This window comes from Nocardia sp. NBC_01327 (assembly GCF_035958815.1).
Taxonomy (GTDB): Bacteria; Actinomycetota; Actinomycetes; order Mycobacteriales; family Mycobacteriaceae; genus Nocardia.
The window spans coordinates 3,683,200-3,795,128 of the sequence record NZ_CP108383.1; the positions used below are offsets into that span (position 1 = coordinate 3,683,200).

The 111,929-nt window shown below is 67.6% G+C and carries 116 protein-coding genes; 71 read left to right on the forward strand and 45 right to left on the reverse strand.

Features of this window, described 5'->3' with window-relative positions; genetic code table 11:
* The first annotated feature begins 143 nt into the window (after window positions 1-143).
* Complete coding sequence (locus tag OG326_RS16495) at window positions 144-809, forward strand: hypothetical protein (RefSeq protein WP_327145520.1); 666 nt, start codon at window positions 144-146, stop codon at window positions 807-809.
* Window positions 810-896: 87 nt separating this feature from the next.
* Here OG326_RS16495 and OG326_RS16500 read toward each other — a convergent pair whose 3' ends face one another.
* On the reverse strand, window positions 897-1,103 hold the full coding sequence (locus OG326_RS16500) for a CsbD family protein (protein WP_327145521.1): 207 nt from the start codon (window positions 1,101-1,103) through the stop codon (window positions 897-899).
* 162 nt (window positions 1,104-1,265) lie between these two features.
* On the opposite strand from OG326_RS16500, the gene OG326_RS16505 reads away from it, so the two are divergent.
* From OG326_RS16505 to OG326_RS16550, 10 genes are all read left to right on the forward strand, one after another.
* Window positions 1,266-1,832, forward strand: a complete 567-nt coding sequence (locus OG326_RS16505; RefSeq protein WP_327145522.1) for an RNA polymerase sigma factor — start codon at window positions 1,266-1,268, stop codon at window positions 1,830-1,832.
* Window positions 1,823-2,410 carry an Asp23/Gls24 family envelope stress response protein gene (locus OG326_RS16510; RefSeq protein WP_327145523.1) on the forward strand — a complete coding sequence of 196 codons (588 nt, stop codon included), beginning with the start codon at window positions 1,823-1,825 and terminating at the stop codon, window positions 2,408-2,410. Before OG326_RS16505 ends, OG326_RS16510 begins: the two co-directional genes overlap by 10 nt.
* Window positions 2,407-2,784, forward strand: coding sequence for an Asp23/Gls24 family envelope stress response protein (locus tag OG326_RS16515; RefSeq protein ID WP_327145524.1), 378 nt, complete (start codon window positions 2,407-2,409; stop codon window positions 2,782-2,784). The genes OG326_RS16510 and OG326_RS16515 overlap by 4 nt, the downstream gene beginning before the upstream one ends.
* Window positions 2,781-3,086, forward strand: a complete 306-nt coding sequence (locus OG326_RS16520) for a hypothetical protein (RefSeq protein WP_327145525.1) — start codon at window positions 2,781-2,783, stop codon at window positions 3,084-3,086. The genes OG326_RS16515 and OG326_RS16520 overlap by 4 nt, the downstream gene beginning before the upstream one ends.
* Window positions 3,087-3,182: 96 nt before the next feature.
* Complete coding sequence (locus tag OG326_RS16525) at window positions 3,183-3,653, forward strand: Asp23/Gls24 family envelope stress response protein (RefSeq protein WP_327145526.1); 471 nt, start codon at window positions 3,183-3,185, stop codon at window positions 3,651-3,653.
* A gap of 28 nt (window positions 3,654-3,681) precedes the next feature.
* Window positions 3,682-3,870 (forward strand): hypothetical protein, encoded by a 189-nt coding sequence (locus OG326_RS16530; protein ID WP_327145527.1) that lies wholly within the window; start codon window positions 3,682-3,684, stop codon window positions 3,868-3,870.
* A complete protein-coding gene (locus OG326_RS16535) occupies window positions 3,867-4,205 on the forward strand; it encodes an Asp23/Gls24 family envelope stress response protein (protein ID WP_327145528.1) in 339 nt (112 codons plus the stop codon). The genes OG326_RS16530 and OG326_RS16535 overlap by 4 nt, the downstream gene beginning before the upstream one ends.
* Window positions 4,202-4,741, forward strand: a complete 540-nt coding sequence (locus OG326_RS16540) for a DUF6286 domain-containing protein (protein WP_327145529.1) — start codon at window positions 4,202-4,204, stop codon at window positions 4,739-4,741. Before OG326_RS16535 ends, OG326_RS16540 begins: the two co-directional genes overlap by 4 nt.
* The gene (locus OG326_RS16545; protein WP_327145530.1) at window positions 4,738-5,307 is read left to right on the forward strand and encodes an alkaline shock response membrane anchor protein AmaP; all 570 of its coding nucleotides are present in this window, start codon (window positions 4,738-4,740) and stop codon (window positions 5,305-5,307) included. Before OG326_RS16540 ends, OG326_RS16545 begins: the two co-directional genes overlap by 4 nt.
* 92 nt (window positions 5,308-5,399) lie before the next feature.
* Entirely contained in the window at window positions 5,400-7,019 is a 1,620-nt protein-coding gene (locus OG326_RS16550) for a hypothetical protein (RefSeq protein ID WP_327145531.1), read from the forward strand.
* A 252-nt stretch (window positions 7,020-7,271) separates the two neighbouring features.
* Here the strand turns inward: OG326_RS16550 and OG326_RS16555 are convergent, their stop codons facing one another.
* Window positions 7,272-8,405 carry an acyl-CoA dehydrogenase family protein gene (locus OG326_RS16555; RefSeq protein ID WP_327145532.1) on the reverse strand — a complete coding sequence of 378 codons (1,134 nt, stop codon included), beginning with the start codon at window positions 8,403-8,405 and terminating at the stop codon, window positions 7,272-7,274.
* 77 nt (window positions 8,406-8,482) lie between these two features.
* Here OG326_RS16555 and OG326_RS16560 point away from each other — a divergent pair, with 77 nt between their 5' ends.
* The 3 genes from OG326_RS16560 (at window position 8,483) to OG326_RS16570 (ending at window position 11,390) form a co-directional block, all read left to right on the forward strand.
* The gene (locus OG326_RS16560; RefSeq protein WP_327145533.1) at window positions 8,483-9,142 is read left to right on the forward strand and encodes a winged helix-turn-helix transcriptional regulator; all 660 of its coding nucleotides are present in this window, start codon (window positions 8,483-8,485) and stop codon (window positions 9,140-9,142) included.
* Between the two features lie 129 nt (window positions 9,143-9,271).
* A complete protein-coding gene (gene pdxS / locus OG326_RS16565) occupies window positions 9,272-10,192 on the forward strand; it encodes a pyridoxal 5'-phosphate synthase lyase subunit PdxS (protein ID WP_297621788.1) in 921 nt (306 codons plus the stop codon).
* A 340-nt stretch (window positions 10,193-10,532) separates the two neighbouring features.
* On the forward strand, window positions 10,533-11,390 hold the full coding sequence (locus OG326_RS16570) for an MHYT domain-containing protein (protein WP_327145534.1): 858 nt from the start codon (window positions 10,533-10,535) through the stop codon (window positions 11,388-11,390).
* Window positions 11,391-11,420: 30 nt separating this feature from the next.
* On the opposite strand, the gene OG326_RS16575 is transcribed toward OG326_RS16570, so the two are convergent.
* Entirely contained in the window at window positions 11,421-11,972 is a 552-nt protein-coding gene (locus OG326_RS16575; RefSeq protein ID WP_327145535.1) for a DUF1990 family protein, read from the reverse strand.
* A 147-nt stretch (window positions 11,973-12,119) separates the two neighbouring features.
* Here OG326_RS16575 and OG326_RS16580 point away from each other — a divergent pair, with 147 nt between their 5' ends.
* Both OG326_RS16580 and OG326_RS16585 read left to right on the forward strand, forming a co-directional pair.
* A complete protein-coding gene (locus OG326_RS16580) occupies window positions 12,120-12,506 on the forward strand; it encodes a VOC family protein (RefSeq protein ID WP_327145536.1) in 387 nt (128 codons plus the stop codon).
* Between the two features lie 180 nt (window positions 12,507-12,686).
* Entirely contained in the window at window positions 12,687-13,493 is an 807-nt protein-coding gene (locus OG326_RS16585) for an LLM class flavin-dependent oxidoreductase (protein ID WP_327145537.1), read from the forward strand.
* 42 nt (window positions 13,494-13,535) lie between these two features.
* On the opposite strand, the gene OG326_RS16590 is transcribed toward OG326_RS16585, so the two are convergent.
* Complete coding sequence (locus OG326_RS16590; RefSeq protein WP_327145538.1) at window positions 13,536-13,922, reverse strand: DUF2255 family protein; 387 nt, start codon at window positions 13,920-13,922, stop codon at window positions 13,536-13,538.
* Window positions 13,923-13,986: 64 nt separating this feature from the next.
* Between OG326_RS16590 and OG326_RS16595 the strand changes: the two genes are divergently transcribed.
* The gene (locus tag OG326_RS16595; RefSeq protein WP_327145539.1) at window positions 13,987-14,601 is read left to right on the forward strand and encodes a TetR/AcrR family transcriptional regulator; all 615 of its coding nucleotides are present in this window, start codon (window positions 13,987-13,989) and stop codon (window positions 14,599-14,601) included.
* Window positions 14,602-14,691: 90 nt separating this feature from the next.
* Here the strand turns inward: OG326_RS16595 and OG326_RS16600 are convergent, their stop codons facing one another.
* The 8 genes from OG326_RS16600 to OG326_RS16635 all read right to left on the reverse strand — a co-directional run bounded on the left by OG326_RS16600 (window position 14,692) and on the right by OG326_RS16635 (window position 23,628).
* On the reverse strand, window positions 14,692-14,868 hold the full coding sequence (locus OG326_RS16600) for a hypothetical protein (RefSeq protein ID WP_327145540.1): 177 nt from the start codon (window positions 14,866-14,868) through the stop codon (window positions 14,692-14,694).
* Between the two features lie 32 nt (window positions 14,869-14,900).
* Window positions 14,901-15,530, reverse strand: coding sequence for a hypothetical protein (locus OG326_RS16605; protein ID WP_327145541.1), 630 nt, complete (start codon window positions 15,528-15,530; stop codon window positions 14,901-14,903).
* Between the two features lie 262 nt (window positions 15,531-15,792).
* Window positions 15,793-17,229, reverse strand: a complete 1,437-nt coding sequence (locus tag OG326_RS16610; RefSeq protein WP_327145542.1) for a hypothetical protein — start codon at window positions 17,227-17,229, stop codon at window positions 15,793-15,795.
* Window positions 17,226-17,924, reverse strand: coding sequence for an FHA domain-containing protein (locus OG326_RS16615; protein WP_327145543.1), 699 nt, complete (start codon window positions 17,922-17,924; stop codon window positions 17,226-17,228). The genes OG326_RS16610 and OG326_RS16615 overlap by 4 nt, the downstream gene beginning before the upstream one ends.
* Window positions 17,925-17,933: 9 nt before the next feature.
* Window positions 17,934-19,226: a vWA domain-containing protein gene (locus OG326_RS16620; protein WP_327145544.1), complete on the reverse strand. Its 1,293-nt coding sequence runs from the start codon at window positions 19,224-19,226 to the stop codon at window positions 17,934-17,936.
* 2 nt (window positions 19,227-19,228) lie between these two features.
* Window positions 19,229-20,131, reverse strand: a complete 903-nt coding sequence (locus tag OG326_RS16625; RefSeq protein WP_327145545.1) for a PP2C family protein-serine/threonine phosphatase — start codon at window positions 20,129-20,131, stop codon at window positions 19,229-19,231.
* Between the two features lie 12 nt (window positions 20,132-20,143).
* Window positions 20,144-22,417, reverse strand: a complete 2,274-nt coding sequence (locus tag OG326_RS16630) for a tetratricopeptide repeat protein (protein ID WP_327145546.1) — start codon at window positions 22,415-22,417, stop codon at window positions 20,144-20,146.
* A complete protein-coding gene (locus tag OG326_RS16635) occupies window positions 22,414-23,628 on the reverse strand; it encodes a hypothetical protein (protein ID WP_327145547.1) in 1,215 nt (404 codons plus the stop codon). The genes OG326_RS16630 and OG326_RS16635 overlap by 4 nt, the downstream gene beginning before the upstream one ends.
* Before the next feature lie 188 nt (window positions 23,629-23,816).
* Between OG326_RS16635 and OG326_RS16640 the strand changes: the two genes are divergently transcribed.
* Window positions 23,817-24,668 (forward strand): acyl-CoA thioesterase, encoded by an 852-nt coding sequence (locus tag OG326_RS16640; RefSeq protein ID WP_327145548.1) that lies wholly within the window; start codon window positions 23,817-23,819, stop codon window positions 24,666-24,668.
* A 28-nt stretch (window positions 24,669-24,696) separates the two neighbouring features.
* Here the strand turns inward: OG326_RS16640 and OG326_RS16645 are convergent, their stop codons facing one another.
* Genes OG326_RS16645 through OG326_RS16670 form a run of 6 tightly spaced genes read right to left on the reverse strand, consistent with a single transcriptional unit; the run spans window position 24,697 to window position 31,229 of the window.
* On the reverse strand, window positions 24,697-25,641 hold the full coding sequence (locus OG326_RS16645; protein ID WP_327145549.1) for an alpha/beta fold hydrolase: 945 nt from the start codon (window positions 25,639-25,641) through the stop codon (window positions 24,697-24,699).
* A 10-nt stretch (window positions 25,642-25,651) separates the two neighbouring features.
* Window positions 25,652-27,637: an acetoacetate--CoA ligase gene (locus OG326_RS16650; protein ID WP_327145550.1), complete on the reverse strand. Its 1,986-nt coding sequence runs from the start codon at window positions 27,635-27,637 to the stop codon at window positions 25,652-25,654.
* A gap of 8 nt (window positions 27,638-27,645) precedes the next feature.
* Window positions 27,646-28,842, reverse strand: a complete 1,197-nt coding sequence (locus OG326_RS16655) for an acyl-CoA dehydrogenase family protein (protein ID WP_327145551.1) — start codon at window positions 28,840-28,842, stop codon at window positions 27,646-27,648.
* Window positions 28,843-28,877: 35 nt separating this feature from the next.
* Window positions 28,878-29,417: a flavin reductase family protein gene (locus tag OG326_RS16660; RefSeq protein ID WP_327145552.1), complete on the reverse strand. Its 540-nt coding sequence runs from the start codon at window positions 29,415-29,417 to the stop codon at window positions 28,878-28,880.
* On the reverse strand, window positions 29,414-30,349 hold the full coding sequence (locus OG326_RS16665; protein WP_327145553.1) for a VOC family protein: 936 nt from the start codon (window positions 30,347-30,349) through the stop codon (window positions 29,414-29,416). The genes OG326_RS16660 and OG326_RS16665 overlap by 4 nt, the downstream gene beginning before the upstream one ends.
* Window positions 30,350-30,362: 13 nt before the next feature.
* Window positions 30,363-31,229 (reverse strand): fumarylacetoacetate hydrolase family protein, encoded by an 867-nt coding sequence (locus OG326_RS16670; protein WP_327145554.1) that lies wholly within the window; start codon window positions 31,227-31,229, stop codon window positions 30,363-30,365.
* A gap of 155 nt (window positions 31,230-31,384) precedes the next feature.
* Here OG326_RS16670 and OG326_RS16675 point away from each other — a divergent pair, with 155 nt between their 5' ends.
* Window positions 31,385-32,347 carry an amidohydrolase family protein gene (locus OG326_RS16675; RefSeq protein WP_327145555.1) on the forward strand — a complete coding sequence of 321 codons (963 nt, stop codon included), beginning with the start codon at window positions 31,385-31,387 and terminating at the stop codon, window positions 32,345-32,347.
* 10 nt (window positions 32,348-32,357) lie between these two features.
* Here the strand turns inward: OG326_RS16675 and OG326_RS16680 are convergent, their stop codons facing one another.
* Window positions 32,358-33,107 carry a GntR family transcriptional regulator gene (locus OG326_RS16680; protein WP_327145556.1) on the reverse strand — a complete coding sequence of 250 codons (750 nt, stop codon included), beginning with the start codon at window positions 33,105-33,107 and terminating at the stop codon, window positions 32,358-32,360.
* Window positions 33,108-33,276: 169 nt separating this feature from the next.
* A complete protein-coding gene (locus OG326_RS16685; protein ID WP_327145557.1) occupies window positions 33,277-33,834 on the reverse strand; it encodes a TetR/AcrR family transcriptional regulator in 558 nt (185 codons plus the stop codon).
* A 99-nt stretch (window positions 33,835-33,933) separates the two neighbouring features.
* Here OG326_RS16685 and OG326_RS16690 point away from each other — a divergent pair, with 99 nt between their 5' ends.
* Complete coding sequence (locus OG326_RS16690; protein ID WP_327145558.1) at window positions 33,934-34,578, forward strand: hemerythrin domain-containing protein; 645 nt, start codon at window positions 33,934-33,936, stop codon at window positions 34,576-34,578.
* Window positions 34,579-34,821: 243 nt separating this feature from the next.
* Here OG326_RS16690 and OG326_RS16695 read toward each other — a convergent pair whose 3' ends face one another.
* Window positions 34,822-35,943 carry an epoxide hydrolase family protein gene (locus OG326_RS16695; RefSeq protein WP_327145559.1) on the reverse strand — a complete coding sequence of 374 codons (1,122 nt, stop codon included), beginning with the start codon at window positions 35,941-35,943 and terminating at the stop codon, window positions 34,822-34,824.
* A 255-nt stretch (window positions 35,944-36,198) separates the two neighbouring features.
* Here OG326_RS16695 and OG326_RS16700 point away from each other — a divergent pair, with 255 nt between their 5' ends.
* Window positions 36,199-36,444 (forward strand): SRPBCC family protein, encoded by a 246-nt coding sequence (locus tag OG326_RS16700; protein ID WP_327146501.1) that lies wholly within the window; start codon window positions 36,199-36,201, stop codon window positions 36,442-36,444.
* A gap of 273 nt (window positions 36,445-36,717) precedes the next feature.
* Here OG326_RS16700 and OG326_RS16705 read toward each other — a convergent pair whose 3' ends face one another.
* On the reverse strand, window positions 36,718-38,409 hold the full coding sequence (locus OG326_RS16705) for an APC family permease (RefSeq protein WP_327146502.1): 1,692 nt from the start codon (window positions 38,407-38,409) through the stop codon (window positions 36,718-36,720).
* A gap of 208 nt (window positions 38,410-38,617) precedes the next feature.
* On the opposite strand from OG326_RS16705, the gene pdxT reads away from it, so the two are divergent.
* The 3 genes from pdxT to OG326_RS16720 all read left to right on the forward strand — a co-directional run bounded on the left by pdxT (window position 38,618) and on the right by OG326_RS16720 (window position 40,618).
* A complete protein-coding gene (pdxT, locus tag OG326_RS16710; RefSeq protein WP_327146503.1) occupies window positions 38,618-39,241 on the forward strand; it encodes a pyridoxal 5'-phosphate synthase glutaminase subunit PdxT in 624 nt (207 codons plus the stop codon).
* Between the two features lie 76 nt (window positions 39,242-39,317).
* Entirely contained in the window at window positions 39,318-40,070 is a 753-nt protein-coding gene (locus OG326_RS16715; protein WP_327145560.1) for a YebC/PmpR family DNA-binding transcriptional regulator, read from the forward strand.
* Window positions 40,071-40,183: 113 nt separating this feature from the next.
* Window positions 40,184-40,618: a hypothetical protein gene (locus tag OG326_RS16720; protein WP_327145561.1), complete on the forward strand. Its 435-nt coding sequence runs from the start codon at window positions 40,184-40,186 to the stop codon at window positions 40,616-40,618.
* 37 nt (window positions 40,619-40,655) lie between these two features.
* Here OG326_RS16720 and OG326_RS16725 read toward each other — a convergent pair whose 3' ends face one another.
* Window positions 40,656-41,387: a tyrosine-protein phosphatase gene (locus OG326_RS16725; protein WP_327145562.1), complete on the reverse strand. Its 732-nt coding sequence runs from the start codon at window positions 41,385-41,387 to the stop codon at window positions 40,656-40,658.
* Between the two features lie 76 nt (window positions 41,388-41,463).
* Between OG326_RS16725 and OG326_RS16730 the strand changes: the two genes are divergently transcribed.
* The 6 genes from OG326_RS16730 to ruvB all read left to right on the forward strand — a co-directional run bounded on the left by OG326_RS16730 (window position 41,464) and on the right by ruvB (window position 45,709).
* The gene (locus OG326_RS16730; RefSeq protein ID WP_327145563.1) at window positions 41,464-41,973 is read left to right on the forward strand and encodes an O-acetyl-ADP-ribose deacetylase; all 510 of its coding nucleotides are present in this window, start codon (window positions 41,464-41,466) and stop codon (window positions 41,971-41,973) included.
* Window positions 41,974-42,077: 104 nt separating this feature from the next.
* Window positions 42,078-42,857 (forward strand): SDR family NAD(P)-dependent oxidoreductase, encoded by a 780-nt coding sequence (locus OG326_RS16735; RefSeq protein WP_327145564.1) that lies wholly within the window; start codon window positions 42,078-42,080, stop codon window positions 42,855-42,857.
* 36 nt (window positions 42,858-42,893) lie between these two features.
* Window positions 42,894-43,340 (forward strand): acyl-CoA thioesterase, encoded by a 447-nt coding sequence (locus tag OG326_RS16740; protein ID WP_327145565.1) that lies wholly within the window; start codon window positions 42,894-42,896, stop codon window positions 43,338-43,340.
* 87 nt (window positions 43,341-43,427) lie between these two features.
* A complete protein-coding gene (gene ruvC / locus OG326_RS16745; protein WP_327145566.1) occupies window positions 43,428-43,997 on the forward strand; it encodes a crossover junction endodeoxyribonuclease RuvC in 570 nt (189 codons plus the stop codon).
* Window positions 43,994-44,599, forward strand: a complete 606-nt coding sequence (gene ruvA, locus OG326_RS16750) for a Holliday junction branch migration protein RuvA (protein ID WP_327145567.1) — start codon at window positions 43,994-43,996, stop codon at window positions 44,597-44,599. Before ruvC ends, ruvA begins: the two co-directional genes overlap by 4 nt.
* A gap of 6 nt (window positions 44,600-44,605) precedes the next feature.
* The gene (ruvB, locus tag OG326_RS16755) at window positions 44,606-45,709 is read left to right on the forward strand and encodes a Holliday junction branch migration DNA helicase RuvB (RefSeq protein WP_327145568.1); all 1,104 of its coding nucleotides are present in this window, start codon (window positions 44,606-44,608) and stop codon (window positions 45,707-45,709) included.
* A gap of 85 nt (window positions 45,710-45,794) precedes the next feature.
* Here ruvB and OG326_RS16760 read toward each other — a convergent pair whose 3' ends face one another.
* Window positions 45,795-46,763 (reverse strand): NADP-dependent oxidoreductase, encoded by a 969-nt coding sequence (locus tag OG326_RS16760; protein WP_327145569.1) that lies wholly within the window; start codon window positions 46,761-46,763, stop codon window positions 45,795-45,797.
* A 71-nt stretch (window positions 46,764-46,834) separates the two neighbouring features.
* Between OG326_RS16760 and OG326_RS16765 the strand changes: the two genes are divergently transcribed.
* Window positions 46,835-47,809 (forward strand): GlxA family transcriptional regulator, encoded by a 975-nt coding sequence (locus OG326_RS16765; RefSeq protein WP_327145570.1) that lies wholly within the window; start codon window positions 46,835-46,837, stop codon window positions 47,807-47,809.
* On the opposite strand, the gene OG326_RS16770 is transcribed toward OG326_RS16765, so the two are convergent.
* Window positions 47,790-48,557 (reverse strand): FadR/GntR family transcriptional regulator, encoded by a 768-nt coding sequence (locus tag OG326_RS16770; protein ID WP_327145571.1) that lies wholly within the window; start codon window positions 48,555-48,557, stop codon window positions 47,790-47,792. The genes OG326_RS16765 and OG326_RS16770 overlap by 20 nt on opposite strands.
* 156 nt (window positions 48,558-48,713) lie before the next feature.
* On the opposite strand from OG326_RS16770, the gene OG326_RS16775 reads away from it, so the two are divergent.
* Both OG326_RS16775 and OG326_RS16780 read left to right on the forward strand, forming a co-directional pair.
* A complete protein-coding gene (locus OG326_RS16775; RefSeq protein WP_327145572.1) occupies window positions 48,714-49,856 on the forward strand; it encodes an acetamidase/formamidase family protein in 1,143 nt (380 codons plus the stop codon).
* A complete protein-coding gene (locus OG326_RS16780; RefSeq protein ID WP_327145573.1) occupies window positions 49,856-51,070 on the forward strand; it encodes an amidase family protein in 1,215 nt (404 codons plus the stop codon). The genes OG326_RS16775 and OG326_RS16780 overlap by 1 nt, the downstream gene beginning before the upstream one ends.
* A 208-nt stretch (window positions 51,071-51,278) precedes the next feature.
* Here OG326_RS16780 and OG326_RS16785 read toward each other — a convergent pair whose 3' ends face one another.
* Entirely contained in the window at window positions 51,279-51,803 is a 525-nt protein-coding gene (locus tag OG326_RS16785) for a CGNR zinc finger domain-containing protein (RefSeq protein ID WP_327145574.1), read from the reverse strand.
* A gap of 47 nt (window positions 51,804-51,850) precedes the next feature.
* On the opposite strand from OG326_RS16785, the gene OG326_RS16790 reads away from it, so the two are divergent.
* The gene (locus OG326_RS16790; RefSeq protein WP_327145575.1) at window positions 51,851-53,173 is read left to right on the forward strand and encodes an FAD-dependent monooxygenase; all 1,323 of its coding nucleotides are present in this window, start codon (window positions 51,851-51,853) and stop codon (window positions 53,171-53,173) included.
* Window positions 53,174-53,257: 84 nt separating this feature from the next.
* Here OG326_RS16790 and OG326_RS16795 read toward each other — a convergent pair whose 3' ends face one another.
* Complete coding sequence (locus tag OG326_RS16795; protein WP_327145576.1) at window positions 53,258-54,511, reverse strand: amidohydrolase family protein; 1,254 nt, start codon at window positions 54,509-54,511, stop codon at window positions 53,258-53,260.
* A 126-nt stretch (window positions 54,512-54,637) separates the two neighbouring features.
* The gene (locus OG326_RS16800; protein ID WP_327145577.1) at window positions 54,638-55,282 is read right to left on the reverse strand and encodes a GntR family transcriptional regulator; all 645 of its coding nucleotides are present in this window, start codon (window positions 55,280-55,282) and stop codon (window positions 54,638-54,640) included.
* A gap of 243 nt (window positions 55,283-55,525) precedes the next feature.
* On the opposite strand from OG326_RS16800, the gene OG326_RS16805 reads away from it, so the two are divergent.
* The 5 genes from OG326_RS16805 (at window position 55,526) to OG326_RS16825 (ending at window position 60,570) form a co-directional block, all read left to right on the forward strand.
* Window positions 55,526-56,275: a sulfite exporter TauE/SafE family protein gene (locus OG326_RS16805; protein ID WP_327145578.1), complete on the forward strand. Its 750-nt coding sequence runs from the start codon at window positions 55,526-55,528 to the stop codon at window positions 56,273-56,275.
* A gap of 31 nt (window positions 56,276-56,306) precedes the next feature.
* Complete coding sequence (locus OG326_RS16810; protein ID WP_327145579.1) at window positions 56,307-57,506, forward strand: amidohydrolase; 1,200 nt, start codon at window positions 56,307-56,309, stop codon at window positions 57,504-57,506.
* A gap of 70 nt (window positions 57,507-57,576) precedes the next feature.
* A complete protein-coding gene (locus tag OG326_RS16815; RefSeq protein ID WP_327145580.1) occupies window positions 57,577-58,437 on the forward strand; it encodes an ABC transporter ATP-binding protein in 861 nt (286 codons plus the stop codon).
* Entirely contained in the window at window positions 58,434-59,399 is a 966-nt protein-coding gene (locus OG326_RS16820) for an ABC transporter permease (protein WP_327145581.1), read from the forward strand. The genes OG326_RS16815 and OG326_RS16820 overlap by 4 nt, the downstream gene beginning before the upstream one ends.
* A 34-nt stretch (window positions 59,400-59,433) precedes the next feature.
* Entirely contained in the window at window positions 59,434-60,570 is a 1,137-nt protein-coding gene (locus OG326_RS16825) for an ABC transporter substrate-binding protein (protein WP_327145582.1), read from the forward strand.
* A gap of 4 nt (window positions 60,571-60,574) precedes the next feature.
* Here the strand turns inward: OG326_RS16825 and OG326_RS16830 are convergent, their stop codons facing one another.
* The 4 genes from OG326_RS16830 to OG326_RS16845 all read right to left on the reverse strand — a co-directional run bounded on the left by OG326_RS16830 (window position 60,575) and on the right by OG326_RS16845 (window position 63,862).
* Complete coding sequence (locus tag OG326_RS16830) at window positions 60,575-61,891, reverse strand: DUF2254 domain-containing protein (protein ID WP_327145583.1); 1,317 nt, start codon at window positions 61,889-61,891, stop codon at window positions 60,575-60,577.
* Between the two features lie 127 nt (window positions 61,892-62,018).
* Window positions 62,019-62,465, reverse strand: coding sequence for a hypothetical protein (locus tag OG326_RS16835; RefSeq protein ID WP_327145584.1), 447 nt, complete (start codon window positions 62,463-62,465; stop codon window positions 62,019-62,021).
* An 82-nt stretch (window positions 62,466-62,547) separates the two neighbouring features.
* Window positions 62,548-63,108 carry a DivIVA domain-containing protein gene (locus OG326_RS16840; protein WP_327145585.1) on the reverse strand — a complete coding sequence of 187 codons (561 nt, stop codon included), beginning with the start codon at window positions 63,106-63,108 and terminating at the stop codon, window positions 62,548-62,550.
* Window positions 63,109-63,190: 82 nt separating this feature from the next.
* On the reverse strand, window positions 63,191-63,862 hold the full coding sequence (locus OG326_RS16845; protein WP_442790966.1) for a TetR/AcrR family transcriptional regulator: 672 nt from the start codon (window positions 63,860-63,862) through the stop codon (window positions 63,191-63,193).
* Window positions 63,863-63,919: 57 nt separating this feature from the next.
* On the opposite strand from OG326_RS16845, the gene OG326_RS16850 reads away from it, so the two are divergent.
* The gene (locus OG326_RS16850) at window positions 63,920-65,413 is read left to right on the forward strand and encodes a flavin-containing monooxygenase (protein ID WP_327145586.1); all 1,494 of its coding nucleotides are present in this window, start codon (window positions 63,920-63,922) and stop codon (window positions 65,411-65,413) included.
* A gap of 24 nt (window positions 65,414-65,437) precedes the next feature.
* Here OG326_RS16850 and OG326_RS16855 read toward each other — a convergent pair whose 3' ends face one another.
* Together OG326_RS16855 and OG326_RS16860 are read right to left on the reverse strand one after the other, a co-directional pair.
* Entirely contained in the window at window positions 65,438-65,968 is a 531-nt protein-coding gene (locus tag OG326_RS16855) for a dihydrofolate reductase family protein (protein WP_327145587.1), read from the reverse strand.
* A gap of 1 nt (window position 65,969) precedes the next feature.
* A complete protein-coding gene (locus OG326_RS16860) occupies window positions 65,970-66,890 on the reverse strand; it encodes a helix-turn-helix domain-containing protein (RefSeq protein WP_327145588.1) in 921 nt (306 codons plus the stop codon).
* Window positions 66,891-67,055: 165 nt separating this feature from the next.
* Here OG326_RS16860 and yajC point away from each other — a divergent pair, with 165 nt between their 5' ends.
* The 5 genes from yajC (at window position 67,056) to OG326_RS16885 (ending at window position 72,859) form a co-directional block, all read left to right on the forward strand.
* A complete protein-coding gene (yajC, locus tag OG326_RS16865) occupies window positions 67,056-67,424 on the forward strand; it encodes a preprotein translocase subunit YajC (RefSeq protein WP_327145589.1) in 369 nt (122 codons plus the stop codon).
* 97 nt (window positions 67,425-67,521) lie between these two features.
* Window positions 67,522-69,261, forward strand: a complete 1,740-nt coding sequence (secD, locus tag OG326_RS16870; RefSeq protein WP_327145590.1) for a protein translocase subunit SecD — start codon at window positions 67,522-67,524, stop codon at window positions 69,259-69,261.
* A 2-nt stretch (window positions 69,262-69,263) separates the two neighbouring features.
* Complete coding sequence (gene secF / locus OG326_RS16875; RefSeq protein WP_327145591.1) at window positions 69,264-70,487, forward strand: protein translocase subunit SecF; 1,224 nt, start codon at window positions 69,264-69,266, stop codon at window positions 70,485-70,487.
* 2 nt (window positions 70,488-70,489) lie between these two features.
* Window positions 70,490-72,250, forward strand: a complete 1,761-nt coding sequence (locus OG326_RS16880; RefSeq protein ID WP_442790967.1) for an ABC transporter substrate-binding protein — start codon at window positions 70,490-70,492, stop codon at window positions 72,248-72,250.
* A gap of 36 nt (window positions 72,251-72,286) precedes the next feature.
* Window positions 72,287-72,859, forward strand: coding sequence for an adenine phosphoribosyltransferase (locus tag OG326_RS16885; RefSeq protein WP_327145592.1), 573 nt, complete (start codon window positions 72,287-72,289; stop codon window positions 72,857-72,859).
* Window positions 72,860-72,881: 22 nt separating this feature from the next.
* Here the strand turns inward: OG326_RS16885 and OG326_RS16890 are convergent, their stop codons facing one another.
* On the reverse strand, window positions 72,882-73,172 hold the full coding sequence (locus tag OG326_RS16890; RefSeq protein WP_327145593.1) for a hypothetical protein: 291 nt from the start codon (window positions 73,170-73,172) through the stop codon (window positions 72,882-72,884).
* Window positions 73,173-73,350: 178 nt separating this feature from the next.
* On the opposite strand from OG326_RS16890, the gene OG326_RS16895 reads away from it, so the two are divergent.
* Window positions 73,351-74,544, forward strand: coding sequence for a PucR family transcriptional regulator (locus OG326_RS16895; RefSeq protein WP_327145594.1), 1,194 nt, complete (start codon window positions 73,351-73,353; stop codon window positions 74,542-74,544).
* On the opposite strand, the gene OG326_RS16900 is transcribed toward OG326_RS16895, so the two are convergent.
* A complete protein-coding gene (locus OG326_RS16900; RefSeq protein ID WP_327145595.1) occupies window positions 74,541-74,828 on the reverse strand; it encodes a hypothetical protein in 288 nt (95 codons plus the stop codon). The genes OG326_RS16895 and OG326_RS16900 overlap by 4 nt on opposite strands.
* A gap of 150 nt (window positions 74,829-74,978) precedes the next feature.
* Here OG326_RS16900 and OG326_RS16905 point away from each other — a divergent pair, with 150 nt between their 5' ends.
* The 5 genes from OG326_RS16905 to OG326_RS16925 all read left to right on the forward strand — a co-directional run bounded on the left by OG326_RS16905 (window position 74,979) and on the right by OG326_RS16925 (window position 82,796).
* Window positions 74,979-76,961, forward strand: coding sequence for a peptidoglycan DD-metalloendopeptidase family protein (locus tag OG326_RS16905; protein ID WP_327145596.1), 1,983 nt, complete (start codon window positions 74,979-74,981; stop codon window positions 76,959-76,961).
* A gap of 48 nt (window positions 76,962-77,009) precedes the next feature.
* A complete protein-coding gene (locus OG326_RS16910) occupies window positions 77,010-77,531 on the forward strand; it encodes an SRPBCC family protein (protein ID WP_327145597.1) in 522 nt (173 codons plus the stop codon).
* Window positions 77,532-77,713: 182 nt separating this feature from the next.
* Window positions 77,714-79,309, forward strand: coding sequence for an ABC-F family ATP-binding cassette domain-containing protein (locus OG326_RS16915; RefSeq protein WP_327145598.1), 1,596 nt, complete (start codon window positions 77,714-77,716; stop codon window positions 79,307-79,309).
* A gap of 207 nt (window positions 79,310-79,516) precedes the next feature.
* A complete protein-coding gene (locus OG326_RS16920; protein WP_327145599.1) occupies window positions 79,517-81,877 on the forward strand; it encodes a RelA/SpoT family protein in 2,361 nt (786 codons plus the stop codon).
* A 106-nt stretch (window positions 81,878-81,983) separates the two neighbouring features.
* Window positions 81,984-82,796 carry a GNAT family N-acetyltransferase gene (locus OG326_RS16925; RefSeq protein ID WP_327145600.1) on the forward strand — a complete coding sequence of 271 codons (813 nt, stop codon included), beginning with the start codon at window positions 81,984-81,986 and terminating at the stop codon, window positions 82,794-82,796.
* 126 nt (window positions 82,797-82,922) lie between these two features.
* On the opposite strand, the gene OG326_RS16930 is transcribed toward OG326_RS16925, so the two are convergent.
* Entirely contained in the window at window positions 82,923-83,426 is a 504-nt protein-coding gene (locus OG326_RS16930) for a winged helix-turn-helix transcriptional regulator (RefSeq protein WP_327145601.1), read from the reverse strand.
* A gap of 44 nt (window positions 83,427-83,470) precedes the next feature.
* Here OG326_RS16930 and OG326_RS16935 point away from each other — a divergent pair, with 44 nt between their 5' ends.
* Together OG326_RS16935 and ppnP are read left to right on the forward strand one after the other, a co-directional pair.
* Complete coding sequence (locus OG326_RS16935) at window positions 83,471-83,899, forward strand: nuclear transport factor 2 family protein (RefSeq protein ID WP_327145602.1); 429 nt, start codon at window positions 83,471-83,473, stop codon at window positions 83,897-83,899.
* A gap of 46 nt (window positions 83,900-83,945) precedes the next feature.
* Window positions 83,946-84,257, forward strand: a complete 312-nt coding sequence (gene ppnP / locus OG326_RS16940; protein WP_327145603.1) for a pyrimidine/purine nucleoside phosphorylase — start codon at window positions 83,946-83,948, stop codon at window positions 84,255-84,257.
* A 69-nt stretch (window positions 84,258-84,326) separates the two neighbouring features.
* Here the strand turns inward: ppnP and OG326_RS16945 are convergent, their stop codons facing one another.
* On the reverse strand, window positions 84,327-85,235 hold the full coding sequence (locus tag OG326_RS16945; protein ID WP_327145604.1) for a dienelactone hydrolase family protein: 909 nt from the start codon (window positions 85,233-85,235) through the stop codon (window positions 84,327-84,329).
* A gap of 60 nt (window positions 85,236-85,295) precedes the next feature.
* Here OG326_RS16945 and OG326_RS16950 point away from each other — a divergent pair, with 60 nt between their 5' ends.
* Window positions 85,296-86,273: a quinone oxidoreductase family protein gene (locus OG326_RS16950; RefSeq protein WP_327145605.1), complete on the forward strand. Its 978-nt coding sequence runs from the start codon at window positions 85,296-85,298 to the stop codon at window positions 86,271-86,273.
* Between the two features lie 131 nt (window positions 86,274-86,404).
* On the opposite strand, the gene OG326_RS16955 is transcribed toward OG326_RS16950, so the two are convergent.
* Window positions 86,405-87,166 carry a 3-hydroxyacyl-CoA dehydrogenase gene (locus tag OG326_RS16955; protein WP_327145606.1) on the reverse strand — a complete coding sequence of 254 codons (762 nt, stop codon included), beginning with the start codon at window positions 87,164-87,166 and terminating at the stop codon, window positions 86,405-86,407.
* Between the two features lie 323 nt (window positions 87,167-87,489).
* Here OG326_RS16955 and OG326_RS16960 point away from each other — a divergent pair, with 323 nt between their 5' ends.
* The 13 genes from OG326_RS16960 (at window position 87,490) to OG326_RS17020 (ending at window position 101,270) form a co-directional block, all read left to right on the forward strand.
* Window positions 87,490-88,170 carry a hypothetical protein gene (locus tag OG326_RS16960; RefSeq protein ID WP_327145607.1) on the forward strand — a complete coding sequence of 227 codons (681 nt, stop codon included), beginning with the start codon at window positions 87,490-87,492 and terminating at the stop codon, window positions 88,168-88,170.
* 18 nt (window positions 88,171-88,188) lie between these two features.
* Window positions 88,189-89,064, forward strand: a complete 876-nt coding sequence (locus tag OG326_RS16965; protein WP_327145608.1) for a MinD/ParA family ATP-binding protein — start codon at window positions 88,189-88,191, stop codon at window positions 89,062-89,064.
* Entirely contained in the window at window positions 89,061-89,714 is a 654-nt protein-coding gene (locus OG326_RS16970; RefSeq protein WP_327145609.1) for a DUF6668 family protein, read from the forward strand. Before OG326_RS16965 ends, OG326_RS16970 begins: the two co-directional genes overlap by 4 nt.
* 94 nt (window positions 89,715-89,808) lie before the next feature.
* Window positions 89,809-90,099: a hypothetical protein gene (locus tag OG326_RS16975; protein ID WP_297614170.1), complete on the forward strand. Its 291-nt coding sequence runs from the start codon at window positions 89,809-89,811 to the stop codon at window positions 90,097-90,099.
* A complete protein-coding gene (locus OG326_RS16980) occupies window positions 90,099-90,362 on the forward strand; it encodes a hypothetical protein (RefSeq protein ID WP_327145610.1) in 264 nt (87 codons plus the stop codon). Before OG326_RS16975 ends, OG326_RS16980 begins: the two co-directional genes overlap by 1 nt.
* 69 nt (window positions 90,363-90,431) lie before the next feature.
* On the forward strand, window positions 90,432-91,256 hold the full coding sequence (locus OG326_RS16985) for a hypothetical protein (protein WP_327145611.1): 825 nt from the start codon (window positions 90,432-90,434) through the stop codon (window positions 91,254-91,256).
* A 52-nt stretch (window positions 91,257-91,308) separates the two neighbouring features.
* Entirely contained in the window at window positions 91,309-92,799 is a 1,491-nt protein-coding gene (locus tag OG326_RS16990) for a hypothetical protein (protein ID WP_327145612.1), read from the forward strand.
* Entirely contained in the window at window positions 92,796-94,286 is a 1,491-nt protein-coding gene (locus tag OG326_RS16995) for an SCO6880 family protein (RefSeq protein ID WP_327145613.1), read from the forward strand. The genes OG326_RS16990 and OG326_RS16995 overlap by 4 nt, the downstream gene beginning before the upstream one ends.
* 6 nt (window positions 94,287-94,292) lie before the next feature.
* The gene (locus OG326_RS17000) at window positions 94,293-98,003 is read left to right on the forward strand and encodes a hypothetical protein (protein WP_327145614.1); all 3,711 of its coding nucleotides are present in this window, start codon (window positions 94,293-94,295) and stop codon (window positions 98,001-98,003) included.
* Entirely contained in the window at window positions 98,000-98,308 is a 309-nt protein-coding gene (locus OG326_RS17005; RefSeq protein WP_327145615.1) for a transposase, read from the forward strand. The genes OG326_RS17000 and OG326_RS17005 overlap by 4 nt, the downstream gene beginning before the upstream one ends.
* 155 nt (window positions 98,309-98,463) lie before the next feature.
* Window positions 98,464-98,991, forward strand: a complete 528-nt coding sequence (locus tag OG326_RS17010; protein WP_327146506.1) for a hypothetical protein — start codon at window positions 98,464-98,466, stop codon at window positions 98,989-98,991.
* 36 nt (window positions 98,992-99,027) lie between these two features.
* Complete coding sequence (locus tag OG326_RS17015) at window positions 99,028-100,887, forward strand: type IV secretory system conjugative DNA transfer family protein (RefSeq protein WP_327145616.1); 1,860 nt, start codon at window positions 99,028-99,030, stop codon at window positions 100,885-100,887.
* Complete coding sequence (locus OG326_RS17020) at window positions 100,884-101,270, forward strand: DUF4913 domain-containing protein (protein ID WP_327145617.1); 387 nt, start codon at window positions 100,884-100,886, stop codon at window positions 101,268-101,270. Before OG326_RS17015 ends, OG326_RS17020 begins: the two co-directional genes overlap by 4 nt.
* A gap of 77 nt (window positions 101,271-101,347) precedes the next feature.
* Here the strand turns inward: OG326_RS17020 and OG326_RS17025 are convergent, their stop codons facing one another.
* Window positions 101,348-101,905, reverse strand: coding sequence for a hypothetical protein (locus OG326_RS17025; RefSeq protein ID WP_327145618.1), 558 nt, complete (start codon window positions 101,903-101,905; stop codon window positions 101,348-101,350).
* Window positions 101,906-102,312: 407 nt separating this feature from the next.
* Entirely contained in the window at window positions 102,313-103,188 is an 876-nt protein-coding gene (locus tag OG326_RS17030) for a peptidylprolyl isomerase (protein ID WP_327145619.1), read from the reverse strand.
* A 128-nt stretch (window positions 103,189-103,316) separates the two neighbouring features.
* Between OG326_RS17030 and hisS the strand changes: the two genes are divergently transcribed.
* Window positions 103,317-104,597 (forward strand): histidine--tRNA ligase, encoded by a 1,281-nt coding sequence (hisS, locus tag OG326_RS17035; protein ID WP_327145620.1) that lies wholly within the window; start codon window positions 103,317-103,319, stop codon window positions 104,595-104,597.
* Window positions 104,598-105,049: 452 nt separating this feature from the next.
* Window positions 105,050-105,697, forward strand: a complete 648-nt coding sequence (locus tag OG326_RS17040) for a hypothetical protein (protein WP_327145621.1) — start codon at window positions 105,050-105,052, stop codon at window positions 105,695-105,697.
* 21 nt (window positions 105,698-105,718) lie between these two features.
* On the opposite strand, the gene OG326_RS17045 is transcribed toward OG326_RS17040, so the two are convergent.
* Window positions 105,719-106,489, reverse strand: a complete 771-nt coding sequence (locus OG326_RS17045; protein WP_327145622.1) for a hypothetical protein — start codon at window positions 106,487-106,489, stop codon at window positions 105,719-105,721.
* Window positions 106,490-106,728: 239 nt separating this feature from the next.
* Here OG326_RS17045 and OG326_RS17050 point away from each other — a divergent pair, with 239 nt between their 5' ends.
* A complete protein-coding gene (locus tag OG326_RS17050; RefSeq protein ID WP_327145623.1) occupies window positions 106,729-107,739 on the forward strand; it encodes a malate dehydrogenase in 1,011 nt (336 codons plus the stop codon).
* A gap of 23 nt (window positions 107,740-107,762) precedes the next feature.
* Here the strand turns inward: OG326_RS17050 and OG326_RS17055 are convergent, their stop codons facing one another.
* Window positions 107,763-108,635 (reverse strand): TIGR03619 family F420-dependent LLM class oxidoreductase, encoded by an 873-nt coding sequence (locus tag OG326_RS17055; protein ID WP_297612676.1) that lies wholly within the window; start codon window positions 108,633-108,635, stop codon window positions 107,763-107,765.
* A 251-nt stretch (window positions 108,636-108,886) separates the two neighbouring features.
* Here OG326_RS17055 and OG326_RS17060 point away from each other — a divergent pair, with 251 nt between their 5' ends.
* Window positions 108,887-109,636, forward strand: a complete 750-nt coding sequence (locus OG326_RS17060) for an SDR family oxidoreductase (protein ID WP_327145624.1) — start codon at window positions 108,887-108,889, stop codon at window positions 109,634-109,636.
* A 334-nt stretch (window positions 109,637-109,970) separates the two neighbouring features.
* Here OG326_RS17060 and OG326_RS17065 read toward each other — a convergent pair whose 3' ends face one another.
* Window positions 109,971-111,524 (reverse strand): hypothetical protein, encoded by a 1,554-nt coding sequence (locus OG326_RS17065; RefSeq protein ID WP_327145625.1) that lies wholly within the window; start codon window positions 111,522-111,524, stop codon window positions 109,971-109,973.
* Window positions 111,521-111,850: a type VII secretion target gene (locus tag OG326_RS17070; RefSeq protein ID WP_327145626.1), complete on the reverse strand. Its 330-nt coding sequence runs from the start codon at window positions 111,848-111,850 to the stop codon at window positions 111,521-111,523. The genes OG326_RS17065 and OG326_RS17070 overlap by 4 nt, the downstream gene beginning before the upstream one ends.
* Between the last annotated feature and the right edge of the window lie 79 nt (window positions 111,851-111,929).

Here is a 111,929-nt window from a genome sequence, read left to right on the forward strand (position 1 = left end):
ACACAAAATCAAAATAGGTGTGTGACCGGCCGCCGTTCTCGCAGTCCGGTGGCTGGGATCGGACCCCGAAAGCGCGGGGCCGCTCGTACCGTCGGCGCTACCGTGGGCCGTTCAACAACAGCTATGCGATAGGGACGTCCGAAATGAAGCTGATGTACGCGCTGTGGGGAGCCGATCTGGACGAGCGGCTGCATGCCGCGGAGCTGCGGCACCGACTGGCGGATATCGGGGCCACGGAGTGGCAGGTGAACGTCCGTGACGCGGAAGTGGCCGCGGCCCAGGTCCGGCACAGCACCTATGACGAGCCGATCGCCGCCATCGTGAGCGTGCGCACCGGCGGCGGGCACGAGGCCGTCACGGCCGCCCTGACCACCGTGGCCACCGAGGTGAACGGCTGGATCGTCGACGAGCGGGCGCCGATCGTGCCGCCACCGGTCGAGAACGGGGTGCGCACTCCGGCGCTGGCGAACTTCGCCCTGCTGCGCATCCCCGCCGAGCTGACCCGCGAGGAATGGCTGCACCGCTGGCACGACCTGCACACGCCGGTGGCCATCGAAACCCAGGACACCTTCGGCTATGTCCAGAACACCGTCCTGGAACCGGTGACGGAGGGCAGGCGCGTCGACGCGCTCGTCGAGGAGCTGTTCCCCATGGCAGCCATGACCAGTGCCCACGCCTTCTACGGCGCGGGTGACGACGACGCCGAACTCCAGCGCCGCGTGACCCGCATGATGGAGAGCGTCGTCAGCTTCGGCGCCCACCTGGATCTGGACCTCGTCCCCACCAGCCGGTACGTATACAAACTCTGACGCCCGGCCGGAAGAAAAGAAGGCTCGCTACGACCACGGAGTGTGGTGGTAGCGAGCCTTTCTCGTCCTTCGGGGGCCGGACCGGTGTCAGCGGCCGAGCTTGTCCTTGACCGCCTTGACGGCGCCGCCCACGGCGTCCTTCACCTCGTCGACGGCCTTCTCCAGGCCCGATTCGATCTGATCGGCCTTGCCTTCGGCGCGCAGATCGTCGTCACCGGTGATCTTGCCGGCGGCCTCCTTGGCCTTGCCGCCGACTTCCTGCGCCTTCTGGTCGATCTTGTCGTTGAGAGACATTTCGAATCCTCCGTATCGGTGGTCGAACTTTGTCGTACTCGGACAGGACACTCCGGCCAGCCTACTGTCACGCGGCAACCGATGAGACAACGATCACTGATACAGCTGCGTGACGATCCGCGACGGCGGGTGTCTATCTGTCGTAAGCGATGAGGAGGTGCTGTGACCGTGCCAGAGGCAGCACTCGAGGTGGAGTCGGACGATGCGACCCTGGCCGCTCGGGTGCGAGACGGTGATGTCCGAGCCTATGAGCAGCTAGTCGTCCGCTATCAGGGGCAGATGTTCCGGCTGGCGTCGCGGATCCTCGCGGATCGGGCCGAGGCGGAGGACATCGTGCAGGAGGTCTTCCTGACCGCCTGGCGGCGCATCGGCCAATTGCAGGACGATGGCGCCTTCGCGGGCTGGCTCTACCGCATGACCACCAACCGCTGCCTGAATCTGCTGCGGTCCCGGCAACTTCCGGCCGACGTCGATCCCGACGCCACCGAATCGCCGCGCACCGACACCCAGCCCGAGCACGCGGTGCAGGTCAGCAGTCAGCTCGAGGCGCTGACCGTGGCGCTGCAGCAGCTCACCCCGGAACAGCGGGCCTGCTGGCTACTGCGTGAGGTACACGGCCGGTCCTATGAGGAAATCGGCGAGATCGTCGGCGCGAACGCCACCGCGGTACGCGGTCGCATCGCGCGGGCCCGAGCACAATTGGCGGAGGTGATGAAGCCATGGCGGTGACCGACACCGAGCAGGAGGACTATCTCCTGCCCTGCGGCCGTGGCCTGGAACGCGTGTGGGAACGCCTCGACACCGTGCAGAACGGTGGCGGGGACGCGCACGAGGCCAGTTGTGTGCACTGCCGGACGGCCCGCGACAGCCTGCTGGGCCTGCGCACCGCGACCCAGGAGCTGATCGACGAACCCGATCCGCCGCCCTCGGATCTGGTGGAGCGCATCATGTCCGCGGTGCGCGCGGAATTGCGGCGCGGCCAAGCTCTCGGCCTGCCGACCCCGCATGCCGGTGTGGTCGCGGTGAGCGAGCAGGCCGCCGCGGTGGTGCTGCGCTTCGCCGCCGACAGCGTGCCCGGGGTACGGGCGCGGCGCTGCCGGATCAGCAATGTCGGCATCGGCCCGGAAGGCGAGACCGTCGTGCATATTTCGATGACCATCGCGGTGCACGTCAACGGTGACGGCGTCCAGGGCTTGGTGCCGAAGGTCCGGGAGCGGGTCACGGCCGCCGCGTCCGCCCGCACGGGCCTGCTGGTCGGGCGGCTGGATATCGCGATCGTGGATGTCTATCAGGAGGGCGGCCGGTGAGCGCTGCGGCTACCCGGTCCGAACTCGTGGTCGCGGATGCGGTGGTGGCGGGTGTCGCCGCCCGGGCCGCGGTCGCGGTGCCGGGTGTGGTCCGGGTCGAACCGGGACTGCGCGGCCTGGTCGCCGAATTGACCCGGGCCGGACGGCAATTGTGGACCGGATTCGAGACCGCCCCCACCGACGGTGTGCGCGTGCTGCGCGATGACGGCGTGCTCGCGGTGCAGCTGGAGATCGCCATCGGTCCGGAACGTCATGCCGGTGTGGTCGCGACCGCGGTGCAGCACGGGGTGATCCGGACCGTGCGCGAGCAGACCGGTGTGCGCATCGACGAGGTGTCGGTGCTGGTTGTCGATATCGAACCGGAGGCGCGGTGAAGGACACGGGGGAGCTGACCGACAAGATCGCCGAGGCGGTCTCGGCATTGACCGGTCTGCGATTGGAATCCTCGATCAAGGACGGTGTGCGCCTGCCCTGGCCGAGCCGGTCCACCGCGATCGATCTGGGCAACGGTGTTGTCGAAATCCGCGCCGTCGCAACCACTTTGCCGCTGCCGCCGCTGCTGGAGAGGGTGGCGGCCGCGGTCGAGCCACTGCTGGTGGACACCCGCTGGGCCGGGGCGACCGTGCGCCTGATCGTGACCCAGCTCGAGGCCGCCGCATTCGGGGCGGGTCCGTGACCTGTGTCACGCCGCCGTGACAGGCGGCCGCATGCCGGGTCCCACCAGTGCAGTTTCGTTTCATCCGTTCCGACGCAAGGGAATCAGGAGGCAGACATGACCGCTACCGCGACCGATAAGCCGAAGGCCGAGACCACCACCGGGAAGGCTCCGGCCAACTCGTCCAGCGCTCTGCAGAGTGAACAGGGCACGACCACCATCGCCGATATCGTGGTGCAGAAGGTCGCGGGCCTGGCCGCCCGCAATGTGCGCGGTGTGCACGATCTCGGCGGCGGCACGGCCCGCGCGTTCGGCGCCATCCGCGACCGCATCCCCGGCGCTTCCGCCAGTGTGGGACAGGGTGTTTCGGTGGAGGTGGGCGAGACCCAGGCGGCGGTCGATCTGGAGATCGTCGTCGAATACGGGGTCGCCATCGCCGAATTGGCGCATTCCATCCGCCGCAATGTGATCTCCGCGATCGAGCAGATGACCGGACTCGAGGTCGTCGAGGTCAATATCAATGTCAATGACGTCTACATCCCCGAGGACGATGACACCCCCGCCTCGGGAGCCACTCGCGTCCAGTAAGTCGCCCGCCTCGTAGAGGGAGTCGCAGATGAACGCCACACCGATCTGCCTGGCCGTCGGTCTCGCGCTCGGATTCGCCGCTGCCTTCGGCGGATTCGGCGCCTTCGCCATCGTCCTGGTGTTCGCCGCGCTGGGCCTGGTCGCCGGGCGCTGGCTGGACGGCGAGATCGACCTGTCCGGATTATTGCGCTCGGCCCGGGACCGGGGCCGGCGATGACCACCGCCGTCGTACTCGAACCCGCGGGACGGACGACGGTGAGTAAGCGTGCCGTGGAACGCATTGCGGCGCGCGCCGCCCGCGAGGTCGACGGCGTCGTGGACGGGGTCACGGTGGATGCCAGTGTGTCCGGTGATTCCGCCGTGCTGCGCATGCGGGTGCCGATCCGGTATCCGCTGCCGGTGATTCGGATCGCCGAGCAGTGCCGGACCCATGTGATTCGCCGGACCGGTGAGCTCACCGGGCTCACGGTGACGGGTCTGGATATCGCGATCGCCGCCATGGTCGTCGAATCCGCCTCGGCGGCAGCCGATTCCGGGCGGAGGGTGCGGTGATCCGCCGGCCGCGCCGGGTCGGCCCGGCCGTGGTGGTGGCGCTGGTGCTGCTCGCACTGTGCGTCGTCACGGCGGTCTCGCTGATCGGGCGGCTGCTGGGCAGATCGGAAGTGGTGTCCTACTACTCGGTCGCGCACCGATTGCACGACACCCGATGGAGTGACGGGCTGGTGCTCGGCGTGGGCGTGGCCGCCGCGGTGGCGGGTGCGCTCCTGCTCGCGCTGGCGCTGCTGCCGGGACGGCCGGTGGTGATGGCGCTCGACGAGATCGACGGCAGCTCCGCCGGAGTGTCGCGGCGTAGTCTGCGTGCCGCCCTGCGACGTGCGGCCGATGCCGTGCACGGTGTGGATTCGGCCCGAGTTCGCTTGGGGAACAAGAAGATTCTGGTGTCGGCGCGTACCGGGCGCGCCGGCTCGAACGAGGTGGACGGCGCGGTGCGGGATGCGGTGGCTGGCATGCTGGAGCGCATTGCCCCGGCTCGACCGGCGACCGTTCGTACCCGGCTGCGATCGACCGGCAAAGGGGAGAATCGATGACGTCGATCAATCGTCCGGCCCGGCTCAACCGGGCACTGCTCGGACTGCTGGGCCTGGTGCTGCTGGCGGCGGGCGGGTACGCGATCGCCGCCAATCGCGGCCGCCTCGGCTGGCTGGATTCGCATGGGACACTCGCCCCGGGCACCGCCGCACCGCCGCGCTGGGTGCTGATGGTCATTGTGGCCGGGGCCATTGTGATCGGATTGCTGTGTCTGCGTTGGCTACTCGCGCAGGTGTTCCGATTGCCGCGTTCGGTGGAATGGGACCTGTCCGACGGAGAGTCTTCCGGGGCAACGGTATTGGCGTCGTCGGTCGCCGCCGATGCGGTGGCGGCCGATATCGAGAGTTATGCCGACGCCCGGTCGGTGTCGGCGTTCCTGTCGGGTCCGGGGCGGGCGCCGGAACTGCATCTCATTGTCACGGCCGAGCCCGGTGCGGATATCACCGCGCTGCGCCGCCGGATTCTCGGCGAGGCGGTGGCCCGGCTGCGGGAGGCGCTCGGGGTCGGGGTCGTTCCGGTCACCATGGAATTGCGATTCGCCGACAGCGCCGCCCGCGTGCGCTGACCTGGCAGCACCGGTTTATTCCCTGGGTCGAGCGGGCGGCCGGGCGTTAGTCTCGGGTGCAGTGACCGAGACGAGGGATCGAAAAAGCCACTATGACAACGCAAACCGCAGGCGCCCAGCCGCCCGCCGATGACCGGTACGACGAGTTTCTGGCCGGTGTGCGGCGGGTGTTCGGGGAGTCGATCACCGAGGGCGCCGCGTTGTTCAGTGTCCGCGGCGACGGTTTGTTCGAGGTATTCCTCCAAGCCCTCTCCCCGGAGCTCGCCGCTGAAAACAGTTGCGGCACCTGCCGGACCTTCGTGCGCCGCTATGGCGGACTGGTGACCGTCGGCCCGGACGGGAAGACGAAATCCGTGCTGTGGTCGGCGAATACCGCGCCGCCGGAGTACGCGCGGGCGGTGGCGGCACTGGCCGCGCAGGTGGAGAACGCGCCCATCACCTCGGTGTTCCGCTCGAGTGCGGCACAGTGGGGAGATCCGGAACGCGGCTCGTGGACTCATCTCGCGGTCACTCCGCCCGAGCGTCTGGTGCATACGCCCTCGGCGCTGGCGACGACCTCGCAGTATGTCGCCGCGAAGAATGCCGATCGGGGAACACTCGAGCGTGCCCTCGCCGAGTTTCCGTCAGGCGTCGTGAAAAAGGCGGTGGCCCTGCTGCGTACCGAGCAGCTCTACCGTTCGGACGCGATCCTCGGCGCCGGCGCCTGGCTGTCGGAATTGCACAAGCAGCTCGACTCGGTGCGCGGAAAAGGCGATACCGCGCAGCGCCGCCGCGACAATCTCCTCTGGCTGGCCGCCGCGACCGCACCGGCGGGCTACTGCCACGTCAAGAGCGGCATGATCGGCACCCTGCTGACCGATCTCGCCGACGATCTGCCCTTCGACAGCGTCAAGCGGCGCTTCGCGGAGAAGATGCATCCGCTGCAGTACCGCCGCCCCACCGCGGAACCGACGGCGGCGATGATCGCGCGCGCCGAGCGGGTCATCGGCGAGTTGCGGGCGGCCGGTGCGCTGGAGCGCCGCTTCGCGAAGCTGGCCGATGTCCGTCCCCTGTGGTCGCGGGCCGTGGACGCGCCACGGGCGGAGGGTGTTTTCGGGCACCTCGTCCCGGCCCGGAAGGACAGGGCCGCAACCGATCTCGGCGCTGATCCGGTCGTGATCACCTGGGAGAAGTTCGCGCGCACCGTACTTCCGGACGCGGAGCGCCTCGAATTCGAGGTGCCGCAGGCGGCCACCAGCTACGGGGCCATGGTGACCGCGGCCAATCCCGACGCGCCCCCGATCGTGCAGTGGGATGCTCCGGGCAATCGGAATCCGGTGACCTGGTACGTCTATGTCAACGGTTCTCCTGCGTCGCAGTGGGGTCTGCGGCCGGGGGAGTTCCGGGATGTGACGGTCGTGGTCCCGCATCCGGCGACCTGGCATGTCGAGGTCGATCGCACCGGACGCGAGCAGGCCGTGCTCTTCGCCCTCGCGGGTGCGACGGATACCTCCTACAAGGAGGGCGCGGGCTTCTTTCCGGAGTTCCTGCGCAGCGATCTGCACGAGATCCGCAAAACGCTCGAGGCGTATGCGAAGGATGCCGTTGTCGCGGGCAAGGACGAAGCGGAGGTGTGCGGGCTGCTGCTGTCCAAAGGCGGCAAGGTCGGGCACACCTTCCGGGTCACCACGGGCGGTGTTCGGGTGCGCTACACCCTCGACCGCTGGGATTGAGTCGGGTTTGGGGCGGGCCCGCCGGGGCAATGCTTGATCGGGATGTGGCGGGTCCGCATCTCGGTTAGGGTCGATTCGGTTTGCCGCATACGAGATGCGGCCGACCGTGTGTGGAAGGTGAACTGATTCGTGTCTTATCTGCTCTACGACTTCCTGATGCCGTACCTGGGTCCTTCGGCGGCCGAATACTGGGCGACGGTGTTCGTGATCAACCCGCTGGGCACCACGAACCCGTGAGGTAGTCCGGGCCCCTCAGCCCCGCGGCGAGTGTCCGAGCAGTACCTGCCCGGTGAAGCGGGTCTGCTTGGCGCGCGGGAGCGGGTGGAACAGACATCCGTGCATATCGCGGTACCACAGTTCGAGCGGGCAACCGCGGGAATAGCCTGCGCCGCCGACGGTTTCGATGGCCAGCCGCACGGTGGCGATGAGCGCGTCGGCAGCCACGGTCTTCCGGCTGAGGGTGCGCGCGGCGTGCTCGTCGGTATTGGCGAAGTGCAGATTGTCCGAGGCGGTGAACATGGCGTCGATCAGATCGACGGCCGTGGTGTAGGAGTTCATCATTTCCCCGGCCAGGCTCACGGTGTGCGCTTCGCCGCGACCGGCCATCAGCTCGGTCGTCAATTCCACTGCGCGGTCGGCGATTCCGAGGTAGGCCGCCATCACCAGCGGCATGGCCGCGCCCGCCACGATATTGAGAATCGGCGGCCAGACGCCCGCCGGGCGGATCAGCGAGACCGCGGCATCGGGGACGAAGGCTTCGTCGAACACCACGGTGTGTGACCCGCTGGCGCGCAAACCCAGGGTGTCCCAAGTCTTTTCGATGCGCACGCCGGGGGCGGTGAGCGGCACGGCGAAGTGCAGCACCTGCGGTCCCTCGGGGGCGTCGTCCCAGCGAATGCTGCTGACCGCCACCGTCCCGGCTTCGCATCCGCTCGCCGGGGCCTTACGCGCGCTGACCCGGTAACCGCCCTCGACCCGGACCGCACTGCCATTGGAATCCACCCAGTCCGAAGCCCCGGTGCTGACCAGAATCGCGCCCGCCGTGACCTTTTCGAACATCGGCCGGGCGTCGATGCCGTGCCGGTGCCGCCACACCTGGGCGGCGACCAGATGCGAATGCATGGCGAAGGCGACCGCGGTGGCCGGATCGTGCCTGCCCAATTCCCGCAGTATGTCGCCCATCTGGCGGTGGGTGGCCCCGCCGCCGCCGAATTCGGCGGGTACCAGTGCCCGGCTCAGCCCCGAGGAGCGCAGCAGGTCGTAGGCGGCGAGGGACAGTTCGCCGGTGCGGTCGCGATCGGCGACACCGTCGCGCAGGTTGTCGCCTACCGCGGTGGCGGCCGCGAGCCACTCGGAGCTGGTGGTTTCGGGAAGAGTCGATGTCATGTTGTCGAAATTAGGGATTCTCGCGATAACCGAATAGTCCAGAAAATGGACTCGTCCGGACGGCAAAGAGGTGATTCGTGGGTACCGCGACCGCAGGCTACGGCCAGTACTGCCCGATTTCGCGGGCGCTCGACCTGCTGGGGGAGCGCTGGTCGCTGCTCATTCTGCGTGATTTGCTCACCGGCACTTCGCGATTCAACGATCTGGCACGCGGTCTGCCCGGACTCTCGCGCAGCCTGCTCGCGCGCCGCCTGCGCCGGTTCGAGCGGGCCGGTCTGGTGGAGCGGACCGCCGACGGCGGGTATGTGCTCAGTGCTGCCGGGTATGAGCTGGAGCCGATTCTCTTCGGTCTGGGCGCCTGGGGTGCGCGCTGGACCTTCGGTGCGCCGGAGCCCGCGGAGCTGGATGCGCAGCTGCTGGTCTGGTGGATGCACACCCGGCTGGACACCTCCGGATTCCCGGGCAAACGGCATGTGCTCGGCGTGCTGTTCACCGATGATCCGCGCCGATACTGGATCGTGGTGGAGTCCGGTATCGCGTCGGTATGCGATTCCGATCCGGGTTTTCCGGTCGATGTGACCATTACGTCGGATGTGAGCTCGCTGTATCAGGTGTGGCTGGGCCGGGTGCCGATGCTGCACGCCATGCGCGCCGGTCGGCTCGAATTCGTGGGCCCAGCTGCGCTGACCCGCCGGATGAGCACGGTGCTGCGGCTGTCTCCCGTTGCGGCGAGATAGCCGTCCGGTGTGATCTGGCTTACCGGCCCGGAGCGGCTTGCAGTCCAGTGGTGTCCGACTGGCTATCAAGTGGCCTGATCGGTGCTCGTAGACTCAGGGTGTTCGAGTCCGAGCGATCGATTGGCCCACATGACACAGGAGTTTGCCGTGACCACGCCCGACACCACACCCGCCATCGGCACCGCCCGCGTGAAGCGCGGCATGGCCGAGATGCTGAAGGGCGGTGTGATCATGGATGTTGTCAATGCGGAGCAGGCCAAGATCGCCGAAGATGCCGGCGCCGTCGCCGTCATGGCCCTCGAGCGTGTCCCCGCCGACATTCGCGCCCAGGGTGGCGTTTCCCGCATGTCCGATCCGGACATGATCGACGGCATCATCGCCGCCGTCTCCATCCCGGTCATGGCCAAGGCTCGTATCGGCCACTTCGTGGAGGCGCAGATCCTGCAGTCCCTCGGCGTCGACTACATCGACGAGTCCGAGGTGCTGACCCCCGCCGATTACGCCAACCACATCGACAAGTGGAACTTCACCGCCCCCTTCGTCTGTGGCGCCACCAATCTGGGTGAGGCCCTGCGCCGTATCACCGAGGGCGCGGCCATGATCCGCTCCAAGGGTGAGGCCGGCACCGGCGATGTCTCCAATGCCACCACCCACATGCGCAAGATCCGCGGCGAGCTGCGCCGCCTGAGCACCCTGGCCGAGGACGAGCTGTTCGTCGCCGCCAAGGAGCTGCAGGCCCCGTACGAGCTGGTCCGCGAGGTCGCCGAGACCGGCAAGCTGCCGGTTGTGCTCTTCACCGCCGGTGGCATCGCCACCCCGGCCGACGCCGCCATGATGATGCAGCTGGGCGCCGAGGGCGTCTTCGTCGGCTCCGGCATCTTCAAGTCCGGCAACCCGGCGCAGCGCGCCGCCGCCATCGTGAAGGCCACCACCTTCTTCGACGACCCGGATGTGCTGGCGAAGGTGTCGCGCGGCCTGGGTGAGGCCATGGTCGGCATCAATGTCGAGGAGATCCCGGAGCCGCACCGTCTCGCCGAGCGCGGCTGGTAATCGCCTCGCGGCATATCGCAGACTTGCGCCGCCGGAGAGCCTGAAAAGGGCTCTCCGGCGGCGTTTTTCACTGGAGGACTCGGGGCGGAAGTCGAAGATCAGATCAATGTTTCGGGGAAGTTGCTGTGACCGCTCGCCGTCAAGTGCCGGATACGCGAGGCGCGGAACTGGCGCAGGTCCGGTCGTACCCCTGTTTGCCTGCGCGCATGGGCTCCAGCAAACTCTCGCTGATTTACCAGGATTGTACTGCCGCAAATTTACTACCTGCTGACTTCTGGCTAGTGTTCGGCACAATCGCACGGCACGCTGTTGCCGCGAAGCCTTCTGGCAAGGAGTCCGCATGCTGGAAATCGACCAGTTCACCTATGGTTGGTTGACCCCCGTGCTCGCCTATCTCATGTCCGTCCTCGGCTCGTTGCTGGCGCTGCGCTGCATGGTGCGGGCGCGCGGTCAGGTGGGGCGGGGCGGCAACGGGTGGATCGCGACGGGGGCGATAGCGCTGGGCGGCACCGGGATCTGGGTCATGCATTTCATTGCGATGCTTGGCTTTTCGGTGCAGGATGCGACGATTCGGTACAACGTGCCGATTACCGTCTTCAGCGCCCTTATCGCGATGGGCGTTGTGTGGCTGGGGCTTTCGATCGTGGTGCACCGGCACGGCGGGGAGTTGTTCGCACTGGTCATCGGCGGGGCGATCACCGGGCTCGGGGTCGCCGGTATGCACTACGCCGGGATGTACGCCATGAAAACCGATGCGACAGTGCAGTACGACCCGTGGGTGGTCCTGCTGTCGCTGGTGATCGCCATTGTCGCGGCGACGGCGGCGCTCTGGTTCGCCCTGCATGTGCACGGCATACTCGCCACCATCGGTGCGGCGCTGATCATGGGAATCGCGGTGTGCGGCATGCACTACACGGGCATGTTCGCCATGCACGCCCATGTCGCCGAGCATATGCACGCGCCGGCCGGGGCGCAGGCGAACCAGCTGCTGACCCCGCTCATCGTCGGCGTCAGCATGGTCACCATGCTCATGCTGTTCCAGGTCGGCATCACCGATATCGACGAGCCCGATCTCAGCCGCATTCGTGGTCAGTACGCCAGCAGGTTCTGGCCCAGTGAGGGCGATGCTGTGCACCAGAAGTTCGATCCGGACGACTTCCCCACCGAGACGTTCAAACCGCACCACCGCGAGTATTGAACCGCTTGGCGTGGAAGTGATTTCGCCCGATTACAGCGGTATGAGGGCGCGGAGGTAGCGGTGTCGGTAGCGGCGCTGGGCAACAAGAAGCAGTGGGAACAATGCCCGCCAGACTCCGGTGGGGGAGGGGCGGGTCAGCGAACGAATGGTGAGTGCGACCGTCCCATCGGGGCTGCGGTGGACGATGAACGCCTCTTCCCCCGAGACCGGATGGCCCACCAGCGTGCCGTAGGCGAACCCGCGGCGGATCAAGGTGTCCACCACGGCGACAACGCGCACCGGCTCGTGAATGGCGAACGGCCCGAACGAGGCAGTGATCCGATACTCTGCCCCGGCGGTCACGCGTAAATCAGCCCCCGATTGCGGATCTACCCGAAACCCGCTGCGCCGCTTGATCTCCCAGCTCATCACCGCCTCGGAAGCGCGCCGCCAGTCGACCTCCCCATGCCCGACGACAACTGTCCTCTCGTACCCGCGATACCCCGAACCGCCCCCAGCCCAGTCGACATCCCTCGGACACGTCGAGCCCACCGGTCCGTAGTTGAACCCACTACCACCGCTTTCCGATCCGTTCCGCACCATGACGCGCTCCCGTCGGGGTGTCCAGCCTTCCTCCGTCAGGCTATCGACGCGGGGGCGCACAGGTGAAGCGGTACAGTTCCACCGCCTCGAGACCACACTTCGGCCACCGTGACCAGTGGTGGCCGGTAGCCAGGAAGGGACGGCATCGTGAGGATCTACATCACCAGCGTTTTCGTCGATGACCAGCAGAAAGCCCTCGACTTCTACACCGGGGTACTGGGTTTCACCACGAAGCACGACATCCCGCTGGGCGAAGCCCGGTGGTTGACGGTCGTCTCACCGGAAGACCCCGAAGGCGCGGAACTCCTGCTGGAGCCTGATGGCCACCCCGCGGTGAAGCCCTACAAGACCGGTCTGCTCGCCGACGGCATTCCGGCCGCGTCATTCCAGGTCGCCGATGTGCGGGCCGAGTACGACCGGCTGCGTGACCGGGGAGTCACCTTCACACAGGAACCGATCGCGGCGGGCCCGGTGACCATCGCCGTATTCGCCGACACCTGCGGAAATCTCATCCAGATCGTCACCCCGGCCTGAGCGGTCAAAGATCGCGCCCTGACTGCATTTTTTGCCGCTCTGGAACGGTTTTTGACCGCTCAGGCCGGATGCCCGTCCAGTCAGGGCTGGGTGACCGGACATGGTCCCGGCCGCACCGATGAATTTCGGGTGGATCCGTCGTCGATACCTCTGGATACGCCGACCGACAGGAGTCCAGGCATGACGAAGCCCTTCAGATTCGGGGTCGTTGCCCCGCTCAGAACCGACCTGCCGACATGGCGAGAGCGTGTGCGCCGCATTGCCGACAGCGGATACTCGACGCTGCTGGTGCCCGATTTCCCGCAGGCGCAACCGTCGCCCGCCCCCATGCTGGCGACCGCCGCAGCCCTCGCCCCCGACCTGCGCGTGGGCGTCTGGGTGTACGCCTCTCCGCTCCGACCGGCGTGGATGACGGCGTGGGAAGCGCACTCGCTGTCCCTGGTGACCGAGGGTCGTTTCGAGTTCGGAATCGGCACCGGCAGGCCCGGAATCGAGGACGAACTGCGCGACCGGGGACTACCCGCGGTCCCTCCGGGCGAGCGGTTGACCCAGGTCCGCGAGACCATCGCCACCCTGCGAGACCTCGACGGCCCCGACCTCCGCACCCCCGTCGTCATGGCCGTCCGCGGCCCCAAAGCCCGCGCACTGGCAGCCGAACTCGCAGACACAGTCAACTTCGCCCTGCAACCCCACGAGACCCGCGCCGACGTCACCCGCCTGGCCCACGAGGTCCGCGCACTCGGAGACGTCGAGCTCGCCCTGCACGTCCCGATCATCGGCAACTCGGTCGCACCCTTCATGGCCTCCCCCGACACCAACCCCGCCGCCCTCCCCCCAGACTCGTTCGCGATGCTCCCGGACGACCCCGCCGCCGCCATCGAAGAAATCCACCGCCGCCGAGAGGAAACCGGCTTCTCCTACTACGTATTCGGCGCCGACTTCGCAGAAACCCTCGCCCCAGTCGTAGCCGAACTCGCCGGCAAGTAGCCGGGACGCCGAGCCACTCCGCAGCCGTTTTCTGGGCGTCGATCAGGGCTGGGTTTCTGCCGAGCGTTCTGTGGCGTGCACGCCGATGACGTAGCGCCTGGTCCACCACAGCATCGGGCGCAACGCGAGGTTTCGCAGGGGGCCACCGTATTTGGCGTAGATCGCCCGGTCCACGTGCCGGATCACCGCGGGGTCGGTGATGTGCTCGAATGTCACCCGGTAGCGCGTATTTCCTTCCAGCAGTGCACCTTCCGGTGTACGCAGGGCTCGCTTGTACCACTTCGCCTCGGCGCGGCGCTGGCTGCGGACGTAGCCGACGCCGCCGACCACCACCGCCCCGACCGTTGTGGTGATCTCGCGTCCGTCCTTGGTGCGCGTTACGAGGTTGACCACCTCGGATTCGGCGAGGTAGTCGATCGATGTCCGCATAATGCCTCCTGTCACCGATGGTAAATGCCATTTACCAATGGTAAATGATGTTAACCTAAAGGGGATGAGCAGCGAGCGAAGGCCCAGTGGGAAGCATCACGGCGATCTCCGGCGAGTACTGGAGGAGACCGCTCTGGACCTCGTCGCAGAGCGCGGTGTGCACGGGTTCGCCCTGGCCGAGGTGTGCCGCCGCGCCGGTGTCAGCGTGGGCGCGCCGTACAAGCATTTCGCCGACCGGGAGGCACTTCTCGCGGCACTGGCCGCGCACAGCTTCCGCGAACAGCATCGCCGCTACGAGGCCGCCATCGCGACCGGTTCCGAGCCCGGCGAGCAACTCGCCGCCTTCGCGGCGGCGTACGTACGTTTCGCCGCGCAGGAGCGCACCCTGTTCGAGCTCGCTTTCACCGCCGGCCTGGACAAGAGTCGCTACCCCGAGCTGATGGATACGGGCACAGCGTTATTCGACATGCTGATGCCGATCGCGCGCACCATTGCCCCCGACGAGAACGACGCGTTCGACCTTCTCGTCCGTATCGCCGCTGCCGCTCACGGGTTGGCGCTGCTGACCGATCAGGGATTGGTTCGGCCCGGCCGCGATACATCGGAAGCCACCGAGGAGCAGGCCGCACGTTCAGCGCGGGCGCTCATCGATGAGGCTCGAACTGCGCACCCGAGGTAGTAATCCAGCGAGACAGGCGCTTGATCAGTCCTCACGCCGCTGACTCGAAGCGGCCGGGCGAGCTGAACGCACTGTTTTGCCGCACGCCGGTCAGGAGTAGTCGCGGAAGGTCATCAGGAAGCCTGCGACGCCGATGATGAACAGTGCGATCCAGGCGATTACCTGGAGGGCCAGCCAGGGGAGGTCGCGGACCCAGAGGCCGCTGATCATGACTGTGAGCAGCATCAGGACGCCGTAGAACGGGGTTCGCTGTGGATGCTGTCCCATAGTGCCTGGATACGCCTGTTTCGGGGTGGGCGCTATCGGTCCCGGTGAGGGCCCTGTGCGGTGGAGTCGCGCACGGCCGGGCGGTCGGGGTGGTCCCAGGCGATCAGGATGTCGGGGTCTTCGGATTCGTGTGCGCGGAGGGCTTCGATGGTGAAGGCGGCGTCGGGGCTGGTGTGGCGGCGGAGGGCGGGCTCGGACATGTGCAGGCTGAGGGTGAGGTCGAAGTCGAGGTTGCGGCCGAGCAGCATGGGGCCCGCGATGAGGAGCAGGGTGCCGGGGGCGGCGGTGTGGATGCGGGCTCTGGCGGAGCGGTCGGTCTGTTCGTTCCAGAGGGCAGGGAGCCAGCGGCCGTGCTGCCGGAGAGCTTGCAGGACTTCACGATCCAGTGCGGCGTAGTCGAACCAGGCTGTGCGATAGGTGTATTCGCCGGTGCGGTCGTACTCCAGGCGGACGGAGGCGGGGCGGACGAAATCGTGCAGGGCGATGACCTCGGCGGGCCGGCCGCCCGCGCGCAGGCGGCCGGCGACAGTGCGGGCGAAGGCCACCGGGTCGGCGGCGTCCGCACCGTCGACGGCGATCACCGCATTCCCGGGCAGGCCGATCGCGCGGTCGGCGACCAGCTCGGCCAGGGCGTCGGGGGAGATGGCGGTGAACCGGGGCACCCGTCCATCATGATCGACGGGCCGGGACAGGTGCGGAGGGGTCGGCGGTACTCGGTGTGGCGCGGGCGGGCACCGACATGATGGGGTCGGCGGTACCCGGTGTGGCGCGGGCGGGCACCGACATGAGCCGCAACCGCGTTCGCATCCGCTGCTGGTCGCGCTCCTCGAGGCGGAGCCGCTGGACGCGGGGTCGCATCGGGTGTCGGCGGTGATGGGGTCAGCGGTACTCGGCGAGGCGCGGGCGGGCACCGACATGATGGGGTCAGCGGTACTCGGCGAGGCGCGGGCGGACGCCGACCAGTACGAGGACGCTGATCAGCACCGCACCGCCGAGGGGAAGCCAGTTGTTCCAGCCCGCCAGCGCGGATTCGCTGTCGGCGACGGCGCTGTCGAATGCCCGCTGATTGATATCGATGGTGGCCACGAGCGCCTGATCGTAGGCGGCGAAGTGGTCGTTGGACGGTCCGGTGTCGAGGGTGATGGCGGCCCGCAGATCGGTGCGGTCCTGCGCACGCAGGGCACGGTCGTCGTGCTGATACGTCTGGTAGGCGGTCAAGGTGTTCTGCGCGGCCGTGCGCTCACCGCTGAAGGTGATGTTGCGCAGCTCTTTTCCAAGGAAGGAGTTCGCGCTCAGCGCCGTCTCCAAGCCCGCGCTGTTCGTGCTGAGCGCCTTGTCGAGCGCGGGCACGTAGTCGTCCAGCGTGTGCGCGGAGACCCCGGCCAGGCGCTGTGACTTGCCGTAGAACGCATCCTGATAGGCGGCGGCGCGCTCCGGGTCGAGCAGGAAGCGGCTCTCGTCGGCATTGGCATCGTAGGACAGGGCCCGCGCCTGGCGCAGCGCCAGCAGGGAGTCGAACGCATCCTTCTTGGCGGTCGTGAGCTGCTGTGCGGCAGTGGAATTCGCGGAGAATCCACCGATCACCAGTGCGGCGGCGACCACCGTGGTCAGGACCAGCGCCGGGTTGATCCGGCGGCGCAGGGTCACGCGCAGCAGGATCTGCAGGCCCAGCAGGGTGCCCAGGACCAGAATGCCGAGCGCGGCGATCCGCACTCGCGCCACCGTCGTGGTGTGCTCACTGTCGTTGTACGCGCTCTCCAGCACCCCGCTATTGGTGTCGGCGAGTTTCTGCGCCCGCGCCATCAGATCGGGAACCATTCCGGTGGCCGCGCGATAGGCGTCCAGCGTGCGCGCCGAGGGCTTCCCGGCCGCACCGTGGTCGAGTTCGGCCAGTTGCAGAGTGTCGGCGGCCTGCCCCTGATACTTACCGAACAGATCCAGCAGTTCGCGAATCTGCGCGGCGGCATCGTCATTGGTGGCGATGGTCATGGCCTGCTGCAGATCGGCGTCGACCTGGGTGCGCCGCTGCTCCATCCCGGCCAGGGCGGTGTCGCGCACCTTGGTGAGGGCGGAATCATCCCCGGCGAGAAGCACATTCGCCAATTGCGCATCCATATCGGCCAGCGCGAAATACAGATCCTCGGTGGCGGCGACGGTGGGTGCGGTGCGATGACCGATCACGTCGATGCCGTGCCGGGTGGAACTCGCGCCGGTCGCTATCACCAGTGCGGTGCCTGCGGTCAGCAGCACGGCGAGAACCGCCAGCCAGCGAATCCAGCCCGGAGTATCGGCGCGCGCCGGCAGCAGTCGGCGGGCGCTGTCGAGAGCCGGGCGCGCCGGGCGGGTGGTGACCGTGGTCATGATGCGTTGTCCCGGTTCTGCTTCGAGGAGGTGAGGGTGAGCGTCGTCCACGCGCCGATATGAATGCGATCGCCGGACGCGATGGCGATCGGCGTCCCCTGCTCGATCGGATCGGTTCCGCCATTGAGACGCGTGCCATTGGTGGAACCGAGATCGATGAGGGCCCAGGTGTTCTCGGTCTGCGCCAGGAACAGCACGTGCACATGGGAGACGCCGGGATCCTGGGACCGCCCGGTGAGGTCGATCTCCGGGCCCGGGCCGCCGGACGCGCGGCGGCGGCCGACCCGGACCTGAGCGCCGCGCAGGACGAATGCGCGCTCGGGGTAGTGCGCGGGGAACTCGATATCGTCGTCCTCGCTGCGCATGGTGTCGAAGTAGTCGCGATCGGCGGAAATGGTTGCCGTCCAGAGGTATTCGTCCGGAACCGGTGGTGTCGCAGCGGCAACGGGTGCGGTGATCACCACGGGTGCTGCGGTGGCGACCGGGAATCCGGCGACGAAGTCGTAGCTGCATCCTTCGCAGAACCGCCCCGAGCGCGGCTCACCGCACTGCGGGCACGGTTCACCCAGAGGTTCGGCTACGGGTGTGGTGCGTTCGGCCGTAGACGTCGCCTCGCCGGGCGCACAGAGCTGCAGTCCGCACACATCGCAGAAATCCGTTGCCACCGAGTCGTGTCCGGCGGGGCAGGTCAGCATGGTCGGCCCCTAACGCTTGTGCACGCGGGAAGTCTTGGTGGACCGCGTATCCAAGGTCATCTCGTCCGCCTTGCGCACCGCCGACTTCAGCCGCACGGTCCCGGTCCGGGCATCGAGCACATCGACCACTCCGGCAAGGAGTTTCGCGGTGTCCTCGTGGCCGGATTCGGCGGCCAGCTGCACCGCTCGCCCCAATCGTTGTGTGGCCGTGTCCAAATCGCCGAGCCGCCGCGCCGTGAGTCCCTCCTGAATGGCCCCGGCGAGCTCGGCCTGGCCGGTGTAGTGCGCCACCTCGGGGCTGATCTTGCTGGACTGCACCACATCATCGGTCCAGACGGCTTTGACCAGACCCTGCCCCAGCACCTCGGTACCGGCGGCATTGGTGCGCACCAGGCTCACCCGGCCCGCGAGCATGACATCCCCGACGCCGCCCGGTGCGACCTCGATGCAGATGTGATAGTCGCGGCTCTCCGCGCCGCCCCAGGATCCGGTCGGGTAATCACCTGTCTGCGTACCGGATTCGGTGCGGCGACCGCTCAGGTCGGCCAGTTCGGGAGCCACCTGTTTGACGAATTTGACCGTCGCCCCGCGCGGCGTCCACAGGCGCAGCGCCACATCGGCGACCTCCTTGCCCATGGCCGCGGCGGTCATGGCCTGGAAGTCGGCCACCAGATCCGCCGGATCGGCGACGATATCGACGGTGCCCAGCAGCGCGGTGGAGATCTTGCGCAGTTCGGCGATCTCCCAATCGGTGCCGACGCCACGGCAGTCGCAGGCGAAAACGCCGGTACTCGAACGGATCTCGGCATCGAGCTGGTGGGCGGACTCGTGTTCGTCGCGGCCGTCGGTGAGCAGAATGGCGTGCCGCAGTCCGGCCCGGTCGCCGAACAGCGTGCGCGCCAGCTTCAACCAGGTGCCGATGGCGGTGCCGCCACCGGCGCGCAGGCCCTGGACGGCTTTGATGGCATTCTGCTTGTGGCTGGCATTGGCCTCGATGAGCGAGGGCGTCACCGGATAGACCATGCGGGCGGTATCGGTCCCGGCCACAACGGCGAAGGCCACACCGTCCCGCACCGCCGAAATCGCCGCTGCGGTCGCGTTTTTGGCGGCGCTCAGCTTGCCGTAGGTGTGATCCATGGATCCGGAGCAGTCGACGATGATGACCTCGGCCGCGCTGTCCACGACGGTGGCGGGGCCACCCGTGCTGGCTGTCACCGTGACCACGGCATTCACCCGGGTTCCGCCCGCCGGGAGGAATTCGTTCTGAAAGGTATCGATGCGGAAACCGATGGGGGCGTTCATGATCAGCAGTTCCTCGGGTTCGACGGAAACGGTGCCACGGCGACGGTGATGTTGTCGCCGCCACCGGCGGCCAGCGCCAGATCGGCCAGGTTGTGTGCCGTGGTCAGTGGTGTGGTCCGGGTGGCCGGAGCGGCCAGATCGGTGAGGGTGTCGGCGGCCGGGAAGTAGTTCCAGAGCCCGTCGCTGCACAGCAGCAGCAGGCCCGGACCGTCCGGGACGAAGTGGCGCACATGCGGTTCGAGGGCGTCCGCATCGGCGCCGAGCCAGGCGGTCAGCGTATGCGCCTCGGGGCTCGCCATGGCGGTCTCTGGATCCACGCCGTGGGCGATGAGCCCGGCGGCGACCGAATCGTCGTCGGTCAGGCAGCGCGCCGAATCGCCCGCGGCGAGCCAGTAGGCGCGGCTGTCGCCGACCCATCCGAGCGTGATGGCCTCGGCGGTGAGCACCGCCGACACCAGCGTGCAGGCCGGACTGCGGTCACCCGAATCGCCGAGCGCCGCGACCGCCGCCGCGGCCTGCGCCATGGCGGTGACCATCGCGATGGCCGGATGCGTGCCCTCCCGCAGCTCCTCGGTGAGCCGGTCGGCGGTGGTGACGGCGGCGCGTTCGGCGGCCTCGTCGGCACGATCTGAGGAGGAGACGCCGTCGGACACCACCGCAACCCGGATGTGCGGTTCGGTGAGTTGCCGCAGCGCCATCGCATCCTCGTTGTGCGCGTGGCGTTTTCCGCGATCGGTCACCGCGGCACAGCTGCCGAGATCGAGTTCGCGGCGATCGGGCACTGGTTCGGTGACCTCTCCGGAGAGTGCGTATCCGCAGTCCTCACAGAACCGGTCGCCGATCTCGAACGCGGTTGCGCATTTCGGGCAGATGTCGCTCAACTCATCATCCTTCGTGGTCGTCATCGACCGCATTGCTCACACCCAGCTGACGGGACGAACGGCGTTGGCCCGGTTCACCAGATCGCGCCGGGCGGTGGCGTCCGGCGTGAGCCGGGCCAGGGTCCGGTACTGCGCTTCGAGGGCGCGCCGCAGGCCGGTATCGGTGAATCGGCAGCCGAGCACCATGAGGCTGTGTGGAATGGGTTGTCCCACAGCCAGTTCCCGCGCGGCCTCGAGGACGGCAATGCTCTTCCAGGCCTTGTGTTCCGGATCGAGGGGGAGTCCGGTGAGCCGGTCACCCGCCGCCGCCAGGTACTTGTGCGCCCGCTGCAAGGCGCCCCCCTCGAGTTCTGCGCCGAAGGCCGCAAGCTGCGCGGCCACATGGTGACTCGAGCTCGCCGGTACCGACTCCGCGGCCGCTATGGCTCCGTCGATATCACGGTCCCGCAGGCGGGTTCGCGCCACACCGAAGGCGGCGCTGGCATAGGCATTATCGGTGCGCCACACCCGTTCGTAGAGCGCGGCTGCCGTGGTCGCGTCGCCCTCGCACTCGGCGGCCGCCGCGAAGGCCAGCTTGACTGCGGGCTCACCGGGAAGCAGGTCGTAGACCGTATCGAAAAACGCACGGGCCGAGGAGGTTTCGCCCGCTGCCAAGGATGCCAGGCCCCGATACCAGGTGATCCGCCAGTCGGCGTCCTCGGACGCCTCCAGCACATCCAGTTCCGTGCGGGCGGCGGCCGGATCACCGGCATCGATGCGCGCCCGCACCAGGGCGAGGGTCAATTCGGGGGAGGAGACCGGTGCGGCCTCCAGGGCGGCCACCACCATTGTCGGATCGCCGCCGGCATTGGTGGCCAGGAACCCGGCGGCCGGATCGGCCGGATCCACGAGCGGAATCGGCAGTGCCGCCGCGATCTCCGCCGGCGCGGGCAGGCTCGGCCACTGGTCCGGCTCGGTGCCGAAAGTCCTTCGCTCCCCGCTGAATACGGTCGAGGGGGCCGGTCGCGGCACCCCGTCCTGCGCCGCGACCACCTCGCGCAATACCCCGGTGACCTGTTCGATCATCTCCGCGGCGGAGGCGAAACGATCATTGGCATCGGGTGCGGTGGCACGGATGAGCAGCCGGTGGAAGGACGGGTACGCGGCCAGCAGCGGGACCTCGGCGGCGGGCGGCAGGCTGTAGCGGTAGGCCGAGCGGTAGTCGAAATTGAAGGTCAGCAGGGCGAGGGTGCGCGCGACCGTGAACAGATCCGATTCGATCGACGCGCCTTCGGTTTCCAGTTCCGGCGCGCAGTAGCCGTCGGTTTTGAAGCCGGCGCTCTCCTCGTCGTCCATGCGCCGCACGGCGCCCAGATCGATGAGCTTGAGCTGCTCCTCGGTCTGAATCATATTGTCGGGCTTGAAATCGCAGTACAGCAGTCCGAGGGAGTGCAGATGCCCGAGCGCGGGCAGGATCTCGAGAATGTAGGCCAGACCCTGGGCCAGCGGCAGCGGCGCCAGATTGCCGATGACATCGCGCTGGGACCGCAACTCCTTGAGCGACGCCCCGCCGACGTACTCCATGACGATGTAGCCGACCTGCTCCCCGGTCCGGGGATCGGGATGCCGCACGAAATTGAAGATCTTCACGATATTCGGATGTTCCACCGTGGCCAGGAACTGCCGCTCGGCCGCCGCCGCGGCCATGGCATCGGCGTCGCCGGTGTCGAGCAGGCCCTTGAGCACCACCCAGCGATCGCTCACATTGCGGTCGCGCGCCAGGTAGATCCAGCCCAGGCCGCCGTGCGCGAGGCAGCCCAGCACCTCGTACTGGCCCGAAACGAGTTCCCCGGCAGTGAGTTTGGGGGTAAAGGAGTAGGCGGACCCGCACTGGCGGCAGAAGCCTTCCGGGCGTCCGGGGGTGGTGTCACGGCCCCGGCCGACCGGTGTGCCGCAGCTGCTGCAGAAGCGCTCCCGCTCGGGCACCTGGGGATCGGACAGCACCGCCGTCGACGGATCCCGGTACGGTACTTGCGGAATCGAGACCAGGCCCGCGCCCAGGCGGCCGCGCGCCGAGCGGGCGGTGCGGTTGGAGCGACTGGATCGTGAGGAGGACCGGCTCGAGCCGCGGCGGCTCTGCCTGCCCGAGGACGAGGTGAACGGGGTCGACGGGCCGGGGGAACGGAGCGAGTGGGCGGGCGTGGCGACGGACGGTGTGACCGCGACGCCGTTCACTGCCGAAACGAGTTGCGGCGCGGGCGCCATTCCGCACTCATCGCAGAAGCCGTCCGCGATGGCGCCGCCGCAGCCGGGGCGGGTACAGGGGTTCATGCTGTGGTTGTCCGTTCGGTAATGGACCGCTGGTATTCCGTCAATGCCCGGGTTGCGGCAGCGAGATCGCAAGGCGTGCAGTGCAGTAGCTCGTATGCTCGGCGATATCGCGCATCGACCGTGGTGTTTTCGCTCAAGTACAGGCGGGCGCCCTTGGCGCGGTACGCGTCCAGTCGCCCGCGCAGTTCGTCCCGTCGATCCAGCAGCGCCACCGCATGATCGCGTGCGGTATCGGCGGCGGTGCGCGCCCGCTCCACATCGCGGGTCAGTGCCACCACCTCGTCATTGACCCGGGTCCAGTGCGCCGCGCGGCCTGTGTGCAGCAGGTTCAGTCGATCCCGCAGTGGGGCAAGGGGTTCCAAGACCGGGGGAGCGGCGCCGAGGATCTTCGCGGAAGTGGTGTTCGCGGCGGTCAGCGCGGTGTCGTACAGGGCCGCTGTCGCTTCCACTGCCTCGGCCAGGGTCGACAGCCGCTGCGCGACACTCTCGCGGCGTGCCCGCAGTTCGGCCAGTTTCGCTCGCAGTTCCTCGATTTCGCGGGTGAGGGCCACCGGGTCGGCCGGATCCGGGTGCCGTTCGGCGACCGTCAGCGGATCGGACATGGCAAGTGCGCGTTCGGTGTTCAACCGCTGCTCCACTCTCGCGATGTGCGCGAGCAGCGGATGGTCGATCGCGGCGAGTTCCAGGGCCGCGGCGCTCTGCCGAATCTCGCGCACCCCGGCATCGGCCCGGTCGACGCCGGGCAGAAACGACGAGGCCACGGTATCGGCGGCCGCGGCCATGCGCGCGATCTCGGAGTAGCCGGCCGTCATCTCGCCCACCAGTTGCGCCAGCGTAAGCGAGCGTCCCACCGCTGCGGGCCCGGTCAGCTGCCGTTCGCCGAACGGAATCGGTTGCGGCGCAAGCACCACCGACGGCCCGCACAGCAGTGCCGTGAGATCGCTCAATTCGGCCGGACCCGGCCGCAGCCGCCGTATCCGCACCTCGTGCACCCGCGCCACCACACCCTCGAACAGGGTGAATTGCGACCACACCACGCCCAGTCGGCCCCGCGCCGCCGCCCATCGCTGCGCACTGGCGCCGGCCAGTGGCACCTCATCGAGAAAACGAACCCCCGGATGACCCTCCAACTCCACCAGATTCGCGGAGATATCGGAGCGATCGGCATCGAGCCGGGCCAAGGCCGTATCGGCCTCGGCAAGTGTCAACACTGACTAGCCCCCCGTACAAACGATGGATCTTGATGGGGTCAACCCCCATAGCCAATGCTGCCACCACTGCCCGTAAGCAAATCGTAAGTATTTGCCGGACTTCGGCGTGCGGTGCTCGGGCAGGTCGCGCAGGTCCCGGTAGTGACCGGTTGTTAGCCTGAGCCGGACAATCCGGAAGGGAACGGTGCATGGCAACGATCGAAGAGGCCCTCGAAATCGAGCGGCTCGAGCGTGACATCTTCCGTGGCGCGTCCACCAAGACGCAGCTGCCGCGCACGTTCGGCGGTCAGGTTGCCGGACAGGCGCTGGTCGCGGCGACCCGGACGGTGGACCCCGCCTATCAGGTGCATTCGCTGCACGGCTACTTCCTGCGGCCCGGCAATCCCCTGGAACCTACTGTCTTCCTGGTGGACCGCATTCGCGACGGCCGTTCCTTCTGCACCCGCCGCGTGACCGGCGTGCAGAACGGTGATGCCATCTTCACCATGTCGGCGTCCTTCCACGTCGGTGACGAGGGCCCCGAGCACCAGGACGAGATGCCGACCGTGCCCGCACCGGACGACCTGCCCGATGCCGCCATCTCGATGAGTCCCGAACGGCTCTGGGCCATGCGGGAATGGGAGCACTGGGATATCCGGACCGTCCCGCAGGAGCTCGTGGACCGCCGCGAGGGCCTGGCCGCCCAGCAGCAGGTCTGGTTCCGCTACCGCCACCCCCTGCCCAACGACCCCCTCTTCCACGTCTGCACCCTCGCCTACATGAGCGATATGACCCTGCTCGGCTCCTCGAAGGTCCCCCACCCCGACGAACCGACCCAGAACGCCTCCCTCGACCACGCCATGTGGTTCCTCCGCCCCTTCCGCGCCGACGACTGGCTCCTCTACGACCAGCAATCCCCCTCCGCCGGCTTCGGCCGCGCCCTCACCGCGGGCCGCATCTGGAACCGCCAGGGCGAACTCGTCGCCGTCGTAGTCCAGGAGGGCCTCATCCGCACCTTCCGCGACAAGAAGGCCGAGTCCTTCCCCTCGGGCACGAACTGAGCGGCCAACCGCTTTTCGGCCGCCTCGGTTACGCGAGGCTGTCGTGGACGAAACGCATGAAATCGGCGTTGTAGGCGTCTGCGGCAGGACTTTTCGCGATCGGGTGGGTGGCGTTGTCGGTGACTGCGGCATCGACCTTCGGCGCGTGGGTGCGCAGCGTGTCGGCGAATTGGCCGACCAGCTCATCGGTTTCGACCCAGAGCTGATCGTTACGGGCGAGGCGATAGTGCACCGGGACCGTGATCGCTGAACTGACCCGCGACCAGTTGGCGCGCGGCCACGCGCCGGAGATTTCGAGCAGCTCCGGACGGACCAGAGCGATATCGCCGAAGGTGAGGCTCTGGATGGGCGGCAAGGCATTCCAGATGCCGGCGGTATACGGACGCGGGACCTGACCGACGTCGGCCACGCCGAGTGCGCGCAGCGGCCAGCGTTGCGTACCGGTGGCCGCCGCGGCGGACCAGCGGGCCGCGAGCGTCAGGGCGATCGCCCCGCCGATGGAGGAACCGTGCACCACAATGCCGCCGGCGGGATTGCCGTGGGTGTTCCAGATTTCGGTGATCGCGTCGTCGAGGCGGGCGGCGTTCGCTTCGAACAGGCCGTCGTCGCTGCCGGGCGGGAAGTTCAGCGACGTACTGCCGCCGTAGCCGGGGCGGTCCGGCGCGAACGCGGAGAGTCCCTGTGCGGCAGCCAGTTCGAGCTGGGAGTGTCCGGGGACGTCGGTCTCGGCGGACGAGGAGCCGCCGCCGTGAATGAACACGAGCAGCGGCGAGCCGGGTAGCGGGTCGGTGGTCAGGCGGAAACGACCGGTCATGGAGCCGCCGAGCAGGCTCAGCGGCTGGGTGCCGGGCGCGGCGACCGGGTCGGCGGCCGCGCGGCCGAAACGCAGTCCGCTCAACAGCACTGCGGTCGCGCCGAGTCCGGTCAGCACGTCCCGCCGAGTGGCGAGGCCGGTGTGGGCAGGCAGGTTCATCGAGCTCATTTCAGCGAGTGCGGGTGCGGTATGCGGTGGCCAGTGCGAGGAATTCGTCGAGTGCGGCCGGATCGTCCACGGCATCACGGCTGAGGACCTGTGCGGGGTCCGCGCCGAGCAGGATGCGTTTGATCGGCACCTCGAGCTTCTTGCCGGTGCGGGTGTGCGGGATGGCGGGCACCGCGATGATGTCGTCGGGCACGTGCCTGGGGGAGACGTCGCGGCGCAACCGGTCCACGATTCGCTCCCGCAGCCCCTGATCGAGGTCGCCGTCGACGACCACGAACAGTGGCATCCAATAGCTTCCGTCGGGTCGGTCGATGCCGACGACCAGCGCCTCGACGATCTCGGGCACCGCCTCGACCACGTCGTAGATGTCGGCGCTGCCCAGCCGGATCCCGTGCCGGTTGAGGGTGGCGTCGGAGCGGCCGTGGAAGACGACCCCGCCGTGATCGTTCACCGTGATCCAGTCGCCGTGCCGCCAGATGCCCGGGTAGACGTCGAAATAGGTGTCACGGTAACGACTTCCGCCGGGATCGTGCCAGAGCCGGACCGGCATGCTGGGCATGGGCACGGTCACCACCAGTTCGCCGACCCCGCCGCGCACCGGCAGGCCGGCGTCGTCGAAGGCGTCGAGCGCGACCCCGAGCGCCGGGGCGCTGATCTCGCCGGGCCGCACCGGCAGGGTCGGTGCGCCGAGGGCGAGCGCGGAGACCACGTCGGTGCCGCCCGACATCGACATCAGGGGAACCCGGCCGTCGAATTCGTCATGCACCCAATGGAATGTCGCGGTGGTCACCGGCGCACCGGTCACGCCGATCAGGCGCAGCCGGGTCAGCGCGTGGTCGCCGGTCCGGAGGCCGGCGCGCTCGCACGCCGCCAGGTAGCCGGGGCTCACGCCCAGCACGGTGACGTCGTGCTCGGCGGCCAGCTGCCACAACCGTTCCGGTCCGGGATGGGCCGGGCTGCCGTCGTAGAGCAGCACCGACGATCCGCCCAGCAGCGCCTGGGCGATGACGTTCCACATCATCCAGTTGGTGGTGGTGTACCAGAACAGGCGGTCGCCGTCGGTCGAATCCATATGCAGGGTCAGGGTTTTCAATCCCTCGAGGATGACGCCGCCGTGTCCGTGCACGATCGCCTTCGGCACGCCGGTGGTGCCCGAGGAGTACAGCACCCACAGCGGATGATCGAAGGCGACGGGACGGATGTTCAGGCTCGCGTCCCGGCCGTCGCGCAACTGCTCGTCCCAATCCAGCACGGGGACAGCGAATTGCGCGCGGGTGAGCCCGAGCCGGTCGACGTGGACGACCGCGGCCAGCCCTTCCAGCAGTCCGGCCAGGGCCGCGGACTCGCCGGTGCGGTCATGGGTGGTGCCCGCGAACCGGTAGCCGTCGGCGCAGATCAGCACGGTGGGTGCGAGCTGACCGAGCCGGGCGGCGGCCGCGGGAGCCGCGTAATCGGGGCCGCAGCACGACCAGATCGCGCCGAGGCTCGCCGCGGCGAGGAATCCGACCAGCGCCGGAATGCTGTTGGGCAGATAGCCGGCCACCCGGTCGCCGGCCTGCACGCCGAGCCGGATCAGCGTCGCCGCCAGCGCGGCGACCTGGTCTTCGAGCTCGCCCCAGGTCAGGATGTCCGGCTCGCCGGTCTCGGTCGCGGCGATGACGGCGACCTGTGCTCGATCCCGGTCCGCGAAGACCCGCTGGGCGAAATTGAGCCGGGCGGTGGGAAACCACACCGCACCGGGCATGCCGCGCTCGGCGAGCACCGGTTCGGGCGCGGGAATTCCGTTGAGTCCGTGGAAGTTCCACACCGCCGCCCAGAACTGTTCGGGGTGATCGACCGACCAGCGCCAGAGTCGTTGGTAGTCGGGGAGATTCAGTCCGTAGTCGCGTTCGACCGCGCGGGTGAAGACGGCCAGCGCGCTGTGCTCGGCGGCGGAAGCGGCGGGCTGCCAGAGGATCTCGGATTCGGTGGTGGCGCCGATGCTCATCGCCGCGCTCAGATCAGCGGGGTGCACTGGTCGTCGCGCCCCAGCAGCGCTTTGCCGAAGATCTCGTAGTTGATCACCGGCGAGACGATGGCGTGCCGCGCCGCGGTCGCCGAATCGCGCCAGATGCGTTGCAGTGGATTGACTTCGGCGAAACTTCCCGCGCCGTGCGCGGACAGCAGCACGTCGATGGCGCGGGTGATGTGCTCGGCGGCCCAGCCGGTGTCGGCGCGGGTGCGGGCGCGGGTGAGCGGGTCGAGGTACTCTCCCGCCGCGGCGGCGTTGTCGATATCGTCGGCCGCGCGGTAGGCGTGCAGGTGTGCGGTATCGATCATCATGGCGGCCTCGGCGAGCTGCAGCTGGAATCCGACCGACTCGGCCTGGCTGGTGTAGAAGGTGTAGGAGATCGGCTTTCCGGCGGCCTTGGCCTGCACCAATTCCAGTGCCTTCCGGCCGAGTCCGAGCTGCGCGCCCACCAGTACCAGGGTCAGCATGGGGACCAGGGCGGAGCGGTAGAGCGGTTCGTCAGGATGGTCGTCGACGTAGCCGCCGGACAGGGCCTGCGTGACCGAGATGACCCGGTGCTCGGGCACGAAGACGCTCTCGGCGATCAGGCAGTTCGAGCCCGAGGACCTCATACCCGCCACGAACCAGGTCTCCTCCAGATCCAGATCCGTGCGCGCGATCAACGCCATGCCCTGATCGACGACCTGCCCCTGCTCGTCGGTGAGCGGAATGCCGACACCGGCCCAGTCCGCATGCCAGGAACCGGAGTTGTAGTACCAGCGCCCGGTCACCCGCCAGCCGCCCTCGACCTTGACCGTCTCCGCGGAGGGGGTGAGCACGCCCGACACCTTGGCGTCGGGATTGTCCTTCCACACATCGTCCTGCGCCTGCTGCGGGAACAGGCCCACGATCCACGCGCACACATTGCTGAGCGCGACCACCCAGGCGGTGCCGCCGTCGGCCTCGGCGACCGCGGCGGAGACATCGAGCATGGTGCGCACCGAGGTCTCGTAGCCGCCGTAGCGGCGCGGCTGCGCGACCTTGAACAGTCCGGCGTCGGTGAGCGCGGTGATGCTCTCCTCGACCACGCGGCGCTCGGCTTCCCCGCGCGCGGCATTGGCGGCCAGCAGCGGCTGCAATTCCCTGATGCGAGTGAGCAGTTCCTCGGTGGAGGGCACGGTCGAGGGTTCGGTGACGGTCATGGGGTGGTTCCTTTCGAGATGCCTGGGCGCGAGAGTCACCGGGCGCAGGCGGCGATCTGGTCGATGATCAGCGGGCGCGGCCGCTGCGCGAAGTGGGAGTGGGTGCCGAAGGTGCGGTGGGCGTAGATCAGCGGAGCCTGCTCCGCACGCCCGGCGGCCTCGACGTGGCCGAGGATCAGTTCGTGATCGCCCCCGTCCACGAAGGCGTGCACAGTGGCTTCGAGCCATCCGGCGGTGCCGCGCAGCCGGGGCAGGCCGTGGTCGAAATACCATTCGGCACAGGCGAATCGGTCGAGGTCGCGGCGGGCGAACACGGTGGCGAGCTCGGCTTGCCCCTGCCCGAGCAGGTTGACCGCGAACCGGCCCTGGTTCCGAATGTGGCCCAGCAGCGCCGAGCGGCGGTCCAGGGCGATACTGATCAGCGGCGGCTGCAACGACAGCGAGGCGAACGAGCTGACCGTCGCGCCGTGCGGTACCCCGCCGACGGCAGCGGTGACGACGGTGACCGGCGCGCACACCGAGGCCATCAGATCCCGGAACTGTTGCGGCGCAATGCCGGTGGGCTCGGTGCTCATCGTCCGCTGTGCCCGTTGATCATCAGGTCGGCCAGGTCCTCGGGGGCCAGGAACGACGGCGGGGGCGGCGGGCCCCAGTTGTAGAGGCCCTTCGCGCCCTCCACGACCTCGGGCTTCCACAGTGCGTCCTCGACGATGCAGTCCAGATCCGAGTAGTACTCGGAGAAGTTGCCCGCCGGATCACGCAGGTACCAGAAGAAATTGGAGCCGATGTGGTGCCGCCCCAGACCCCAGACATGGCGTTCGGGGTGTTCGGCGAGCATCGCGCTCGCGCCGCGCCCGACCTCGTCGACATCGTCGACCTCCCAGGCGGTGTGGTGCAGGAATCCCAGCGGCGCCTGCTGCACCAGCACATTGTGGTGATCGGTGGAGCAGCGCATGAACGAGGCCAGACCGGGGACGGTGTCGCTGACCAGCAGGCCGATGCCCTCGGCGAAAAACCGTTGTGAGCGTTCCTGATCGGTGGAGCCGAGCACCACGTGACCGAGCTTGCGCGGGCGCACCGCAGCGGTGCGCTCCACACCCGGGGCGCGGGTGCCGGGGCGTGCGGCCACACCCGGCGCGTTGTACGGCGGTGTGGGCGTGGGGGTTTGGACCAGACGCTCGGCCAGCTCGACGACCACGGTGGTGCCGGTGCCCGCGTCCACGGCGCGAATCTCGCTGCCGGTGCGGGTCGCGGCGATCTCGAGGCGGGTCAGCGCGGCGGCGATGCGGTCGAGGTCGTCCGGATCGTCGGCGCCGATGCGCAGTTCGAGCAGGCGGCGGGTGGCCGAGTGGGCCAGGCGGAGCTGATCGCCGCCGTCGGCGGTGGCGAAGGTGGCCGTGCCGATGTCGGATTCGGCAGGGGTGAGCCCGAATTCGGTGTAGTACTTGCCGGTCGTATCGACGTCCGGCACCCCGATGGTGATCTGATTCAAACGATGCAGTGCCATGATCGGCTGCTCCTTACAGGGACCGCTGGAGGAAGTTTTCGGCAGCGGTGAGGGGATTGCTCAGCTCGCCGACGCCGGTGACGAAGCTGGTCAGGGTCGAGCCCGGGGTCAGGTAGCGCGCCGGGGTGCGGCCGGCGCCGACGCCGGAGGGGGTGCCGGTGAACACGATGTCGCCCGGCCACAGCGGGCACACCGCCGAGAGCCGCGAAATCAGTTCCGCGACACCGAAGATCATGTCCCGGGTGCGGCCGTGCTGAAGCACCTCGCCGTCGATGGCGCAGCCCAGTTCCAGATCGTCGGGGTCGGCGACCTCGTCGGCGGTGACCAGGGCCGGGCCCAGCGGCGCGAAGCCCGGATAGGACTTGCCGAGGGAGAACTGCGGCACCGGACCGGCCAGCTGCACCACCCGTTCGGAGAGGTCCTGCCCGGCCATCAATCCGGCGACATGCCCCCAGGCCACCGATTCGGCGATGCCGGCGCCGCCGCGCCCGATGGCGACGACGAGTTCCGCCTCCCAGTCGACGGTATTGCTGGGCAGCACGATCGGGGTGTTCGGCCCGGTGAGGGAGCTGGCGAACTTGGTGAACACCGGCGGGGTGTCCGGCAGCGCGATCCGTGACTCGGCCGCGTGCTCGGCGTAGTTCAGCCCGATCGCGAAGACCTGGCGCGGCAGCGGGGTCGGGGCGCGCAGGTCGGCGGGATCGATGCCGGTGTCGCCCTCGATGGTCCGGGCGGATGCCCAATCCCGTACGGCGTCCCATTCGTCGAACAGGGCCTGCGGATCCGAGGGGAAGCGCCCGTCGCTGGCCTTCTCCACATCCAGCCCCGCGCCTTCGCCGTCGACGAAGGTGGCGCGGCCTGCAACGTTCGCGATACGCATTTTCGGACTCCCGGAGCGGACGGGGTGTGCTCTGGCACACCGGATTCGACTGTGTGCGTCGTCACGCTACGCCCGCAGTAGTCGGCAGGTCAATGAATAATCGATTTTCGCCGAAAAGATGGATAGTGTGGAGTCATGACCACAAGGAGGTGTCCATGACCCAGTGGCTGGACGTGCACGCTCACTACGTCACCGACCACTACGCCGCCGTCTGCCGCGCCGCCGGGCACGAGCGACCCGACGGGATGCCGGGCATTCCGGGCTGGAGCGTCGAGTCGGCCCGGGAGCTGATGGAATCCACCGGGGTGGCCGCCGCGGTGCTGTCGATCTCCTCGCCGGGCGTTCACTTCGGCTCCGATTCGCTCGGACGAGACAGTGCGGCAAGGGATCTGGCGGCGCACGTCAACGATGCGGGCGCGGCGATCGTGACCCGTGCGCCCGAGCGGTTCGGGGTGGCCGCCGTGCTGCCGCTCCCCGATGTCGACGGGGCGCTCGCCGAGATCGCGCGCGCCTACGATCAACTCGGGGCCGATGCCGTGGCGATGAAGACCAACTATCACGGCCGCTACCTCGCCGATCCCGAATTCGATGCGGTGCTGGGCGAATTGGATCGCCGGGGTGCGGTGGCGCTGCTGCACCCGACCTCACCGCCGGGCTGGGAGGTCACCGCACTGGGCCGGCCGCGGCCGATGCTCGAATTCCTCTTCGACACCACCCGATGCGTACTGGACCTGGTGATGAGCGGGGTGATCACCCGCTATCCGGGCATCCGCTGGGTGATTCCGCACGCCGGGGCGGTGCTGCCGGCCGTCGCGCATCGGGCCTCGCTGTTCACCGCGATCACCGGCGAGCCGATGGATGTGCCTGCCGCGCTGGGACGGCTGTACTACGACCTGGCCGGGCTGCCGCTGCCGATCGAGTTGCCGGCTCTGCTCGGAATCGTCGGGCCCGAACGGCTGCTCTACGGCAGCGACTTCCCCTTCACCCCGGCTCCGGCGGTCGCCGCGCTGGCCGGGGTGCTCGCGCAGGCGCCCGAACTGGCCGGCGCGCAGCTGGGCTTGACGCCCGGTTCGGCTGGGGCGCAGCTGTTTCCGCGGCTCGCGGGGCGGCAGGTCTAGCGTGCGCGGATCAGGCGCTGGCCTCGGAATCGCCGGCGGGCCGGGTGGTGGCGTAGTCGATCAGGATGGTGGCGGTCAGCTCGAAATGCGCGGTGAGTAACCGCACCGCGCGTTCGCCGTCGTGCTCGAGGACCGCCTCCATCAGCTCGCGGTGCTCGCGGGCCACGTCGCGGGGTTCGGCGTCGGTGGAGAAGGGGCCGGACCAGCGCCGGTACAGCTCGGACTGGTCGCGCAGGCGTGCGGCCAGCTCGCGCAGGCGCGGGCTCGAGCACGCGCTGATCAGCGCGTCGTGGAAGACGGCGTGCGCCCCGGCCCACTCCTCGCTGATCGCGATGGGTGGTTCGGGGGTCAGCAGCGGCGTGCGCGTGAGGCGATGATGGGCGGCCACCACCCGGGATTCGTAGTCGACATCGGTGTGCTCGACCGCATCGCGCAGGGCCTCGCCTTCGATCAGGACGCGGACCCGCGTGAGGTCCTGCAGATCGTCGATGTTCAAGGCCACCACCGAGAATCCGAGCTGGGGTGCGGCCGTCACCAGTCCCTGCTCGGCCAGCCGCGAGAGCGCCTCGCGCACCACCGACAGGCTCACCTGGAACTCACCGGCCAGCTCACGCGGGCTCAGGCGGGCGCCCGGCGCGAAGCGGCCACCCAGGATGGCCGCACGCATTCCGGCATGCACCGCGGCGCCCAGGCTGCGGGCCGAAGTGCCCTTGGTCGCCGCCGAGGTGATCGGCCCATCGCCCTTCGACAGTCGCGCCATGATGGACAATCCTTCCTGCCGGCAGATCCGCGGGTCGGCATGCGGCGGCGGAGGCTGCGCATGCCGCCTCAAACATAAACGATTACCTATTCTGATGCTAATTTCGATTACATAATCGATTTTCCAATTCGGGTAAGTCCCGGCGGATGGTCATTCCTGATGCGCATCCTCAGTGCTCGCTCAGGAGTCCGGACAGTAGGGCGCGAATTCCGGGGGAGGGGTCGAAATCGGGCTCCGGCCAAGTGATTCGGTGGAGGATCAGGCCGTCGAGGTGGTCGAGCAGGATGTGGCAGTGGTCCATGGGGGCGGGTGAGCCGATCTTCTGCAGCCAGGGGGCGACCCAGGAGCTGACGGTCGCGCGGGCGGCGGTGATCGGCTCACGCAGTTCCGGGTGTGCGGCCGCTTGCAGGAAGAGGGCATAGCGGGCGGCGGTGCGGCTGCGGCCCGGTCCGAGGGCGTGGCGGACCACACCGGCCATTGCCTCGACCACGGCGGCGCGGCTTTCCGGTTGCAGCATGCCGCCGACGGCCTCCCAGTCGCGCCGGTCCAGGTCGACCAGGTGGGTGAGGATTCCCATGATCAAGGCGTTCCGGTTGCGGAAGGAATTGGAGGCGGTGCCCGCGGGTACGCCGGCCGCCCTGTCCACCGCCTGAAAGGTCAAGCCGCGCGGGCCTTCTGCTGCCAGCACCTCGATGGCCGCGTCCAGCACTTGCTCCCTGCGGGACATCCCACCTCCTTGCACTATGTTTCCAGTGTATTTCACTATGTTTATAGTGTTAGCATCGGTCGTGTATCGGCGTCAGCCGCCACATGTCGAGGAGTTGTCATGCCCCTGTCATCTGTCGCCAATCTGCCGAGGGGGCATAGGACGATGCTCCTCGCACACCGTGCCATGGTCCGGGACCTGGGCCGAATCGAGCGCACCGCACGGGAATTGGCCGTTGCGCCGGATCCTGTGCGCGCGAAGGCACTCGGCGGTTACGCGGACAAGCTCGCCCTCGTGATCCACCACCACCATGAGGGTGAGGACGAGTTCCTCTGGCCGCGATTGCGCGATGCCGGTGCGGATCGCCAGGCCTTGGAAACCCTCATCGCCGAGCACGCCGCACTGACCGATCTCCTCGACGACTGGCACGATTCCCTCGCGAACCTGTCCACCGACAGCGCGACCGCGACCCGGCTGGCCGAACTCACCTCCGCGGTCCGCGACCAACTCGCCGGACATACCGCCGACGAGGAGCGAGAACTGCTCGGCCGTTTGGCGCCGTCACTCGACGAGCAGACCTGGAAGGCATTCGAAACCCACATGCGCACAACGGCTCCCCTCTGGACCCTGCGCTTCATGCCCGCCTGGCTACTCTCGGCCGCGAGCCCGGACGACCTGGTCGGCGTCCCGGCCCTACCGCTCGCCCGTCTGTTCAGCGGCCGGCTGCAACGGACACAGCGCGCCGCCTTCGGCACCCACTACTGACCACCGGCCCCCGGTACTCCATACCGGGTTGCGGGTAGTGGGTGTCGTGGCCGGGAGGGGAGGCCACGACACCCGCTACTTCGCTGGGACACAACGGGATTCGCGAATTCGCGCTCGTACCTGTGGTGCGTGGTCCTGGGGATGAACATCCATGGGCGGCAAGCGCTTTCGCGAGCAACTCGCCAATTGGGGTAGCTGGTAGGTGGGTTGATCTTCCGCCGCGCCGGGCTTCTCCGAGGACAGTCAGCGGAAGAGGCGGAAGAATCCGCGCACCTGCTCGACCAGTGACTCCGGCTGCTCGAGAGCGGCGAAGTGGCCGCCATGCGGCAGCTCCTCGAACCAGCGCAGGTCGGTGAAACGCAACTCGGCCTCTCGCCGCGATGGGCGGGTGATGTCGCTCGGGTAGATCGACAGCCCGGATGGCGCGGTGACCTTGTCGCGGAAGTTGGCGAAGCTCTCCCAGTACAGGCGTGCCGAGGAGGTGGCTGATGCGGTGAACCAGTAGACCGAGATCTCGTCGAGGATCTGCTGCCGCGATAACGCGTCCTCGGGGTGGCCGTTCTTGTCGGTCCAGGCCCAGAACTTCTCGGCGATCCACGCGGCCTGACCCGCTGGGGAGTCGGTGAGGCCGTAGCCGAGCGTCTGCGGCCGGGTCGCCTGGATGGCCGAGTACCCCCGGCCGGTGCGCTGGAACTCCTTCTCGGCCTCGAGGTTCGCCAGCTCCGCGGGCGTCGGGTCGGCGAACGTGCCCGCCGCCACGGACCCCAGGTTCAGATGCACGCCGGCGACCCGCTCGGGCGCCACCTCACCCAGCGTGCCGGACACCGCCGAACCCCAGTCGCCGCCCTGCGCGCCGTACCGCTCGTAACCGAGCGAGACCATCAACGTGTCCCAGGCGCGCGCGATGCGAGTGACACCCCACCCGGTCGTCGACGGCTTGTCACTCCAGCCGTACCCGGGCAACGACGGCGCGACCACATGGAACGCGTCCGCCGGGTCCCCGCCGTGCGCGCGCGGGTCTGTCAGCGGGCCCAGAACCTCCAGGAACTCGAGCACCGAACCCGGCCACCCGTGCGTGAGCACCAGCGGGAACGCGTCCGGCTCCGGGGAGCGGACGTGCAGAAAGTGGATGCCCAGCCCGTCGATCGTGTCGCGATACTGCGGGAAAACGTTCAGCCGCTCCGCGAACCCGAAGTCATACTCCTCAGCCCAGCTCCGGCAAAGCTCCTGCGCATACGCCAGCGGCAACCCCTGTGACCAGTCCTCCACCGGCTCGGGCTCGGGCCACCGCGTCCGCCGCAATCGTTCACGCAGATCCGCGATCTCGGCTTCGGTGATGCTGACCTCGAATGGCTCGGCGGACATAACAAGGCTCCTTACTGGTCGAGGCGTCATCGGATCGGATGCTCGAGTCCGCGCAACAGTAGCCATGGTCGCGACAGGAATATTCCGAGCAGCCGTACCCGCGGTCGATCTCGCACAGAAGGGCACTCATGAGAGTGCGCTCAGCCAGGTATGACGTGGATCAGCGTGATGAATTCATGAAAGTCGAGACTGGCTGGGGTGCGGTGTATCGGCGAGGTGGGTGGAGTGAGCCAGTGCGTTCCGTGCAGCACGTCGATGATCGCGGCCCGGCCGTGCGCGCAGTTGACGTACAGCTGGATGTATCCGCAGGCCGGGCATCCCGCCCGGTGGATTGTCGACTGGACACTGCATCCGCAGGGTCGTGGTACACGACTTCTGTTGACGCAGACAGGTTTCGACATCGAAGATCGCCGGCAGAGGATGGTGCGCAACGCCATGGAACGGAGTTGGAAACGTCTCGTCCTGCCGCGGCTCGGTGAGGTGATTCACCACGCGCTATAGCCGCCATTGGAAACATGGGCATGACAATGTTGATGTTGCTGCCTAGTGTGCGATGTCACCCGGCGGACTGTCGCCGGCGGATGGAACGGATACGCACCATGAACTTTCTTTCAGCGATTGCCGCACTGCTGAGCCCGGTGGCGTCGACGGGCAGCTTCAACCCGCTGTGCTGGGAATCGCCGTCGACCACTCCGGCGGGTTGCGGCTCGGCCTAGGACCGGACACATGAAGCGGCCCGGTCCCTCCGAGGAGGGACCGGGCCGCTTTCTTAGGTCAGGCCGTCTGCACGCGCAGGTGGCAGACCACCGTGTCGGGCATTTTGCGCAGGACGCGCTCCAGCTCATCGCTGCGGTGGCTGGGCAGGACGTGGTTCCAGCCTGCGGGCGGTTCGACCTCGGCGATCACCACGACCTTGCGGCGGCCCTGGAAATGGTCGCGGACGTAGCGGGCGACCGGTCCGCCGACCGTGGTGTCACCGTCTTCGAGCATGACCAGGCGGACATCGGGATGCCATGCCTCCCACTCCTTGGTGAAGACGGTGATGTTCTCGTCGTGCATGCAGACGTGCACGGCGATCACATCGCGGCCCAATGACATTGCGGCGGAGAGGGCTTCGCGGCTCAGCTCGGAGACTTCGGAGACGGGGACCACGATGGCGGTTTCGGTCGGCCGGGGCGTTTCCGGGACGCAGTCCGCGCCGCGGCAGCCGTCGATTCGCTCGTAGATCTTGCGAATCTTCTCCATGACCAGCACCAGCAGCGGTAGCACCAGCACGATCAGCCACGCCCCCTCGGTGAATTTCATGGAGGTGGTGACGATGGCGGCGACGAAGGTGAGCACCGCGCCGAAACCATTGAGCGCCGTACGCCACTGCCAGCCGTCGCTGCGCGTGGCGAGCCAGTGCCGGACCATGCCGACCTGGGCAATGGTGAATCCGACGAAGACGCCGATGGCGAACAGCGGGACCAGCGCGTTCATATTGCCCTCGGACGCCACCAACAGCACCGCGGACGAAATGCCCAGTGCCAGTACGCCGAATCGGTACACCTGGCGCGGGGATGTCACCGCGAAGCGATGCGGCAGGCAATTGTCGTCGGCGAGGATCTTGGTGAGCGTCGGCAGTCCGCCGTAAGACGTGTTGGCGGCCAGCGCAAGCAGCAGCACCGTCGCGAATTGCACTACGTAGTAGGCGATTCCGTGGCCGAGCGCGGCCTCGGTCAGCTGCGAGAGCACGGTGGTGCCGTCGATCGGATGGATCGAGAACTTGCCGATCAGGGTGGCCAGGCCGATCAGCATGAGGCCGAGCAGAACGCCCAGTGCGACCTCGGCGCGCTGGGCCCGCTTGACCTTGGGCTGCTGGAAGCTCGGCACCGCGTTCGCAATGGCCTCGACGCCGGTGAGCGCCGCGCAGCCACTGGAGAATGCCTTGAGCAGCAGCAGAACTCCGATCGTCTTGGCATCGGTCGCCACGGCGGCGCCGCTCGAGACGCTCGCCGGATCCGATCGCAGCAGCCCGGCGATGATCACCGCGAAGATGCCGATGACGAAGACGGCGGTCGGGGCCATGAACGCCCGCGCGCTCTCCCGAATGCCGTACAGGTTCAGCACCGTGATGCCCACCAGCACCGCCAGGCAGACCCACATCGTGTACGGCAGCAGCCCGGGGAACGCGGAGGTCAGTGCCGCCACACCGGCCGCGATGGAAACCGCCACGTTCAGCACGTAGTCGACGATCAGTGAAGCCGCCGCGACCAGGCTCGTGCGCCGCCCGAGCCGCGCCTTGGCCACCGCGTACGCGCCGCCGCCGTTGGGGAAGGCTGCGATGACCTGCCGGTAGGACGCGATGAGAACGGTCAGCAGCACCACGATGGCCAGGGTCACCGGCAGCGTGTAGCCCAGCCCGGCCGAGCCGGCGGCGGCCAGCACCAGCACGATCGCCTCGGGACCGTAGGCGACCGACGCCATGGCATCCAGCGAAAGCCCGGCCAACCCGGTCGACACAGTCAGCCCGTGCTTCGGCGGCGGAGCGTCTACCCCACCGCGCGGGCCGGGTGTGGTTTCTCGTAACACATCAGTCACATCGCGGAGTGTTCACCTCCGGCGACACTTGGACACCCGTCCTAACGAAACCTTCACACCCTGGGTGAGCAGGGCCACATCAGCACCCGAACGTATGCTCGACGGCGTGACTCCGACGATTGGCGTGCTGGCCCTGCAGGGCGACGTGCGCGAGCATATGCACGCGCTGGCAGCGTGCGGCGCCGAGCCGGTGGCCGTGCGCCGCGAATCCGAACTCGATGCCGTCGACGGATTGGTGCTCCCGGGAGGCGAATCCACCACCATCAGCAAACTGCTGGAGGTCTTCGACCTGCTCGAGCCGCTGCGCAAGCGACTGCGTGACGGCCTGCCCGCCTTCGGGTCCTGCGCGGGCATGATCCTGCTGGCCTCCGAGGTGCTCGACACCCGCCCGGACATGCACACGCTGAACGGCATCGATATGACGGTGCGGCGCAATGCCTTCGGTCGTCAGGTCGATTCCTTCGAAACCGATCTGGATTTCCGCGGTCTCGACGACGGTCCGGTACGCGCGGTTTTCATTCGTGCCCCATGGGTGGAGCGCGCGGGCGACAATGTCGAGGTGCTGGCGCGCGTGCCCTCCGGACCCGCCGCGGGCACCATCGTCGCGGTGCGGCAGGGCAATGTGCTGGCCACGTCCTTCCACCCGGAGGTGACCGGCGACCTGCGGGTGCACCGGCTGTTCGTCGACACCGTGGTGCGCCCGCGCATCGGGGTGTGACCCGGCTGCACAAGATCAGTAGACTGGGGCGCTGTCCATCTGTGGGCTCCTGCCCCCTGAAAAGAGGAAGTAGGGAATGAGCGGCCACTCCAAATGGGCCACCACCAAGCACAAGAAGGCCGGGATCGACGCGAAGCGCGGCAAGCTCTTCGCCAAGTTGATCAAGAACATCGAGGTGGCGGCCCGCACCGGTGGAAGTGACCCGGACGGCAATCCGACGCTGTACGACGCCATTCAGAAGGCGAAGAAGTCGTCGGTGCCCAACGACAATATCGAGCGCGCTCGCAAGCGCGGCGGTGGCGAAGAGGCCGGCGGCGCAGACTGGCAGACCATCATGTACGAGGGCTACGGCCCCAATGGTGTTGCCGTGCTGATCGAGTGCCTCACCGATAATCGCAACCGCGCTGCCGGTGAAGTGCGTCTTGCGATGACCCGCAACGGCGGCAATATGGCCGATCCGGGTTCGGTGTCGTACCTGTTCCACCGCAAGGGCCTGGTCACCCTGGAGAAGCACAATCACTCCGAGGACGATGTGCTCATGGCGGTGCTCGACGCGGGCGCCGAAGAGGTCAACGATCTGGGCGAGTCCTTCGAGGTCATCTCCGAACCCGGCGATCTGATCGCGGTCCGTACCGCGCTGCAGGCGGCCGGTTTCGACTACGACTCCGCCGACTCGGGCTTCCAGCCGTCGATGTCGGTCTCGGTCGACGCCGACACCGCCCGCAAGGTCTTCAAGCTGATCGACGCGCTCGAAGACAGTGACGACGTCCAGAACGTCTACACCAATGTGGACATCTCCGATGAGGTCCTCGCCGAACTCGACGACTGAGTTCGCACCCCTCCCGGCAATCGCAGGCCGCCCCTATTTTTGGGGGCGGCCTGCGATTTTCGTATCGGTACAGTGGATTTCAGGTCGGGGCCGATAAAGGAGAAGACACACTCATGCCGCAACGGTTGACCGTCGCCCTCGGCATTACCGCCCTGACCTCCGCCGCGGTAGCGGTCCTCGCCCCGCAGGCCGCCGCGAAAGATCTCGCCCCCGGCCTGTCCTGCAGCGACTACACCTGCCGCAACGACACCGACGACATCTACTACGTCACCGGCCGCGTCACCTGCTCGTTCGGCGGTGGCGCCCACGACTTCTCGGGCTACGCGGGCCGCCGCGCCACCGACCAAATCCCCATCTCCTGCCCGAGCGACTACGAGCCCGGCTCCTGGCACACAGAAACGACCATGAACCCCGACGGCACCTTCCAGTCCAACCAGGTCCAAGACCCCGGCACCTGGGACAACACCTACCCGGTCACCATCGACTACCAAACCGCCACAGTCGACAACGACCAAAAACTAGCCCCCCACACCGGCTCCGCCGGCTGACCTGCCGTTTGCGCTGTACCCGGTTCCAGCTGATCGCCTACATGCCGGTGATCAGCTGGAACTTGAGCTTCTCGATCGTGTGCTCCTCGATCCCCAGCTCCTCGGAGATGTAGCGGTGCACCGATCCGTGGGCTTCGGCGAGATCGTCGAGAACGAACCGCATGATCTGTGCGGGTGCGCGTCCGTATCCGGGCCATCGCAGTTCGCGGTTCGGGTGTGCTTCCTGCCATTCCTCGATGAGGAGCGGGGTTGCCAGTTCGGTCAGGGCGAAGTCGGCGAGGATCTGTTCCTCGGAGACGTCCAAGGCGGTCAGGACCAGTGCGGCGATGAGGCCGGTGCGGTCTTTGCCGGAGGCGCAGTGGAATACCGTGGGTCCCTCGGAGTCGGCGATCAATTCGATGACCTGGCGGATCTCCTCGACACCGTCGGCCGCGACCTCGGCGAATTTGTCCGCCAGGTAGCGCCAGGGATCGAGATTCGGGTCGATCGACGCCTGATCGTAGGGGCGGTGCTCGATGCTGAAGTTGGCGTAGCAGAACCGTTCCGGCTCGGGGACCGCGCCTTTGGACTCGATCTCCCACGGATACCGCAGATCGATGACCGTCCGAATATCCAGGCCGAGGAAGCGATTCCAGTCCCGGCCACGAAGCTTTCCGAGCGAGTCGGACCGATACAGCCGACCCCACGCGACCATCCGCCCGTCGCCGGTCCGGTAGCCACCCAGATCCCGGAAGTTGTGCAGTCGTTCGAATTCGATGTGCCGCTTCATATTCGACCCCCTGAGAACACTCCGGCAGGCTCATCCTGCCACCTCCCGCTCGGTCGCCCGGTGCGAGAATATGGGCATGGTCGAATTGGTGGTGGTTCGGGGGGATATCACTGAGCAGGGTGTGGATGCGGTGGTGAATGCGGCTAATTCGTCGTTGCTCGGGGGTGGGGGTGTGGATGGGGCTATTCATCGGAAGGGTGGGCCGGAGATTCTTGCTGCGTGCCGGGCGTTGCGGGCCTCGCATTACGGGCGGGGGTTGGGGACGGGGCAGGCGGTGGCTACTACGGCGGGGCGGTTGCCTGCTCGGTGGGTGATTCATACGGTGGGGCCGGTGTGGTCGGGGGAGGAGGATCGGTCCGAGTTGCTGGTGTCCTGTTATCGGGAATCTTTGCGGGTGGCAGATGAATTGGGGGCGCGGACGGTGGCGTTTCCGGCGATCTCCACGGGGATCTTTCGGTGGCCGATGGAGGATGGGGCTCGGCTTGCGGTCGAGACTGTGCGTGCGGCGGAGACCGGGGTGCGGGAGGTGCGGTTCGTATTGTTCAGTGATGAGGCGTACCAGGCGTTTTGCGCGCAAGGGGTGTGAGCGGGGGCGTGGTTTCAGGTCGTCGGTAGACGGTTTGTCATTTACAAGACGCTGTGTCAGTCGACTGCTACGGTGGGCTCAACATCGTGAAAGTGGTTGTGTTGATGGCAAATAACAGATTCGCTGCGAAAACCGCCCTGGTCACCGGCGCGGCCTCCGGTATCGGCGCTGCGATCGCGACGCGACTGATCGCCGAGGGGGCGCAGGTTGTCGGCGTCGATATCAATGAGACCGGGTTGAAAGCCTTGGCCGAGCGATTCGGTGACCGGTTCGTGCCCGCGACTTCGAATGTGACGATCGAATCGGAGGTGGCGGCCGCCGTTTCCACCGCTGTCGACCACTTCGGCGGTCTGGACCTGGCTTTCAATGTCGCGGGCAGCTCGCTGATCGGCGCGGTGACCGAAATGGCCGAGCAGGACTGGGATTTCACCATCGATCTGGTCCAGAAGAGCGTTTTCCTGTGCACCAAACACGAGGCCCGCCGCATGCGCGAAGCCGGTGGCGGCGCGATCGTCAATGTCTCGTCCCTGGATGCCCGCATCCCGGTCCCCGGCGCCAGCCCGTACGCCACGGGCAAGGCCGGTGTGGAGATGTTCAGCAAGAACGCCGCACTAGAGCTGGCCCCGTACGGTATTCGCGTCAACTGCGTCCTGCCCGGTCTGGTCGACACACCGATGGGCGCGCCGATCATCGGATACCAGCCGGCGCTGGATATGTTCCTCGACCGCATCCCGCTGCGCGCGCCCGCGACCCCGGATCAGATTGCCGGTCCCTGCCTGTTCCTCGCCGGCGACGACGCGTCCTACATCACCGGCGCCTCACTGATCATCGACGGCGGCTGGCAGCTCACCGGCTTCCCCAATCTCGCTGCCCTGGCCGAGTAGCGCATTCTTGTCGGTGGGGTCTGCAAGGGTGGGTCCGTGACGAATACGTATGAGCCGTTCCGGATTCGGATCGAGGTCAGGGTGTCCGATCTGGATCCGCAGTTGCATGTGACGGGTGCCGCCTATCAGCAGTTTGCGGATCACTCGCGGTTCGAATGTGTTCAGGCGGCGGGGATTTCGGTGGCGGAGCTGCTGGCAGAGGGGTTGGGCCCGGTGAATCTGGAGACGGTGATCAAGTATCACCGGGAATTGCGGGCGGGCGATGCGGTGGAGGTGTCCTGCTCGTGGGTGTGGGGCGATGGGAAGACGTATCGCGTTGAGCACGACCTGATTCGCGCTGATGGGGAACTTTCGGCGACCGTGGCCCATGTGAGCGGGCTGATGGACCTACGCACTCGGCGATTGGTGGCGAATCCGGCACAGGAGTGGGCGAAGCGGGCGACGGATCCGACCCTGCTCGGTGTGCAGCCGTCCTGTCCGTGAGCGGCGCGCTCGTGTCGGTGAGCGGGGAATCCGCGCTGTTCCGTTAGACTCTCGAACAGTTGTTCGTCTGCGGTGAGAGGGGTTTTCGTGCGGGTGATGGGCGTCGACCCCGGGCTTACCCGGTGCGGGCTCAGCATGGTCGAGGGTGGTCTGGGGCGGTCGGTCAAGGCCATTCAGGTCGATGTGGTGCGCACGCCACCGGAGATGGATCTGGCGCAGCGGCTCATGGGTGTCGCCGATGCCGCCGAGCTGTGGATGGACAAGTACAAGCCCGAGGCCGTCGCCATCGAGCGCGTGTTCTCGCAGAACAATGTCCGCACGGCCATGGGCACCGCGCAGGCGGGCGGCGTCATCGCCCTCGCCGCCGCACGCCGCGGCATCCCGGTGCACTTCCACACCCCCAGTCAGGTGAAGGCCGCCGTCACCGGAAACGGCTCGGCGGACAAGGCGCAAGTAACCGCCATGGTGACCCGTATCCTCGGGCTGGCGGTCGCGCCGAAACCGGCCGATGCCGCCGATGCGCTCGCACTGGCCATCTGCCACTGCTGGCGCGCGCCGATGATCGATCGCATGGCCAAGGCAGAGGCCATGGCGGCCGCGCAGCGGCGCATGTACGAGGAAAAGCTTGCCCAGCAACGGAAGGCGGTGTCCGGGTGATCGCGTCGGTACGCGGTGAGGTGCTCGAGATCGGGCTCGACCATGTGGTCCTGGAGGCCGCCGGAGTCGGGTATCGGCTCAATGCCACCCCCGTCACACTATCCACGCTCACTCGCGGCGAGGATGCACGCCTCTACACGACCATGATCGTGCGCGAGGATTCCATGACGCTGTTCGGGTTCTCCGACACCGAGTCTCGCGAGCTGTTCGGGCTCCTGCTGACCGTGTCCGGCGTCGGGCCCAAGATCGCCATGGCGGTGCTCGCGGTGCTCGAGCCCGAAGCGCTGCGCAAGGCGCTCGCGGAATCCAATGTCGCCGCCCTGACCCGCGTGCCCGGTATCGGCAAGCGCGGCGCTGAGCGCATGGTCGTGGAATTGCGCGACAAGGTGGATCTTGTTCCGGTGCAGTCCGGTCCGCCCGGATCCGGGCCTGCGATCGCGGTCACCCCCGTGCGCGAGCAGGTGGTGGAGGCGCTGATCGGCCTCGGCTTCCCGGTGAAGCAGGCCGAACCCGCGGTGGAGGCGGTCCTGGTTCACGATCCCGACCTGGGCACCTCGCAGGCCCTGCGGGCGGCGCTGGGGCTGCTGGGCAAGAACCGATAGGCGATCATGATCGACGAACCCGACTTCGACGCCGATTCGCTCGATTCCGACGAATCCGCGGTCAGCGCAAGCTATCTCACCTCCGATGGGGAGATCGAGGCCAGCCTGCGCCCGAAATCCCTGGACGATTTCATCGGTCAGCCGCGCGTACGCGAACAGCTGGCACTGGTGCTGCGCGGTGCGAAACAGCGCGGCGGCACCCCGGATCACGTGCTGCTGTCCGGTCCGCCCGGACTCGGCAAGACGAGTATGGCCATGATCATCGCGGGCGAACTCGGTTCCGCACTGCGCCTGACCTCCGGCCCCGCGCTGGAGCGGGCCGGTGATCTGGCCGCCATGCTCAGCAATCTGGTCGAGGGCGATGTGCTGTTCATCGACGAGATCCACCGCATCGCCCGGCCCGCCGAGGAAATGCTGTACCTGGCCATGGAGGATTTCCGGGTCGATGTGGTGGTCGGCAAGGGTCCGGGCGCCACCTCGATTCCCCTGGATATCGCGCCCTTCACCCTGGTCGGTGCGACCACCCGCTCGGGTGCGCTGACAGGTCCGCTGCGTGACCGCTTCGGCTTCACCGGCCATATGGATTTCTACGAACCCGCGGAGCTGCAACAGATTCTGGTCCGATCCGCGCGCATTCTCGGCGTGCAGCTGGAGGCCGATGCCGCCGCCGAGATCGCCGGCCGCTCCCGTGGCACGCCGCGTATCGCCAACCGCCTGCTGCGCCGCGTCCGCGACTACGCCGAGGTGAAGTTCGACGGCATCGTGACCCGGCAGCTCGCACAGGCCGCACTGGCCGTCTATGACGTGGATGTCCTCGGTCTCGATCGTCTCGACCGCGCAGTGCTCACGGCTCTCATTCGCAGCTTCAACGGTGGCCCGGTAGGCGTTTCGACCCTGGCCGTCGCGGTGGGGGAGGAGTCCGCCACCGTCGAGGAGGTCTGCGAACCCTTCCTCGTCCGTGCGGGTTTGGTCGCGCGCACCCCGCGCGGTCGCGTGGCGACTGCCGCCGCCTGGGAGCATCTGGGCCTGGTACCACCCCCGGACCTGGTCTTCGGTTCCATCGAAGTCCGTGCCCGCGAATCCCATCCGGGCCTGTTCGACTCCGCGTAGACGCGCGCTTCACCAGGAATTGGTGGCGGGCTGTTCTCGGCCGATCCCGCCGCCAATTCCTGGTGATCAACTGCCCAATGCGAACTCAGTCGACGGTGAGGACGAGTTTTCCTGCGGTGCGGCCGGTTTCACCGAGGGCGTGCGCCTTGGCGGCATCGGCCAGCGGGAAGACACCCGCGATCGTGGGGCGCAGGGCGCCGGAGGCAACCAGGTCGGCGAGTGCGTTCATCCCGGCGTGATCGGCTTCGACCAGCAGGAGGGCGGCGCGTACGCCGCGCTGCCGGGCGGCCTCGATCAGCGCATCGGCGCCGAGAGCGCGAATGGACACCAGGATTCCGTTGGGGCTCAGGGACTTCAGCGATTCGATGGCGTGGTCCGCGTCGATCGGATCGAGAATGACATCGACATCCCGAACGGCCTCCGCCACCTCGGTGGTCCGATAGTCGATCACCTCGTCCGCACCGAGACTGCGCAGGAAATCATGATTGGCGGAACTGGCGGTCCCGATCACATACGCGCCGCGAGCTTTGGCGATCTGCACGGCGAAGTGGCCGACGCCGCCGGCGGCGGCATGGATCAGGACACGCTGTCCTGCGTGCAGGTCGGCGGTATCCACCAGCGCCTGCCAGGCGGTGAGCGCGGCCAGCGGAATGGCGGCGGCCTCGATATGGCTGAGAGCCGCGGGTTTCCGGGCGAATGCGCGGGTGGGCCCGGTGACATATTCGGCAGCCGCGCCGTGTCCGTGCGGATAGGGGAGCATGCCGAAAACCTCGTCGCCCGGCTGGAACAGGGTGACGCCGACCCCGATCGCCACCACCTCACCGGAGACGTCCCAGCCGAGCACAAACGGCGGTTCCGGAAGAAACAGCCCGGCTCGGCGGCGGTGACCCCAGTCGGTGGGGTTGAGCGCGGTGGCGTGCACCCGCACCAGAATTTCACTGGGTCCGGGCTGCGGGACCGGGCGCCGCACCTCGTGCAGCACCTCCGGCCCGCCCAGAACGTCCTGGCCGATGGCGCGCATGGTCTCGGGAATGCTGATGCTGTTCTCGCTCATAGCACCCAAGCTTGCCGCTGTCGGCCGCCGCGGGAAATGGCATGATCGCCATTATTCGATAGGATCGTGCCATGGACTTCGAGGCAATCCGGCCGCACCGGGTGGTCGTGCTGGCATTGGACGGCGTGTACCCGTTCGAGCTCGGCATCCCGAACCGGGTATTCGGTACCGCGGATGGGCGGTACGAGGTGCTCACCTGTTCGGTCGACGGCAGGCCGGTGCGCAGTAGCTCCGACTTCGACATCTCCGTCGCACACGACGGCGGGATTCTGGAAAGCGCCGACACCGTGGTCATTCCGCCGTGCGATGTGCTGTCGATTCTGAATGATGGTTTGCCGCAGGAGATTGCGGATGCTCTGGCCCGGATTCGGCCCGGCGCCCGGCTCGTTTCCATCTGCACGGGTGCGATCGTGGTCGCGGCCGCCGGGCTGCTGAACGATCGCCCCGCCACCACGCACTGGAACTTCAGTGACCGCTTCCAGTCGGCTTTCCCCCAGGTTCGGGTGGATCCGAATGTGCTCTATGTCGATGACGACGACATTCTCACCTCGGCGGGCGCATCCGCCGGAGTCGACCTGTGCCTGCACCTCATTCGCCGCGATCACGGCAGCGAAGTCGCCAATATGGTCGCCCGCCGCTGCGTCGTACCGCCCTGGCGGGAGGGCGGCCAGGCCCAGTTCATCGAACAGCCCATGCCCCCGCTCGCCTCCCCGGGCACCGCCTCGGCTCGCCAGTGGGCGCTGGCGAACCTGCACGAGCCGCTCACCATGGCCGATCTCGCGGGCCACGCGCGCATGAGCGGCCGCACCTTCGCCCGCCGCTTCCGCGACGAGGTCGGTATGAGCCCGGGCCGCTGGCTCATTCAACAGCGCGTGTTCCGCGCCCGCGAACTCCTGGAAACCACCGAGCTCCCGGTGGATCGCATTGCCGCCGAAGTAGGTTTCGCCACCGGAACCTCTCTCCGCCAGCACCTGCACGAGGCCATCGGCGTCGCCCCGCTCGCCTACCGCCGCACCTTCCGCGCGGTCACCCCCGCTGAATCCTGAGCTCCTGCGACCGATCCGGGCCTACAGCCTGAACTGGGCCGGGGCGCTTATCGGGCAGCCGCGGGATGCTGAGGTCGCGGACCTCGCGCAGGTGCAGCTCCATGGCTGCCGCGGCGGCGGCACCGTCGCGGCGGGCGACGGCGTCGTAGATGAGATGGTGGCCGCGCAGGGAGATGCGGCGGCCGAGTTTGGTGCGGTGCGAGAGGGTTCGGGTGCGGCGGGTCCAGTCGGTGGTCATGGTGCACAGGGTGACCAGGAGCGGGTTCTGGGCGGCGTGGGCCAGCAGGGTGTGGAATTCGATGTCCAGGCGCAATGATTCGGTGGCGGAGAGGGTTTCGCGGCTCTGCCCGAGCACGGTCTCCAGGGACAGCAGATTCGATTCCACGGCGCGCAGTGCGGCCAGGTGGGCGATGCGCGGCTCGACGAGATCCCGGAGCTCGCTGGCATAGCCGAGTTCGATATCGGCGGCGGCGAGACCGCCCGCCAATTCCGCTGCCCCGCGCGACATCTCGGTGACGGTGCTGCCGCGTCCCTGGCGGCGCTCGATGAGCTTCTTCGATTCCAGTTCGAACATGGCCTGCCGGAGGGACGATCGAGAGATGTTCATACTGGCGGCGAGTTCGCGTTCGGGCGGCAGTTTATCGCCCGCGCACAGCTCGCCGCTGATGATCAGGCCCTCCAGGTGCGCCGCGACCTCCGCGCTCACACTGCGGGAGCGGCGGCTCAGCGGTGGTATCGAAGTGGTCACCGTCTCAACTCTAAATCCGTTCGTATGCTTGCCATTTCGTGGTTGTAAACCGTTGGTTACGTTAGGTTTCGAAGCACGTCGTCGGTCGTTCGCCTGTCTTATGGTCGGCATATCGGATGGTCCGACCAATTGCGGTCGGGTATGGAAGGTATGAGCGTGACGTCGATCGTGCAGGAGTTCGTTCCCGCGTTTCCGGTGCTGCAGCAGGGTGAGGGGGTCACCGGTGCGGACCTCTACATCCCGGCCGAGCCGCCGAAGGTGTTGTGGGGGCGCATCCCCTGTATCGGCGACAAGCCCATCGCCACCGTCGATCCCGGGCAGACGGTGGTCATCGACACCATCAGCCATGAGGGCATTCTCGAGGATCAGGGTTCGGATCCCGTCGCCTACTTCGGCAGGCACGGCGTCGAGGCCGGTCATATCCTCACCGACACGGTCGAAGTCGCCGCCGCCCGTAAACGCGACTCCCTCGCCGGGCCGCATATCGTCACCGGTCCGATCGCCGTCACCGGCGCGCAGCCCGGGGATCTGCTCGCCATCCGCATCGATGATCTGGCCATGCGCGCGCCCTACGGCGTGGTGTCCACCCGCCACAATCGCGGCGTTCTCGCGCACCGTCTCGGCTTCGACGGTGACTACGGTCAGTTCTGCAGCGTGGCATCGCGCGATGGAGAGTGGTTCGGCGGCATGCCGATTCACCCCGGCCTGCCCCATCGTGCGGAATTCCCGATCAACCCGTTCCTGGGGCTCATCGGTGTGGCCACCGATACCGATTCGCATATCTCCTCGGTGCCGCCCGGTCAGCACGGCGGCAATATCGATATCCGCCGCCTCACGCCCGGTGCGACGCTGTTCCTGCCCGTGCAGGTCGAGGATGCGCTGTTCTATATCGGCGACCCGCATTTCGCGCAGGGCAATGGCGAGGTGGCGCTCACCGCGCTGGAAGCGCCGCTGCGCGCCCGCCTCACCGTCGACCTGGTCCCCGCGGCCGAGGTGACGGCGGGACTCGGCCGTTCCATCGGCCCGTTCGCGGCCGCCCACGGGTTCGTCATTCCCACCGGCCTGGACCCCGACCTGAACCGGGCACTCGAGGTCTGCGTCCGCAATGCCGTCGAAATGGTGGTGTCGCTGTTCGACGCCGATCCGCAGCAGGCCTACCTCTACCTCAGCGCCGCAACGGATTTCAATATCTCGCAGGCCGTGGACCAGGTGCGCGGCGTGCACGGTGAGATTCGGGTGGCCGATTTCGCGCACCATGCCACCACCGACCTAGCGCGCCGCATTCTGGGGCGTGCGTAGTGGAGCCGGATCCACGGGGGAGCGGTGACGGTGTCTGGCGCGTATTGGGCGGGCCCCTGGTAGCGGCTACCGCGCCGGGCCCATTGTCCGGTCACGGCGTGGCCGTGAAAGACCTCTACGCCGTGGCCGGATTCGCCCTCGGCGCAGGCGTACCCGACTACCTCGGCGAACCGCAGTCCGGCCACGCCGCCGCGGTGTCGCAGCTGCTGTCCGCCGGCGCCGATCTCACCGGCATCGCACACACCGACGAATTCGCCTACAGCATCACCGGATCCAACGGCCGGTACGGCATGCCGGTGAATCCGGCAGCCCCCGAGCGCATTCCGGGCGGTTCCTCCAGCGGTTCCGCCGTGGCCGTGGCCCGCGGCGAGGTCAGCATCGGCCTCGGCACCGATACCGCGGGCTCCATTCGAGTCCCTGCCGCCTACCAGGGCCTCTGGGGCATCCGCACCACCCACGGCCGCCTCTCCACCGAGGGTCTCATTCCCCTGGCCCCGTCCTTCGACACGGTCGGCTGGATGGCCCGTGACCCGGAAACACTTGCCGCCGTGGCCGATTGCCTGCTGCCAAACCCCAACTCGACCTCGCAGCACCTCGTCGCCGATCCCGCGAACCTTGGCGCGGATCCCCCGCAGCTTGTCGTCGATCCCGCGCTGTGCGTGGTCGCCGACGGCGACCTCGCGAGCCGCGCACTCACCGCCGCCACCGCACTGGGCGCCACCGAACTGGACCTCGACGCCGACCTCGACGCCTGGTTCACCGCCTTCCGCACCGTCCAGGCACACGAAGCCTGGACCACCCACGGCCCCTGGATCACCGCCCACCCCGGCGCCCTGGAACCCGAAGTGGCCCAGCGCTTCGCCTACGCCGCCACCATCTCCGACCCCGCCGCAGACCGCGCCCGCGCAGTGGTAGCCACCGCATCCGCCCACCTCCGAACCGCCCTGACCGGCCGAACCCTCCTACTCCCCACCACCGCAACCCTCCCACCCCCGCGCACAGCCCCCGCCATCACCTTGGAGGCGGGACGTACCCGCACCCTCCACCTGACCTGCCTGGCCTCCCTCGCAGGCCTCCCCGCAGTCACCCTCCCCACCCGCCCCCTCGACACCCTCCCCGTAGGCCTCTGCCTCCTAGGCGCCCCCAACACCGACCACACCCTCATCCGCCAGGCCCACCTCATCGCGTTATCCCACCTCCCCCAACCACACTGACCAATCAACGCCGACTGAAAACCGCCAGTCCTCGACATCCTCCGAAATCCCGCCAGCCCCACGCATCTCAACCGCCCCCCATCCGCGCGCGCACCCCTGCCTCTGACGCCGAGTGGGCTCTCATGGTGGCGACACGCCGCAGTTGTCCACCACCAGAGCCCTCTCGGCGCGGTTGGGGTTTCGGTGCGTTGGGGGCTGGGATGAAGTTTCAGGAAGTGCGCTGGCGGTGGGTGGCAACGCGGGTGCGGGTGGCGCATCGGGGGGTGCAGTATTTCTGGGGTTGGCGGCGGCCGGTGTCTATGTAGAAGCGGTGGCAGTCGGGGGCTGCGCAGCGGCCCCAGGCGCAGCGGCCGGTATCGCTGAGCCAGAGGCCGAGGGCGAGGGCGGCGGTGGAGAGCAGCCAGTATTCGCGGTCTGCGGTTTCGGGTGGGTGGGAGTGCATCGACCAGGGGCGGCCGGGGAGCTGGACGAGGACGGGGCGGGCGGGGTAGCGGGTGAGGAGCGTGTTGATCGCGAATGCCGCCTCGTCAGGATTCCGCGTGGCGAGGATGTCGCCGATTCGGCCTGTCGCGGACCGTATTACGACGGCATCGACTTCGCTCAGGTGCGGATCAGGTGCGCCGTGGTAACGCAGTATTCGTTCGAGCTCGGAGCGGTCGGCGTCCTGGGCTTCGACAGCATTGGCCAGCTCGGCCAGGAAGTACAGGCCCCTCGGGTTCGACTCATCCGTCACACGGGTAGTGTAACGTCAAAAGAACGAATTGCCGTTACAGGAGGGTGATGTATACGCCCGTGCTGGTGGTGGGCGGTGGTCCGGTGGGACTGACGCTATCGATCTTGTTGTCGCGCTATGAGATCGAGCACCTGGTGGTGGAGGCGCGCCTGGAGCCGTCACCGCATCCGAAGGCGCGCGGTCTCGCGGCGCGATCGATGGAGATCTTCCGGCGCTGCGGCCTGGAGGATGACGTCCGCGCCGCCGGGCTGCCCGCGGACCAGGTCGCCTTCTTCCGCGGCCGCACGCTCGTCGACCCGGATTTCGTTCGTACCGGGCCGGTCTCGGACGGGCAGCCGGAGCACACGCCGTCGCCCGGCTTGATCTGCTCGCAGGATGTGCTCGAACGGGTGCTGACCGCGCGGGCCGGAGAGCGCGTGCGCCGGGGCGTACGACTGGTGTCCTATCAGCAGAAAGCTGATGCGGTCGTCGGGACGCTGCTCGATACCCGCAACGGCGAAGAGACTGTCGTGCAGGCGGATTGGCTGATCGGCTGCGACGGTGTGCGCAGCACCGTTCGCGCGGGCGCGAATATCGACATGGCGGGCCCCACCGGACTCGGCGAATTCCTCAGCGTCCGATTCGAGGCCGACCTGGGTGCGGTGGTCGCCGATCGCGCGAGTGCCTCCTACTTCCTGCCCGCCGGCGGATTCATGGCCGTCGACAATGATCGGCACTGGATCTTCCAGTACCCCTTGACCGGCGGAGTCGATAGCGCAGACCTCGATCTGGTGGCCTTGATTCGCGCCGGAGTCGGACTGGACGACCTCGGCGTAGAGATCCACGATGCGGTGTCGTGGCGCATGGATGCCCAACTGGCAGCGGCCTATCGGTCCGATCGTGTCCTGCTGGCAGGAGACGCCGCCCACGCCATCCCCCCGACCGGTGGCCACGGCCTCAATGTCGGCATCGGCGACGCCGACAATCTGGCGTGGAAGCTCGCCGCGGTTCACACTGCGGCCGCAGATCCAGTCCTGCTGGACACCTACGAATCCGAGCGCCGTCCGGTTGCCCGCCAAGTCATCGATATCGCCACCGCCAATGCCCGTACCGAGTACCGCATCGATGATCTATTGCTGCTCACCACTGATTACGGTGATCCGGCGGCCCCGCTGAATCTCACCGGCTACCACCCCTCGGCGTCGATCGGCGCCCGGCTGCCGCACGCCTGGCTGCCGGACGGCCGTTCCACCCTCGACCTGGTCGGTTTCGGCCCTACGCACCTCTCGGGAAATCAACTGCCCGAACAACTTCGGCGGGAGTGCGGCCTCCCCGAGACCACCTCGCTCTCCGTCCGCCCGGACGGGCACATCGCCGCACGCCGTGAATGAGAGTTGCCGAACTGCCTGTTGCGGGCGGCGTGGTATTGCTTCCGACTGCCGCAGGCGAAGACGAGCACGCAGGCTCGGGTGTGGCTAATGCGTGAGTATCCCGTCCTGAATTCGACTGGTACGGGCGACTATTCGGCCTGCTTTGAGGACGTAGTTGCGGTCGGGGCGGTCCAATAGGGCGTCGGCTACGCGGTGGGTGGAGAGCACAACCAGGTCGGCGGGTGCGCCGGGGCGCAGGCCGTAGTCGTGGGCGATGCCGATGACGCGAGCGGCCTCGGTGGTGGCCATGGCGAGGACCCTGGTCAGGTCTTCGGGGCCGGAGAGGTGGCAGGTCTGGGCGAGGAACAGGCCGATATCGAGGAGGTCGGCGTTGCCGTAGGGGGTAAACGCATTGCGAATGTTGTTGGAGGAGTACGCGGTGGTGACGCCTGCTGCCCAGAGTTCGCGCAATGGGGCGATGCCGCGGCGGATGTTTGTGATGTCGGTGCGGCCGCCGAGATGCATATCGGTGGCGGGGAGGGGGACCACGGCGACACCGGCGGCGGCCAGGCGGGCGAGGGTGTGGTCTCGCCGGGCTGGTTCCTGACCGGCGAGAGAAGTCATGTGGCCCAGGGTGACCCGGCCGGACATACCGGTGCGGTCGGTGACGTCGGCAATGTAGTCGGCCATGGCGAAGCGCGGGTCGGTGGCATCGTCGGCGAAATCGGCGTGGATGTCCACGGGGACATCGAATTCGGCGGCGAGGTCGAAGACCAGGTCTATATGGCGGCGGCATTCGGCGACAGTGGGTTCGTTGTAGGCGCAGCCGCCGATCACATCCGCGCCGCGGCGGAGGCTTTCGCGCAGCAGGTCGAGGGTGCCGGGGGCTTGCAGGATGCCCTCCTGCGGAAACGCGACGATCTGCAGGTCGATGCGGTCGCGGTAGTCCTCACGCAGCGCGAGCAGCGCCTGCACGCCGCGCAGCCCGACAATCGGATCGACGTCGGGATGCGCGCGAATCACGGTGGTGCCATGGGTGATTGCCATATCCAGGACGCGTCGGGCACGATCGCGAATGGAATCGACGGTGAACCCGCGCTTGAGTTCGGCGGTGACCGCGATGGCTCCAGCCAGCGTGCCGTCGGGATTCGGCCGTTCGGCGTCCAGCAGTGCCTTGTCCAGGTGCACATGGGATTCGATGAGCCCGGGAATGACCACCCGCCCGGCGCACTCGATTTCGTCGCGGCCCTGTTCGGGAAGGCTGCGGCCGATATCGGTGATGCGACCGTCGGCAATGGCGATATCGACCGGGTCGATGCCATCGTCGATGCGGGCATTACGCAGCACAAGATCCGCCATGGGTGCCTCCTGAACGAGAGTGTCACCGTTTGTATACGACCGGCGTGTTTCGTTCGAGGGCGGGAATTGCTGCGCTGAGGTTACGAGCCGCCTTGCCGGGCAAGGACTTCCGGAGGCTCCGGCGGCCTAGGGCAGCTGGCGCAGCCGATAGGCGTACGCCGCGTGCGCGATATGGTCGGCGACCACCTGCGCGGCGCGGTCCGGATCACCGGCCTCGAGCGCGGCGCAGATCTCCTCGTGCTCATGCCAGGAGTCGCTGGCCCGGCGCGGCAGCTCGACGGCGTAGACCCATGCGATCTTCCAGCTCAGCTGGGTGATCAGCTGTTCGAGCAGGGTGCTGCCGGAGGCCTCGGCGAGCACCTCGTGGAAGCGGCTGTTGAGACGGGTCAGCTCTTCCAGACGACCGGCGTGCACGGCATCCTGGCCCAGCACGGTGAGTTCCTTGAGCCGCCCGAGCTGTTCGGGCGTGCGGCGCACGGCCGCGCGCGAGGCGCACAGCGGTTCCAGGCGGGCGCGGATCTCCAGCAGATCCGCCGCCTCCTCCTCGGTCAATTCCGCGACGAACACTCCGGCGTAGGGCCGTGACGAGGCGAAACCCTCTGCCTCCAGGGTGCGCAACGCTTCCCGCACCGGTACTCGCGAGACGCCGTAGCTCTCGGCGAGCGACTCCTCGGTGAGGCGCTGGCCCGGGGCGAACACCCCGCTGATGATGTCGTCGCGAATCGCGCGGCACAGCTGCTGCGGCGTCATGCGCCGGACAGTGCTGCTCACTATGGCCTCACAAACGTCACTGCGGCCTCACAAACGAAACGGGGAAACGGGCATTTGCATACGATCCATCGTGGTGCTGCCGGATCGATTGCCGCCAATCTACTGCATGAAAGCGGTTGTCCGCCTGCGCGACCGCAGGCTGTGACGACGCTGTGTGACCTGCATTGCCCCAGCGTGTTCTTCGGCTCGCCGGTCCGGGGCAGTTTGTATACGATGCGCTGCATATCTGTCCGGAAGGATTTCATGGATCCCGCGCATCTGGTTCTACTGCTCGTCGCCGGTTTCGGTGCGGGCGTCTGCAATGCCATCGCCGGCGGCGGCAGCCTGCTCTCATTTCCCGCGCTGCTGGCCACCGGCCTGCCGCCGGTCGCGGCCACCGTCACCAATTCGGTCTCGGTCTGGCCGGGCTACCTGGGCGGCGCGGCGGCACTGCGCAAACGACTCGACGAACATCGCGCGCTGGTCCCGCGATTGATACTGACCGGCGCCGTCGGCGCGGGAGGCGGCGTGATCGCGTTGCTGGCGGCGCCGCCCAAGGTCTTCGCCGCGCTGGTCCCGTATCTGATTCTCGCCGCCACCGCTCTGTTCGCGGCGCAGCCGTTCCTGTCGAAACTGCTGTCCGCGCGCCGCGGCGAGGGCGATTCCCAGTTGCTGCTGTTCGCCGGGGTATTCCTCGGCGGCGTCTACGGCGCGTACTTCAACGGCGGTATGGGCATCGTCCTGCTGACGGCGCTGGCGCTGGGCATCGACGCCTCGATCACTCAGCTGAACGGCCTGAAAAGCCTGCTCACCCTGACTGTTTCGACCACCGCCATGATCGCCGTCGCACTGTTCGGCCCGGTGCACTGGCTCGCAGTCCTGGTCCTGGCGCCCGCCTGCCTGCTCGGCGGCGTGGCGGGCGCGAAACTCGCGGACCGCCTGCAGCCGGGCGCCTTCCGCGCCCTCGTCATCGTCTTCGGCGTCGGCGCGGGCACCGCCATGCTGCTGGCCTGAGCGCTCCCACCCATTCGAAAGAGGTACATCGATGCACGACCTACTGCTCCGCGGAGGCCGCCCCTGGACTCCCGGCCGGCCGCTGGACACCGCCGATATCGCGATCAGCGACGGCCGAATCGCCGAGATCGGCCCGAACCTCACCGAAAGCGCCACGGAGACCATCGATCTGGCGGGCGCGCTGGTCCTGCCCGGCCTGGTCGACTCGCACTGCCACCTCGACAAGACCATGTACGGCGGACCCTGGGTGCCCAATAGCGGTGGCCTGACCCTGCAGGGTCGTATCGCGAACGGGGAAGGCCGCCGCGATGAACTCGGCCTGCCCAGCGCCGACTACGCGGCGAATCTGCTGGGAGCCATGATCTCCGGCGGCACCGCGCACGTGCGCAGCCATATCGATATCGACCCGGAGGTCGGGCTGCGCGGGGTGGATGCCGTGCGCGCCGCGGCCGCACGGTATTCGGATCGGGTGGATGTGCAGTTGGTCGCCTTCCCTCAGGGCGGTCTGCTGACCCGCCCCGGCACCGACAAACTCCTGGAGGCCGCCCTGGCCGACGGCGTCGAGGTGATCGGCGGTCTGGACCCGGCCGGATACGACCGCAATGCCAACGGCCAGCTCGATCTGATCTTCGGCCTCGCCGAGAAATACGGCGCGCGCATCGACATCCATCTGCACGACCGCGCCGCGCTGGGCGCCTGGCAGTACGACCTGATCATCGAGCGCACCCGGGCCACCGGGCTGGCCGGTCGCGTCACCATCAGCCATGCCTACGCCATGGGGGAGCTGGCCCCGGGCGAACAGCGGCGCATTGCGGAAGGCCTTGCCGAGGCCGGAGTTTCGATGGTCACCTGCGCGGTCGGGGACGCCCCGGTGGTGCCGGTCCGGCTCCTGCACGAGGTGGGCGCGACCCTGGCGCTCGGCAATGACGGCATTCGCGATCTGTGGACCCCCTACGGCGATGGGGACATGCTGCGCCGCATCATGACCGTCGCCTTCCGTGACCGCCTGGTATCGGATCCCGAGATCGAACTGGCGCTCGCCGCCGGAACCTACGGTGGCGCACAGGTTCTCGGTCTCACCGACTACGGATTGACCGCGGGGGCGGCCGCCGATCTCTTCACCGTGAGCGCTGAAACGCCTGCCGCCGCGGTGGTTTCCGTGGCGCCGCGCACGCTGGTGCTCAAGCGCGGCCGGGTGGTGGCGCGCCATGGCGTTCTCGTCGAGAACTGATCGTATACGAAACAGCGGCGTAATCATGTAGACCGCGAACGGCAATGAGCCACCGATAGAACTGTGAAGCATGAGCACCACCGCTTCACAAGCCATTACCGGCCAGGGCCGGGCCGGTGCGACGGATGCCGCCGATGACGGCAACGTATACACCCGCCCGGCCGCTACCGCCCCGGCGCTGGCCTTCCAGAACGTCTCGCTGGTCTTCGAGAACGGCACGCACGCACTCGACGGCATCGATATCGACATTCGCCCAGGCGAATTCGTCTCCCTGGTCGGACCCTCCGGCTGCGGCAAATCGACCCTGCTGCGCCTGGCCGCCGGATTCGACAAACCCACCGCAGGCGCCGTGGCGGCGGCCACCAGCAAGCTGGGGTACGTCTTCCAGGAGGCGACCCTGCTGCCGTGGCGCTCGGTGCTGCGCAATGTCGAACTCCCCGCCGAACTCTCGGGCGTGGACAAGGCCACCCGACGCGCCGCGGCCCGGGACGCCATCGAGCGGGTGGGGCTGTCGGGCTTCGAAAACCACAAGCCCGCACAGCTTTCCGGCGGTATGCGCATGCGCACCTCGATCGCCCGCGCGCTCACCGTGGCGCCGGAACTGTTCCTCTTCGACGAACCCTTCGGCGCCCTCGACGAGATCACCCGGCAGCGACTGAACGAAGAGGTGAGCGGCCTGTACCGGCGCTCGGGCTTCACCGGCGTCTTCGTCACCCACTCCGTGGCCGAGGCGGTATTCATGTCCACCCGGGTCGTGGTGCTGACCGGCCGCCCCGGCCGGGTCGCCGCGGATATCCCGGTGCCACTGGACTTCCCGCGTGCCCCGGAACTGCGCTACACCCCCGAATTCGGGGCCATCGCCGCCACCGTCTCGGCGGCGCTGCACGAAGCCGAACGTACCGACATCACACCGACCGGGAGGGCCGCATGACCGCCGCCACCGCCCGCTCCGCCACCGCCGCAACGCTTGTCGCCGCGGTCATGGCGGGCGACAACTCCGCCGCACCCGCCGAGGCCGCGCCCTCGAGCGGCGGGACGGCGGTTCCGGAGACCGCCGCCGACACCGGACTGCGCACTCCGGACCCGGGCAATCACCGAAAACTGCGGTGGCCCTTCGCGATTGCCCCCATTCGCATCATCGCCCCGGTGACCGTGTTCCTCCTCGTCATTTCCGCCTGGACCGTGGTCAGTCATTTCGTGCTCGCGGCGGACTCCCGATTCCTGCTGCCCCCACCGGAATCGGTGCTGTCCAAGGGCCTGCTGAATGCCGCGACCCGCACCGAGATCCTCACGGCGCTCGGCGCCACCGTGCAGATCGCGCTCACCGGTCTCGCCATCGCCATCGTGGTGGGCGTCGCCTTCGCGGTGCTCATGAGCCAGGCCCGCTGGGCCGAATACTCCCTCTACCCGTATGCCGTGATCCTGCAGACGATTCCGGTGCTGGCGGTGGTTCCGCTCTTCGGCTTCTGGTTCGGCTACGAATTCGGCAGCCGCGTCATCGTCTGCGTCATGGTGTCGCTGTTCCCGGTCATCACCAATACCCTGTTCGGCCTGAAGTCGGTGCAGCCCGCCGAACACGACCTGTTCACCCTGCACGGCGCGAACCGGTGGCAGCGGCTGCTGAAACTGCAACTGCCCGCGGCGCTTCCGGCCATGATCACCGGTTTCAAGATCTCCGCCGGCATGGCCATCATCGGATCCATCGTCGCCGACTTCTTCTTCCGCCAGGGTGATCCCGGCATCGGCCGCATGATCGATGTCTACCGGCAGCGCCTGGCCACCGAAGAACTGCTCACCGCCCTGCTGCTGTCCTCCCTCGTCGGCCTGATCCTGTTCTGGGCCTTCGACTTTCTCGCCGCCCGCGTCGATCGCGCCCACGGTAAGCGCGCCTGATTTCCACCCCTCTGTGACAAACCTAGGAATGCTCGTGAAGAAACGTCTCCTCGCCACTGCCGCGCTCGCGGGCAGCCTCAGCCTTGTGCTCGCGGCCTGCGGCGGTAGCTCCTCCTCGCCCAAGCCGACCGGTCAGGGTGTCCTCGCCGGGGTATGTCCGGCCACCGTGGTGATCCAGACGGATTGGTACGCCACTCCCGAGCGCGCTGCCGCCTATCAGCTCGTCGGCCCCAACGGCACCGTCGACGCCAAGAAGGGCGCGTACGTCGGCCCGCTCGGCGATACCGGCGTGAATGTCGAAGTGCGCCTGGGCGGTCCGTTCCTCGGCGGCCAGCCGGTACCGGCCCAGATGTACCAGGACACCAGCATCACCCTGGGCCTGGTGCCCACCGACGAGCAGATCCGGGCCGAGGCCAAACTCCCGCTCACCGGCGTCTTCGCCTCGCTGCAGACCAACCCGCAGGTCATCATGTGGGATCCGGCGACCTACCACATCAATACGTGGAAGGACGTGGCCGCCAGCGGTGCGCCGATCCTGTACTCCGAGGGCAAGCCCTATATGGACTACCTCGTCGCCAACGGTGATGTGAAGAAGGAGCAGCTCGACGCCTCCTACGACGGCACCCCCAGCCGCTTCGTCGCCGAAAAGGGCCGAGTCATGCAGCAGGGCTACGTCTCCAATGAGCCCTACCGCTGGGAACACGATGTGAAGGGCTGGCAGAAGCCCACCGGCAGCCTGCTGGTCTCCCAGTCCGGCTACGAGATCTACCCGCATCAGTGGTCGGTGCGCACCGGTGAACTCGACAAGCTCCGCCCCTGCCTGCAGAAGCTCGTCCCCATGCTGCAGCAGGCCCAGATCGACTACGCCGCCAACCCCGAACCCACCAATCAGGCCCTGCTGCACATCTCGCAGGCCATCCCCGACGGCCCGCCCATGACCGCGGCGGCCAATACCGACTCCGTCAAAGTCCAACTGGCGGACAAGATCATCGCCAATGGGCCCGGCAATACCCTCGGCAATTTCGACACCGCCCGCATCGACCGTGTCATCGCGGCGGTCACCCCGATCCTGCACAGCCAGGGTCAGCAGGTCCCCGACGGTCTCGCCGCGAAGGATCTGGTCACCAATGAATTCATCGACCCCACAAAGGGATTGAAGACCCAGGGCTGAGCGCTCAGGCGGTCATGAGCTCGCGCAGGGCCTGGCAGCGGCGCAGAATATCGTCGCGATCGGATTGCTCCGGCACCGAATCGGCCACCGACCGCTCGATCATTTCCGCCTGATCCATCAGCACCCGCTGCCGCTCCGGCGCGCTCGTCCGATCCATGATCTGGGTGAGCGCGTCGAGCTGGCGAATCATAATGGCGGGCATACCGATTCCCGCCTGCCGAATCTTCTCGAAGGACCGCTGCACCAGCCGCTCGTAGCTCACCTGCTCGGCGATCACCCGGATCCGCCCGTCACGGGATCGCCGCACCGGCAGGGGATCCCAGGAGACCGCCAGCCGGGACAGGCAGTCACCCAGCCAGTCGATACATGTCATGACGGTGAAGGTGTCGTTCACCGCAAGTGACAGCGCGCGCAGCGCGATCTCGACCAGCTGGTCGATGCCGAAGGAAATGTCCTGGGTGAGCGTGCGTGTCGGCCCGGCCACATGACCCCGATCGAGCTTGACCGCCACCACCTCGGCCGCCGAGGCCGGCCACACCATGGCCATGACCTGTCCCTCGGTGAGGAAATGTCCTGGGCGGTAAGGCAAATGGATGACCGCATCGGCCTTCTCGGCAATGTGAACCAGCTTCTCATAGCGGATGTACTGCAGATACCCACTGGTGGCCGTGCGCACCGGACCACCGGATTCGCCCATCAGCGCCAGCAATTCGGCGGACGAGGGCCCGGTCTCGATGCCCGTGTTGGAGGCGATGCCATCGGTATACGCGGCCGTCGCGAGGGAGACATCGCGTGCGATCCCGGCGATCACCCTGGGCAGCTGGATCTCCTGCGCGATGTGATTGATGAAGTAGATCAGCACCACCAGATCGAGCACCAGCGAGGCGATGGCCACCGTGGTGCTGATGTGCGGCACGAACTCCGGCCCGACCACCACCAGCGTCGCGACCGTATAGACGAACGTCGCCACGAAGGTTCCGAGGGTCAGCTGCGTGCCGCGATCGCGAATGAAGTTGCGCAGCATGCGCGGGCCGAATTGTGTCGAGGCCAGCGTCAGCGCGACGATCGTGATCGAGAAGACCACGCCGACCACCGTGATGATGGCGGCCGCGATCGCGGTGAGGACCTGCCGTGCGGCATCGGGCGTGCCGCCGATGACCCAGGAGGGAATCCCGAACTCACCCCGGAAGGTCGCCCGGTCCAGGCCGTAGGTGAGGACGAATATCAGTACCGCGCCCAGCACTTCGATGGTGGGCACGAACCACAGATTCGTTCGCAGCGTATCCCGCCGCCGGTCCCATTCGGGATTGATACCGCGCACGGTGCGCCTCCAGCTGGATCGATGAGTTGACGTGCCGGCCACACTCCTCGCCGTACCTTGATGAAATCTATACGCGCGGAACGCGGAAGGGAGGTATGAGCGCCCCTTCCGCGATCCGTGCCGGGAGCTACGCGTCGAGCAGTGCGCTCGCCCGCTCACCCGCCCGCAGCAGCATGGTGATCGCGGCTTCGGCCAGGGCCGGGTCGATATCGGCGAGCGCGGCATCGGTCAATTGCCTTGCGTGGGTGTACATCTGCTTGAAGTGCGCCGCACCCTCCGCCGTGAGCTCCACCGTCGCCGCCGCGGTGTCGAATACGATGTCGCCGGTCGGCGCGATGCGCTCCAGCAGGCTGATGACCTGTGGCCGAGGCAGATCCATGCGCTGATCGAGCTCGGCGGTCACCACGGTGAGGGGCAGGGCGGGGCCCCGTTCGCTCAGCAGCGTGAACAGCATCCAGGTGGGGAAATCGGTGTGCTGGTCCGCCAGTGCGCGGTCGTGCAGCTTTTTGATCCGGTGCGCGGTTTCGCCGAGTGCGCGGCCGAGGCTCGGCCGCGGCGCGGAATTCTGGGTCATGGGAACCTCCAAGAAACGTTGGTGACACCAACGCTACTCCGAGATTGATGGTCGCGCCAACGATAAATGTGGATCCCCGAAATCAGCGCGAGGTCTTCTCCAGCTGATGCGCCACCAGGTCGAGGAAGGCATCGACCTCTTCGCGGTGATAAGCGGCGGTACCGCCGGGTGCGGTGTGAAAAGCCGTGCCCCGCACATCTTCCGCGGTGAGACCGTTCGGACCGTCGTGGGCGAGGGTGGCCGCCAGGCGATCGAGGAAGGCGCCCACCTCCTCGGCCGCATAACCGGTCAGGCCGAACGGGGGAGCGGAGAACTGGACGCGCAGCACATCATCGACCGTGAGGCGATCCCGGTCGCGACCCGTCGGCACCCGGTGGCAGCCGCGGCGCACGACCTCCAATTCCAGACAGGCCTGATCCAGGAATTCGTCCACCTGCTGGATGTCGTAGCCACGATGCCCGCGCGGGGCGTCGTCGAATTCGACCAGCCGGATATCGGCGGTGCTGAGGTGATCGTGACCGATCATGGTGTCGGCGATACGTGTTCGGAAGGCGTCCACCTGGGCGGGGTGATAGCCGTGGTGCCCGAACGGTGCTGTGCCGAAGTGCCTGCGGCGAACGTCCTCGGGGGTCACGTCGGTCATTGTGCCAATGTGCTCATGTCCGAATCGTCGCCGCCCCTGGTGGATCCGCTTTGTCGGGTGAGTCCGTGTGCGCGTGGCGGATTCAGTCCTTGCGCACACCGTCGATGAGCAGCCGCCGAATGGCCTGGGTGAGGCCGTCGGCCGCGGCCTGGTCGAGATCGGGATTGCGCAGCCCGTGCAGGATCGCCGCCAGCAGCATGCCGGTGACGGCCTTCGCGGTATTGACGGTGTCCAGATCGGCGCGCAGATACCCCTGTTCCACACCGTGTTCCAGATAGGCCGTGGTCAATGCGTCCGCGGTATCGAGCAATCCGTACAACCGCATGGTCAGTTCGGCGTCGATGCCGGTGGCCTGGAACAGCAGCAGCTGCGCCACCCGGCGATCCTCGAGGAAGATGCTGTTGAGCGCCACCCCGATGCGCTCGAGCTGACCCCGGTACGCCTCCAGGCTCTCGGCCGCGTCGGGTGCGTTCTCGGTGCCCAGCGCCTCCACGATGCGGGCGGCCAGGTCATCGATGACGTGATCGATGATGTCGCGCTTATTGGCGAAGTACCGGTAGAAGGTGCCGTGCCCGATGCCCAGCTCATTGGCGATATCGGCAATGCCGGTGGCGTGATAGCCCTTCTCGGCGAAGCAGGCGAACGCGGTATCGATGATCTCCTGGCGGAGCTCGGCCTTACGCCGTTCGACTCGGGAGGATGGCTTCGTCACCAGGCCGATGATACGGTGTTCACAAACGGAATGAGATGTCATTCCGTGACAACTGAGTCACAGGGCTCTTGTGGGCCGCAGCTTTCAGGGAGGTTCGGCGTGGCACCTCAGTACGACGCCATCGTGGTCGGTGCGGGTTTCGGCGGCATGGGCGCGGGCATCGAATTGGATCGGCTCGGTCTGAGCAATTTCGTGATCCTGGAGCGCGAGGACGACCTCGGCGGCACCTGGCACGTCAATCACTATCCGGGCCTGGCCGTGGACATCGCCTCGGTCACCTACTCCTACTCTTTCGAGCCGAACCCGAACTGGTCGCGACTGTTCGCGCCGGGCGCCGAGCTCAAGAAGTACGCCGAGCACGTGGCCGACAAGTACGACCTGCGCCGGCGCATGCGCTTCGACACCGTGGTCGGGGGAGCGCGCTGGGACGAGGAGCAGCAGCACTGGGTCGTCGCCATCGAGAACGGCGAATCCCTCACCGGCCGTTACCTGCTGACCGCCACCGGCTTCCTGTCGCAGCCCTACACACCGCCGTTCCCGGGGATCGACACCTTCAAGGGCAAGATCATCCACACCACCCGGTGGGAGAACGACTTCGATCTCACCGATCGCAAGGCCGCCATCATCGGCACCGGAGCCACTGCCGTGCAGCTGATTCCGGAGGTCGCCAAGAAGGTGCAGGCGCTCACCGTCTTCCAGCGCACCCCCATCTGGGTGGTGCCCAAGGTCGACGTCGCCATCTCCAAGTCGGTGCAGTCGCTCTTCGCGCGAGTTCCTTTGACGCAGAAGGCCGCCCGGCTGGCCAATACCACCGCGCTGGAGGCCCTCATGGTCGTCGGCGTGCTGCACTTCAAGCAGGCCAAGCCGTTGAACAAGGCCGCCGCCGCACTGGCCAAGGCGCATCTGCGGACCTCGGTGAAGGATAAGGAAACTCGGAAGAAGCTCACGCCGGATTACGATTTCGGCTGCAAGCGTCCCACCTTCTCGAACCTGTACTTCAAGACCTTCAACGAACCGCATGTGCGCCTGGAGACCAACTCCATCGACCACATCGAGCCCGACGGCATCGTCACCGCCGACGGCAACAAGACCGAGATCGACACCCTGATCCTGGCCACCGGCTTCAACCTCTGGGATGTGAACTTCCCGGCCATCGAGATCATCGGCCGCGAGGGCGTCAACCTCGGAAAGTTCTGGCGCGACAATCGCTTCCAGGCCTACGAGGGCATCACCGTGCCGAAGTTCCCGAACTTCGTCAGCCTCAACAGCCCGTACTCCTACAGCGGCCTGTCCTACTTCACCACCATCGAGGCCCAGATGAAGCATATGGGCCGGCTCTTCGGTGAGATGAACCGTCGCGGCGAGCAGGTCTTCGAGGTCAATGAGGCGGCCAATGCCGGATTCCTGGACCGGGTCACCGACAAGCTGGACTCCTCGGTGTTCTACAGCGGCCAGTGCTCCACCGCGCGCAGCTACTACTACAACCAGCACGGTGAGGCGGCGCTGCTGCGTCCCACCAGCACGCTGAACGCGCACCGCGAAGCGGTGACCTTCCCGCTCGACGATTACACCTACGGGACGCAGTCGGCCTGAGTCGGTGCGGGTCGTGCGCGGCCGTCAGTCGCGCACGACCGCATAGCGGGCACAGGTGAGTTCGCCGTTCAATCCCACCTCGACGGGCGTGAGCTCGAGCCGCCTCGGCAGCAGCGGTGCACCCGAACCCAGCGTGACGGGTGCGAAGGACACCACGATCTCGTCGAGCAGTCCGTGATCGGCGAACTGCCCGGCCAGATCCCCGCCGCCCGCCACCCAGAGCTTCTTGTCCCCGGCCGCCGCTGCCATCTGCGCGTGCACGGCCGGTACGGATTCACTGGTGAAGCGGATATCGCGGCCCGGCTGCGGCGGGAACTCCCGATGGGTGATCACCCACGCCGGCATGTCGTACGGCCAGGTATCGGGTTCGTTGTCGAGCAGCCACCGATAGGTATTGGCGCCCATGACCAATGCGCCGATCTCGGCGATGAACCCGTTGTACCCCATCGGCCCGTCGCTATCGTTCTTGCGCGAGAGCAGCCAGCTCAGGGAATGCTCGGCGTCGGCGATGAACCCGTCGAGACTGCTGGCGGTGTAATAGGTGGTGAAGGACATCTCAACCTCTCTGTCGTAGCCACATGATCGGATCTGCGTGGCCGAGTTCTGTTGCGGTATCGGGCAATTCGGTGGCCAGCCACTGCCGTGCCAGCAGTCGGCGGTGTGCGGAGTAGGTGAGCACGTGCGCGATCACGCTGCCGAGCACAAAACTCTCCGGCGGATCGCAGAGCGCGTCGATGAGCGTGTCGTTCCAGCCCCCGCGCGAATCGATCTCGCGCACCGTCGCCAGCCAGCGGGGACCGATCTCCTCGAAGCATTCGAGCAGCGCCGCCGGATCGTCGCTCGGCTGCTCCGGACTGTCCGCACCCTCCACCGCCGCCAGCCACACCTGTTTCGTCCACACCAGCTGCAACAGGACCGCGGCCAGCGACTCCTCGGCGCCGGACCACGGGATCACCGTGAAGCCCGGCGCCCGCACCCGGCGGTATCGGTCCGCGCTCAGTCCGGCCGCGAGATGCAGCAGCTCCCGGGTGTCATCCAGATCCTGATGCAGCATGATCGCGGTCGGATCCATATCGGCCCGTCCTTTCGGTTCGCTCTGCACCCACAGCGACATGGGCGGATGGAAGTGGACGCCGTTCACCGCCGGTAGCCACCGGGCCGACCGTTCGCGGCCGGTACTGCTCGGCGGATGTCCGTAGGCGCGGCTGTATGCCCGGCTGAACCCCTCCACCGATTCGTATCCGGCCGCGAATGCCACGTCGGTGACACGCACGCCCCGGCTCAGCTCCCAGGCCGCCCGTTCCAGCAGCACCCGTCTCCGCAGCGCCACCGGAGATTCGCCGGTGCCGCGGGCGAACTGCCGGGAGAAGTGGAACGGCGAGGCGTAGGCGCCGGCCGCCATATCGCCGAGTGTCGAATTGTCCTCTGCCAGTACCGCGTCCAGCAGTTCGCGGAGTCGATCCCGTCCGATGTGCACCCGATCAGTCTGGCCGCAGCGCCCGCCGCGGCGCTTGACCGATCTTGCTGTGTCCTTCGCCCTGGGCGAATCCAGTACAGGTCGGCGCGGCCTATCTCAGCTTCAGCTGGCAGACTGTCTGGGAAACGACCACTCGACCACTCAAATTAAGGGCTGACTTCGACGATGGACCTTCTGCTGCCGCTGCTGCTGGTTGCCTTGCTCATCCCGATGTTCCTGGGCGTCCGCCGCCAGAAGCGGGAACAGGCCAAGGTGATCGAGATGCAGGACACCCTGAAGGTCGGCGACCGCGTCGTCACTACGTCGGGCCTGTTCGGCACCGTGGTCGAGGCCGATGACACCTCCGTTGATCTCGAGATCGCCGAGGACGTCGTCACCACCTGGCTGCGTGCCAGCATTCGCGAGATCCGCAATGAGGATGCCGACGCCACGACCGAAGCCTCGGCCGACGCCGCTTCGGAAGCCGAGTCCGATCACGCTCCGGAGGCCGGGTCCGACAACGCCGACGAAGCCCCCCGGCTGTCCAAGGACTGAGATTCCCGCGCGCCGTCGGCCTCCGCGATCCGGTGGCCCGACGGCGCTGCGGTGTGCCCGCTCGTTCCACCTCGAATCCGCCTAGGAGATAAGTACAGTGCCACCTTCCCAGGGAACGGCGCATCCATTGCGTCTGCTCGGCGTCTACGCCGCACTGGTGGCCGTGATGTTCGGCCTGGTGTTCTTCACCGGTGACAAATCCGCCAGCCCCAAACTCGGCATCGATCTACAGGGCGGCACCCGTGTCACCCTGACGCCGCGTACCCCGGACGGCGGGAAACCGAGCCAGGACAGTCTGCGTCAAGCGCAGAGCATCATCGAGCAGCGTGTCAACGGCCTGGGTGTCTCCGGTTCCGAGGTCCTGATCGATGGCGACAACCTGGTGATCACGGTCCCGGGTGAGAACGGCGCGCAGGCCAAGGCCCTCGCCACCACCGCCAAGATGTACATCCGCCCCGTGATCCAGTCCATCGCCCCGCAGGTGAAGGACGGCAAGCCGGTAGGCCAGCAGCCCGGCGCCGCACAGCAGCCCGGTGCGCCGCAGTCGCCTGCCGCAGGGCAGCAGCAGCCCGCCGCGCCGCCGGCGGAAACCGTGGCGCCGAGCGATTCGCAGACGCCGCCGACCACCTCCGAGGCCCCGGCCGCGCAGAACCGGGTATTCCCGGCGCAGGCGCCGACCACGCCCTCGGCTCCCGTGCCGGCGCCGACGCCCGCGTCACCGCAGCAGACCCAGCAGGAGATCGCCGCCGCAAAAGCCCTGCGGCAGAGCACCGATCAGACGGTTCAGCAGGAAGCCATGCTGACCATGGACTGCACCAAGCCGGATCCGTTGCAGGGCAACGACGATCCGAACCTGCCGCTGGTCGCCTGTGGCACCGACGGCAGCCAGGTCTATCTGCTGGACAAGAGCCGCCTCGACGGCCAGGAGATCAAGGACGCCTCCGGAGTCTTCGAGCAGAAGGAATCCAAGTGGGTCGTCAATGTGGACTTCAAGTCCGGCGGCGCCGACACCTGGGGCAAGCTGACCACCGAGTTCTACAACAAGCAGCTGGCCTTCGTGCTCGATACGAAGGTCGTCAGCGCACCGGTCGTACAGCAGGGTGGCCAGTACGGCGGTAGCACCTCCATCTCCGGTACGGGCATCAACAAGTCCACCGCGCAGGAGCTCGGCAATACCCTCAAGTACGGATCGCTGCCGCTGTCCTTCGCGACCTCCGAGGCCGAAACCGTCTCGGCCACACTGGGTTTGTCCTCCCTGCACGCCGGTCTGATCGCCGGCGCCGTCGGCCTGATCGCGGTGCTGCTGTACTGCCTGCTCTACTACCGAATGCTCGGCTTCCTGGCCGGTTTCTCGCTGGTCGCGGCCGGTGTGGCGGTGTATCTGCTGATCGTGCTGCTGGGCAGGGGGATCGGATTCACCCTGGATCTGGCGGGTATCGCCGGTTTGATCATCGGTATCGGTTTGACGGCGGACTCGTTCGTCGTGTTCTTCGAACGCATCAAGGACCAGATGCGCGGTGGCCGGAGCTTCCGATCCGCGGTACCGCGCGGCTGGAAGCGCGCGCAGCGCACCAACCTGTCGGGTAAGACGGTCAGCCTCATCGCATCCGCGGTGCTGTACCTGCTGGCCGCGGGCCAGGTGAAGGGCTTCGCCTTCACCCTGGGTCTGACCACGGTGCTCGACATCATCGTGCTGTACCTGGTCACCTCGCCGCTGTTGATGCTGGCGTCGCGCTCGGCCTTCTGGGCGAAGCCGTCGGTCAACGGTCTCGGTGCGGTGACCGAACTCGCCCGTGAACGCAAGGTGGCGTCCGGCGTTCTGGTGAAGGAGGCGTGATCATGCGCGATACCAGCTCCGTAATCGATACCGATTCCGAACTCGACTACGAGTCGGACAAGAGCACCAAGAAACACAGTCTGTTCGAGCGGCTCTACACCGGCACCGGCGGATTCGAGATCGTCGGCCGGCGCAAGCTGTTCTACGGTGTGGCGGCGGTACTGCTGCTGATCGCCATCCTGAGCATCTCGATTCGCGGTTTCACCCTCGGCATCGACTTCGCCGGTGGTTCCCGGATCCAGTTGCCCGCGGACGGTGTCACCACCTCGCAGGTGGAGAAGGTCTACAACCAGGCCCTCGGCCATGACGCCGTGACGGTGCAGAAGGTCGGTTCGGGTTCGGCCGCGACCATTCAGATCCGCTCCGACACGCTGTCCCGGGAGCAGACCGACACGCTGCAGAACGCGCTGTTCACCGCGTTCAAGCCGAAGGACTCCAACGGGCAGCCGAATATGAACGCCATCAGTACCGCCGAGATCAGTGAGACCTGGGGTGGCCAGGTCACCCACAAGGCGCTGCTGGCGCTGGGCGTCTTCGTTTTGCTGACGATGATCTACATCGCGATTCGCTTCGAACGCGATATGTCGATCGCGGCGATCGGCTCGCTGTTCTTCAATCTCGTTGTGACAGCGGGCATCTACTCGCTCGTCGGTTTCGAGGTGACGCCCGCGGCGGTCATCGGCCTGCTCACGATTCTCGGCTATGTGCTCTACGACAATGTCGTCGTCTTCGACAAGGTCGAGGAGAACACCGACGGCGTGCTGAACCTGACCAAGCACACCTACGCGGAGAAGGCGAACCTCGCCGCCAACCAGACCCTGATGCGCTCGATCAACACCACCGTCATCGGCATTCTGCCGATCATCGGCATGCTGGTCATCGCGGTCTGGCTGCTCGGTGTGGGCACGCTCAAGGATCTGGCGCTGGTGCAGCTGGTCGGTATGATCGTCGGCGCGTACTCGTCGATCTTCTTCGCGGTGCCGCTGCTGGTGACAATCAAGGAGCGCTTCGGCCCGGTGGCCGCACACACCAAGAAGGTGCTCGCCCGCCGCAGCGGTGCGCTGACCGGACGGGCGACCGATGCGGCCGCGCAGCGTGCGGATGCGGCCAGCCGTCCCGTCACCGTCGGTGCCGGGCGGGAAGCCTCCGCCTCGCGTCCGCGCGGTGGTGAGGGACCGCGACCTGGAACTCGGCCGAGCGGGAAACGAACCAAGAAGAGGCACTGAGCATGCGCAGGGGGTCGCCGTCGGTGGTCAACAAGAAGGACCGCCACCGTAGTTATTTCGCGGCTCGCCGCAGTGCCGTCGTCGTGCTCGCCGGTGCAGTCGCCGCGGGCATGGTGACGGGCTGCGCCGGGAAGAATCAGGTCCCGTCCATCGGGTACGGCGTGGACACGGTTGTCGCCAGTTACAACGGCGGCAGCACGCTGGGCGCCGAAAGTGGTGCGGCGGCGGTGTTCTCGCGCGTCCTGACCGGGTTCTTCTACACCGGTCCGGACGGGCAGCCGGTGGCGGACACCGATACCGGTACCGCCAAGGAGGTCCCGGGCGATGCCCAGACCATCCAGTACCGGTTGAATCCGGACGGTAAGTACTCCGACGGCACACCCACGTCCTGTGACGATCTGGTGATGGCGTGGGCCGCGCGCAGCGGCCGGTTCACCAAAGCCGGTCCGGGCGGCCCGATTCCGATGTTCGATGCCGCGAGCACCGCCGGGTACGCCGATATCGAGCGGGTGGATTGCACACCCGGATCCAAGGACGCCACCGTGGTGTTCCGGCCGGGCCGGCACTATTCGGCCTGGAAGACGCTGTTCAATGCCTCCGAGCTGATGCCCGCGCATGTTGTGGCCACGGCGGTGCAGGCGCCGAATGTGGTGGCGCCCCTGCAATCGGGTGATCAGGCGACCGCCGAGCGCATCGCCGATTTCTGGAACAACGGCTGGAAGCTCACCCCCGGCAAGCTGAACGTCACGGTGCTGCCGTCCTCCGGCCCGTACCGGATCGAATCCTTCGATGACAAGGACGGTCTGGTACTGGTGAAGAACGAGCACTGGTGGGGTAATCCGGCCAAGACGCCGCGCATTGTGGTGTGGGACAAGAACACCGATCTCAAGGCCAAGGTCTCGGCCAAGGCCGTCGGGGTGCTCGATGTGGGCACGGGCGCGCTCGGCGACGGCACTCCGGGCGGGTTCTCGGCCGAGAACTACCCCGGTCGCGGTGTGGAGCAGCTGGTGCTGAGCACCGGCGGCGTCTTCGGCAATGCCGCCGCGCGGCGCGCGTTCGCCCTGTGCGTACCGCGGCAGGCGCTGTTCGACAAGCTCGGCCACCCCGGTTACAAGGTGGATGCCGGCCTCGGCTCGGGTCCGCTGAATTCCCGTACCGTGCCGCAGGATTCGCTGTACTACGGGGCGATCGCCGGTGCGGCCGACAAGTACAAGAACGCCGATGTCGCCGCGGCCACCCAGGCCGCGAGCGGGGCCGGACTGCAGAATCAGACGGTGCGCATCGGCTATCTGCGCCCGGATGATCGGCGCGCGCAGACCGTCGCCATGATCGCCGACTCCTGCAAGGGCGCCGGTATCACCGTGGTCGACGCGGGGACGCCGGACTTCTCGGCGCAGCAGCTCACCGACGGCAAGGTGGACGCGATTCTGGGTGGTACGGCCGCCATGCCGGGGCCCTCCGGATCGCTGTCGGCCACCGACGCGATTGCGGCGTTGCACACAGGTCAGGGCTTGAATTTCAATAGGTACGGCAACGGTCGCTACGATGCCATCGCGGATCAGCTTGCGGCGGAGGACAACTCGACCACCGTGCTGAATCTGCTGAACGAGCAGGAAAACCTGCTGTGGAACGAGATGCCGTCGATTCCCCTGTTCGCCACCCCGCGCACCATCGCGTTCGGTGACGGCATGCGGAACGGCGTCGCCAGCCCCACCAAGGCAGGTGCGGGCTGGAATATGGATCGCTGGGTGCTGGAGCGGTAAAGACCGCGGTGGCGTGGTGAAGAGGAGCGGGTGTAGATGAGCAAGCATGGAATGGTGGATACCGATGAGACCGTCGGTCAGCGCACCGCCCGAGCGGCCGAAGCCGTACAGCGGCTGACCCGCTGGCATGACGACTTCCCGACTCCGGGAGTGCGTTTCGCCGACCTGACGCCGGTATTCGCCGATGCCGAGGGCTTCCGCACGGTGCTCGACTGCTGTGCCGCCTGCGCACCGGACGCGGATCTGGTGGCGGGCATCGACGCGCGCGGCTTCCTGCTGGGCGCGGGCGTGGCCGCGGTGCTCGGCACCGGTGTGGTGGCGGTGCGCAAGGCGGGCAAGCTGCCGCCGCCGGTGATCAGCCGCGAGTACACCCTCGAATACGGTTCGGCCGCACTGGAAATCCCGGCCGACGGCATCGAGCTGAAGGGCCGCCGAGTGCTGCTCCTCGACGACGTCCTCGCTACCGGTGGTACGCTCGCCGCCGCCGCGGCGCTGTTCCAGGCGGCCGGCGCCGAGGTCATGGCCGCGGCCGTGGTGCTGGAACTGGGCTTCCTCGACGGCCGATCGAAGCAGGGCGACTACCCGCTGACCTCGATCGTCACGCTCTGATCCGAACCCGCGCGGTCGCCGCTCAGGCGACGATGCGGGCGATGATCCCGGTGACGACCAGCCAGAAGAGTGCGGCGAGACCGTAATTCACGGCAATGTCCAGATGGGGTGTTCCGGTGTGGAACAGGCCGGGGAAGAACAGGGCAAGTGGTTCGGCCACCGACTTGATGAAGGTGAAGAACCGGTTCGTCTGATCCGCGCCGAAGTCCAGCAGCAGAATATAGACGACGAGGATGATGGCGAAGAGAGCGCCGAGGCCGCCGATCAGTCGGGCGGCGGCGCTCTCGCGGTAGGTGTCGTACATATAAGGCATAGGGCGGTAATGCCCTGTCCGCGCTTCTCGAAACGGTACGAGCGAACCGGTCGGTCGCGGGAAACTATGCGGGCGTGCAGTTTGTTCGGATGACAGGATGTGAGCAGCCTGCTATCCGGATTGCCCTGCTGTGTCCGTTTGCCGTGCAGGCGGATTCGTTCGCGCTCACAATATCGAGATGAGTACTGCACCGGGGGAGTCGGCAGCACCGTTCACAGAATTCCTGACCGCCCATCTGCCCGAGGTGGCGCGGGAGATGATGACCGCCGTGGTGCGGGCGGTTCCCGACTATGAGCAGCTGCCCACCGAGCGGGTCGAACAGGACCTGATCCGGCGCTCCGAGGACAATCTGCGCCTGTTCGTGCGCCTGTTGAGTGAGGAGCGGGAGCCGGGCGCGGCCGACCTCGACGAGATGATCGAGGCGGCGGTACGCCGTGCGCGCGAGGGCATTCCGCTCGATGCGGTGCTGGCGGTGTACCACCGGGGCGCGGTGGCGGCCTGGAATTTCATGGCGGCCGGGGCGCGCACACCGGAGCAGCGGGATGCGCTGATCGCTGCTGTGCCGCAGCTGCTCGGCTATCTGGGCGCGGTGGTGCCCGGCGTCGCCGCGTCCTATCTGCGCGAGCGCCAGGATCTGCACTGGGAGCAGCGGGAGGTGAAACGCGCTCTGGCGCAGGCGCTCCTGCAGGGTAAGCCCGCCGAACTGCTGGCCGAGCGCTTCGGTATCACGCTCGGCCGCTATCACGTGCTGGCATTGCGCACCGCCGAGGTTCCCGGCGTCACCGACGGAATCCGGCCCGCCATGCGGGTCATTCACGGCGAGATCGACGAGCTGTCGCCGCAGGCCCTGACGGTGCTGGATCGGTCCGGCGGCTGGGCGCTGGTGCCCGCGACCGAACCGGATGCGCGCCTGGATGCCGCGATCGCGGGTATCGCGGCCGCGGCGGGTGTGCGGGTGATCGCCGGAACGGCCACCGCCGCACTGGTTTCCGATATTCCGGCCCGGGCCGAGGAGGCCGGTGAGATCGCGCGCCTGGCCATTGGACTGGGCCGGCCGACCGGTGTGTATCGCATGGCGGATCTGGCGCTGCAGTATCAGTTCGCGCGGCCGGGTCCGGCCCGCGCCTGGCTGCTCGGCCTGCTCGATCCCTTGACCGCGCACCCGCATCTCATGCAGGCCCTGCGCGCCTATCTCACGCACGACCACAATCGGGTCGCGGCCGCGGAGTCCCTGGTGGTGCACCGTAATACGCTGAACTACCGATTGAACCGCATTGCGACCCTGACCGGCTACGATCCGGGCCGGTCCGAGCACGCGCCGCTGTTCGCCGCGGCCCTGACCGCCTTCGACCTCGCCGCCGCCGACCTCTAGCGGGCCACCATCCGGGCGATGAAACCGGTGACAACAAGCCAGAAGATAGCCGCCAGACCATAATTCAGGATGATGTCGATGGTGCCGTTGCCGGTGTGGAACAGTCCCGGGAAGAACAGCGCCAGGGGCTCGGCCCAGGATTTGATGAAGACGAAGAACCGATTGGCCTGATCGGCCCCCAGTACCAGCAGCAAGATATACACGCCCTCGATGAGGGCGAACAGTGCTCCGACCCCGCCGATGATTCGGGCGGCGGTGGCCTCATTGCGCGTGACGTACGGCATCAGCCTGGAATGCCCGATGTGTGCCGCTCGAAACGGCGTCAGCGCGTGTCGAAACAGTGTCGTGCTCCTGCTGTGTTTGCTCCACGAAAGCATGTGTACGCCATGGCATGATGTTTCCGTGACCTCTGCGGCGGCCGTGAGTATTCCAGCGTGAAGGCCAAGGCCCTCATCGTCGGCGCCGTCGGCCTCGCCGGGATGGTTCTGCTGCTGCTCCTGGTCATTATTCTGCCCTCGAGCGAAGAGACCTGCGGCGCGGGCACACCGGTGGTGCCCTCGACCACCCAGGCGCTCACCGAACCCAATTGCCCGGCCACCGGAGCGGCCGCCGAGGCCGGTTTACAGGACGGCGCGCTGCGCGCACTGCGCTGTGTGGTCGCACGTTTCGGCATGATGGATATGCGCGGCGTGGTCGCCGACGACGCCTATCCGGACCACCGGGAAGGCCGGGCCGTCGAATTCATCGTCGGCAGCGATCAGGCCAAGGGTGATGCCATCGTCGCCTTCCTGCAGCAGAGCGCGGCCAACTTCCACATCGACTACGTCCTGTGGAAGCAGCGCAGCTGGACTCCCGACGCGGCCAACGGCACCCAGTGGACGCCCATGGAGGATCGCGGCGATCCGGTGCGCAATCACATGGATCGGGTCCAGGTGACCATCAAATCCGTCGTCGCCACCTCGACGGTCAGTGCGCCGCCGGAGGTTTCGCTGGCCTCGATGCCGGGACCGGTCAATGAGGCGGGCAAGCTGACCGGTGCGGGACGGCGTCAATACCCCATGGCGGCAGGCACTTTCACCATCTCCGATGTCTTCGGCGCGCGCGGCGGCACCCATATGGGCGTCGACTTCGCCGGCGCCGCGGGCACCCCGATCTACGCCGCCTCCGATGGTCTGGTCGTCGCGTCCGGTCCGGCTTCGGGTTTCGGTGACTGGGTGGTCATCGACTCGATCGACGAGAGCGGTAAGCGCTACTCCACGGTGTACGGGCATATGTACGAGTCCGGTATCCACGTGCACACCGGCGATATCGTGACCATGGGCCAGCACATCGCCGATGTCGGCTCCAATGGTGAATCCACCGGTCCCCACCTGCATTTCGAGGTGGTGCCCGGTGGCCGGCTGACCGGTGGAAAACAGGTCGACCCGATGCCGTGGCTGGCCGGTTCGGCACTGCCCACCGCCGGTACCACACCCACCTGTGAGAACGGATTCGGTTCCGCCGGAGGCAATCTCGCGCCCGGTAAGGTGCCGCCCGAGCTCGAGATCTGGTACCGGCGCGCCGGATCGCTGTGCCCGCAGATCAGCGCTTCGCTGCTGGCCGCACAGGGTCAGCAGGAATCGGGTTTCCACCGCGGGCTCACCTCACCCGCCGGTGCGCAAGGCTTGGCGCAGTTCCTGCCGGGTACCGCGGCCTCACTGGCCCCCGACGGACAGCCGTATGTGATCGACGCGGACGGCAATGGCACCGCCAGCGTCTGGGACGACGGCGACGCCATCATCGGCCAGGGCCGGTATATGTGCGCCCTCGCGCAGAAGATTCAGGGCTGGGAGAACGAGGGCAAGGTGACCGGCGACGTGGCGGCCCTGTCCCTCGCCGCCTACAACGCGGGCGAGGGCGCGGTGCTGGCCTCGGGCGGCATGCCCAACCAGGTGGCCGCGCACTTCACCGAAACCCGCCCCTACGTCACGAATATTCTTGCGGCCGAAGCGAATTTCCGCAGCATGGGCAGCGAAGGCCGATTCCAGCCGAATACCTCCGCATCCCTCGGCCCGCAGGTCGTCTCCGCCGGTGAGCAATGGCTCGGCACCCGTTACGTTTTCGGCGGCGGCGGCGCCCAGGGCCCGTCCAACGGCGGTTTCGACGAACCCGGTTTCACCGCGGCCTCGGTCTTCGCCGCGAGCGGTGGCGCCATCACCCTCCCCGGCACTGCCGAACAGCAGTGGGAACAGGGCGTAGAGATCCCGCTGATCAAGGCACAAGCCGGTGACCTGGTCTTCGGCAATTTCGGAGTCCGCGGCCCCGCTACCGTCGGCGTCTACACCGGCGACGGCCGCATGCTGCACGCCGAACCCGGCGGCGTGGTCGCCGAGGTGCCGTTGCAGAACGGTATGAAGGCCCGCCGCGTCGGGCAGTGAGGCGCGTAGGACGTGAATGTCCTACGCGCACAGAAGATGGGGGATCTGATGATTTGCAATGTCCACCTGCGCACCCTGCCGGTGCCCGCCGAGGTCGCGGGCGCACTGCTCGACCGTGTGGCCGAACCCGGCAATCCCGTCTGGCCGGCCCCGGACTGGCCTGCACTGGTTCTGGATCGTCCGCTGGAGGAGGGTGCGGACGGCGGCCACGGCCGTAATCGATACACCTGCACCAACTACCAACCCGGTCGGCGGGTGGAATTCACCTTCGGTCCCGAATCGCCGTTCGTGGGCACGCACGCTTTCGACGTGCTGAAGAGCGGTTCGAATGCCTGTGTACTCCGGCATGCCGTCCTCGCGACCCCGCGTGACCTGCGCGGCCGGCTGCAGTGGAGCCTGATCATCCGCTGGTCGCACGACGCGATGATAGAGGACCTGCTGGACCGCATGGCCGTTGCGGTCGGTCACCCGCCGGTGCGGCCCGCGCGCTGGTCCCCGTATGTCCGGCTGCTCCGCAAGGCGCTCGGCAGGTGGAAGCAGAAGCAGGTCGAGGTTGTGGAAGTTCGGTGATCACGGGCGGTGAGAGTCGGGTCACGAAATATGTACTTGCACGGCCTCGTTGACCTTGGATACCGTGGGAGCCGTTCCCAGCCCCGTCCGATCGGAGACATTGCGTTGATTTCCTGAGGTAACCGCCGCGTGGTCCGCAGTTGTTGCGCACCGCATTTTCGCGATTGCCGCTGGGAGTCCGTATGTCATATCCCGTTATTTCGCTGTCCGATCTGACCTTTGTGTGGCCGGACGGCACCCCTGTCTTCGAGGGGCTCGATGCTCTGCTCGGGCCCGGTCATATCGGCCTGGTCGGTAGCAATGGTGCTGGTAAATCCACTCTTTTCCGCCTGATCACCGGCGAACTGCGCCCCCAGCGGGGTTCGGTCACGGTGCCCGGACTGCTCGGCTATCTGCGGCAGGACCTCGGGCTGGCCACCGGTCAGCGGGTGGATGAGGTGCTCGGCATCGCCGATATTCGGAAAGCGTTGCACCGCATCGAAACCGGGGCTGGTCTCGAGACCGACTTCGACACCGTGGGTGCGGGGTGGGATATCGAGGAGCGTGCGGTGGCACTGCTCGGCCGGCTCGGATTGCACTATGTCGCAGGCGATATCGCGCATCTGGATCGTCGTTTGGACACGCTGTCCGGCGGTGAGACGGTGCTGCTCGGCCTGGTGGTCGAGCTGCTGCGCGAACCCGAGGTGCTGCTGCTGGACGAACCGACCAACAATCTCGATCAGGTGGCGCGCGAGCGCCTCTACGAGGTTGTCGGGCAGTTCTCCGGGACCGTGCTCACCGTCAGCCACGATCGCGAACTGCTCGAGCGCGTCGACGCCGTCGCCGAGCTCCGGCAGGGTGAAATCCGTTTGTTCGGCGGCAATTTCAGCGAGTACGAGCGCATTGTCGCGGCCGAGCAGGAGACCGCTCGCGCGAGCATCCGGGATGCTCGCGGTGATGTGCGCAAGCAGGCGCGCGAGCTGATCGAGACCCGCATCAAACTCGACCGCAGGCTGCGCTTCGGCAACAAGGCGGAGGAGCAGAAACGGGTTCCGAAGATCATCGCGCACGAACGTAAACGCCAGGCGCAGGTCTCGGCCGGAAAGCTGCGCAACGGCCAGATAGGCAAACTGGAGGAGGCGAAGGATCAGCTCACCGAAGCGCAGGAGAAACTGCGCGACGACCGGGAGATCCGCATCGAATTGCCCGATACCAGGCTCTATCCGGGGCAGGACGTGATCGAGCTCGACGAGGTGGTGCTGGCCTGCGGTCCGGCCGTGACGCTGAAGGTCACGGGCCCGGAGCGCATTGCCTTGACCGGCCGCAATGGCGTCGGCAAAACGACTCTGCTGCAACGTATCTGCGCGGAACCACCGAGGGTGCCGTGGCGGTTGCTGCCACAGCGACTCGATGTCTTCGACGAGGAACTGTCGGTATTCGAGAATGTCGCCGTCACCGCACCGCATGCCTCGGCGGAGCGGATTCGCGCCCAGCTGGCCCGCTTCCTGTTCCGCGGGTCCGATGCCGATATCCCCGCCGGCGCGCTGTCGGGCGGTGAGCGGCTGCGGGCGGCCCTGGCCATGATCCTGCTGGCCGAGCCCGCGCCGCGGCTGCTGCTGCTCGATGAGCCGACCAATAATCTGGACCTGCCGAGCCTGCGCCATCTCACCGAGGCGTTGGCGGCGTTCCAGGGCGCGCTCATCGTGGTCAGTCACGATCCGCGCTTCCTCGCGGAGATCGGCGTGACGCGCCGCGTGGAGCTCACCGCGGAGGGTCTGACGGATGTCCAGGTCAGCTGAGGGATGCCGTTTCGAGATCGGAGCAATCCGGACGCAATGCCGCGTCGAAGACGGTGCGGGAGAGAGTAGGGTTCATCTCTCCGGCCAGGTCCGGGTGGGCGGCGTTCGGCGTTCCGGTCTCGAAACGTTTCCAGGACTAAAGTAGGTGGTCTACGTGGTTGGACGGTCCGGTACGGTGTTCCGATCGAGGCCGGGAGAGGTGGTGGCATGACACAGAATCTGGAGCAGGCGAACGCCGGGCAATCGGAGGAGAACGGCGCAGCCGCTGCTCCACAGCCCGGCGCTCCTGTGCGTCCCGCCTCGGCCGCTGTCCCCACCTCCGCATCCCGCCGGGTGCGCGCCCGCCTCGCCCGCCGCATGACCGGGCAGCGTGGCATCGCTGCCGTCAAACCGGTGCTCGAGCCGCTGGCCACCGTGCACCGTGAGCTGTACCCGAAGGCGAATCTCGCTCTGCTGCAACGGGCTTTCGACGTCGCCGACGAGAAGCACCAGCACCAGTTCCGTAAGTCCGGCGATCCGTACATCACGCATCCGCTGGCCGTCGCGAATATTCTGGCCGAGCTCGGCATGGACACCACCACGCTGGTGGCGGCCCTGCTGCACGACACGGTCGAGGACACCGGCTACGCGCTGGAGGATCTGACCGAGGAGTTCGGCACCGAGGTCGCGCACCTGGTCGACGGCGTCACCAAGCTGGACAAGGTCAATCTGGGCGCTGCCGCCGAGGCCGAGACCATCCGCAAGATGATCATCGCCATGGCGCGGGACCCGCGCGTGCTGGTGATCAAGGTCGCCGACCGGCTGCACAATATGCGCACCATGCGCTTCCTGCCGCCGGAGAAGCAGGCCAAGAAGGCGCGCGAAACCCTCGAGGTGATCGCCCCGCTGGCGCACCGGCTCGGTATGGCCACGGTCAAATGGGAGCTGGAGGACCTCGCCTTCGCGATTCTGCACCCCAAGAAGTACGACGAGATCGTGCGCCTGGTCGCCGACCGCGCGCCCTCACGTGACACGTACCTGGCCAAGGTGCGGTCCGAGATCGTCAGCAGCCTGACCGGGAACGGCATCAATGCGATCGTCGAGGGTCGCCCCAAGCACTACTGGTCCATCTATCAGAAGATGATCGTCAAGGGTAAGGACTTCGACGACATCCATGACCTGGTGGGTATTCGCATCCTCTGCGATGAGGTGCGGGACTGCTATGCCGCTGTGGGCGTGGTGCATTCGCTGTGGCAGCCCATGGCCGGGCGCTTCAAGGATTACATCGCGCAGCCGCGCTACGGCGTCTACCAGTCGTTGCACACGACCGTGGTCGGTCCGGACGGCAAGCCGCTGGAGGTGCAGATCCGCACCCAGGACATGCACCGCACGGCCGAGTTCGGCATTGCCGCGCACTGGCGCTACAAGGAGACCAAAGGCAAGCACTCCAGTGACTCGACCGAGGTCGACGATATGGCGTGGATGCGGCAGCTGCTGGACTGGCAGCGGGAGGCGGCGGACCCGGCCGAATTCCTGGAGTCGCTGCGCTTCGATCTGAAGTCGCCGGAGATATTCGTCTTCACCCCCAAGGGTGAGGTCATCACGCTTCCGCAGAAGTCCACCCCGGTGGACTTCGCCTATGCCGTGCACACCGAGGTCGGCCACCGCTGCATCGGTGCGCGTGTCAACGGGCGGCTGGTCGCGCTGGAACGGCAGCTGGAGAACGGTGAGGTCATCGAGATCTTCACCTCGAAGGCGCAGAATGCCGGGCCCTCCCGGGACTGGGCGAACTTCGTCGTCTCGCCGCGCGCCAAGGCCAAGATCCGGCAGTGGTTCGCCAAGGAGCGCCGCGAGGAGGCTCTCGAAGCGGGTAAGGACCAGATCTCCAAGGAGGTCCGCAGGTCCGGACTGCCGCTGCAGCGGCTCATGAGCGCCAATGCCATGACCTCGCTCGCGGCCGAGCTGCACTACACCGATATCTCCGCCCTCTACACCGCGGTCGGTGAGAACCAGGTGTCGGCGCACCACGTCGTGCAGCGGCTCATGGCGCAGCTCGGCGGGGTCAGCGATGTCGAGAACGAGCTCGCCGAACGCTCCACCCCGTCCACGGTGCCGTCGCGGCAGCGGCTCACCGGTGATGCGGGCGTGGAGATTCCGGGCGCACCCGGCACCGTGTCCAAGCTCGCCAAGTGCTGCACCCCGGTGCCCGGCGACGAGATCATGGGCTTCGTGACCCGCGGCGGCGCGGTCAGCGTGCACCGCACCGATTGCACCAACGCCGATTCCCTTCGCGCGCAACCGGAACGGATCATCGACGTCAAATGGGCGCCGTCCCCGTCCTCGGTCTTCCTGGTCGCCATCCAGATCGAGGCCCTGGACCGCACCCGCCTGCTCTCGGACGTCACCAAGGTCCTGGCCGACGAAAAGGTCAATATCCTCTCCGCCGCAGTCACCACTTCCGGTGACCGCGTAGCCATTTCGAAGTTCACCTTCGAGATGGGTGACCCGAAACACCTCGGCCACCTCCTCAACGTGGTCCGAAACGTGGAAGGCGTCTACGACGTCTACCGGGTGACCTCGGCCGCCTGACCCGCTCTCGCCGCGCGGCGTTCTCCCTGACCGGAGGACGCCGCGCAGTCGTCTGCGCGGTCGAAAATCAGCTGCGTTCGCGGTGGGTGCGCACTAGCGTGGCCCGGTGGCCGACATCGCATCGCTTCTTGCTGCCTACGACGACCAGCTGCGAGCAGCGGAGATCAGGAATCTGCCACCCGGCGCCCGGGTGGAGCGGGACGGGCCCATCTATCGGGTGGCCGGACTCGCGCAGCGCGGTTTCATCAGCGGCCCACGGGATCTCGGACTCTGCGGCCGGGCGCTGGACGCAATGATCGCCCGGCAGCGGAGTTTCTTCGCAGCCAGGGGCGAGGCCGTGGAGTGGAAGACCCGCGCCCACGACCTGCCGGGTGACATCCCACAGCGACTCCTGTCCGCGGGTTTCGTAGCGGAGGAGCGCGAGACCGTCCTGATCGGCGTCGCCTCCGAACTGCCCGTCCTGGACGCCCCGGCCCCCGACGGCATCACCCTCCGCGAGGTCCACACCGACGCCGATCTGCACCGCCTCGCCGAATTGTCCTCGGAGATATGGCAGGAGGACCGCAGCTGGCTGGCCCCCGCCCTGATCGACCAGCTCCACAGTGATCCGGCCCGGACCGTCGTAGTGGTCGCGGAAGCCGCCGGCCGAATGGTCTCCGCAGCCCGCCTGGAGATCGAACCCGAAACCGAATTCGCAGGCCTCTGGGGCGGTTCCACCCTCCCCGCCTGGCGCCGCCGAGGCATCTACCGAGCCCTGGTAGCCCACCGCGCCCGCATCGCCACCACCCGCGGCATCCGCTACCTCCACGTCGACGCCACCGAAGACAGCCGCCCCATCCTCCAGCGCTGGGGCTTCACCGCCATCACCACCACAACTCCGTACGTCTGGATCCCCAAGGCGCCACGTACTGCCGGGTGAGTCGTCTCGATTCGGCGTTACGCCGCCGGGCCCGGGTGCTGGAACTCCACGGCACTCTGGCTGGTCGTGATGTCCGGCCTTTTCGTCGGAGTGCTTGCGGCGCTGTAGAAGTCGGCCGCAAGGGTGCTAGTGCGGGGGATCGGCCAGTAGGCCGCCGATCAATGCGGTGCCCGGGGCGTTCCGGCCGCCAGGGCCGGGGCGGTATTCCACGGAATCAGCGGTCAGGTCCTGTCCGCATCGGCGGCAGGTCACCGTGGCGTCCGTGGTGTGGTGACATTCGTTGTGGTGCAGGACCAGGGGTGGTCCGTGCTGACCTGATTCCCAGCGGTCGCCCCATGCCATCAGGGCGAGCAGGGCGGGGACGAGGTCTCGGCCCTTGTCGGTGAGCAGGTATTCGTGGCGGTCCGGATGTTGTTCGTAGCGGCGCTTTTCCAGGACCCCGAACTCGGTCAGTCGCTGCAATCTGTCGCTCAGCACATTGGTGGCCACGCCGAGGTCGCGCTGGATCTCGTCGAAGCGGTGCAGCCCCAGGGTGATGTCCCGTACTACGAGCAGTGCCCAGCCGTCACCGACGATCGCGGCCGATCGGGCGATCGAGCATGCGATGCGGCTGAAGTCCGTTCTTGCCATATCAGTCCCTTGCTAGAAGCAAGTCAGCAGGTTAACGTCATTATATGTATCACGCAATTGTGCGGGCCCTGGTTCGGAGAACGTGGCGGCGCGTGGGCGCGGGTGATTTCGATGCGGCGGTGGCGATGACTGCGCCGGATGTCCGGTTCCGCTTCCTCGGCGATACGCCGCTGGGTGCGGATGTGCGTGGGCGGCAGGCGTTTCGGGATTGGTTCGACCGGTTCGAGCGGGAACTGCCCGGTGTTCGGCTCGATCTCGTGGACGTCGTCGCGAACGGCTGGCCCTGGCGTACCACTGTCGCGGCGCAACTGCGGGCCAGCGCCACGCTCGCCGACGGGACGCCCTACCGCAATACTGCGATTCAGTGGCTCACCCTGCGCTGGGGTCGCCTGACCGACGATCTCGTGCTGGAAGACACCCTCGCCCTCGACGCGGCACTGCGCAGGCAGAAGTCGGCGCTGAGCACGCCCTGAGCCTTCTAGTAGGCTGACCTCTTCCGCGCCACTACCAGGAGAGTTCATGACCGCGTTCGAGAATGTCAGTGTCACGAAGAAGGCGAATGTCTACTTCGACGGCAAGTGCGTCAGCCACAACATTGTGTTGGCGGATGGTACGAACAAGTCGGTCGGTGTCATTCTCCCGGCCACGCTGACGTTCACCACCGGCGCGCCGGAGATCATGGAGCTGCTCGAGGGGGAGTGCAAGGTGACGCTCGCCGGCGCCGAGGAGACCGTGGTGTACCGCGGCGGGGAGACGTTCTCGGTGCCGGGGGACAGCTCGTTCCAGATCGAGGTCATCGAGCCGGTGCATTACGTCTGCCACTTCGGCTGAGTCATCGCGCACAACGCCCGCGTCATCCGGATCGGATCACGCGGGCGTCTTTGTGTCGGTGTGTCTCGCTCAGACCAGGTAGCGGGCGTACCAGTCGGTCACGCGCTGCCAGGCTTCGGCGGCCGCGGCGGGGGCGTAGCGCGGGCCGGTGTCGTTGAAGAACGCGTGGTCGGCATTGGGGGCCACGAAGAAGTCGTGCTCTGCCCCGATTTTGTTCAAGGCGGCCTCCGCGGCGGGGCGGGAGGCGTCGACACGGCTGTCGAGGGCGCCGTAGATGGCCAGGACCGCGGCCTTGGTGACGATCTCGCCGCCGTCGGGGAACGGACCGTAGAAGGGGGTGGCGGCCGCCAGCTGCGGGGTGCCGGTGGTCAGGAGCAGCCAGGTGAGACCGCCGCCGAAGCAGAAACCGGTGGCGCCCAGCTTCTTTCCCGGTGTGCGCTGCGCGAGTTCGGCGACACCCGCCTGCAGATCGGCGATGAAGCGTTCCTGCGGGAGTTTGCCCAGGGCCGCGGTGGCCGCCGCCTCCTCGCTGAAGCTGGCGGTGCCGCCCTCCTCCGAGAGCAGGTCGACCGCGAGCGCGTTGTATCCGATTCCCGCGAAACGGCCTGCGATGGAGCGGATGTGGTCGGTGAGCCCGCGGTTCTCGTGGATGACCAGCACTCCGCCGCGCGGTTGCGCCGCGGCCGCCCAGGCGGCCTGCAGGGTGCGGCCGTCCGGCCCGGGGAAGGTGATCGGGCTGGTCGGCAGTGCGGTGCTCGACCCGGGCGGTGTGGTCGGCACTGCTGCTGCCGACGTCGATGTGGTTGGGGGAGTGGGGGAATCGCCGGCCTTGTCGGCACAGGCGGCCAGCAGCGTGACAGCGGCCGGTGCGCCCAGTCCGAGCATGCCCAGCCGGCGCAGCGCCTCACGGCGGCTGAGCAGGCCCTCGACATGGTCGGTGGCGATTTCCTCTGCGATATAGCGCTGCAGCGGCGTCATGCCGGACAGCCTAGGCCCAGAGCCGGGAATGCAAAACAGATGGCGTCGTTATGCTTCGGTATGCGTGGTGTGCGTTTCGATGAGTTCGGCGGGCCGGAGGTTTTGCGGCTGGTGGAGCTCGAGTTGCCGGAGCCGGGTGCGGGCGAAGTGAGCATCGATGTCGCGTATGTCGGGGTGAATTTCGCGGATCTGCAGGCCAGGTCGATCGGCTATCGGGTGGCAGGGTTGCCGTTCGTCCCGGGACTGGAGCTGTCCGGTCATGTGCGAGCCGTCGGCGCGGGTGTCGAGGGCTTGACCGTCGGCCAGCCGGTCGCCGCCATCACCGAGGGCGGTGCGTACGCGGAGGTGGCCCTCGCCAAGGCCGCGACGGTGTTCCCGGTGCCCGAGGGCGTCGATTTGCGTACTGCCGCCACACTTCCCACGGTACTGCCGACCGCCTATGCCCTCGTGCATACGGTCGGCCGGTTGCAGCCGGGGGAGACCGTGCTGGTGCAGGCCGCCGCGGGCGGTGTCGGCACGGTGGCCGGGCAGGTGGCCAAGCTGGCCGGCGCCGGTGCGGTGTACGGCGTGGTTTCCAGTGCGGCCAAGGCGGATTACGCCCGCAAGCTCGGTTATGACGATGCGTTCCTGAGCGACACCTTCGACGATCAAGTCCGCGAAGCCACCGGTGGTCGCGGCGTCGATCTGGTGCTGGATCCGGTGGGCGGGCAGACCCTGCAGCGCGGACTGGACGCGCTGGCGTTGTTCGGCCGGCTGGTCTCGTTCGGCAATGCGGGCGGTGAATCCGCCTGGCAGGTCGGCTCGCCCCAGCTCTACCCGCGGGGCCGCTCGGTCGCCGGATTCTCGATCCTCAGCCTGACGGCCAACGAACCGGAGGTGCTGCGCGAAATCGCTTCGCGCGCCTTCGAATTGGTCACCAGCGGTCAGGTCGATCTGCCGATCACGGCCGAGTTCCCGCTCGGCGAGGTCGCCGAGGCCCATCGTCTGATGGAGAGCCGCACCTCGACGGGCAAGCTCATCCTCTCCCTCGAGGGCTGAGCCCCGAAGCGGCCGTGCCGCAAGCGTTCTGGCTGCAACGAGCCGAAACCGGCCGAGAGTGAACAACTTTCGGCCGGTCTCCGCTGTCGGATATGTCACACGGGCGGTTCTTTAGCGCGGGGCCAGATTCTTTAGCGCGGGGCCATGCGGATCGCGCCGTCGAGACGAATGGTCTCGCCGTTCAGCATCGGGTTCTCCACGATGTGGCGCACCAGCGCGGCGAATTCGGCCGGATCGCCGAGACGGGCCGGATGCGGAACCTGTGCGCCCAGCGCGGCAATGGCCGAATCGGGCAGGGTGGCGAACAGGGGCGTGTGGAACAGGCCCGGGGCGATCGTCATGACGCGAATCTTCAGCGGCGCCAGGTCGCGAGCGACCGGAAGCGTCAAGCCCACAATGCCGCCCTTGGAGGCTGAGTAGGCGGCTTGACCGATCTGCCCGTCGTACGCGGCCACCGAGGCGGTGTTCACGATGACGCCGCGCTCGCCGTCGGCCTCCTCGCTCGCCGAGATGCGTTCGGCGGCCAGGCGGATGACGTTGAACGTCCCGATCAGGTTGACATTGATGATCTTCTTGAACGAGTCGAGCGGGAACGCGCCCTGCTTGCCGACCGTCTTGATGGCATTGCCGATTCCCGCGCAGTTCACGGCAATTCGCAGCGTGCCCAGGGCCGAGGCGGCATCCAGCGCGGCGGTGACGTCCTCTTCGCTGGTCACGTCGCCGGGCGAGAACACCACGCGCTCACCGAGTTCCTCGGCCACCGCCTTGCCGTCGGACGAGGGCAGGTCGATGATCACGACCTTCACTCCGGCCGAGTGCAGTTCGCGCACAGTGGCCAGGCCGAGTCCGGACGCGCCGCCGGTTACGACCGCGGCGATGTCTGCTGTCTTCACAAAACCTCCAAATAGCGTGTCTTGTGAATGTAGATTCTTGTGTGGCGGTACGTGAGAGCGGGTCCCCGGCGTGGTGTGCACAGGCCGCTGACGGGCCTGCTATCGCGTACGCGCGGGGAATACAAGGAGTGCCTTCCGGCGCGTCGAGTCGCTGGAATCCTGCACATGCGAAATAATTTCTGATCGGGACCGTCTTGACTGCGACGCAACCGGCGGCGCGGTGACGGCGGGCCGTCCTGCGACACCGACCGTCCGTCACGACCGACCGCCGAGAGGGTCCGACGATGCAGCACGACGCGCCTGGCTCCACGGATAACCGAGCAATGTTGAAGTCGTACAAAAAACTCTCGCGCTGGTATCCCGCACTGGAACCCGCCCCGCAGGGCGCGGCGGCCGAGGGTGCGGCGCCCGGGTCCGCAGATGCGCACGGCGAGACGGCTTTCGGCGAGCCGCTCACGAGCGATGACGGCCCGGCCCGTTTTCCGCACTACATCCGGGACGATGAGCCCGATCTCGATTTCCCCCCGGTTCCGGAATCGGTCTTGCGCCGCACGCACTTCAGCGGCGCCTGGTCCGATTGGATGACCGATCACGAGTCCGCTTCCTACACACCGAAACTGCGCTATCGCGGTTCCACCGTCGTGGAATTTCCGGGCGATAGCGAGGATGATGGGTCACGACCGGATGTGGCCTCGGCACTGCTGGACGCCGTGGACACGGACGCCTCCGCCAAGACACGCGCGGTGCCCGTCCTGCCCGATCGATACAGGCGCCGACGGGCTTTCGCGCTCGCTTTCCTGATTGTTGCCATCCTGTTGCTGGCTGCTGCCGGAGGAGTTGCTCTCTATGTGCTCAACTCACACAGTGGCACTTCGCAATCCATCGGCACACTCGGAACGGACCCCCGTTCCGGTCCGAGTGACCTCCCGGCGGCGTACAACGAAATGACGGCGACCGTGGCGATCGGCGACCATATCCCCGCCGCAGGCATTCCGGCTGGATAAGAGGGAGAGCTGAGAACGATGGATCAGGACTGGAGCCGCTGGCTCGACGAGGTGCCCGAAGAGGGCGAATCGTCAGGCCGTGCCGCGCGTTCCAAGGCTCCGGTAGTGCGCTTGCGTAAGCGCCGCGGCGATTCCGGCGAGGCCGGTCCGGCGCAGCGCCCGATTCTGGTGGTGGGTGGCTGCGGTGGCGCGGGCGCCACCACGACGGCTCTGGGCATCGCGGGTGAGATCGGCGCCGCCGGCGCGCAAACGGTAGCCGTGGACGCCACTTTCGCGGGCAGCGATCTCGCATTGCGGGGCGCTGACGAGCATTTGAGCCCGATCAGTCTGCAGGCGTGGCTCTACGGCCGCGGTGACGACGAGGCCGCGCCGCTCAAGGAGTGCCTCTCGCGGGCGACCTCCGGCATCGGCCTGCTGTGGCGCGATCCGGCCCCGCTGCGCCGCCGCGCCACCTATCTCACGGTGGCGCGCGCGATCGACGACTCCGGTTACGCGCCGGTCTACGACGGCGGCAGCCCCATCGCCAGCCGGCACCTGCGCCCGCTGCTCGAAGACGGGGATATCGCTCTGGTGCTGTCGATTCCGGCTCGCGCCGATGCCGCCAACCGGTTGCGGGTGACGCTGGAGTGGCTCGACGATCAGTTCGGCGGCCCCGGCGAGGGGCAGGGTGACGGAATCGTCGGAGATACCACGATTGTTGTCTCACATCAGTTGCCGGGCGGTGATTCTCGAGTCGCTGACCATTTGCGGGAACATCTCGACGGCTGGGTCGGCGATATTCGCGAAGTGCCCTACGACCCCCACCTCGCCCGCGGTGAGCTTGTGCGGCACGGAGATCTGGCTAACGAGACACGCCGGGCATATCGCCGCCTGCTTGCCGGGGTGGCATCATGACCGCAGCCATGAAGGAACGTCGACCCTCCCCCGAAACCGCAATGGCGGCAGGTGTGGTGCCACCCCCGGAAGCCCGCCGCGCACCGATTTGGGACCGTCCCGTACCCGGCGGCGGCCGCGCGCCACTGGTGTGGCTGCTCGGTGTGCACGGCGGCGCCGGGGCCAGCACCCTCGCGCATCTGCTTGCGCCGGCGGCGGATTCGTATCGCCGCTGGCCCGGAGTCTTCGATCGCGAATCCCCGTTCGTCGTGCTGGTCGCTCGCGAGACCATCTCCGGCCTGACCCGCGCCCACGATCTGCTGCGCCAGCATCACGCCGGCCTGGCCGGGCCGTGTGAGGTGCTGGGCCTGGTGACGGTGGCGGCGCGGCCGGGCCGTATTCCGGTGGAGATCCGCCGCTATCGCGATGTGGTCGGTTCGCTGGCCGGTCAGGTGTGGCAGGTGCCGTGGCACGAGGAGTGGACGCTGGTCGAGCCCGATCAGCTGCCGGTCTGGTCGCCCGCGGATCCGGTCCCGAATCAGCGCAAGCGGAAAACCGATGCGCTGCAGGAGATTACCTCCGACATCTGGGAGCTGGGCTCGGACATCGTGGCGGCGGCGCAGGACGCGCTCGATGCCCCCCGCCCGGACGCCCCGGAAGCGGACGAGTGATCATTGTGACTGTTGGAATGCGTTGTGCCCGAAGAGGTTCCCTAATCCAAGGGGAGATTGTCACTAGCGGTTCGTATTTGGAAAAGGACAGACAATGAGCATGATCCTCGTCGTACACGACGCGTACACGCAGGTCCTCGCCCAGGTCGGCAATCCGACCCCCGAGGCTCCGCCCGCGTCGGACAAATTGCTGAAGCTGGTCCGTTACTTCACCTGGTTCGTGCTGTTGTCGGGAATCATGGGTATCACCTACGCGGGCGGCAGATTCGCCTGGGAGAAGTGGTCAGGAGGCGGTTTGGAGTCGCCGAAGATGGTGGCGGGAGCCATGATCGGTGGAATCATCGCGACCAGTGCGGGCACCATCATGAATGCTGTGATCACCTAATGTCCGCCGCGGTTGCCGTACTGGCATACAAGCAGATGCCCGCCGATGTCCTTCGGCCGATGATGCAGCTGATCGACTGGCTGCTCTGGTGTGTGCTGCTGTTCTGCCTGGCCTGGATGATCCTGTCCGCCGGCAAGCTGTGGTACCACTTCCGCGGCGATCTGGCCGCCAACGAAGCGACGCACGGGGTGGTGATGAGCCTGCTGGGCGCCATCATGGCGAGTTCGGCCAGCGGTATCGCGCTGGCGTTGCTGCCTGCATAGAGGATTCGGTCCGCACACATTGTCCAGCACTGAAATGTCCAGTGACATAAAAACTTCGGAGGCGTCGTCATGAACGAGAAGGAGTCGCCCGAGCGCGACCGCATCTCGTTCGGCGTCATTGCCTCGGCGGCCGTGGTGATCCTGATCATCGTCGTGGGCGTCGTGGTCTACATCGGGCGTGACGACAGCCCCTCCGCGACGAAACCCGACGGCACGGCGCCGGCGGTCTCCGATGCGGGCGCGACCGGCTTCGCGGCGCCCGAGGTGGATCTGTTCGGCCGCCGCGTCGATATCCCCAACAATGTTGCCGGGCAGCCGCTTCCGCAGGATGTGCGCAAGCAGCACAAGCCCTCGGATCAGGACTGGCTGACCGCCGCCCCGGCGGGCACCGTCGATCCGGACGGCTGGCAGCGGGTCTACGGCGCCTCGGTGCCGTTCTCCACCTCCGACGGCCCGACGCGTCTGGAAGACGGTCTGGCGGTGGGGTATTCGCACACGCCGCAGGGCGCGGTGCTGGCCGCCGCGCAGATCACCTACCGGCTCAATGCCCGTCCCGCCGATCGCGAGCTCTATGTGCGGCAGGTGCGGGTCTCGGCGCAGCAGGTGACCGCGTACGACCAGGCCCTGGCCGATCAGCGGCTGCCGAAACAGCAGCCGGAGAAGGTAACCCGATACCTGGTGGCGTCCGACGCCTTCCAGGTCGAGAACTATGCCGACGATATGGCGATCGTGCGTCTCGCGGCGCGCGGCCCGGTCGTCGACAGCAGACAGCTGTGGGCAGCGGTACGGCTGATCATGGTGTGGGATGCCGGGGATTGGCGGCTCAAGCCGTCGACCTCCAAGACCTCGCAGACCGAGTACGTGGATTCCCTTGCGGGGTGGACCCGGTGGTAACGGAACGAATGGTGAATGAAGTGGCCCTGCGACCCTTCGAGGGGTGGACCATATGGTGAGGCGCATTCTCACGATCTTCGCGGTCGTGTTCACCGTCATGATCGCTACGCCGACGGTGGCGTACGGACAGACCTACGGGTTCGACCAGGCGTGCAACGACTTACACGATTCGCTCGACGGTCTCGGCATCCCCGGGGTGAGCCTCGGTGACGCGGCCTCGGCCGCCTGTAAGGCCGGCAATGTCGCCACCCACCCGACCGACGCGGCCGCGGCCGTGCGCGACAAGGCGTGGGACTCCACCTTCGGCAAGGTGGTGGACTCGCTGATGAACGGTCTGGGCGAGGCGCTGATCCTGGCGCTGACCTTCTGGATGAAGGTGCCCAACGATCGGATCAGTGATTCCGGCGCACTATTCACCAAGATCAACGACTACACCTATCAAGTGCAGATACTTCTGCTCATGGTGTCGGTGATCCTGTCCGGCGCGAAACTCGCCGAAGCCAGACGCGGCGCCGCCGTCAGTGAGGCGGCGGAATCGTTCAGAATGTTCGCCCGCGTGGTGTTCAGCTCCTGGATGCTGGGCGCGGTCATCGTGGCGGGCACCCAGGCCTCGGACAAGTTCTCCGAGTGGGTGATCAATGACGCCACCGACGGCCAGGCCAAGAACATTGCCGAGCTCATGGTGAAAACCTCGAAGCTGCAGGCATTCTCGCCCGGTCTGGTGCTGATCATCGCGATCGTGGGCCTGCTGGGCGCACTCGCGCAGATCATTCTGGCCATCGTGCGCCAGGGTCTGCTGGTGGTCGCGGCCGGTGTGCTGCCCCTGGCGGCGGCGGCCTCGGGCACCGCGACCGGCAGGCAGTCCTATCCGAAGCTGATCAGCTGGATCATCGCCTTCATGCTGTACAAACCGGTGGCCGCGATCGTCTACATGATCGCCTTCACCACCGCCGGGCATGTGGACGATCTGTCCAGCGCGGCAGCCCTGCCGGATTCCGATCAGGCCCAGCGGATGCTGGTCGCGATCGTGCTGCTGTGCAGTGCCGCATTCGTGCTGCCCGCCCTCATGCGCCTGGCTACCCCGGCCGTGGCCATCGTGGGTAGCGGTGGTTCCGGTCTGACCGCGACCACCGGCACCCTGGTCGGTGTGGCCGCCATCGGTGCGGTCGGCAGCCGGGCCGTCGGCGCGCGTGCCATGGCCGGACCGGGATCCGCCGGATTCGTCGGTCCGGGCCGCGGTCCGCGACCGCCGGGCGGTATCGCCGGTCGCGGCGGCGGTGGCGGGGGAGGCGGCGGAGGTCCGCGTCCGTCCCCGGCGCCGGGCGGCGGTGGCGGCGGAGGCGGTGCTGCCGCGAGTCCTGCGGCTTCCGGTGGATCGGCCGCAGTACCGTCAGGCGCGACACGGGCGGCAGCGAATCGAGTCGCTCAGGTGCGTGCGGCGACCGCGGGCCTGAATCGGGCCGATGCGACCGCGGGTGATCTGGCCGGCGACCGCTGGGCCAACCGTTCCCCCGATCTCGGCAGGAGCACCATTCCGCGATGACCATGACCGACACCTACGAGCGCCGCTCGTACGGACTGTGGCAGAAGCCGCGCAGCGCAGGACTTTTCGGCCTGCGCTGGGGTGAGACCGTGGTCGGGTTCGCGGTCGTGATCACCGGTCTGCTGACGGCGATGATCGCCGGCCCGAAACCGGCGCTGTTCGTCGCCGGACTCGGCCTGATCGTGATGACTCCACTGGTGTGGCGGACGGGGGGCCGCTCCGGCTACGAGAACGGATTGATGATGTTCCATTGGTTGCGGGGCCGCGGCAAGGGCGAACACGTCTACCGCGGTGGCCGATTCTCCCGGATTCCGGGCGGTGTGACCCGGCTGCCGGGCCTGATGGCTCCGTCGCGCCTGTACGAGGGCATCGACGCCGGCGGTTACAGCTTCGGCATGATCCACCTACCCCAGTTCGGCCAGTACACAGTCGTTCTGCGCGCCTGGCCGCAGGGCCACGAGGCCGTCGACCAGCCGGTGATCGATCGCTGGGTGTCGGCCTGGGGCACCTTCCTGGCCTCGCTCGGGCAGACCTCCGACATCGTGGCCGTGGTACCGGTGATCGATACCGTGCCCGAGACCGGAAACCGTTTGCTCACCGAGGTTTCCGCCATCACCCGGCCCGAGGCGCCGGAGCTGGCGCAGCAGGTCATGTACGAACTGGCGACCGAATTGCCGCAGGAGCGAGTGCAATTGCTCCCGCGCGTGGCCATCACCTTCAAGGCCACCACCGCCGAACGCCGCAAGAACCCGGCGGAGGAGGCGGTCGAGATCGGCCGCCGGCTGCCGGGCATCTGCGCGGCGCTGTCGGAGGCGGGTGTGCGCTGCCAGCCCATGTCGGCCGATGAGGTCATCTCCTATATTCGGCGCAGTTACGATCCGGCCTCGCAGGCCGACCTCGAGGTCGCCTCGGGCGAACCCGGTGGGCACGGCCTGGATTGGGCCGACGCCGGGCCGGTATCGCACGAGGAGCGCTGGGACCACTTCATTCACGACGGCGGTCGCTCGGTCACCTGGGAGATGGATACCGCTCCCGAGGGCGCCGTCGACGAGCGCGTGCTGCAGCGCCTGCTCGCGCCGAATCCCGAAGTGCCGCGCAAACGTATCGCCATCGTCTTCCGGCCGCATTCGGCCGGCGATGCCGCCCAGATCGTCGATGACGACTTCAAGAACGCGCTCGTCGCTCAGCAGAGCGAGCGCGGTGTCGTCTCGGCCGCCGCATCCATCCGGGTCGGCGCCACCCAGCAGGCCCGAGAAGAACAGGCCAGGGGTCACGGTGTGACCCGCTTCGGGGCATTGGTGACCATTACCGAACCCCTGCGCGGCGATCTGCCGCGCATCGAAGCCATCACCCGCGACCTGTCCACACAGGCGCGGCTGAAAATCCGGCGGTGCTACCGCTACCAGGCGGCCGCCTTCGCAGCCTCGCTCGGCTGCGGGGTGATCCTGCCGGAACACGCGACGATTCCGAAAGCACTTGCGGGGTGACCGTTCATGGCACGTGACTTCGAACCACCGGTGCGGGAACGCGATGCCGTTCCCGCCCGTCGTGCTGCCCGTCGCGAGGCGGTGCCGGATGAGCCCGAGCGCGGGCTCACCGATCCGGAACAGGCCTACCCGGCGAGCCGGGTGGCCCGCGACGAGCACCGCCCGCGCCGCGGCACCCTGCCCGACCGCCGCCTGCTCCGCCGCGACCCACTCCCGGACCCCGACGCGCCCATCCAGCTCGGCCCGCCCCCCGAATCGCAGGACGCCGATTCGGACGCGCAGATCCCCGCCGCGCCCCTGGAACTGGACCCTCCGGACCGCGAGCGCTCCTCCTACGATGCCCTCCGCGCCTCCGCACCCCAGACGGTCGAGGCGACTCCGGTGCATTCCGACCACGCCCCGACGGCCTCGCCGGAGCGCGAATCACGGTCCACCGCAGACGTTTCCGGCCGTGACCCGCAGTCCCCGGACCGGGACACTCGCGCCGCCGCGGACCGTGAGCGACGGTCGGCGGCAGCGACCTCCGGCAGGGAAACGCAGGCTCTGGCGCAGTCCCCGGATCGGGACGATCGTGCTGGCGTGGACCGTGAGCGACGGTCCGCAGCAGCGACCCCCGGCAGGGAAACGCAGGGTCTGGCGCAGTCCTCGGATCGGGATGATCGCGTTGGCGTGGACCGTGAGCGACGGTCGGCGGCAGCGACCTCCGGCAGGGAAACGCAGGGTCTGGCGCAGTCCCCGGATCGGGATGATCGCGTTGGCGTGGACCGTGAACGGCGGTCGGCAGCAGCGACTTCCGGTCGTGAGCCGCGGGCGGACCTGGCGGGCTCGGATTCTCGGGCCGGGACGTCCGAAAAGGGGCCGCGCACAGGTGATCCGGGCTCGGATATCGGGGTCCCGGACAGCGCCGGAACTGGCGATGTCGATCGGGTGGCCCGGAGGGCGGCGGCCGGCGAGGGATCCAGGCGTGCGGGTGAGGGTGCGCCGTCAGCCACGGTGGGAGCGGAAGCTGCTGCGGTGGCGGGGGATTCGGCGGTAAGTACAGAAGGTCTCAGCGGCTCGGAACAGTCGGCGCGGGAACGTGCGCGCCGTGTGGTGACCGAAGGTGCGCGCCCGCGTGATTCGGATCGAGTCGAGGGGGAGCGCATGGATGGGGAAGGTACTCGCGGCGTCGATGCCGTGGCCGATGTAGTTCCGCCTGCGCTGGAATCGCCTGGGCCGGTGCGGGATCGAGTGGCGGAGCGGCCGGAGGCGGGCGCCGAGGCCAGGCCGCGGCGTCCGCGCGGTCCGGAGGTCGTCCCGGGTGAGGTGCCGCCGGGGAGTGACATAGCGCGAGTCGGGGAACCGGCCACGCGCGAGCGCCGGATACGGCAGGCGGGCGAACCCGAAGGCCGCCGCGCCGAGGGTGAGCGGCGTGGTGAGCACGGCTCCGAACGCGAAGGCCGCCGCACCGCCGATCTCGAAGGTCGGGGGCGTGAACGCGGCCCTGACGCGCCGGGCCGGGAACGTCGCCGGGCGCCGGGCGCGGAACGTGAGGGTCAGCACGGCGAAGGCAGGCATGCACCGCGTGCCGAGGGACGCGAGCGTGCCGACGGCAGACATGCGCCGCGCGCCGACGGCAGGGAGCGCGCCGCAGGCCGCGATCCGCGCCGCCCCGAGGGAGATCCGCGGCGCACCGACGGGCCGGAGACGCCGCGGCCGCCGGATGCGGCACGCGGTGAAGCCCGGGAAGCGCAGCGCCCCAGCGGCGCCGAGGGCCGCCCCAGGCCCACCGATGCCGATCGTGTGCATCTGGGCGGCCGCACCGGGACGCCCGCGCGTCCGCGCCGGCCCCGCCCCGAGGGTGAATCGGCCGATCGTCCGGAGCGCGGCCGGCAGGCGCGCACCCGCCCGGAGCGGCCCGCCACCGACGAGCAGAAGCGCACCGCCGCGCGGAAGACCAAGAGCGATAAGGCCGCTCAGTCCAAGGCCGCGAAATCCGCTGCGGCCAAGCGCCGGGCCGCGGCCAAGAAGAAGCAGTCCGGTCCCAAGCTGCTCGACGATGCCGCGCGCGCGAAGCTGGAGGTGGTGGCGCGCGAACAGAACGGCCTGCGTGCCGCCTGGGCCACCTTCCGCCTGCATACCGATGATCTGCGCCGCCGCAATTTCGCGGCCCGCGCGGAACGCATGGAATACGGCAGCGTCGACGAATTCGACCGCACCACAGCACAACTGACCGACCGCGGCTATATCGGCGCGGGCGGCGGGCGGATGAACGTGATCGGCCGTCCGGTCGAATACCGCGCCACCACCGCGCAGGTCGCGGGCCTGTGGCCGTGGTCGGTGGGCGCGGGCGCGCCCCTCATCGGCACGCCGCTGGGGTCTCATCTGCACACCGGTGCACCGGTCTGCTTCGACCCGATGAACTGGTTCATGCGCGGCAGCTTCATCACCGCGCCCAGCCTTTTCGTCCTGGGCCTCAATGGTTTCGGCAAATCCTCGCTGGTGCGCCGCATTGTGCTCGGCGGTGTGGCGCAGGGCATCACCCCGCTCATCCTCGCCGACGTCAAGCCCGACTACCGCAAGCTGGTGGAGCTGGTCGACGGCCAGGTCATCGATCTGGGTTACGGCCACGGCAAGCTCAACCCGCTCGCCGCCGGTGTGCTCGGCTCCATCGTGCCGAAGCTCGATCACCTGCCCGAACTGCAGATACAGGTGATGCAGGAGCTGCGGGCCCGCCAGACCACGCTGGTCGCGGGTCTGGTGGAGCTGGTTCGCGGTGCGCGCGTACGCGATTACGAGGAGACCCTCATCTCGACCGCGCTGACCATCCTCTACCGGACAGGCAGCAAGTTCACCCCGGATCAGCCGCCCATCATCGAGGACCTGCTCACCGTGATCATCACCGGCGGTGAGGAGATGCAACTCGACGCCGGCGCCGACAATGCCGAGGAATACCAGAACGCCATCAAGGGCCTGCGCCGTTCGCTGCGCGCGCTCACCCAGGGTCCGTTCGGCGCGGTCTTCAACGGGCAGACCACCACTCCCATCGATACCACCGCCACCGCGGTCTGCATCGACGTCTCGCATATCCCCAGCGGCGACAAGAAGCTCAAGGCCGCGGTCATGCTGGCCTGCTGGGCCGACGGTTTCGCCTCGGTGGAGGCCGCGCACGTGCTCGCCGATGCCGATCTGGGGCCGCAGCGCTACTTCCAGGTGGTCATGGACGAGCTGTGGCAGGTGCTCGGCCTGGGCGACTTCATGGTCGACCGGGTGGACGAGCTGACCCGTCTGCAGCGCGGTATCGCCACCTCGCTCATCATGATCAGCCACACCATCAAGGATTTGCAGTCCCTCGGCTCGGAGGCCGCCATCTCCAAGGCGCTCGGCTTCCTGGAACGCGCGCGCGCCAAGATCTTCGGCGCGCTGCCGGCCGAGGAGATCGCCCGCCTGGATTCCACCGTCCCGTTCACCTCCGCCGAGGAGGACATGGTGACCAGTTGGTCTGCGCCGCAGGCCCTCACCGGCGAGGCGCTCAAACCGGGCCAGCATCGGCCACCCGCACCGGGTACGGGCAAGTTCCTGCTCAAGATCGGTGAGGACCGCCGCCCCGGCATCCCGTTCCAGATGGAGTTCACGCCCTCCGAGAAGGAGAGCGGAATCCACGACACCAACCAGCGTTTCAGCGAATTCACCGAATCCACCGCCCGCCGCGGCACCGACGACGGGAGTGCCGCATGATGCCGCATCGGTCTTATCGCAGAGTCTCGCCCGAGGTCAGACAGGCCGCGGTCGAATCGGTCATCGCGCTCACCGGCAAATTGCGGTCCGAGTCCGAGGCCTGCCGGGCGGTCGCCGAACAGATCGGCGTGCACACCAATTCGGTGCGCAACTGGGTCCGCGCCGCGGAGAGCCCGGGCCTGGAGCGCATGGACGCGATCGCCCTGCGGCGCAAGGTGGCACTGCTGCAGCAGCAGCTGGCCGCCGCCGCGGAGATGAATCGCAGCCTGGTGGAGACCCTGCACGATGCCAAGCGGGGCATATGACCGCGTGCCGAACAGGGCATATCACCGCGTGTCGCGAGTGCGGACACGCCGACTCGGCAAACCCGCCGGTATCGCCCGGCGGCCGACCTCAGGGACTAGCCTGGAGGTCGGTGCGGTCCGTCCTCGGGAATGGCCAACACGCGAACCGGGTGGTGATGCTGGTGGTAGGCGTCGCAATGCTGGTGTCCGCGTGCGGCAGTGGCGGCGGGAGCAGCTCGGGTCCGAGTCAGCTGCAGCCGCCCACGTCCACCACCCGTCTGCTGCAGAGCGCTCCGACACCCGACCCCACCACTCCGGACGGGGTGGCGGTGGCGGCGCTGCGGGAGATATTCACGTGGTATCCGGCTACCGAATCGCAATCGGCCGCGCTGGCGCGGGCGCGGAAATGGCTGGGTCCCACGCTGATCCGTACACTGGACACACCACCCACGAGCGCCGAGACGCCGAAGGCGACGCTGCAGTGGGCCGATTGGGGCAAGGCCGGGGCACACGTCGAGGCATTCGTATTCGCCTCGGGTGAGACGGCTCCGCCGGGCGCGGATCCGAATCGGCAGCAGTACAAGATCGGTATAGAGCAGACGGTCGTCTATCCGGACTCCCGGCGTGAGCCGCTACCGGGCAGTACGGTCGTCGCCACCGTGGTACGCACCAGCGGCAGCTGGCTGCTTGACGAATTCCGCTGAGCAGCAACGAGATACAGGTCATCCAGGAGGCTAGAGATGGCGAAGAAACCGGTGAAGGACCCGGCCGATCCCGGGCCGGACACCACCCTGCATTTGATCTACGCGGCGGGCGCGATCCTCGGAACGCTGTGGCTGTCAATGCAACTGGGTAACCTGCTGTCTTCTCCCAGACAAACCATTCCGATCAATCCGATCGCCCTCGCGATCGCGCTGGGCAAGGGCACTCTGCACTGGCCGATGCTCTCCACCGTGTTCGTGGTGCTGGTGATCGCGGCCGCGGCCGCCTACGTCTTCATGAAGAAGAGAATGAAGACCCGCGCGGCCGTCGGGCGACTACCGGTGGACGACAAGGCCGAGCATATGGGCAACGGCGGCGCCATCAGCGCGCTCACCGAGGCCGGTGTGCGCGCCAAGGCCGATCAGCTCGGTATGCGCTTGGGCCGCAACGATATTCCGGGCGTGCCCATCGGCATGTCGGTCGCCGACAACTGCATGCTGTACGGCTCCTACGAGGATCTGCACATCGATATCTGGGGTCCGCGGCAGGGCAAGACGACCTCCCGCGTGATTCCGGCGATCCTGGCCGCCATCGGGCCGGTGGTGGTCACCTCGAACAAGCGCGATGTCGTGGACGCCACCCGTGATGTGCGCGACAGCAAGGGCAGCCCGATCTTCATCTTCGATCCGCAGGACATCGCGGGCGATCCGATGAATTCCGATGACCGGGCGCACAACTGGTTCTGGGACCCGCTGGCCTGGGTCGATGCGCACAATCCCGGATGTGAGGTGCGGGCCGCGCGGCTGGCCGGGCACTTCGCCGACGCCTCCGATATGTCCGGCTCGGTCACCACCTCCACCGACAGCTATTTCGATCAGGAGGCCGAGGATCTGCTCGGCGGACTGTTCCTGGCGGCGGCGGTGGACGAACGGCCGATCACGCAGATCTGGGACTGGGTCACCAACCCGCTCGATACCGAACCGATCGAACTGCTGCGCCGCTCCGGGCGCTTCCACTTCGTCGCCTCCGGTCTCGCACAGCAGTACAACGTCGACGATCGCACGCGCAGTGGTGTTTTCGGCACCGCCAAGAAGATGGTCGGCTGTCTGCGCATGTCCAATGTGCACCGCTGGATCTCCCGGGAATTCGGTGGTCAGCAGTTCGACGAACTGGCCTTCATTCGCGACAACGGCACCCTGTACTGCCTCTCGCTCGAGGGTCGCGGTTCGGCGGCGCCGCTGGTCAGCGCGCTCACCGAGGCGGTCATCGATATCGCCATGCGGGAGGCGTCGCGCTCGCACGGCGGCCGGCTGGAGATCCCGCTGCTCGCGGTGCTCGACGAGGCCGCGAATGTGGTGCGCTGGAAGGATCTTCCGAAGCAGTACAGCCATTTCGGCTCGCGCGGCATCGTGGTCATGACGGTGCTGCAGTCCTGGGCCCAGGGCGCGCGCTGCTGGGGTGTGGACGGTATGGAGGCGCTGTGGGCCGCCGCCAATGTCAAGGTGCTCGGCAGCGGCGTGGACGACACCAAGTTCCTGCAGGAGCGCTCCGAGGCCATCGGCGATTACGACAGCGTGTCCTCGTCGGTCTCGGAATCCTCTGGCGGCAAGAGCTATTCGCGGTCGCTCGGCTCCTCGCGCACCTTCAATGTGCACGGTCTGGCCACGCTGCCGCGCGGCCGCGCCATCGTCTTCTCCTCCGGCGCGCCGGCGGTGCTGGTGCGCACCGTGCCGTGGTGGGAGGGTGAATATGCCGACGAGGTGAAGAAGTCGATCACCAACCATGATCCGTCACCGCGTCGCAAGACCGAGATCGCTGATCTGATCGGCGGACCCTCGCTTATCAAGGCCGAGCCGGCGTACGACGCCGGGCAGATTGAGGAGGTCCGGCCGCTGTGAACGAACAGCAGGAAACACCCATGGTCTACGCGAGCGTGGTCGAGTTCGTGGAGAACTATCTGAGCCTGGTGTACCGGCGGCAGGTCACCGATATCAGCGACACCGTGTGGTGCCCGGAATGGTGGAAGCACGCGGAGGCGGTCGCGCGGCTCGATGCCATGTGGCGGGCGTGGGAGCACTTCCGCAAGGACGGCAAAACCGGTCTGAGCGTGTGGTTCCTGGATCACGCCGATCCGCATATGGCGAAGCTGTTCGACCCGAAGGGGCCGTTCAAGTACTGCAGCGTGCGCAATGGGCACAAGGACATGCTGACGCCGTTGCCGCTGAAATCACCGCAGCAGGGGCTGTTCAGCGATCCGAACATGGGTGATTTCCACATGTGAACCGGATCGTGCGGGAGTGCGTTGTGGCGGATCGTCTTTCGAGCGATCCGCCGCCTTCGCGTCTGGGGGGCTGGAAGTCAGGAGCGGACGCGTTCGCGCCCACGGGCTTCCATCTCACGGGCCCGGCGCTGTGCCACCGCGGCCTCCTGGTCCTTGGCCCGCACGGCTTCCTGTGCCGACTGTGCCTGCCCGACCTCCATCAGCATGCGCACCGCGGCCAGTTCGGGCGCGATACCCATGCGGGAAAGATGTTGGGCCAGAGCGGTTCGGCGCTCGACGGAGTCGTATCGCGTGAGGGATTTGTTCGCGGCGGCGGCCTGGGTCGCGGCCATGCGGCCGGCCTCTGCCTGTGCGGCGAAACGATCCTTCTCGAGTGATACGCCCTTGTCCAGCGGCGGTTTTTCGATCATGCGCGCAAGTTCGACATTGCGCGGATCCTTGGCCTTCGCATCAGCGGCTTCGCGCAGCTGACGTTCACGGCCTTCCTTCTGCCGGGCTTCGGTGACCTTGACGCGGGCTTCCGCTTCCTTCTGGCCACGTTCCCGGGTGCGCAGCGCGACAAGCGTCGCGAGCTGCAACATTTGCCTCATCATCGCCGCGGTTTCGCGGCCGATGTCGTCGAGTTCCTCGGCCATTGCCTGCTCCCCGATGCTGCAGTGATCACTATGGATGATTGTGGTGCTTCGTCACGAACCTCGCCACACGAACGGTGATTCGGATAGCTGAGTCCCGCCTGCAAACGTGACACCGGGAGCGAGAGTGGCGTTGGGGGGTGCGGCCCGATGGGGTTGGCCCGGTGGGCTTTACTACGCCGCTTCGTACTCCGTTCTACGAGATTACCAGCGAAAACTCAGATACCGCCGCACGCGCGCGTCGCGATACAGCATATATCGCACAATTCCGGCAGCGTGCGGGAAACTCAGGATTTTCTTTGGTTAGGAAAGCCTTACACAGGAGGTTCGGTGGCCGAATCTCGGACGTTTCGCCGGAAACTGAACGGGCCCGGCATCATCGCGATGCCGGGCCCGAAATGCCGTGTTGGTCAGTCGATTCGGACCGACTGGATGGTTACGTCGGTGGCGGGCTTGCCGTCCTGGCCGCCGCCGGTGACACCGGCCTTGGCGACCTTGTCGAGCGTGGCCAGTCCGGCGTCGTCGATGGTGCCGAAGATGGTGTACTGCGGCGGCAGCTGCGAGTCGCCGTAGACCAGGAAGAACTGGCTGCCATTGGTGCCGTGGCCGGTCTGATCCGGTCCGGCGTTGGCCATGGCGATCACGCCGCGCTTGTAGTTCACCGGCGTCTGCGCGGCCTGATCGTTCGGGTCGTACTGATCGGTCGGGTACTCGTTGTCGAAGGCGTACCCCGGGCCGCCCTTACCGCTGGCGGTCGGATCGCCGCACTGCAGCACCTGCAGGCCCTTACCGGTGGTCATCCGGTGGCAGCTGGTGTTGTCGAAGAACTTCTGCTTGGCCAGACTCTCGAAAGAGTTGACGGTGCAAGGAGATTCGCCCGGGTTCAGGGCGATGCCGATCGGGCCCTGGCTGGTCTGCAGGTCGGCCTTCGGGGTGCCGGCCGTGGAGATATTGTCGGTGCCGGGCTTGCTCACCTGGCGATCCGACGGCTGCTGCTGTGCCACACGGTAATCGCAGGTCACCGTCGCGGGCTTGGCCTTCGCCGCGGGCGGCGCCGCCGAAGCGAGCGAGGCGTCCGGGGTTTCGGAGGCGGCGGTGGTGCTGGTGCTGTCATCACCCCGCGTCAGGAAGTAGATGCCGACACCTGCCGCGACCGCGACCACGACGCCCAGCGCTGAGGCGGCGATGGTCAGTTGCTTGCGCTTGCGCGCCCGCTGGGTCCGGTTGGCGACCTGACGCTCCAGCTTCCGTTTCGCTGCAGCGCGTCGCTGTTCATTGCTCGGCACTAGCTAGTCCCTCCGTATCGGTTGCTTCCGGCATAAGAGTGTGCCATCACTTCCTGAGACGACCCCTTATAACCGGTGCACACTAACCGGTTGGACTTGGGAGAGCACGATGGGGAAAACTGAACCTCGTGACCGAGACCAGCAGCTTCCGTGCCCCGAAGGGGGTCCCCGATTACCTGCCGCCCACCTCAGCGGAGTTCGTCGCCGTGCGCGACGGGCTGATTCATACCGCGCGACTGGCCGGGTACGGGCACATCGAGCTGCCGATCTTCGAGGACACCGCCCTGTTCACGCGGGGTGTCGGCGAGTCGACCGACGTGGTCAGCAAGGAGATGTGGACCTTCGCCGACCGCAAGGGCGAGAGCTACACGCTGCGGCCCGAAGGCACCGCCGGTGTCATGCGCGCGGTCATCCAGCACGGTCTCGACCGGGGGGCGCTGCCGGTCAAGCTCGCCTACGCGGGCCCGTTCTTCCGCTACGAACGGCCACAGGCGGGCCGCTACCGGCAGCTGCAGCAGGTCGGTGTGGAGGCCATCGGTGTGGACGATCCGGCGCTGGACGCCGAGGTCATCGCCATTGCCGATACCGGGTTCCGCTCGCTGGGCCTGGACGGTTTCCGGCTCGAGCTCACCTCGCTCGGCGACGAGACCTGCCGCCCGCAGTACCGGGAACTGTTGCAGGAGTTCCTCTTCAAGCTGCCGCTCGATGAGGAGACCCGCCGCCGCGCCGAGATCAACCCGCTGCGCGTGCTCGACGACAAGCGGCCCGAGGTCAAGGAAATGACGGCGAGCGCGCCGCTCATGATCGATCACCTGTCCGAATCCGCCAAGGCGCACTTCGACCTGGTGCTGGGCTACCTCGACGCGCTCGGCGTGCCGTACGTGGTCAACCCGCGCATGGTGCGCGGCCTGGACTACTACACGAAGACGACCTTCGAATTCGTGCACGACGGTCTGGGCGCGCAGTCCGGCATCGGCGGCGGCGGCCGCTACGACGGGCTCATGGCCGAGCTCGGCGGGCAAGCGCTCTCGGGCATCGGCTTCGGCATCGGCGTGGACCGCACCGTGCTCGCCCTCGCGGCCGAGGGCAAGTCCGCCACCGACGGCTCGCGCATCGACGTCTTCGGGGTGCCGCTCGGCGATATCGCCAAGCAGCATCTGGTGGCCCTCGCCGCGCAGCTGCGCGGCGCCGGCATTCGCACCGACCTCGCCTACGGCGGGCGCGGTATGAAGTCGGCCATGAAGGCCGCCGACAAGTCCGGTGCGCGTTTCGCATTGGTGCTGGGCGACCGGGAGGTCACCGAGGGCGAAATCGGCCTGAAGGACCTCAGCACCGGCGAACAGCGCCAGATCCCGCTGAACGAAGCAGTCGCACAACTGACCGCCGCCCTCACGGGCAAACAGCCCTGACGAACCCAACCGCGGCCCGGCAGCGAATCCGCTGTCCGGGTCGCGGTTGCCGGGCGCACATAGCTCGCCGCGCACCAAATGTCCGGAGATTCCGTGCGCGGCAGGGGAAATCGTGCGCAGGACGCCGGGGCCGATCGGCCGTCCGGACCCGTCTGCCTCGTGCGAATTCGGCGGATTCGAGTCCATCGCCCCAGTTCCGTCGCCCCAGGCGACAACTGATCCAGTTCCGGTCGGGGTAACTCCCCGGATACGGGCTGACTGAACCACCGCCTGACCGCCGGTCGCCAACGCGACTGCATCGAATCCTAAGTCTGGCCAAAAGGTTCGGGGAGGCGGGAAGAGTCTGGCCAAAAGGTTCGGGGAGGCGGGAAGTGCTGGTAGCGTCCCGGCGGTGTGCGGGAGCGGTGCTTCGTGGCGACCGGCGCACCCTCCGACCGGACGAATGCGCAACCGTGACTGAACAATCGAACTACGGGCCCGATACCGAGGTCGGGCTCGATCTCATCGCGCCGGAATTGCTGGCGCCCTCGCTGCGCCGACTTGCCCTGTCCGCCATCGGGATCGGGGTCGGGGTGGGATTGCTGCTGGCGCTCATGGTGACCTGGCCGCTGGCCGTCGCCACCGGCGTGGTGCTCGGCGCGCCGACGGCGCTGTACGCCATCACGGTGCAGCGGCGCCGGATCAGATTGTCCGGCACCGTGATTCGCGCCCGCACCTGGATGGGGGAGCGGCGGCTGGATCTGGCCCAGGCCGTCGGGGTCGAGATACTCGTGCGCCCGGGCCGGCTCAGTCGAATCGTGTTGCGCGCCACCGCCGGCCGCGATATCCGCATTGTGCCGCTGGCCATGTACACCGATTCCGGCGACGGCCGGGAACTGCATATTCTCGGATTGCGCAAGCTCGCCGACGCCCTCGCCAACTGCCCGCTGGCCGCCGCGCTGGCGGTCTCGGAAATTCTGGTGCTGCAGTCGCGCGCCGAGGCCCGCGACGCCGTCGCCGAGGAGCGGCCGCTGTACCGGGCGGTGCGCATGGTCCGCGATCGTGACGAGGTCTCCGCCGTGGTGCTCACCGATGCGGACATCGCCCAGCTGGCTCGCTAGTCGCCGAGAGCGGTCCGGCGGTCACGACACCGGCTGCCACGTCCCGGTAGTGGCGGCGGAATTGTGACCGTCCGGCTGGCACCACATGGCTGTACCGCCGGCGGACCTGGCGTAGTGGTCCCGCTGAGCACTGCATCTCGCCCCGGGCGCCGGGCTGACGGCGGGCAAGACGCCCGGGCGTCTCCACTGGTAGAGCCGTCCGTCACCGCCGGGGGCGCACAGCAGCGTCGAGCCGTCGTTCGCGGCCCGGAACGTCCCCGCTTCGTTGGTATTGCACAGCGATCCGACGACGGGAGTGCTCTCCTGGAGCCACACATATCCACCGTCCCCGGCGGTATCGCAGGTCAAAATGACCCCGCTGTCCTTCGTAATGGTTTGTCCGGGCGTCGTGCACTGCTGATGAACGGCGATATCCGCGGCGCTCGTCGTGGTCGGGGTCGTCGTGGTGGTGGAGGGGGAGGTGGTGGTCGAATCCTCGGTGGTCGTCGGCGCCGCCGTGGTCGTGCGCGCGACTGTCGTCGGGGCCGCCGGCACGGTGGTGGCTCGGGCCGGCGCGGCCGAGGCGCCGGAGTTGTTCGGTGCGAACTTCTGATGCAGGAGCACCGCTCCGAGAACGAGCACCCCGCAGGTCAGTGCGGCAATCAGCCCGATGATCGTGTAGCGGCTCGTCCGCGATGCACCGGAACCGGCGCGCGGCGCGGCGCGGCCCGGCTCGTAGTCATCGGAGATCACCTCGAATACCTCGGTGTCCTGTGACCACACATCGTCCGGCCGGCGGTAATCCGGTGACATCGATGTCCCCAATCCTCGTGACTCGCAGGCACATCGGGACACCCGGCCCGCCTTTCGGGCAGCATACGACGAGCGTCACCCGAATGCGCAGCGAGCGCTTCGGGGTGCACCGCCGTCCGGTGTCACCGCTTCCGGCCGGAGTGTCTACTTCCTCACGAAGGGCCGCACCGGCGGGTGCTGGCGGGTGTGAGCGCGGTTAGGGTCGAAGTGGTTATTCCGACTATCGCTAGGAGTTCGTCGTGAGCACTGCCGCCCGGTCGACGCCTGTGACCGTCACCGTGACCGGCGCCGCCGGACAGATCGCCTACGGGCTGCTGTTCCGCATCGCCTCCGGCGCGCTGCTCGGCCCCGAGACCCCGGTGCGGTTGCGACTGCTCGAGATTCCCGCTGCGGTGTCCTCGCTCGAGGGTGTGGCGATGGAGCTAGAGGACGGCGCCTTCCCGCTGCTGTCCGGCATCGACATCTCCGATGATCCGTGGGTCGGCTTCGACGGCGCGAATATCGCGCTGCTGGTCGGCGCCCGGCCGCGCACCGCGAATATGGAGCGCTCCGATCTACTGGCCGCCAACGGCCCGATCTTCACCGATCAGGGCGCGGCCATCAATGCCAATGCGGCCGCGGATATCAAGGTGCTGGTGGTCGGGAACCCGGCCAATACCAATGCCTTCATCGCCATGAACAATGCGCCGGATGTGCCCGCCGGGCGGTTCACCGCGCTCACCCGCCTCGACCACAATCGCGCGATTGCGCAGGTGGCCAAGAGAACCGGTGCGGCAGCGGCCGATATCCACCGCGTCGCCATCTGGGGCAATCACTCGGCGACCCAGTACCCGGATCTGAGCTATGCCACCGTCGGCGGCCGCGCCGCGCTCGAGCTGATCGATGATCAGCCGTGGGTGGAACACGACTTCATCCCCACCGTGCAGCAGCGCGGCACCGCCATCATCAAGGCGCGCGGGGCCTCCTCGGCGGCGAGCGCGGCCAGTGCCGCTATCGACCACATCCACGACTGGGCGCTGGGTACCGCGCCGGGCGAATGGGTTTCGATGGCGGTGCCGTCGGACGGGTCCTACGGCGTGCCGGAGGGGCTCATCAGCTCGTTCCCGGTCACCTGCGCCGCGGGGGAGTACAGCATCGTGCAGGGGCTCGAGATCGACGAATTCTCGCGCGGCCGAATCGATCTCAGTGTCGAGGAGCTGGCGGCCGAGCGCGATGCGGTCATCGAGCTCGGCTTCGCCAAACGTTCCTGAACCGGGTCTTCGGGTAAGAGCGGTCAGCTGACCTTGGCGATGACGTTCTCGCCGTACCAGTTGATCTTCTTGATCTTGTCCTCGAGGGTCTCCGTATCGTGCTCCTTGGCGTAGGAGTTGCGGAAGCCCACGATCACATCGGTGATGCCCTTCTCCTCGACGCGCTTCACACCGTCCGGGGTGTAGGCGTCGTAGGAGACGGCGTGGATCTCGAATTCGCCGGGATTGTCACGCTCACTGCGCAATTCGTTGATGCGCGCCAGGTACTTGTCGAGATCCTCGGCATTGCCGCCGGCGTGCATCCAGCCGTCGGTCAGCCGCACCGCGCGGCGCAGGGCGGCGTCGCTGTGCCCGCCGACCAGAATCGGCAGCGGCTTGGTGGGCGCGGGGGTCATCTTGATCTTCTGGATGTCGTAGAACTCGCCGTGGTACTCGAAGTACTCGCCGGTGGACAGGCCCTTCACGATCTCGATGCATTCGTCCAGGCGCTTGCCGCGGCGCTCGAACGGCACGCCCATGATGTCGAAGTCCTCCGGCCACGGGCTGATGCCCACGCCCAGCGCGAAGCGGTTATTGCTCAGGCGCGCAAGCGAACTGGCCTGCTTGGCGACCAGCACCGGCGGGCGGATCGGCAGCTTCAGCACGAACGGGGTCAGTCGCAGCGTGGTGGTGGCCGCGGCGATGGCCGCCGACAGCACGAAGGTTTCGATGAAGGGCTTGCCCTCCAGGAACTCACGATTCCCGTCCGGGGTGTACGGATACTTCGAGTCCGACTCCGCGGGATAGGCGATGCTGTCCGCGATGGTGATGCTGTGGAACCCGGCCGCCTCGGCCGCTTGGGCCAAGGGGATGTAGTAATCCGGGTTGGTCATCGCCTCCGCGTAGGTGTAGCGCATCGGGTCGTCCTCTCGACGGTGAGCAAGTCTGCCAAAACTAGAACAGATTCTAGTTCTTGCCGTGATGTTAGCCCGCGACGGGCGCATTGGCGATGGGTCCGAGCGAAACGGCTGTATCAGTCTCGAAGTCGCTGAGGTGCAGCATCTGTTGTAGCGCGGTGTCCGCCGCGCGTGCCCCGGGGGTCTCGGTAGCTGAGATCGCTCGCCCAAAGGGTTGCCCCGGCAATCTGGACCTTGTTCTAATCGCTGTCATGACCATTGCCATCACCGGATCCGGCTCGGGCATCGGAGCGGCCACCGCCGCCGCGCTCGCCGCGGCGGGACACGACATCATCGGCATCGATCTGCGCAATGCCGACGTCACCGCCGACCTCACCGATCCGGTCGCCCGCGCGGCCGCCGTCGAGACGGTGCTGGAGCGCTCCGGCGGCGTGCTGGACGGGCTGGTGCTCTGCGCCGGCGTCGGCCCGCAGGTCCCCGATCCGAATTTCGTCGTCGAGATCAACTACCGCGCCACCATCGCCTTCCTCGACGCGCTCTTCCCCGCCCTGCAGAAGGGCGAATCGCCTGCGGCCGTGGTGGTTTCCTCTGTCGCCTCCACCCACATCCCGTGGGCCGAGAACCCGATCAATCTGGGCACCGAGGCCGAAGCCTTCGCGCAGGCAGGCGATTTCGCGGGCCAGTACGCCTACGCCTCCTCCAAGAACGCCGTCACCGTCGCCGTCCGCCAGCGCGCCGTCGAATGGGGCGCCGCCCGCGTCCGCCTCAATACCGTCGCCCCCGGTAGTGTGAACACCCCGCTCCTGCAGGCCGGCCTCGACGACCCCCGCTACGGCGATGCCATCCGCAATTTTGTTGCTCCCATCGGCCGCAACGGAACTCCGGAGGAAATCGCCTCCCTGATCCAGTACCTGCTCGGCGCGAACGCCGGTTTCATCCACGGCGCCCAGTTCGTCATCGACGGCGGAATTGACGCGCAGGTCCGTCCGACGGCAGTCTGATCCCCACGCCGGGCACGACCCGGCGCCACGAACGGTGGTTGAGCCCGCGGGGTGTACTGCGGATCGGCTCGGCACCAACGATGCCGCGGTCTCGGAGCAGCTACTCCGATGGCCGCGGCATCACCCCCTACCGGAGTCACCGGGCCGTGTGAAACGCAATCTCGGACGGTGTCGAGGTGCCTGGGCTCCGGGTAGTGGCATGCCGCCGTACGTCACCCTGGGCGCGAGTGCCAGGTAGAAGGTCGTTCCCGGTGGGCCTGAAGCGCGTTGCGGCCCACAGTTTTCCGCTACTGCACGGGTCAGTGCTTGTTCATCGCCCGGCTCGGGGATCGAATCACGCGTTATCGCTGTCGAAGTCGCCGGAGATCTCGTCGGCCTGGCCGATGACGCCGGGGCCGGAAGCGCCGAGATCGCTGGTGAGTTCGCTTTCGCCGGAGACGTTTTGGTAGGGCTGGACGGTGCGGGAGTGCGGCTGATCGCTGCCGCCGCCCTTGCCGCCCGCGCCGCCGCCGGGGGAGCCCATGAAGCCCGGGCTGCCGGGGCCGCCGACGCCACCCATGCCGGGAGCGCCAGAGCCGAAAGGGTTGGCCTGGGCGGCAATTCGGCCGCCGGGGATCGAGGAGCCGGGGCCGCCGGGGACCGACGGGAGGCTGCCGCCCAAGCCGCCGCCACCGGCACCGCCTGCGCCGCCACCTGCACCTGCGCCGCCACCGCCGCCTTCACCGAGACCTGCGGCCTTGGTGTCGAGGCCCGAGGCCGGATCGAATTTTGCGGGGTCGGTGGCCGACTGGTTCGCCACGCCTTCCAGGAGCGATTTGGCCTGCTCGAGAATCGGCTGGCCGACATTCTGCGCGAGGGACTGGGCGACCTCGGCGGGGTTGGGTGCGCCGTTCTGACCGGCCAGTTGGGCGATGATGCCGTTGAGTTGCGCTGTGTAGCCGGACAATTCGCCGTGGGTGACGTTCACGACCGTGATGGCGGAGCCGAGGTGTTCGGTCGCCGCGGCGATGAGCGCGGTCTGGCCCGGGGGCGTCAGGGCCACCGGGGCGAGTGCGGTCGCCTGCGCGGCGAAGGACTGGGCGATGGCGGTGAGCTGGATATTGCCGCGCTGCACCACCGCCGCGGCCTGCTGGGTGATCGCCGACAGATCGACACCGCGCTGGCTGGTCTCGTGGCCGTGGTTCTGCGCCTGCTGACCCGCCGACTGCGCGGTGCTCGACGCCTGGCCCTGCCAGAGCCCCTCGACCGTTTTGAGCGCACCGCTGCCGACCTGGACCGCGCTCTCGATGAACTTCGAGCCCTGACTCAGCAGCGAGGCCGGATTCAGCGTGCCCAGCACCCCGGTGCCGAAACTGTTGATCAGATCCAGGAATGGTTTGAACAGTGCGTCGAGACCCGGAACGGCCGGAACCGGCAAACCCTTCATGAGATCGCCGACCGGATCCGCGGACAGCGGCGGCAGCACCGGAGCGATCGAGCCCTGGGTGAACGCGGCCTGCGCGGCATGGAGCGCGGCAGGCGCATTGCTCAGCGCGGCTTGGGCATTGCCGAGCACACCCTGGGCATCGGCCAGCGCCCGCTGTGCGCCCGACAGCACGCCGTGCGCGGAATCGAGGGCGGGGGACAGAGCGCCCTCCAGCGCCGAGGCCGCATGGGTGTCGCCACCGTGCGCACCGCCCGGCAAACCACCGGACAGCGGTGTGCCCTGCTGCTCGAATTCCTTGCGGGACAAGGCGAATTCCGGTGCCTCGAACCCTGGAATATCGGCGGGGAGCGGGCCCAGGGGCAGATCGAGCAAGGTGCCGGAGGGTACTGCGCGGGCTACATCCTGTCCGGCTGCGATCGGCTGCGCGGGCGCGCTGATCACCCCGGAATCGAGCGCCCTCATGCCTGGCTACCGATCTGACCCGCGACCGTGCCCAGCCCGTCCGCGAAGGATCCGTCGGTGGAGTCGTAGGTGGCGGCCGAGCCGAAGGCGGCCTGCCCGAGGTGTGAGAAGCGCGCCGAGAGCGCGTTGATATCCCTGTCGTGCAATAGTTCGGCGACCGCGAAACTGGCCAGGAAATCCGCCCCGATGAGCCCGAAGACCGGCGTCATGGCGGCGACGTGGGAGGCGGTGTCCAGCCCGCCGGTGGCGGTGATATCGCCGGCCACGCCGTCCTGTGTCGCGGCGAAGGTGCGTACCGCATCGGTATCGACCGACAGATCGGCCATCAGTGCCCCCCAATCGTCGTGAACATGCGGTTGCGAATATAACGCACTCAGCGTCCACCCCGGCGTGCCGTATGCCCCC

Bases quoted from the DNA above. Each gene is read 5' to 3' on its own strand.
- OG326_RS16495 (WP_327145520.1), top strand. From the start codon at position 144: ATGAAGCTGATGTACGCGCTGTGGGGAGCCGATCTGGACGAGCGGCTG.
- OG326_RS16500 (WP_327145521.1), bottom strand. From the start codon at position 1,103: ATGTCTCTCAACGACAAGATCGACCAGAAGGCGCAGGAAGTCGGCGGC.
- OG326_RS16510 (WP_327145523.1), top strand. From the start codon at position 1,823: ATGGCGGTGACCGACACCGAGCAGGAGGACTATCTCCTGCCCTGCGGC.
- OG326_RS16525 (WP_327145526.1), top strand. From the start codon at position 3,183: ATGACCGCTACCGCGACCGATAAGCCGAAGGCCGAGACCACCACCGGG.
- OG326_RS16530 (WP_327145527.1), top strand. From the start codon at position 3,682: ATGAACGCCACACCGATCTGCCTGGCCGTCGGTCTCGCGCTCGGATTC.
- OG326_RS16535 (WP_327145528.1), top strand. From the start codon at position 3,867: ATGACCACCGCCGTCGTACTCGAACCCGCGGGACGGACGACGGTGAGT.
- OG326_RS16545 (WP_327145530.1), top strand. From the start codon at position 4,738: ATGACGTCGATCAATCGTCCGGCCCGGCTCAACCGGGCACTGCTCGGA.
- OG326_RS16550 (WP_327145531.1), top strand. From the start codon at position 5,400: ATGACAACGCAAACCGCAGGCGCCCAGCCGCCCGCCGATGACCGGTAC.
- OG326_RS16555 (WP_327145532.1), bottom strand. From the start codon at position 8,405: ATGACATCGACTCTTCCCGAAACCACCAGCTCCGAGTGGCTCGCGGCC.
- pdxS (WP_297621788.1), top strand. From the start codon at position 9,272: ATGACACAGGAGTTTGCCGTGACCACGCCCGACACCACACCCGCCATC.
- OG326_RS16570 (WP_327145534.1), top strand. From the start codon at position 10,533: ATGCTGGAAATCGACCAGTTCACCTATGGTTGGTTGACCCCCGTGCTC.
- OG326_RS16575 (WP_327145535.1), bottom strand. From the start codon at position 11,972: ATGGTGCGGAACGGATCGGAAAGCGGTGGTAGTGGGTTCAACTACGGA.
- OG326_RS16585 (WP_327145537.1), top strand. From the start codon at position 12,687: ATGACGAAGCCCTTCAGATTCGGGGTCGTTGCCCCGCTCAGAACCGAC.
- OG326_RS16590 (WP_327145538.1), bottom strand. From the start codon at position 13,922: ATGCGGACATCGATCGACTACCTCGCCGAATCCGAGGTGGTCAACCTC.
- OG326_RS16595 (WP_327145539.1), top strand. From the start codon at position 13,987: ATGAGCAGCGAGCGAAGGCCCAGTGGGAAGCATCACGGCGATCTCCGG.
- OG326_RS16600 (WP_327145540.1), bottom strand. From the start codon at position 14,868: ATGGGACAGCATCCACAGCGAACCCCGTTCTACGGCGTCCTGATGCTG.
- OG326_RS16610 (WP_327145542.1), bottom strand. From the start codon at position 17,229: ATGACCACGGTCACCACCCGCCCGGCGCGCCCGGCTCTCGACAGCGCC.
- OG326_RS16615 (WP_327145543.1), bottom strand. From the start codon at position 17,924: ATGCTGACCTGCCCCGCCGGACACGACTCGGTGGCAACGGATTTCTGC.
- OG326_RS16620 (WP_327145544.1), bottom strand. From the start codon at position 19,226: ATGAACGCCCCCATCGGTTTCCGCATCGATACCTTTCAGAACGAATTC.
- OG326_RS16625 (WP_327145545.1), bottom strand. From the start codon at position 20,131: ATGACGACCACGAAGGATGATGAGTTGAGCGACATCTGCCCGAAATGC.
- OG326_RS16630 (WP_327145546.1), bottom strand. From the start codon at position 22,417: ATGAACCCCTGTACCCGCCCCGGCTGCGGCGGCGCCATCGCGGACGGC.
- OG326_RS16640 (WP_327145548.1), top strand. From the start codon at position 23,817: ATGGCAACGATCGAAGAGGCCCTCGAAATCGAGCGGCTCGAGCGTGAC.
- OG326_RS16645 (WP_327145549.1), bottom strand. From the start codon at position 25,641: ATGAACCTGCCTGCCCACACCGGCCTCGCCACTCGGCGGGACGTGCTG.
- OG326_RS16650 (WP_327145550.1), bottom strand. From the start codon at position 27,637: ATGAGCATCGGCGCCACCACCGAATCCGAGATCCTCTGGCAGCCCGCC.
- OG326_RS16655 (WP_327145551.1), bottom strand. From the start codon at position 28,842: ATGACCGTCACCGAACCCTCGACCGTGCCCTCCACCGAGGAACTGCTC.
- OG326_RS16660 (WP_327145552.1), bottom strand. From the start codon at position 29,417: ATGAGCACCGAGCCCACCGGCATTGCGCCGCAACAGTTCCGGGATCTG.
- OG326_RS16665 (WP_327145553.1), bottom strand. From the start codon at position 30,349: ATGGCACTGCATCGTTTGAATCAGATCACCATCGGGGTGCCGGACGTC.
- OG326_RS16670 (WP_327145554.1), bottom strand. From the start codon at position 31,229: ATGCGTATCGCGAACGTTGCAGGCCGCGCCACCTTCGTCGACGGCGAA.
- OG326_RS16675 (WP_327145555.1), top strand. From the start codon at position 31,385: ATGACCCAGTGGCTGGACGTGCACGCTCACTACGTCACCGACCACTAC.
- OG326_RS16680 (WP_327145556.1), bottom strand. From the start codon at position 33,107: ATGGCGCGACTGTCGAAGGGCGATGGGCCGATCACCTCGGCGGCGACC.
- OG326_RS16685 (WP_327145557.1), bottom strand. From the start codon at position 33,834: ATGTCCCGCAGGGAGCAAGTGCTGGACGCGGCCATCGAGGTGCTGGCA.
- OG326_RS16690 (WP_327145558.1), top strand. From the start codon at position 33,934: ATGCCCCTGTCATCTGTCGCCAATCTGCCGAGGGGGCATAGGACGATG.
- OG326_RS16695 (WP_327145559.1), bottom strand. From the start codon at position 35,943: ATGTCCGCCGAGCCATTCGAGGTCAGCATCACCGAAGCCGAGATCGCG.
- OG326_RS16700 (WP_327146501.1), top strand. From the start codon at position 36,199: ATGATCGCGGCCCGGCCGTGCGCGCAGTTGACGTACAGCTGGATGTAT.
- OG326_RS16705 (WP_327146502.1), bottom strand. From the start codon at position 38,409: ATGGCGTCGGTCGCCTACGGTCCCGAGGCGATCGTGCTGGTGCTGGCC.
- pdxT (WP_327146503.1), top strand. From the start codon at position 38,618: ATGCTCGACGGCGTGACTCCGACGATTGGCGTGCTGGCCCTGCAGGGC.
- OG326_RS16715 (WP_327145560.1), top strand. From the start codon at position 39,318: ATGAGCGGCCACTCCAAATGGGCCACCACCAAGCACAAGAAGGCCGGG.
- OG326_RS16720 (WP_327145561.1), top strand. From the start codon at position 40,184: ATGCCGCAACGGTTGACCGTCGCCCTCGGCATTACCGCCCTGACCTCC.
- OG326_RS16725 (WP_327145562.1), bottom strand. From the start codon at position 41,387: ATGAAGCGGCACATCGAATTCGAACGACTGCACAACTTCCGGGATCTG.
- OG326_RS16730 (WP_327145563.1), top strand. From the start codon at position 41,464: ATGGTCGAATTGGTGGTGGTTCGGGGGGATATCACTGAGCAGGGTGTG.
- OG326_RS16735 (WP_327145564.1), top strand. From the start codon at position 42,078: ATGGCAAATAACAGATTCGCTGCGAAAACCGCCCTGGTCACCGGCGCG.
- ruvB (WP_327145568.1), top strand. From the start codon at position 44,606: ATGATCGACGAACCCGACTTCGACGCCGATTCGCTCGATTCCGACGAA.
- OG326_RS16760 (WP_327145569.1), bottom strand. From the start codon at position 46,763: ATGAGCGAGAACAGCATCAGCATTCCCGAGACCATGCGCGCCATCGGC.
- OG326_RS16765 (WP_327145570.1), top strand. From the start codon at position 46,835: ATGGACTTCGAGGCAATCCGGCCGCACCGGGTGGTCGTGCTGGCATTG.
- OG326_RS16790 (WP_327145575.1), top strand. From the start codon at position 51,851: ATGTATACGCCCGTGCTGGTGGTGGGCGGTGGTCCGGTGGGACTGACG.
- OG326_RS16795 (WP_327145576.1), bottom strand. From the start codon at position 54,511: ATGGCGGATCTTGTGCTGCGTAATGCCCGCATCGACGATGGCATCGAC.
- OG326_RS16805 (WP_327145578.1), top strand. From the start codon at position 55,526: ATGGATCCCGCGCATCTGGTTCTACTGCTCGTCGCCGGTTTCGGTGCG.
- OG326_RS16810 (WP_327145579.1), top strand. From the start codon at position 56,307: ATGCACGACCTACTGCTCCGCGGAGGCCGCCCCTGGACTCCCGGCCGG.
- OG326_RS16815 (WP_327145580.1), top strand. From the start codon at position 57,577: ATGAGCACCACCGCTTCACAAGCCATTACCGGCCAGGGCCGGGCCGGT.
- OG326_RS16820 (WP_327145581.1), top strand. From the start codon at position 58,434: ATGACCGCCGCCACCGCCCGCTCCGCCACCGCCGCAACGCTTGTCGCC.
- OG326_RS16835 (WP_327145584.1), bottom strand. From the start codon at position 62,465: ATGACCCAGAATTCCGCGCCGCGGCCGAGCCTCGGCCGCGCACTCGGC.
- OG326_RS16840 (WP_327145585.1), bottom strand. From the start codon at position 63,108: ATGACCGACGTGACCCCCGAGGACGTTCGCCGCAGGCACTTCGGCACA.
- OG326_RS16845 (WP_442790966.1), bottom strand. From the start codon at position 63,862: ATGACATCTCATTCCGTTTGTGAACACCGTATCATCGGCCTGGTGACG.
- OG326_RS16855 (WP_327145587.1), bottom strand. From the start codon at position 65,968: ATGTCCTTCACCACCTATTACACCGCCAGCAGTCTCGACGGGTTCATC.
- yajC (WP_327145589.1), top strand. From the start codon at position 67,056: ATGGACCTTCTGCTGCCGCTGCTGCTGGTTGCCTTGCTCATCCCGATG.
- secF (WP_327145591.1), top strand. From the start codon at position 69,264: ATGCGCGATACCAGCTCCGTAATCGATACCGATTCCGAACTCGACTAC.
- OG326_RS16880 (WP_442790967.1), top strand. From the start codon at position 70,490: ATGCGCAGGGGGTCGCCGTCGGTGGTCAACAAGAAGGACCGCCACCGT.
- OG326_RS16885 (WP_327145592.1), top strand. From the start codon at position 72,287: ATGAGCAAGCATGGAATGGTGGATACCGATGAGACCGTCGGTCAGCGC.
- OG326_RS16890 (WP_327145593.1), bottom strand. From the start codon at position 73,172: ATGCCTTATATGTACGACACCTACCGCGAGAGCGCCGCCGCCCGACTG.
- OG326_RS16895 (WP_327145594.1), top strand. From the start codon at position 73,351: ATGAGTACTGCACCGGGGGAGTCGGCAGCACCGTTCACAGAATTCCTG.
- OG326_RS16900 (WP_327145595.1), bottom strand. From the start codon at position 74,828: ATGCCGTACGTCACGCGCAATGAGGCCACCGCCGCCCGAATCATCGGC.
- OG326_RS16910 (WP_327145597.1), top strand. From the start codon at position 77,010: ATGATTTGCAATGTCCACCTGCGCACCCTGCCGGTGCCCGCCGAGGTC.
- OG326_RS16915 (WP_327145598.1), top strand. From the start codon at position 77,714: ATGTCATATCCCGTTATTTCGCTGTCCGATCTGACCTTTGTGTGGCCG.
- OG326_RS16920 (WP_327145599.1), top strand. From the start codon at position 79,517: ATGACACAGAATCTGGAGCAGGCGAACGCCGGGCAATCGGAGGAGAAC.
- OG326_RS16930 (WP_327145601.1), bottom strand. From the start codon at position 83,426: ATGGCAAGAACGGACTTCAGCCGCATCGCATGCTCGATCGCCCGATCG.
- OG326_RS16935 (WP_327145602.1), top strand. From the start codon at position 83,471: ATGTATCACGCAATTGTGCGGGCCCTGGTTCGGAGAACGTGGCGGCGC.
- ppnP (WP_327145603.1), top strand. From the start codon at position 83,946: ATGACCGCGTTCGAGAATGTCAGTGTCACGAAGAAGGCGAATGTCTAC.
- OG326_RS16945 (WP_327145604.1), bottom strand. From the start codon at position 85,235: ATGACGCCGCTGCAGCGCTATATCGCAGAGGAAATCGCCACCGACCAT.
- OG326_RS16950 (WP_327145605.1), top strand. From the start codon at position 85,296: ATGCGTGGTGTGCGTTTCGATGAGTTCGGCGGGCCGGAGGTTTTGCGG.
- OG326_RS16960 (WP_327145607.1), top strand. From the start codon at position 87,490: ATGTTGAAGTCGTACAAAAAACTCTCGCGCTGGTATCCCGCACTGGAA.
- OG326_RS16965 (WP_327145608.1), top strand. From the start codon at position 88,189: ATGGATCAGGACTGGAGCCGCTGGCTCGACGAGGTGCCCGAAGAGGGC.
- OG326_RS16970 (WP_327145609.1), top strand. From the start codon at position 89,061: ATGACCGCAGCCATGAAGGAACGTCGACCCTCCCCCGAAACCGCAATG.
- OG326_RS16975 (WP_297614170.1), top strand. From the start codon at position 89,809: ATGAGCATGATCCTCGTCGTACACGACGCGTACACGCAGGTCCTCGCC.
- OG326_RS16980 (WP_327145610.1), top strand. From the start codon at position 90,099: ATGTCCGCCGCGGTTGCCGTACTGGCATACAAGCAGATGCCCGCCGAT.
- OG326_RS16985 (WP_327145611.1), top strand. From the start codon at position 90,432: ATGAACGAGAAGGAGTCGCCCGAGCGCGACCGCATCTCGTTCGGCGTC.
- OG326_RS16990 (WP_327145612.1), top strand. From the start codon at position 91,309: ATGGTGAGGCGCATTCTCACGATCTTCGCGGTCGTGTTCACCGTCATG.
- OG326_RS16995 (WP_327145613.1), top strand. From the start codon at position 92,796: ATGACCATGACCGACACCTACGAGCGCCGCTCGTACGGACTGTGGCAG.
- OG326_RS17000 (WP_327145614.1), top strand. From the start codon at position 94,293: ATGGCACGTGACTTCGAACCACCGGTGCGGGAACGCGATGCCGTTCCC.
- OG326_RS17005 (WP_327145615.1), top strand. From the start codon at position 98,000: ATGATGCCGCATCGGTCTTATCGCAGAGTCTCGCCCGAGGTCAGACAG.
- OG326_RS17010 (WP_327146506.1), top strand. From the start codon at position 98,464: ATGCTGGTGGTAGGCGTCGCAATGCTGGTGTCCGCGTGCGGCAGTGGC.
- OG326_RS17015 (WP_327145616.1), top strand. From the start codon at position 99,028: ATGGCGAAGAAACCGGTGAAGGACCCGGCCGATCCCGGGCCGGACACC.
- OG326_RS17025 (WP_327145618.1), bottom strand. From the start codon at position 101,905: ATGGCCGAGGAACTCGACGACATCGGCCGCGAAACCGCGGCGATGATG.
- OG326_RS17045 (WP_327145622.1), bottom strand. From the start codon at position 106,489: ATGTCACCGGATTACCGCCGGCCGGACGATGTGTGGTCACAGGACACC.
- OG326_RS17055 (WP_297612676.1), bottom strand. From the start codon at position 108,635: ATGCGCTACACCTACGCGGAGGCGATGACCAACCCGGATTACTACATC.
- OG326_RS17060 (WP_327145624.1), top strand. From the start codon at position 108,887: ATGACCATTGCCATCACCGGATCCGGCTCGGGCATCGGAGCGGCCACC.
- OG326_RS17065 (WP_327145625.1), bottom strand. From the start codon at position 111,524: ATGAGGGCGCTCGATTCCGGGGTGATCAGCGCGCCCGCGCAGCCGATC.
- OG326_RS17070 (WP_327145626.1), bottom strand. From the start codon at position 111,850: ATGGCCGATCTGTCGGTCGATACCGATGCGGTACGCACCTTCGCCGCG.